The organism is Streptomyces sp. NEAU-174 (genome assembly GCF_052665095.1).
Genome location: NZ_JBQTCE010000009.1, coordinates 1 through 88,431, shown reverse-complemented (window position 1 = coordinate 88,431; position 88,431 = coordinate 1). Strand labels below are relative to the sequence as shown.

77 protein-coding genes and 2 pseudogenes are annotated in these 88,431 nt (G+C 71.2%); 35 read left to right on the top strand and 44 right to left on the bottom strand.

Annotated elements, in window-relative coordinates:
- Nucleotides 1-101 precede the first annotated feature (101 nt).
- The 4 genes from ACT2CW_RS26245 to ACT2CW_RS26230 all read left to right on the top strand — a co-directional run bounded on the left by ACT2CW_RS26245 (nt 102) and on the right by ACT2CW_RS26230 (nt 3,521).
- Complete coding sequence (locus tag ACT2CW_RS26245; RefSeq protein WP_445518479.1) at nt 102-485, top strand: VOC family protein; 384 nt, start codon at nt 102-104, stop codon at nt 483-485.
- Nucleotides 486-684: 199 nt separating this feature from the next.
- The gene (locus ACT2CW_RS26240; protein ID WP_445518478.1) at nt 685-1,233 is read left to right on the top strand and encodes a DUF1062 domain-containing protein; all 549 of its coding nucleotides are present in this window, start codon (nt 685-687) and stop codon (nt 1,231-1,233) included.
- Nucleotides 1,234-1,557: 324 nt separating this feature from the next.
- On the top strand, nt 1,558-2,298 hold the full coding sequence (locus ACT2CW_RS26235; protein ID WP_445518477.1) for a class I SAM-dependent methyltransferase: 741 nt from the start codon (nt 1,558-1,560) through the stop codon (nt 2,296-2,298).
- Nucleotides 2,299-2,471: 173 nt separating this feature from the next.
- Nucleotides 2,472-3,521, top strand: a complete 1,050-nt coding sequence (locus ACT2CW_RS26230; RefSeq protein ID WP_445518476.1) for a methyltransferase — start codon at nt 2,472-2,474, stop codon at nt 3,519-3,521.
- Nucleotides 3,522-3,760: 239 nt separating this feature from the next.
- Here the strand turns inward: ACT2CW_RS26230 and ACT2CW_RS26225 are convergent, their stop codons facing one another.
- A complete protein-coding gene (locus tag ACT2CW_RS26225; protein ID WP_445518475.1) occupies nt 3,761-3,964 on the bottom strand; it encodes a hypothetical protein in 204 nt (67 codons plus the stop codon).
- A 240-nt stretch (nt 3,965-4,204) separates the two neighbouring features.
- Between ACT2CW_RS26225 and ACT2CW_RS26220 the strand changes: the two genes are divergently transcribed.
- From ACT2CW_RS26220 to ACT2CW_RS26210, 3 genes are all read left to right on the top strand, one after another.
- Nucleotides 4,205-5,137: an alpha/beta hydrolase gene (locus ACT2CW_RS26220; RefSeq protein ID WP_445518474.1), complete on the top strand. Its 933-nt coding sequence runs from the start codon at nt 4,205-4,207 to the stop codon at nt 5,135-5,137.
- Nucleotides 5,138-5,216: 79 nt separating this feature from the next.
- Nucleotides 5,217-5,969, top strand: a complete 753-nt coding sequence (locus ACT2CW_RS26215) for a helix-turn-helix transcriptional regulator (RefSeq protein ID WP_445518473.1) — start codon at nt 5,217-5,219, stop codon at nt 5,967-5,969.
- 51 nt (nt 5,970-6,020) lie between these two features.
- Nucleotides 6,021-6,488, top strand: coding sequence for a hypothetical protein (locus tag ACT2CW_RS26210; RefSeq protein WP_445518472.1), 468 nt, complete (start codon nt 6,021-6,023; stop codon nt 6,486-6,488).
- A gap of 80 nt (nt 6,489-6,568) precedes the next feature.
- On the opposite strand, the gene ACT2CW_RS26205 is transcribed toward ACT2CW_RS26210, so the two are convergent.
- Nucleotides 6,569-7,102 (bottom strand): MarR family winged helix-turn-helix transcriptional regulator, encoded by a 534-nt coding sequence (locus tag ACT2CW_RS26205; RefSeq protein ID WP_445518471.1) that lies wholly within the window; start codon nt 7,100-7,102, stop codon nt 6,569-6,571.
- Nucleotides 7,103-7,211: 109 nt separating this feature from the next.
- Between ACT2CW_RS26205 and ACT2CW_RS26200 the strand changes: the two genes are divergently transcribed.
- Nucleotides 7,212-8,510 carry an FAD-dependent oxidoreductase gene (locus ACT2CW_RS26200; protein ID WP_445518470.1) on the top strand — a complete coding sequence of 433 codons (1,299 nt, stop codon included), beginning with the start codon at nt 7,212-7,214 and terminating at the stop codon, nt 8,508-8,510.
- Between the two features lie 10 nt (nt 8,511-8,520).
- Here ACT2CW_RS26200 and ACT2CW_RS26195 read toward each other — a convergent pair whose 3' ends face one another.
- On the bottom strand, nt 8,521-8,844 hold the full coding sequence (locus ACT2CW_RS26195) for a hypothetical protein (protein WP_445518469.1): 324 nt from the start codon (nt 8,842-8,844) through the stop codon (nt 8,521-8,523).
- Nucleotides 8,845-8,858: 14 nt separating this feature from the next.
- The gene (locus ACT2CW_RS26190; RefSeq protein ID WP_445518468.1) at nt 8,859-9,287 is read right to left on the bottom strand and encodes an ATP-binding protein; all 429 of its coding nucleotides are present in this window, start codon (nt 9,285-9,287) and stop codon (nt 8,859-8,861) included.
- Between the two features lie 121 nt (nt 9,288-9,408).
- Here ACT2CW_RS26190 and ACT2CW_RS26185 point away from each other — a divergent pair, with 121 nt between their 5' ends.
- From ACT2CW_RS26185 to ACT2CW_RS26170, 4 genes are read left to right on the top strand one after another with little or no spacing between them, the layout of a single operon-like run.
- Complete coding sequence (locus ACT2CW_RS26185; RefSeq protein WP_445518467.1) at nt 9,409-10,260, top strand: helix-turn-helix domain-containing protein; 852 nt, start codon at nt 9,409-9,411, stop codon at nt 10,258-10,260.
- 10 nt (nt 10,261-10,270) lie between these two features.
- A complete protein-coding gene (locus ACT2CW_RS26180) occupies nt 10,271-10,471 on the top strand; it encodes a DUF397 domain-containing protein (RefSeq protein WP_445518466.1) in 201 nt (66 codons plus the stop codon).
- A 15-nt stretch (nt 10,472-10,486) separates the two neighbouring features.
- A complete protein-coding gene (gene recO, locus ACT2CW_RS26175) occupies nt 10,487-11,236 on the top strand; it encodes a DNA repair protein RecO (RefSeq protein WP_044575559.1) in 750 nt (249 codons plus the stop codon).
- 49 nt (nt 11,237-11,285) lie between these two features.
- Entirely contained in the window at nt 11,286-12,119 is an 834-nt protein-coding gene (locus tag ACT2CW_RS26170) for an isoprenyl transferase (protein WP_138916145.1), read from the top strand.
- A 30-nt stretch (nt 12,120-12,149) separates the two neighbouring features.
- Here the strand turns inward: ACT2CW_RS26170 and ACT2CW_RS26165 are convergent, their stop codons facing one another.
- Nucleotides 12,150-12,728, bottom strand: a complete 579-nt coding sequence (locus tag ACT2CW_RS26165) for a TetR/AcrR family transcriptional regulator (RefSeq protein ID WP_164429456.1) — start codon at nt 12,726-12,728, stop codon at nt 12,150-12,152.
- Nucleotides 12,729-12,799: 71 nt separating this feature from the next.
- Between ACT2CW_RS26165 and ACT2CW_RS26160 the strand changes: the two genes are divergently transcribed.
- On the top strand, nt 12,800-13,393 hold the full coding sequence (locus tag ACT2CW_RS26160) for a dihydrofolate reductase family protein (protein WP_445518465.1): 594 nt from the start codon (nt 12,800-12,802) through the stop codon (nt 13,391-13,393).
- Between the two features lie 72 nt (nt 13,394-13,465).
- Here the strand turns inward: ACT2CW_RS26160 and ACT2CW_RS26155 are convergent, their stop codons facing one another.
- Nucleotides 13,466-14,413, bottom strand: coding sequence for an NAD-dependent epimerase/dehydratase family protein (locus tag ACT2CW_RS26155; RefSeq protein ID WP_445518464.1), 948 nt, complete (start codon nt 14,411-14,413; stop codon nt 13,466-13,468).
- Between the two features lie 301 nt (nt 14,414-14,714).
- The gene (locus ACT2CW_RS26150) at nt 14,715-15,293 is read right to left on the bottom strand and encodes a TetR/AcrR family transcriptional regulator (protein WP_182470403.1); all 579 of its coding nucleotides are present in this window, start codon (nt 15,291-15,293) and stop codon (nt 14,715-14,717) included.
- 62 nt (nt 15,294-15,355) lie between these two features.
- Here ACT2CW_RS26150 and ACT2CW_RS26145 point away from each other — a divergent pair, with 62 nt between their 5' ends.
- The 4 genes from ACT2CW_RS26145 to ACT2CW_RS26130 all read left to right on the top strand — a co-directional run bounded on the left by ACT2CW_RS26145 (nt 15,356) and on the right by ACT2CW_RS26130 (nt 21,266).
- A complete protein-coding gene (locus ACT2CW_RS26145; protein WP_432048418.1) occupies nt 15,356-16,201 on the top strand; it encodes an oxidoreductase in 846 nt (281 codons plus the stop codon).
- Between the two features lie 171 nt (nt 16,202-16,372).
- Nucleotides 16,373-16,738 carry a hypothetical protein gene (locus tag ACT2CW_RS26140; protein ID WP_182470405.1) on the top strand — a complete coding sequence of 122 codons (366 nt, stop codon included), beginning with the start codon at nt 16,373-16,375 and terminating at the stop codon, nt 16,736-16,738.
- Nucleotides 16,735-20,997 (top strand): polymorphic toxin type 17 domain-containing protein, encoded by a 4,263-nt coding sequence (locus ACT2CW_RS26135; RefSeq protein ID WP_445518463.1) that lies wholly within the window; start codon nt 16,735-16,737, stop codon nt 20,995-20,997. The genes ACT2CW_RS26140 and ACT2CW_RS26135 overlap by 4 nt, the downstream gene beginning before the upstream one ends.
- Before the next feature lie 41 nt (nt 20,998-21,038).
- The gene (locus ACT2CW_RS26130) at nt 21,039-21,266 is read left to right on the top strand and encodes a hypothetical protein (protein WP_432048416.1); all 228 of its coding nucleotides are present in this window, start codon (nt 21,039-21,041) and stop codon (nt 21,264-21,266) included.
- Nucleotides 21,267-21,310: 44 nt separating this feature from the next.
- Here the strand turns inward: ACT2CW_RS26130 and ACT2CW_RS26125 are convergent, their stop codons facing one another.
- The 9 genes from ACT2CW_RS26125 to ACT2CW_RS26085 form a co-directional block, all read right to left on the bottom strand.
- Nucleotides 21,311-22,477: a Cmx/CmrA family chloramphenicol efflux MFS transporter gene (locus ACT2CW_RS26125; RefSeq protein WP_445518462.1), complete on the bottom strand. Its 1,167-nt coding sequence runs from the start codon at nt 22,475-22,477 to the stop codon at nt 21,311-21,313.
- A 259-nt stretch (nt 22,478-22,736) separates the two neighbouring features.
- On the bottom strand, nt 22,737-23,855 hold the full coding sequence (locus tag ACT2CW_RS26120) for a hypothetical protein (protein ID WP_445518461.1): 1,119 nt from the start codon (nt 23,853-23,855) through the stop codon (nt 22,737-22,739).
- 6 nt (nt 23,856-23,861) lie between these two features.
- Nucleotides 23,862-24,692 (bottom strand): hypothetical protein, encoded by an 831-nt coding sequence (locus tag ACT2CW_RS26115; protein ID WP_445518460.1) that lies wholly within the window; start codon nt 24,690-24,692, stop codon nt 23,862-23,864.
- 21 nt (nt 24,693-24,713) lie between these two features.
- Nucleotides 24,714-26,156, bottom strand: coding sequence for a hypothetical protein (locus ACT2CW_RS26110; RefSeq protein WP_445518459.1), 1,443 nt, complete (start codon nt 26,154-26,156; stop codon nt 24,714-24,716).
- A complete protein-coding gene (locus ACT2CW_RS26105) occupies nt 26,156-26,494 on the bottom strand; it encodes a hypothetical protein (protein ID WP_445518458.1) in 339 nt (112 codons plus the stop codon). Before ACT2CW_RS26105 ends, ACT2CW_RS26110 begins: the two co-directional genes overlap by 1 nt.
- 198 nt (nt 26,495-26,692) lie before the next feature.
- On the bottom strand, nt 26,693-27,118 hold the full coding sequence (locus ACT2CW_RS26100; protein WP_138915738.1) for a Fur family transcriptional regulator: 426 nt from the start codon (nt 27,116-27,118) through the stop codon (nt 26,693-26,695).
- Nucleotides 27,119-27,308: 190 nt separating this feature from the next.
- A complete protein-coding gene (locus ACT2CW_RS26095; RefSeq protein WP_445518457.1) occupies nt 27,309-28,181 on the bottom strand; it encodes a metal ABC transporter permease in 873 nt (290 codons plus the stop codon).
- 1 nt (nt 28,182) lies between these two features.
- A complete protein-coding gene (locus ACT2CW_RS26090) occupies nt 28,183-29,022 on the bottom strand; it encodes a metal ABC transporter ATP-binding protein (RefSeq protein WP_445518456.1) in 840 nt (279 codons plus the stop codon).
- Between the two features lie 11 nt (nt 29,023-29,033).
- On the bottom strand, nt 29,034-30,020 hold the full coding sequence (locus ACT2CW_RS26085) for a metal ABC transporter substrate-binding protein (protein WP_445518455.1): 987 nt from the start codon (nt 30,018-30,020) through the stop codon (nt 29,034-29,036).
- A 150-nt stretch (nt 30,021-30,170) separates the two neighbouring features.
- On the opposite strand from ACT2CW_RS26085, the gene ACT2CW_RS26080 reads away from it, so the two are divergent.
- Nucleotides 30,171-31,553, top strand: a complete 1,383-nt coding sequence (locus tag ACT2CW_RS26080) for a glycine--tRNA ligase (RefSeq protein ID WP_164429435.1) — start codon at nt 30,171-30,173, stop codon at nt 31,551-31,553.
- A gap of 164 nt (nt 31,554-31,717) precedes the next feature.
- Nucleotides 31,718-32,011 carry a hypothetical protein gene (locus ACT2CW_RS26075; RefSeq protein ID WP_240813108.1) on the top strand — a complete coding sequence of 98 codons (294 nt, stop codon included), beginning with the start codon at nt 31,718-31,720 and terminating at the stop codon, nt 32,009-32,011.
- A gap of 7 nt (nt 32,012-32,018) precedes the next feature.
- On the opposite strand, the gene ACT2CW_RS26070 is transcribed toward ACT2CW_RS26075, so the two are convergent.
- Nucleotides 32,019-32,435, bottom strand: a complete 417-nt coding sequence (locus tag ACT2CW_RS26070) for a hypothetical protein (RefSeq protein WP_445518454.1) — start codon at nt 32,433-32,435, stop codon at nt 32,019-32,021.
- On the opposite strand from ACT2CW_RS26070, the pseudogene ACT2CW_RS26065 reads away from it, so the two are divergent.
- Nucleotides 32,403-32,477, top strand: a pseudogene (locus ACT2CW_RS26065) (DNA-binding response regulator); the annotation flags it as partial. The gene ACT2CW_RS26070 and the pseudogene ACT2CW_RS26065 overlap by 33 nt on opposite strands.
- Nucleotides 32,478-33,225: 748 nt before the next feature.
- On the opposite strand, the gene ACT2CW_RS26060 reads toward ACT2CW_RS26065, so the two are convergent.
- From ACT2CW_RS26060 to ACT2CW_RS26050, 3 genes are all read right to left on the bottom strand, one after another.
- Complete coding sequence (locus ACT2CW_RS26060) at nt 33,226-33,819, bottom strand: TetR family transcriptional regulator (RefSeq protein WP_445518453.1); 594 nt, start codon at nt 33,817-33,819, stop codon at nt 33,226-33,228.
- An 8-nt stretch (nt 33,820-33,827) separates the two neighbouring features.
- Nucleotides 33,828-34,850, bottom strand: coding sequence for an aldo/keto reductase (locus tag ACT2CW_RS26055; protein ID WP_445518452.1), 1,023 nt, complete (start codon nt 34,848-34,850; stop codon nt 33,828-33,830).
- 150 nt (nt 34,851-35,000) lie between these two features.
- The gene (locus ACT2CW_RS26050; protein ID WP_445518451.1) at nt 35,001-36,476 is read right to left on the bottom strand and encodes an MFS transporter; all 1,476 of its coding nucleotides are present in this window, start codon (nt 36,474-36,476) and stop codon (nt 35,001-35,003) included.
- A gap of 101 nt (nt 36,477-36,577) precedes the next feature.
- Between ACT2CW_RS26050 and ACT2CW_RS26045 the strand changes: the two genes are divergently transcribed.
- On the top strand, nt 36,578-37,519 hold the full coding sequence (locus tag ACT2CW_RS26045) for a helix-turn-helix transcriptional regulator (protein ID WP_445518450.1): 942 nt from the start codon (nt 36,578-36,580) through the stop codon (nt 37,517-37,519).
- 109 nt (nt 37,520-37,628) lie between these two features.
- Here the strand turns inward: ACT2CW_RS26045 and ACT2CW_RS26040 are convergent, their stop codons facing one another.
- Nucleotides 37,629-38,714: a hypothetical protein gene (locus tag ACT2CW_RS26040; protein ID WP_445518449.1), complete on the bottom strand. Its 1,086-nt coding sequence runs from the start codon at nt 38,712-38,714 to the stop codon at nt 37,629-37,631.
- A gap of 282 nt (nt 38,715-38,996) precedes the next feature.
- Nucleotides 38,997-40,490, bottom strand: coding sequence for an MFS transporter (locus ACT2CW_RS26035; RefSeq protein WP_164429427.1), 1,494 nt, complete (start codon nt 40,488-40,490; stop codon nt 38,997-38,999).
- Nucleotides 40,491-40,643: 153 nt separating this feature from the next.
- Here ACT2CW_RS26035 and dusB point away from each other — a divergent pair, with 153 nt between their 5' ends.
- The 6 genes from dusB to ppdK all read left to right on the top strand — a co-directional run bounded on the left by dusB (nt 40,644) and on the right by ppdK (nt 53,167).
- Entirely contained in the window at nt 40,644-41,834 is a 1,191-nt protein-coding gene (gene dusB, locus ACT2CW_RS26030; RefSeq protein ID WP_445518448.1) for a tRNA dihydrouridine synthase DusB, read from the top strand.
- Between the two features lie 90 nt (nt 41,835-41,924).
- Entirely contained in the window at nt 41,925-43,163 is a 1,239-nt protein-coding gene (locus tag ACT2CW_RS26025) for a hypothetical protein (protein ID WP_445518447.1), read from the top strand.
- On the top strand, nt 43,160-45,367 hold the full coding sequence (locus tag ACT2CW_RS26020; protein WP_445518446.1) for a VMAP-C domain-containing protein: 2,208 nt from the start codon (nt 43,160-43,162) through the stop codon (nt 45,365-45,367). The genes ACT2CW_RS26025 and ACT2CW_RS26020 overlap by 4 nt, the downstream gene beginning before the upstream one ends.
- Nucleotides 45,368-45,395: 28 nt before the next feature.
- Nucleotides 45,396-46,358 carry an AAA family ATPase gene (locus ACT2CW_RS26015; protein WP_445518445.1) on the top strand — a complete coding sequence of 321 codons (963 nt, stop codon included), beginning with the start codon at nt 45,396-45,398 and terminating at the stop codon, nt 46,356-46,358.
- Nucleotides 46,355-49,873, top strand: coding sequence for an SAV_2336 N-terminal domain-related protein (locus ACT2CW_RS26010; protein ID WP_445518444.1), 3,519 nt, complete (start codon nt 46,355-46,357; stop codon nt 49,871-49,873). The genes ACT2CW_RS26015 and ACT2CW_RS26010 overlap by 4 nt, the downstream gene beginning before the upstream one ends.
- A gap of 567 nt (nt 49,874-50,440) precedes the next feature.
- Nucleotides 50,441-53,167, top strand: a complete 2,727-nt coding sequence (gene ppdK, locus ACT2CW_RS26005; RefSeq protein ID WP_445518443.1) for a pyruvate, phosphate dikinase — start codon at nt 50,441-50,443, stop codon at nt 53,165-53,167.
- Between the two features lie 135 nt (nt 53,168-53,302).
- On the opposite strand, the gene ACT2CW_RS26000 is transcribed toward ppdK, so the two are convergent.
- The 3 genes from ACT2CW_RS26000 to ACT2CW_RS25990 all read right to left on the bottom strand — a co-directional run bounded on the left by ACT2CW_RS26000 (nt 53,303) and on the right by ACT2CW_RS25990 (nt 56,198).
- Complete coding sequence (locus tag ACT2CW_RS26000) at nt 53,303-54,394, bottom strand: methyltransferase domain-containing protein (protein ID WP_445518442.1); 1,092 nt, start codon at nt 54,392-54,394, stop codon at nt 53,303-53,305.
- 115 nt (nt 54,395-54,509) lie between these two features.
- Nucleotides 54,510-54,899: a hypothetical protein gene (locus ACT2CW_RS25995; protein ID WP_445518441.1), complete on the bottom strand. Its 390-nt coding sequence runs from the start codon at nt 54,897-54,899 to the stop codon at nt 54,510-54,512.
- A 102-nt stretch (nt 54,900-55,001) separates the two neighbouring features.
- Nucleotides 55,002-56,198 (bottom strand): helix-turn-helix domain-containing protein, encoded by a 1,197-nt coding sequence (locus ACT2CW_RS25990; protein ID WP_445518440.1) that lies wholly within the window; start codon nt 56,196-56,198, stop codon nt 55,002-55,004.
- A gap of 484 nt (nt 56,199-56,682) precedes the next feature.
- On the opposite strand from ACT2CW_RS25990, the gene ACT2CW_RS25985 reads away from it, so the two are divergent.
- Both ACT2CW_RS25985 and ACT2CW_RS25980 read left to right on the top strand, forming a co-directional pair.
- Entirely contained in the window at nt 56,683-57,786 is a 1,104-nt protein-coding gene (locus tag ACT2CW_RS25985; protein ID WP_445518439.1) for an ArsR/SmtB family transcription factor, read from the top strand.
- A gap of 28 nt (nt 57,787-57,814) precedes the next feature.
- Nucleotides 57,815-58,393 (top strand): annotated as a pseudogene (locus tag ACT2CW_RS25980) (FadR/GntR family transcriptional regulator); the annotation flags it as partial.
- Between the two features lie 144 nt (nt 58,394-58,537).
- Here the strand turns inward: ACT2CW_RS25980 and ACT2CW_RS25975 are convergent.
- From ACT2CW_RS25975 to ACT2CW_RS25930, 10 genes are all read right to left on the bottom strand, one after another.
- Nucleotides 58,538-59,443, bottom strand: a complete 906-nt coding sequence (locus tag ACT2CW_RS25975; protein ID WP_445518438.1) for a carbohydrate ABC transporter permease — start codon at nt 59,441-59,443, stop codon at nt 58,538-58,540.
- Nucleotides 59,443-60,369: a carbohydrate ABC transporter permease gene (locus ACT2CW_RS25970; RefSeq protein WP_138915754.1), complete on the bottom strand. Its 927-nt coding sequence runs from the start codon at nt 60,367-60,369 to the stop codon at nt 59,443-59,445. The genes ACT2CW_RS25975 and ACT2CW_RS25970 overlap by 1 nt, the downstream gene beginning before the upstream one ends.
- Nucleotides 60,369-61,634: an ABC transporter substrate-binding protein gene (locus ACT2CW_RS25965; RefSeq protein WP_445518437.1), complete on the bottom strand. Its 1,266-nt coding sequence runs from the start codon at nt 61,632-61,634 to the stop codon at nt 60,369-60,371. The genes ACT2CW_RS25970 and ACT2CW_RS25965 overlap by 1 nt, the downstream gene beginning before the upstream one ends.
- Nucleotides 61,635-61,745: 111 nt before the next feature.
- Nucleotides 61,746-62,963 carry a bifunctional 3-oxoadipate enol-lactonase/4-carboxymuconolactone decarboxylase PcaDC gene (pcaDC, locus tag ACT2CW_RS25960; RefSeq protein ID WP_445518436.1) on the bottom strand — a complete coding sequence of 406 codons (1,218 nt, stop codon included), beginning with the start codon at nt 62,961-62,963 and terminating at the stop codon, nt 61,746-61,748.
- 411 nt (nt 62,964-63,374) lie between these two features.
- Complete coding sequence (gene pcaB / locus ACT2CW_RS25955) at nt 63,375-64,682, bottom strand: 3-carboxy-cis,cis-muconate cycloisomerase (protein ID WP_445518435.1); 1,308 nt, start codon at nt 64,680-64,682, stop codon at nt 63,375-63,377.
- On the bottom strand, nt 64,669-65,334 hold the full coding sequence (gene pcaG, locus ACT2CW_RS25950) for a protocatechuate 3,4-dioxygenase subunit alpha (protein WP_445518434.1): 666 nt from the start codon (nt 65,332-65,334) through the stop codon (nt 64,669-64,671). The genes pcaB and pcaG overlap by 14 nt, the downstream gene beginning before the upstream one ends.
- The gene (gene pcaH / locus ACT2CW_RS25945; protein WP_182470441.1) at nt 65,334-66,101 is read right to left on the bottom strand and encodes a protocatechuate 3,4-dioxygenase subunit beta; all 768 of its coding nucleotides are present in this window, start codon (nt 66,099-66,101) and stop codon (nt 65,334-65,336) included. The genes pcaG and pcaH overlap by 1 nt, the downstream gene beginning before the upstream one ends.
- A gap of 89 nt (nt 66,102-66,190) precedes the next feature.
- Complete coding sequence (locus tag ACT2CW_RS25940) at nt 66,191-67,396, bottom strand: thiolase family protein (protein ID WP_445518433.1); 1,206 nt, start codon at nt 67,394-67,396, stop codon at nt 66,191-66,193.
- Nucleotides 67,393-68,184 carry a CoA-transferase subunit beta gene (locus tag ACT2CW_RS25935; RefSeq protein WP_445518432.1) on the bottom strand — a complete coding sequence of 264 codons (792 nt, stop codon included), beginning with the start codon at nt 68,182-68,184 and terminating at the stop codon, nt 67,393-67,395. Before ACT2CW_RS25935 ends, ACT2CW_RS25940 begins: the two co-directional genes overlap by 4 nt.
- The gene (locus tag ACT2CW_RS25930; protein ID WP_445518431.1) at nt 68,181-69,020 is read right to left on the bottom strand and encodes a CoA transferase subunit A; all 840 of its coding nucleotides are present in this window, start codon (nt 69,018-69,020) and stop codon (nt 68,181-68,183) included. The genes ACT2CW_RS25935 and ACT2CW_RS25930 overlap by 4 nt, the downstream gene beginning before the upstream one ends.
- A 245-nt stretch (nt 69,021-69,265) precedes the next feature.
- Here ACT2CW_RS25930 and ACT2CW_RS25925 point away from each other — a divergent pair, with 245 nt between their 5' ends.
- On the top strand, nt 69,266-69,706 hold the full coding sequence (locus ACT2CW_RS25925) for a MarR family winged helix-turn-helix transcriptional regulator (protein ID WP_164435662.1): 441 nt from the start codon (nt 69,266-69,268) through the stop codon (nt 69,704-69,706).
- On the opposite strand, the gene ACT2CW_RS25920 is transcribed toward ACT2CW_RS25925, so the two are convergent.
- Nucleotides 69,675-70,598: a LysR family transcriptional regulator gene (locus ACT2CW_RS25920; protein WP_445518430.1), complete on the bottom strand. Its 924-nt coding sequence runs from the start codon at nt 70,596-70,598 to the stop codon at nt 69,675-69,677. The genes ACT2CW_RS25925 and ACT2CW_RS25920 overlap by 32 nt on opposite strands.
- 90 nt (nt 70,599-70,688) lie before the next feature.
- Between ACT2CW_RS25920 and ACT2CW_RS25915 the strand changes: the two genes are divergently transcribed.
- Entirely contained in the window at nt 70,689-71,423 is a 735-nt protein-coding gene (locus tag ACT2CW_RS25915; protein WP_445518429.1) for an SDR family oxidoreductase, read from the top strand.
- 21 nt (nt 71,424-71,444) lie between these two features.
- Here the strand turns inward: ACT2CW_RS25915 and ACT2CW_RS25910 are convergent, their stop codons facing one another.
- Together ACT2CW_RS25910 and ACT2CW_RS25905 are read right to left on the bottom strand one after the other, a co-directional pair.
- Nucleotides 71,445-72,344, bottom strand: a complete 900-nt coding sequence (locus ACT2CW_RS25910) for a putative protein N(5)-glutamine methyltransferase (protein ID WP_445518428.1) — start codon at nt 72,342-72,344, stop codon at nt 71,445-71,447.
- A 165-nt stretch (nt 72,345-72,509) separates the two neighbouring features.
- Nucleotides 72,510-73,688 (bottom strand): GlxA family transcriptional regulator, encoded by a 1,179-nt coding sequence (locus ACT2CW_RS25905; RefSeq protein WP_445518427.1) that lies wholly within the window; start codon nt 73,686-73,688, stop codon nt 72,510-72,512.
- Between the two features lie 70 nt (nt 73,689-73,758).
- On the opposite strand from ACT2CW_RS25905, the gene ACT2CW_RS25900 reads away from it, so the two are divergent.
- Nucleotides 73,759-74,742 carry an NADP-dependent oxidoreductase gene (locus ACT2CW_RS25900; protein WP_445518426.1) on the top strand — a complete coding sequence of 328 codons (984 nt, stop codon included), beginning with the start codon at nt 73,759-73,761 and terminating at the stop codon, nt 74,740-74,742.
- A 31-nt stretch (nt 74,743-74,773) separates the two neighbouring features.
- Here the strand turns inward: ACT2CW_RS25900 and ACT2CW_RS25895 are convergent, their stop codons facing one another.
- Nucleotides 74,774-75,706, bottom strand: coding sequence for an oxidoreductase (locus ACT2CW_RS25895; RefSeq protein ID WP_445518425.1), 933 nt, complete (start codon nt 75,704-75,706; stop codon nt 74,774-74,776).
- A gap of 227 nt (nt 75,707-75,933) precedes the next feature.
- On the opposite strand from ACT2CW_RS25895, the gene ACT2CW_RS25890 reads away from it, so the two are divergent.
- Nucleotides 75,934-78,105: a GNAT family N-acetyltransferase gene (locus ACT2CW_RS25890; RefSeq protein ID WP_445518424.1), complete on the top strand. Its 2,172-nt coding sequence runs from the start codon at nt 75,934-75,936 to the stop codon at nt 78,103-78,105.
- A 159-nt stretch (nt 78,106-78,264) separates the two neighbouring features.
- On the opposite strand, the gene ACT2CW_RS25885 is transcribed toward ACT2CW_RS25890, so the two are convergent.
- Nucleotides 78,265-79,134, bottom strand: coding sequence for an alpha/beta fold hydrolase (locus tag ACT2CW_RS25885; RefSeq protein WP_445518423.1), 870 nt, complete (start codon nt 79,132-79,134; stop codon nt 78,265-78,267).
- Nucleotides 79,135-79,242: 108 nt separating this feature from the next.
- Here ACT2CW_RS25885 and ACT2CW_RS25880 point away from each other — a divergent pair, with 108 nt between their 5' ends.
- Nucleotides 79,243-79,677, top strand: a complete 435-nt coding sequence (locus tag ACT2CW_RS25880) for a MarR family winged helix-turn-helix transcriptional regulator (protein ID WP_445518422.1) — start codon at nt 79,243-79,245, stop codon at nt 79,675-79,677.
- 562 nt (nt 79,678-80,239) lie between these two features.
- Nucleotides 80,240-82,225, top strand: a complete 1,986-nt coding sequence (locus ACT2CW_RS25875) for a hypothetical protein (protein ID WP_445518421.1) — start codon at nt 80,240-80,242, stop codon at nt 82,223-82,225.
- A 68-nt stretch (nt 82,226-82,293) separates the two neighbouring features.
- Here ACT2CW_RS25875 and ACT2CW_RS25870 read toward each other — a convergent pair whose 3' ends face one another.
- The 4 genes from ACT2CW_RS25870 to ACT2CW_RS25855 all read right to left on the bottom strand — a co-directional run bounded on the left by ACT2CW_RS25870 (nt 82,294) and on the right by ACT2CW_RS25855 (nt 88,004).
- Nucleotides 82,294-84,705 (bottom strand): beta-xylosidase/alpha-l-arabinosidase, encoded by a 2,412-nt coding sequence (locus ACT2CW_RS25870; RefSeq protein ID WP_445518420.1) that lies wholly within the window; start codon nt 84,703-84,705, stop codon nt 82,294-82,296.
- A gap of 76 nt (nt 84,706-84,781) precedes the next feature.
- Complete coding sequence (locus ACT2CW_RS25865) at nt 84,782-85,597, bottom strand: carbohydrate ABC transporter permease (RefSeq protein ID WP_137977861.1); 816 nt, start codon at nt 85,595-85,597, stop codon at nt 84,782-84,784.
- Between the two features lie 110 nt (nt 85,598-85,707).
- Nucleotides 85,708-86,682, bottom strand: a complete 975-nt coding sequence (locus ACT2CW_RS25860; protein WP_445518419.1) for a carbohydrate ABC transporter permease — start codon at nt 86,680-86,682, stop codon at nt 85,708-85,710.
- Nucleotides 86,682-88,004: an extracellular solute-binding protein gene (locus ACT2CW_RS25855; RefSeq protein WP_445518418.1), complete on the bottom strand. Its 1,323-nt coding sequence runs from the start codon at nt 88,002-88,004 to the stop codon at nt 86,682-86,684. The genes ACT2CW_RS25860 and ACT2CW_RS25855 overlap by 1 nt, the downstream gene beginning before the upstream one ends.
- Nucleotides 88,005-88,431: the final 427 nt, after the last annotated feature.

Genomic DNA, 88,431 nt, shown 5'->3' with positions numbered 1-88,431 from the left:
AGCCGGAAATACTCGAGGGGCGGGGGGGGGGAACCCACCAACAAACAACCCCCCCCCCCGCGGCCGGTTGCTTTTCGGGGTTTCTCCGTAGACTGACGGGCATGGCATGCCGCATCAGCGAACTGATCCTCGACTGTGCCGACCCCGAACGGCTCGCCGCGTTCTGGAGCGAGGTCCTCGGCTATGTCGAAATCGGCCGGGAGGACGACGGAGGCATCGAGATCGGGCCGCCCGGCGTCGGCTTCGGCGGCTTGCAGCCCACCCTCATCCTCAGCCCCAGCAGCGATCCCCGGCCCGCGAAGCTCCGGCTGCACATCGACGTCAACGCCACCGACCGCGATCAGGACGCCGAGCTGGAGCGGCTGCTCGCGCTGGGCGCCAAGCCCGCCGATGTCGGTCAGACCGGCGCCGAGGACTGGTACGTCCTGGCCGACCCCGAAGGCAACGAGTTCTGCCTCCTGCGCCGTCGGCTCCAGCCCCTCTGACCGGCCCGACCGGCTTCGAAAAAATCAGTGGAGCGGCACCGCTCCGCGTCATTACCGTTCTGCCGACCCAAGTCGTCTAGGCAGGGACGTGCCGTTGTACACCGTGTGAGACCTCCCAAGCGCTGATTTGTCGCGCGTCGCGCATTCCGCGCCGCGCTCCTTTTTGCTGCGGATTTCTCACTGAAACCGGTGTACTTCTGTGCTCTGTAACTGGGTGGTCATGCCCACCTGCCTGCCGCTCGTTCGTCGCCGTTGTCACGCATGCGCGTCCGAACGTTTCCGGGCAAACGGTAAATTCCGCGTCAACGCGAACCACAAGCTCATCGACGCCTGGCTCCTCGTGCTCTGTACCGGGTGCGGGGAAACGGCGAAGCTCACGGTCTTCGAGCGGATGAATGTGCGCTCCGTACGACCTGAGCTGCTCGATCGGCTGCATGACAACGACCTCGGCCTGACAGCCGAGTTGCTCCAGGATCCGGTCGTACGGCGCCGTAATCGCATCGCCCTCGACTGGGACAACGCCTGGCGCCTCGACACCGGCGGATCGGATCACCTGGACCGGGAGGTGGCCGATGTCTCGGTCAGCTTCGCGGCGCGGATCCCCGTCCGGCCGGTGCGGCTGATCGCCGAAGGCTTCGGTCTTTCGCGGGCCGAGGTCGAGAGGCTGATCACGGAGGGGAAGCTCGTTTCGGCGGTCCGGCTGAGTGGCAAGCTCACCGGCGACTTCACCTTCATGCTCAAGCGCTGAGCCCTCCCCTCATCGGGACCAGGGGCCTGTCCGGTACGACCCGCCGGACAGGCCCACGGGCGTCCGCCGCGTGCGTACCGTGAGGTAGGCGTAACCCTCGGCCGAGCCACCGTCCCGAGGGGCGGATGTGATCAGCGTCACCACTCCGGGGTGCCCGTACGCGCCACCCCGCCGTCCCGCGCCGCCAACTCACCCGAAACGCGCCCGGGTCGGCCGCCGGGGCGTAACCCGTCGGCCCTCCGCGCCGCCTCCCGCGCCGCCCGCGTGGGGACCGTCACACGCCGAGGCATCGGCCCACGCGGAGCCGGTATGTAGCGTGCGCCCATGCACGCCACGGATGACTCGACCACCCCGCATGACCACGTCCTCGGCCACCGCGCCGCCGGAGGCTGGATGTTCCTCCTCGAGGCAGCCCGCGACATGCGCACCACCGGGGCCCTGGCCCCCAGCGGCAGGGCGCTGGCCCACGCGCTGACCGAGCCGGTGCGCTCTCAGGCGGGGCGGCCGCTGAGCGTCCTGGAGGCCGGTGCCGGTACCGGGTCGGTCACCCGTTCCCTGCTCCACCAGTTGCCGGCGGGCAGCCGCCTGGACATCGTCGAGGCGAACCCCCGCTTCACCGGTCGGCTGCGCGACCTCGTCCGCACCCACCCGCACCTGGCCGGACGGTCCGGGCGGATACGCGTGCACGAGGCGTACGTCGAGGAACTCGACGTACGCCGCCGTTACGACGCGATCATCTCGGCGCTGCCCTTCGCCAACTTCGATCCCCACCAGATCGAGGCGATCATGGGCCGGTATCTGGAGCTGCTGCGCCCCGGCGGCCTCCTGGCCTACTTCGCCTACCGCGGCACCCGGCAGGCCCGCAACCTGCTGCCCTCCCGGAGCCAGGCGCGGCGGCACCGGGCCGCCGAGGAGGTGCTGGCCGACTACCGCCGCCGCTACGCCACCGGCCGCAGCACGGTCTGGGCCAACCTGCCCCCGGCCGACGTCTGGCACCTGCGCCGTCCCACGGGCAGCCTCCCGGCCGCGGGCCGGACATCCGCCGGAGCCGCGGCCGGCTGGTGACCGTCAGCCATAACCTCTCGGGAGCACGACGGCGGGCGATTTTCTCCGGCCGCATGCGAATTTGTCCGCGTCAGCGGGCCGAACGCCACCCGGGATCCATTCGTCTCGATCAACAAGAGGCCGCACCGTCCGGTGGACGAGCGGCCGAGTGTGTGCGAGTCGAAGGGGATCACATGACACTGTTCGAGCATCCGTTCGTCGCGGCTGGTTCCGCCACTCCGCCCGTGGACGACACAGGACGGATGTTGCAGATGTTCACGGGGTACTGGGTCACTCAGATGGTGCGGACCGCGGCCGAGTTGCGCATCGCCGACCATCTCCACCCGGGCGGGGGCACCGCGGACGAGGTGGCCGAGGCGGAGTCGCTGGACCCCGCCTCGACGTTCCGGTTCCTGCGGGCGTGCGCATCGCTCGGGCTGGCCACGTCGACGGACGGGAAGCGGTTCGAGAGCACGTCCCTGCTCGACACCTTGCGTACCGACAACCCCGACTCGCTGCGTGATCTGGCGCTGTGGGGCGGTGCCGAGTCGCACTGGCTGCCGTGGGGACGGCTCGCCGACGCGATACGCACCGGCACCCCCCAGGCGCAGGCCGCCTTCGGCGCGCCGGTCTTCGACTGGCTCGCCACCCAGCCGCGCGAGGCGGAGATCTTCACCAACGCCATGACCGCCATGACACATAACCTGGCCCACCAACTGGCCGATGTGATCGACATCAAGGACGCCGAGGTCGCCGTGGATGTCGGCGGCGCCGGCGGAAACCTCGTCCAGACCCTCATGCGGCGGCATCCCGGATTGACCGGCAAGGTGCTCGACCTTCCCCACGTGGGCGCCGATGCGGACGCCTCGGCGGAGAAGCTCGGCGTCGCGGACCGGTTCACCTTCGTCGGTGGTGACTTCTTCGACAAGGTGCCGTCCGGCGATCTGCACCTGCTGAAGTTCGTCCTCCACGACTGGGACGACGACTCCTGCGTACGCATCCTGCGCAACTGCCGGGAAGCGCTCGAACCCGGTGGCCGGGTGCTGGTGATGGAACTCCTCGTGGACGAGGTGGGCAAGCCGGGCCTGGAGCCGCTGATGGATCTGAACATGATGGCGCTGTCGACCGGACGGGAGCGCAGCGCCGACGAGTTCGAGGCCGTGTTCAACCGGGCCGGTCTGCGGCTCGTCTCGATGACGCCTTCCGCGTCCCTGCTCTCCGTGCTGGAGGCCGTGCCCGCCTGACGCCCCGTTCGTCGGCACCCCGCACGGCGCGACGCCCGTCACCCACGTTCCGGGACAGCACACCTAAGCGCTCCGCTGGAAGTGCCCTGACCTGTCGTCGATCGTCCGCGGCGCCATCGTGGCTGGTCGCCCACGCGGCGGAGCCGCATATCGACACAGCCGCGGCGGAGCCGCACATCGACACAGCCCCGCGCCCCTTCGGGGCGCACCCGAACCGCACCGGACTTCAATGAGGCGGCTTAGTCCCGGAACGAACCGTCCGCCCTGCGCGCGTGCCGGGACAGCAGGTGCCCGCACTGCGGGCAGTGCCGCCTGAAACCCTTCTTGATCAGAAAGCTGATGCCGATCGTCACCACATGCATCAGCCCCACCGCCGCGTTCTGGAACAGCCGCCCCAGCCACGACCTCGTACACGTCTCACAGTCCCGGCAACCGGCCGCCATGGCGTATCCCCCCAACTCGTCGCTGACCTGCCCCGCATCACCAGTGTGCGCAATGGAGAACGCCGCCGGGCCGCCAACTGCCCGGCCTGTGCCGGGTTGTGACCGGTCCAGATCGGGTCCAGCACACGGCTGTGACATCGCGACGGCGACGTCGTCCCAGGCCATGACCACAGGCCGTGACGTAGATCACCGAGAAAGGGTGACAGGGTGTTGTCGCGGGCGGCTGCGAACGTCGGCGGCATGACGATCACAGATGAGGACTGCCTCGCCGAAACCCTTGCCTTCAACGAGAAGTTCGAAGCCGACGCGGCGAGCCGGCCGGCCCGTGGGCCGGTGCCGAGCGCGGCCACGCTGGCGCTCCTGCGGCGCAATCGGCTCGGTGCCGACACCCCACCGGTGAGACTGGAGCATGGCCGGGACCGCGTCGTCGCGGGCGGGGTGAAGGTGCGGACGTTCGTGCCGGACCGCGTCGACGGCGTGCACCTGCACATCCACGGAGGCAGCTGGGCGTTCGGCTCCGCGGACGGGCAGGACGAGCGGCTCTGGCGGCTTGCCGTGGAGGCCCGGCTGGCGGTGGTGAGCGTGGAGTACCGCCTGGCGCCGGAGCATCCGTTCCCCGCCGGGCCCGACGACTGCGAGGCGGTCGCCCGGTGGCTGGTGGAGCATGCCGCGGCCGAGTTCGGCACCGAGCGGCTGCTGATCGGCGGTGAATCGGCCGGTGCCCACCTCAGCGTCGTGACGCTGCTGCGCCTTCGCGACCGGCACGGCGTCACCGGCGCGTTCCGGGCGGCCCACCTGCTCTTCGGCCCCTACGACCTGTCGATGACACCGAGCCAGCGGCTGTTCGGCCCCCGACCGCGGCTGAGCAACACCGATTCGCTCCGGGGCGCCTATGAGCTGTTCACGCCGGGGATGGGGGCGGAGCGGCGCCGCGACCCCGAGGTCTCCCCGCTCTTCGCGGACCTGGCAGGTCTGCCACCCGCTCGCATCGTCGTCGGCACCGAGGATCCGTTGCTGGACGACTCCCTTTTCCTGGCCCAGCGTTGGCGGTCGGCGGGCGCGCCCGTACGGCTCGACGTCATCGCCGGGGCGATGCACGGATTCACCCTGTTCCCCCTCACCATCACCGAGCGGGAACAGCGGCGCGAGCGGGACTTCCTGGCCACCGCGTGACGGTAGCGCCGAACCGCGTGACGGTAGCGTCCCACCGCGTGACGGTAGCGTCCCACCGCGTGACGGTAGCGTCGGCCCCATGAACCGCACCGCCCGGCTGTACGCGCTGGTGGAGGAGTTGCGCGCGGCCGCGCCGCGGCCACTGACGGTCGCGGCGCTCGCCGCGCGATTCGAGATCAGCACCCGCACGGTGCAGCGTGACCTCCAGGCGTTGATGGAGGCGGGCGTTCCGGTGCGCACCACCCCCGGGCGAGGCGGGGGCTGGTCCATCTCCCCGGAGATGACCCTGCCCCCGATCCACTTCACCGCCGACGAAGCCTCCGCGCTGACCGCCGCGCTCGCCGCTGTCGGCGCCGCCACCCCCTACGCGGGCGCGGCCCGCACCGCGGCCCAGAAGATCGCGGCCTCGATGACCGGCCCCGCCTCGACGGCGGCCCGCGAACTCGCCGCACGGATCGTCACGCGGCCGACCCGGACCGGCTCCGAGATCCGCACCGCCGTGGAACGGGCCCTCACCCACAATGTGGCGCTGCGGCTCTCCTACACCGACGCGGCCGGACGCGAAACCGACCGCGTCGTGGAACCGGCCGGACTGCTCACCGCCGACGGCCGCTGGTACCTCATCGCCTGGTGCCGCACCCGCCGCGCCGGCCGAGGCTTCCGCCTGGACCGCATCACCGCGGCGACCCCCACCGACGAGCGGTCCCAGCCCCACAACCTGCCCGAATTGCTCCTCGGCTCAACCGCCACCGACGCGGTCCGGCCCACCGCACTGGCTTCACTGGCCGCGCAAACCGAACCGGAGCCCCCTTCGCGGAGACTGAATGCGTGATTCCCCGGTTACCTTTGCCTCGATTATGGCGATGGTGGGGGTGTGGTGGGGATGGAACCGGATCCGACGGGGATGCTCGAGCGGCCGGGGAAACGGCCTCGGAAGCTGATCTTCCGGCTGCTGGTCGCCTTGAGTCTGGCTGCCCTCGTCGGGTGGGGCGTGTGGCAGTACCGGGAGGCCGAGCGGTTGGTCACGGGGGATCGGGCCGATGTGCTGGATGTGCGGCGGTGCTCCACCCACAGCTACAAGGGCGCCCCGCAGTACACCTGCCGCGCGACGTGGCGATTCTCCGGCGGGCGTACCGGCGAGGGGGATGTCGACGCGGGCGCCGAGCCGACGAGGAAGGGCTCCACCGTGTTCGCCGGCGACGACTGGGGATACGGCTCGCGAGGCCGACTGCTGGACTCGGTACTACCGAAGGCCGGGGTCTTCCTGCTGATACTTGGCGAACTGACCGTCCTGCTGGTCATCTCCCGGTTCGGGCTCAGACGCGGCTACACGCTGCCGCGGATCCGCTGACACCCCCTGCTGCGCGGCAACTCGGACGCGAGCACGTAGCCGCCCGCGTCCAGCGTCCGGCCGCCGGCCGCTGAGCGCCCTCAAGTGCCGGGTCCGGTGGCGCGCTTGCCACCGGGCCCGGCGCGGCCTCGGCGTTCCGCCGCCGGAGCGGGAAGGGCCCGCAGGCGTTCGGTGTGTCGGCTCTGGAGCGCGGTGGTGGACCGCAGGAAGTCCATGACCAGTTCCAACTGCTCCGCGCTGTACTTCGCGCCGAGTTCCCGCGCCCCGTCCTCGATGAGCGGGGCGATGAGCTCGTAGCAGCGTCGGCTCCCCTCCGAGGTCACCTTGACCACGCTCTTGCGGCGATCGACGGGGTGGGGGGCGCGGGTGAGCAGGCCGAGCCTCTCCAGCCGGTCGAGCATGGCGGTCACGCTGCCGGTGGTCAGCCCGAGCTGTCTGCTGAGCTCACGCGGAGAGAGCTCCTCGGCGTCGATCAGCAGCTCCAGACACCGCAGATCGGTTTCGTTCACGCCGAGGAGCCGGGCGGTCTCGCGATCGGAGTCATCGACCGCGGCCTGGTAGCCCTGAATGACTTTGCCCAGCTCAGCGAGGACCTGTTCCTTCTCGTTCGCCAATCGGGACACCTCCTTGCCGACCAGATTGCTTGACAGTCGAGTCTCTTGATGCTCAAGCTACATATGTCTTGGCATTCAAGATACCTGACTCTCAAGGGAAGCGATCCTCATGCATGTCTTGATCATCGGCGGCGGCACCGGCGGGATGTGCCTGGCCCACGGCCTGAAGAAGGCCGGTGTCTCGGTGGCCGTGTACGAGCGCTACGGCTCCCGTCGCGACGGTCTCTACGGCTACCGGGTCGGCATCGACCCCACCGGCAGCCGCGCGTTGCACGAGTGTCTGCGGCCCGAGCTCTTCGACACCTTCGTCGCCACCGCTGCCCGGGAGCCGCGCCACTTCAACGTGTTCACCCAGTCCCTGCGCACCACCGCCACGTTCCAACTGCCCCCGGCGCGCGACGCGGTCAACAGCGAGCGCTCGGTGTCCCGCGCCACTCTGCGTCAGGTGCTCTTCACCGGCATGGACGACGTCGTGCACTACGGCAAGGAGTTCACCCGCTACGAGCGGCACCCCGACGGCACGATCTCCGCCCACTTCGGCGACGGCACCACCGCGACCGGCGACCTCCTGATCGCCGCCGACGGCACCCGCTCCGCCGTGCGCCGGCAGTTCCTGCCCCATGCCGAGATCAAGGACGCCGGTGTCACCGCCATCGCCACCAAGACCGCGCTCACGCCCGAGACCCGCGCGCTGCTGCCGGACGAGGCGCTCAACGGCCTCTCCTTGATCTTCGGTACGAAGGGCATGATCGGCATGTTGCACGTCATGACGTTCAAGCGGGACGCCCAGGGCGGTTCGCCGGGGCTGGAGTTCGACACCGACCGCGACTACATCAACCTGTCCATCTGGAGCTCGCACGCTCACTTCCCCGAGGACACGACCCGGCGGCGCGGGCGGCGGCTCATCGCGACCGCCCTGGAAGCGGCCGCCAACTGGCACCCCAATCTGCGCCGGATCTTCGAGCTGTCGGATCCGGAGGCCGCGTTCCCGCTGAAGATAGCGACCTCGGTTCCCGTCGACCCGTGGCCGACGACCAACATCACCCTGCTCGGCGACGCCATCCACACCATGACCCCCGGCCAGGGCGTCGGCGCCAACACCGCACTGCGCGACGCCAGACTGCTGTGCCGCGAGCTGACCGCCGTCGCGGGCGGGCGCAAGCGGCTGCCGGCCGCGATCGGCGACTACGAGGCCGAGATGATCCCCTACGGCTTCGCGCGCGTCGCCGAATCCCTCACCAGCAATGGCACCAGCGGCGACGACCCGCTCTTCCGGCCCGTCACGGGTCGCCTCGCGCTCTTCGCCGCCCGCAGCTACTTCGCCGCGACCAGCAGGGTCCCCGTCCTCCGCCGTAAGTTCCTGGCCGACCTCTCCACCTACCGTGGCGAGGACTTGGCCAGATCGTGAGGCCCACCCTTCACTTCGGAGCGCTCGCGCGCACCATGAGGGTGCCGACGTCCGTCGGCCTGGGCGCGGGGAGCACACGGGCGTCGATGTCGACGAACCCGGTCCGCTTGAGCAGATCGGCCCACCACTGTGGCGGGTACGACCAGCGCAGGAGAGTGAGCTTGCGGCCCGCGAGGCCGTTCCCGTACATCGGCTGCGGGCCGTAGTAGCCCTCGAGCGGCTCGGCCTGCGAGAAGGCAAGGGTGCCGCCTGGGCTGAGGCGCCCAGCTCCAGCCCGGTACGCGGGCTGCCCAGGAACTCCTCGCCGGGGCCGGGCCCGTCGTACTGGGTCCACGCGAAGGTCTTTGATCACTCGGTGATGGCTTCGCGGAGCTCGAACCAGATGTGCTTGCCGGTGGGGCGCAGGCCGTTCTCCCAGGTGACGCCCCACGCGTAGGCCAGCTCCTGCATCAGGAACAACCCGCGTCCACCCTCCTCGTCGGGTTTGGCGTCGCGGGGGTACGGGTGGCGGTCCGGGGAGCCGTCGCGTACGGCGATCGTCGCGATGCGGTCGCGGACGAGGGTGTCGATGTGGATCAGCTGGGTGTTGGTGTGCTGATTGACGTTCGTCACGGCCTCGGAGACCAGGAGTTTCGCCGTGTCCGCGAGGTCGTGCAGGTCGTTGGCCTGGAGGAGGGCGGCGATCGCGTCCCGGCAGACCCTGGGGCTCTTGGGGGAGTTGGGGGCGCTGAGGCGGTAGGCGTATGGGGGTTCGGCGGCTTTGGCGACTTCGGGCATGGCGGTGCTCCCAACGCGGTGCGTGATTGGTTCGATGCGCTGCGCTACCAGGACCATAGAGCATCTGAGTGCACGCGTGCACTATGCTTCCGGTAACCGTTAACTGAAGGGGAGCGCGCTGGTGTCACCCAGGTCAGGCCCGACCGCGAGGCAGCGGCGCCTCGGTACGGAACTGCGCAAGATGCGCGAGCACGCCGGAATGACCGTGGCCCGCGCCGGCGAGGAACTGGGCGCGGATCGCACGCGGATCAGCAACATGGAGGCGGGCCGCCTCGGCATGAGCGAGGAGCGCGTCAGAACGCTCGCGGCGATCTACTCGTGCGCGGACCAGGCGTACGTTGACGCGCTGGCGGCCATGGCCGTGGAACGGGTGCACGGCTGGTGGGAGGAGTACCGGGGGAAGCTGCCCGCAGGCGCGCTCGATCTGGCCGAACTGGAACACCACGCGGCGAGCCTGAGGAACATGCAGCCGATGCATATCCCGGGGCTGTTGCAGACGGAGGACTATGCCAGAGCCGTGTTCGCCACAGCGGTACCCGATCTCACGGCGGTCGAGCACCGGCGCAGGCTGTCCCACCGGCTGAAGCGTCGGGACGTACTGGACAGGGACAATCCGCCGCAGTGCACCTTCCTCGTCCATGAGGCCGCGTTGCGGATGCGGTTCGGTGGCGCCAAGGTGGCCCGTGGCCAGTTGGAGTACCTGCTGGAGGCGTCCGAGCGCGACAACGTGACCCTGCGCGTGATTCCATTCGCGGCCGGAGGTTTTCCTGGCGCGGGGGCTTCCGTACTCTATGCGGCCGGACCGGTGCCGCAGCTGGACACCGTTCAGCTCGACGTGGCGACCGGAGTCGCCTTGGTGGACGCGGAAACTCTCGTTGCCAACTACCGGGAAGTCCTGGACCGGACGCAGGGGCTGTCACTCAGCCCTGAGGACACGCGCGACTTCGTTCGCGACATCGCGCAACAGCTCTGAAGGCATGGAGATGTCGGACATACAACCCTGGCGGAAGTCCTCGTACTCAGGTGACGCGGCCAACAACTGCGTCGAGCTGGCCCGAACACCGGACACCGTCCTCCTGCGCGAGAGCGACGAACCGCACACCGTGATCGCCACCACCCCCGCCGCCCTCCGGGCGCTCACGCGGGCCGCCCGGGCCGGGCGGTTCGATCAGCTGTCCCGCTAGGGGACAATGGGCGCCATGAGTCTGTTCCGCGACGACGGCATCGTGCTGCGCACCCAGAAGCTGGGGGAGGCGGACCGGATCATCACCCTGCTCACCCGCAACAACGGCCGGGTCCGCGCCGTCGCGCGGGGCGTGCGGCGGACGAAGTCGAAGTTCGGCGCGCGGCTCGAACCGTTCAGCCACGTCGACGTGCAGTTCTTCTCACGCGGGGGCGGCGAGCTGATCGGGCGCGGGCTGCCGCTCTGCACGCAGAGCGAGACCATCGCTCCGTACGGTGGCTCGATCGTCACCGACTACGCCCGCTACACCGCCGGTACGGCCATGCTGGAGACGGCCGAGCGGTTCACCGACCACGAGGGCGAGCCCGCCGTACAGCAGTATCTGCTGCTCGTCGGCGCGCTGCGCACCCTCGCCGCCGGGGATCATGAGCCGCATCTCGTCCTGGACGCGTTTCTGCTCCGTTCCCTCGCCGTGAACGGCTACGCACCGAGTTTCGACGACTGCGCCAAGTGCGGGATGCCCGGTCCGAACCGGTTCTTCTCGGTCGGCGCGGGCGGGGTCATCTGCGGAGAGTGCCGGGTGCCCGGAAGCGTCGTACCCTCGGCGGAGTCGCTGACGCTGCTGGGCGCGCTGCTGACGGGCGACTGGGAGACGGCGGACGCGTGTGAGCTGCGACACGCCCGGGAGGGCAGTGGGCTCGTGGCGGCGTATTTGCACTGGCACCTGGAGCGGGGACTTCGGTCGCTGCGGTACGTAGAGAAGTAGCAGCAGAAGCAGTAGCACGAGAGCAAGGGCTGAGGGAGACATGGCAGGCATCGCAGGACGCGGGTTTCTGGGCCGACAGCGGCGCGAGTACCGGACCCCGGAACCGCACCCGTCCGGGGCCAGGCCGCCGAAGATCCCCGGCGAGCTGGTGCCGCAGCACGTGGCCTGCGTGATGGACGGCAACGGCCGCTGGGCCAAGGAGCGCGGGCTGCCGCGCACCGAGGGGCACAAGGTCGGCGAGGGCGTCGTGATGGACGTGCTCAAGGGCTGCCTCGAGATGGGGGTCAAGAACCTCTCCCTCTACGCCTTCTCGACCGAGAACTGGAAGCGCTCGCCCGACGAGGTGCGCTTCCTGATGAACTTCAACCGCGATGTCATCCGCCGCCGCCGCGACGAGATGGACGCGATGGGCGTCCGGATCCGCTGGGCGGGCCGGATGCCGAAGCTGTGGAAGTCGGTGGCGCAGGAGCTCCAGGTCGCCCAGGAGCAGACCAAGGACAACGACGCCATGACGATGTACTTCTGCATGAACTACGGCGGCCGCGCGGAGATCGCGGACGCTGCGAAGGCGCTGGCGGAGGACGTCCGGGCGGGTCGGCTCGATCCGTCGAAGGTGAACGAGAAGACGTTCGCGAAGTACCTCTACTACCCGGACATGCCGGATGTGGATCTCTTCCTGCGCCCGTCCGGTGAGCAGCGCACGTCCAACTACCTGATCTGGCAGAGCGCGTACGCCGAGATGGTCTACCAGGACGTGCTGTGGCCGGACTTCGACCGCCGCGACCTGTGGCGGGCGTGCCTGGAGTACGCCTCGCGGGACCGCCGCTTCGGCGGGGCGATCCCCAACGAGGAGCAGCCGGACAACGGCTCCCGGCCCGCGTAGACGGCAGGGGTCGCGGCTCGGGCCGACCCCTTACTCCGCCGCCACGATGCGCTCCACCGCCGCCGCCACCAGCTGATCCCGCTCCGCCTCCGTGAACACGTCCGGCAGGGTGAGCTGCTCGACGATCAGCCAGTTCAGCGCCAGCATGAGCAGCTTGACGGCCATGGCATCGCCGGGAAGGCCCGACTCCTCGTGGTACGCGACGTTCGCGTCGAGGTCGGCCCGGACCCGCTCGGTGAGGACCTTGCGCAGTTCGGGCCGGCGGGTGGCCTCGAGGCGGAGTTCCAGCAGCGCGAGATAGCCGGTGCGGAAGGCGGCGACGCGGCTGACGAGCTCACGCATCAGCTCCGCGTAGGTCTCCCGGTCGCGGCCCGCCGCCCGCTGGCGGGCGATCGTGGCCTCGTCGGGCTGGAGCCGCTCATAGACCCGGGCGCCGGCCTGGGTGAGCAGATCGTCGCGGCTGCCGAAGTAGTTGGACGCGGTCCCGGCGGGCACGGCGGCCTCGGCGTCCACCGCGCGGAAGGTCAGGCCGCGTGCGCCCTCCCTGGCCAGCACCTCGATCGCGGCGTCCACGAGGGCGGCGCGCCGCTGGTCGTTCCGTCTCACCATTGACACCACTCCAGCTGTAGTACTACGTTCCAACCACTACAAGTAGAGTACTACGTCTGGAGCGGCTAGAGATGCGAAAGCTCGTGTACTACGTCGGCGTCACGCTCGATGGCCGCATCGCGGGCCCCGGCGGCGAGTACGACTTCTTCCCCAGCGGCGACGAACGGCAGTCCGCCGCCTACTCGGCCTGGACCCACGCGCTGTTCCCCGAGACGGTCCCGACCGCCTACCGCGCGGCGATCGGCCTGGCCGACGCGCCGAACCGCCACTTCGACACCGTCGTCATGGGTCTCGGCACCTACCGCCCCGCCCTCGACGCGGGGATCACCAGCCCGTACGCCCATCTGCGCCAGTACGTGGTGTCCAGCACCCTCGAGCCGGACACCGACCCGGCCGTCACCGTCGTCCCGGGCGACCCGCTCGCCCTCGTACGCGAGCTCAAGCGGGAGGACGGCGCGGGGCTGGACGTATGGCTGTGTGGCGGTGGCAAGCTCGCGGGTGCCCTGCTGCCGGAGATCGACGAACTGGTGATCAAGAACTACCCGGTGGTCGCGGGTGCCGGGGTCCCGGCCTTCGACGGTGCCTTCGACCCCACCGTCTTCGACGTCGCCGAGCGCACGGCCTTCCCCAGTGGCGTCACCCTCACCCACCTCACCCGTCGCTGACTCGGGGCTGCGACGGGCTCCGGGCCGGTCCTCGGGCTTCCGGACCCGGTCCTCGGGCTCGGGGCCCGGCCCTCACCGCTCATTGCCCGCCCGCAGCCACGCGATGTACTCGGCGACCGCGCGCTCGGTGTCGTAGGCGGGCGCGTAGCCGGTGTCCTGCCGGATGCGGGTGATGTCGAGGTATGTCTGCGAGGTGGCTCCACCGGTGGGGAGGTCGACCCGGGCGTCGGGGACGACCTTCTTGATGGCGGCGATGATCTCGGCGTTGCTCGTGGCACGGCCGGAAGCCACGTTGTAGGTGCGGTGGTTGAGGTGGTCCGCGAGCTGGAGGAGTGCGATGGCCCGGCCCGCGTCCTTCGCGTAGCACAGGTCGAGCGAGTCCTCCGCGTACGCGGGCGCCGGGAGGGGCGAGAGATCCGGCTCGGTGCCGCGCGCGGCGGCGTGGACGAGCTCGGGGGCGGCGAAGAACAGCGGGCCGTGCGGCTCGAGCGGCCCCCAGATGCCGGAGATGCGGTAGTTGATGATCTCGATGCCGGTGGCGTCGGCCAGGTGGTCGTTGAGGAGCTCGCCGATCTTCTTGAAGGTCGGGATGAGATGTCCCGAGCTCAACGACACGGGCATGTCCTCGGTGAGTGCGCCGCCCTCCGTACCGCCGCCGTAGACGCCGATCGTGCTCGCGACGCCCACCCGCCGCACACCCCAGTCCCGCGCGGCCTGGAGGACGTTGAGCAGACCGCCGATCGCCTTGCGCGTCGCCTCGATGGGCTGCTCGGGGTCCGGCGGCCAGGGCATGGAGCCCGCGAGGTGCACAATGCCGGTGATCTTGTGGCGGGTGCCGATGTCGAGCAACGCGCGCGGATCGGTGATGTCGGCCCGCTCCACCGCGACCGGCGCGTCGAAGCGCCCGGCCGGCGGCTCGGTGGAGCTGCGCTGGACCAGCACACACTCCTCACCCGCGTCCAGAAGGGCCTGCACGGTGTGGGAGCCGATGAAGCCGAGCCCCCCGGTGACCAGAATCATTCCTGAACTCTCCTTGCGGCGTGGTTGTGTGGTCCCGCCAGAAGCGGATCGTCGTTCCGATTAATATACGGATCCACGTTCCGTTTCGTCAACAGCCCTCGGGAGGGGCGCGGACGTCCATGCGGGCCACCGCGAACGCGGGCAGGAGGCAAGCGCGCCGGTGCGCGACGCACCTCGCAGACGCTGCGGCATGGCGGGCCGAAGCGGGCGGGGGCGCCTGGGGCAAGAAAGGGGTGGTTGGCTTCTCTCGGTGCGCTATTGGGATGCCTCGACAGCCGCGCACCGCGACTCGATACGCACCCTAGTCGCGGACCAGGAGGGAGACCGCGTCCTCGATGAGGGAGTCGCCCTCCTCGGCGGTGATGCGGCGGGTGCTGACGAGTGCCGCGATTCCCTGCATGACGGCGGCGAAGAGCAGTTGCAGTCGTTGCGGGTCCTGGGGCTTGAGTTCTCCAGCCTCCGCGCCGCGGTCGATCAGGTCGCCGAAGGCCGAGAAGAGTCGTTCCGAGGCGGTGCGCAGCCCCTCGGGGGCGTTGCCGTTCTTGCCGGTGAACATGAGGTCCAGGAGCGCGGCGTCCGTGACGGCGAAGTGCACGTATGTGGTCGCGATCGCGCGGAAGCGTTGCTTGTAGTCCGCGGCATCGGAATCGATCACCGCTTCCACTTCGTCGGCCAGGCGGTTGAAGCCCCGCTCCGCGAGCGCGTCCAGGAGCGACTGCCGGTCGACGAAGTGGCTCCGGGGCGCGCCGTGGCTGACGCCGGCCTTCCGTGCCAGGTCGCGCAGGGACAGCGCGTCGATGCCGCCCTCGCGCAGGGTGCGCTCGGCGTGGTCCAGCAGGACGGCTCGTAGGTTCCCGTGGTGGAAGGGCCTGTGACTCACTCTGCGATCCTACCTCGAAATAGGCATTGCCTAGTTTCTAGGCAGTGTCTAGTCTCGGTGTCGTGAATCCCGATCTGACAGGCAAGACAGCCATCGTGACCGGCGCGAACAGCGGAATCGGTCTCGCCACCGCCAAGGCTCTCGCCGGGTACGGCGCGCGCGTCGTGTTCGCGGTGCGTGACACGGTGAAGGGCAGGAGCGCCGCCGTGGCGGCGCCCGGTGACGTCGAGGTACGTCACCTGGATCTGGCCGATCTCGCGTCGATCCGCCGGTTCGCCGCCGACTGGCGCGAGCCGATCCATCTTCTGATCAACAATGCGGGCGTCTCGGTCCCCGAGCTCGAACGGACCGTCGACGGATTCGAGCTGCAATTCGGGACCAACCATCTCGGTCCGTTCGCCTTGACGAACCTGCTCCTGCCCCACGTCACCGGACGCGTGGTGACGCTGGCGTCACAGTCGGAGCGAATGGGGCGGATCAACCTCGACGACCTCAACTGGGAGCGCACCGCCTACAAGCAGTCCAGCGCCTATGCGACGTCGAAACTGGCGAACGTGCTGTTCTCCTCCGAGCTGCAACGTCGACTGAACGCCGCCGGGTCGAGCGTGCTGGCAGTCGCGGCGCACCCCGGCTTGGTCGCAACGAACATGTACGACCGGTCGACGGGGCTCGGCACGAGACTGATGCTTCGCCTGCTCGCACAGGACCCGGAGGAAGGCGCCCTGCCGGTGCTGTACGCCGCCACCGGCGACGTTCCCGGTGACGGCTTCACCGGGCCGGAGCACTGGATGCACATGCGTGGCGGTGCCGAACTGATCAGCCGGTCCAAGACCGCGCGGGACGCCGATATCGCCCGCCAACTCTGGGACGCCTCGGAGAAGCTCACGGGTGTGTCGTTCGGTCTCTGACCATCGGTGTAAGCGGCGCGAGCGCCGAGTGCCGACCCGCGTGACCCTGAGCCGTTCCGGGTCGGCACTCTTTACTCGCTGTAGAGGCCACATTGAACGGTCCGTGAGGGTCGCCGCCCTAGCCTGGGAGCTTTGTGCGGCGGACGTTCGGTTCAGTGGGGGAGGCGTCGTATGGGCAGCGGCGGCGGGCACGGCGGCGGCAAGGTTCTGGACATCAAGGTGGCGGACATCAAGTCGGTCGCGCCGACGTTCCATCACCAGGCGGTGAAGTTGAGTGAGGCGCTGACGACGCTGATCTCGACGCTGGACGGGTATGGCGAGCCGTGGGGGGATGACAAGCCGGGGAAGGATTTCGCCAAGCAGTACAAGCCGAACCAGAAGCACATCGAGTCGGCGGCCGGCATTCTCGTCCTCGGCCTGACCAGCATCTATGAGGCGATGAACGACATGGCGGATGGTCATGTCGACAATGACAAGCTGATCGAGGGCATGTTCACCAAGGCCAAGCACGGACCGGGCCACGGTGGCGGCCGGTGAGCATCGAGGACAAGGCCAAGGCCCTGCTGATGAAGCTGGGCATGTGGTGGCCGGATGCCAATTCCGGCACGCTGCGCCATGCCGCGGACGCCTGGCGGACGTTCGCCGACAGTGTGGACGATGTGCGGGTCGCGACCAACAAGGCGGCCACGACGCTCATTCACCACAACAAAGGTGAGGCGATCGACGCCTTCGAGACCTTCTGGGGCCGGTACGCCAAGGGCAAGGACGAGGGCTGGCTGAGCAATCTCGCCAAGTCCGCGCGGAACATGGCCAAGGCGCTGGACAAGTTCGCCGACACGGTCGATGACGCCATCGAGAAGCTGTGGACGCAGATCAGCATCGATGCCGTCGCACTCGTTGGCGGTGGGCTGCTGACCATCGTCACCGGGGGCGCCTCCGATGGAGTAGCGGCGGAGATTATCGCCATGGCCGCCGGCCTGGGCGTCGCCGTGGAGGAGTCGGTCGCCATCATCGCGGCGGAGATGCTGACGGGCGCGGTCTTCACCAGTGTGCTGTCGGTGACGATCGACGCGGCGGTGGCGCAGCCGGTGAAGATCGCCCTGGGGCAGCAGAAGGGTTTCAGCCTGGACGAGGTCAACCAGGCTGCCAAGGACGGCATGATCGACGGCGGGATCTTCGGGGCCGGGCTGGGGGTGCTCAAGCCCGGTGTGACGCCGAAGCTCACCGGTGTCCCGGACCTGCTCAAGCCGCCGAAGGTGCCCTCGCTGCGCCCGAACCTCGTAGAGGAGGGCCCGGCCGCCCGCCCGGCCAAGAAGTGCCCCTGTACGGGTGAGCCGATCGACATCGCGACCGGCGCGATGTTGATGGAGCACACCGATCTGACGCTGCCCGGTTCGCTGCCGCTGGTCTTCGAGCGCACCCATGTGTCCTCGTACCGGGGTGGGGTGTGGTTCGGCCCGACGTGGGCCAGTCTGCTGGACGAACGGGTCCAACTGGACGCGGAGGGTGTGGTGTTCGCCGCCGCGGACGGGATGCGGCTGGTGTACCCGGTGCCGGAGCCGGGCGTGCCGACGCTGCCCGCGAAGGGCGCGCGGTGGCCGCTGGAGTGGGACGGCAAGCCGGACGGCGTCATGACGGTCACCGATCCGGAGGCGGGTGTGGTGCGGACGTTCGTCCGTCCCGCGGCGACGGAGGAGGCGGGCGCGGTCTATCTGGCCCTGGAGAGCCTTCAGGACCGCAATGGCGCGCGCATCGAGATCGAACGCGCCCTGAGTGGCGCCCCGCTGGCCATCCGCCACTCCGGGGGCTACTACCTGGCCATCGACACCGAGGGCCAGCGGGTCACGGCGCTGCGGCTCCTCGACGAGCCGCCGTCGGCCTACGCCCCCGAGCGGGGCCGCGAGGGCGGCACGGTGGTGATGCGCTACGGCTACGACGAGGCGGGCAACCTCACCGAGGTCATCAACTCCAGCGGTACGCCCCTGCGGTTCACCTACGACGGCGAGGGGCGGGTGACGTCCTGGACGGACCGCAACGGCACGTCGTTCCGGTACGTCTACGGGCCGGACGGGAGGGTGGTGCGCACCGAGGGCAGCGACGGCGTCTTCAACGGCAGCCTGGAGTACGACGACGAGGCGCGGACGACGGTCTACACGGACTCGCTCGGCCACGCGACGAGGTACTGCTACAACCCGGACGGTCAGCTGGTCGAGGAGACCGATCCGCTGGGCCACACCACGCTGACGGAGTGGGACGCGCGTGGCGACCGTAAGGTCGCGGTGACGGATCCCCTGGGCCGTACCACCCGCTACGCGTACGACGAGGACAGCAACCTGGCCACTGTCACCCTGCCGGACGGCAGCGAGGCCCGGGCCACGTACAACGCGTTGTGCCTGCCGGTGGAGGTCACCGAGCCGGGCGGCGGGACGTGGCGCCACACGTATGACGACACGGGAAACCTCCTCTCGACAACTGACCCCGTGGGGGCCACCACGGCCTACGGCTACACCGAGCGGGGCCACCTGGCCGAGGTGACGGACGCGCTGGGCAACACCACGCGTCTGACCCCGGACCCGGCCGGGCTCCCCATCGCCGTAACGGACCCGCTGGGGCACACCACGAGCGTCCGCCGGGACCCCTTCGGCCGGGTGGTGGAGGCGACGGATCCGCTGGGCCACACCACCCGTATGGGCTGGACGACCGAGGGCAAACCGGCGTGGCGGGAGGAGCCGGACGGCGCCCGGGAGAGCTGGACCTGGGACGGCGAGGGCAACCTCCTCAGCCACACGGACCCGGCGGGCCACACCACCCACCAGACGTCCACCCACTTCGACGTCCCCGCCAGCCGTACGGAGCCGGACGGCGCGAGGTACGCCTTCGCCTACGACACCGAGCTGCGCCTGACCGAGGTCACCAACCCCCAGGGCCTGACCTGGACCTACACCTACGACCCGGCGGGCCGGCTCACCTCCGAGACCGACTTCAACGGCCGTACCGTGGCCTACACCCACGACCCGGCGGGCGACCTGCTGACCCGCACCAACGGCGCGGGCGAAACGCTGCACTTCACCCGTGACGCGCTGGGCCGCACGACGGAACAACGCGACGAGGCGGGCGCACGGACGACGTATGCCTATGACGCGCGGGGCGCCCTGACGCGAGCGGCGAATCCGGACGTGGAGCTGACCCTCGAACGGGACGCGCTCGGCCGAGTCCGGTCGGAGACGGTCAACGGCCGGACGACGACGTACGCATATGACGCCGTGGGCCGCCGCACCGAACGCACGATGCCCTCGGGCCTGAGGAGCGTCTGGACCTACGACGAGTTGGGCCGCCCGGCCGCACTGCGTACGGGCACGGCGGGCACCCTGACCTTCACGTACGACGCGGCGGGCCGCGAGACGGAACGCCGGGTGGGCGAGGCGGTGAGACTGACGCAGACCTGGGACAGGTCAGACCGCGTGACCACCCAGACCATCGCCGAGGGCCGTGGCGACGAGGCGAACCGGATCCTCCAACACCGCTCCTACGCCTACCGCCCGGACGGCTACCTGACCGAGATCCGCGAGCTGACGTCCGGCACCCGCCGCTTCGACCTGGACCCGGTCGGCCGCGTGACGGCGGTGCACGCCCACGGCTGGACCGAGACGTACGCCTATGACACAGCGGGCAACCTCACGAACGCCACGGCCCCGAACCACGCGTCACCCGGCGACCGCGAGTTCACCGGCACAGTGATCCACCGAGCGGGCCGCACGACGTACGAACACGACGCCCAGGGCCGCCTCACCCGCCGCACCCGCAAACTCCTCAACGGCCAGACCCGCACCTGGACCTACACCTGGAACGCCGAAGACCGCCTGACGGACGCGACCACCCCGGACGGCGACCACTGGCACTACACCTACGACCCCCTCGGCCGCCGCATATCGAAACAGCGCCTGGCGGGTGACGGCACGATCGCCGAATCGATCGACTTCACGTGGGAAGACACCCGCCTCGCGGAGCAATCCACACCAGAGGGCAACCACACCACCTGGGACTACGCCCCGGACACCCACCGCCCCCTGACCCAAACCGACCACACGTCACTGGTGCGCGAGCCCGGCGAATCCCTCATAGAGAAATTCACCGGCGCCGATGACGACACCGCGCCGCGCTTCCACGCCATCATCACGGACCTGGTCGGCACCCCAACGGAGTTGGTCACCACGGCCGGTGACCTGGCCTGGCAACACCGCACCACCCTCTGGGGCACAGATTTCCCCACCGGGGCGAGCACCTCAACGGTCGACTGCCCCCTCCGCTTCCCCGGCCAATACGCCGACCCCGAAACGGGCCTGTACTACAACTACTTCCGCCACTACGACCCCGAAACGGCCCGCTACACTGCCGCCGATCCCCTCGGTCTGGATCCCGCACCTAACCATCACCGGTACGTCGAGTCGCCGTTGACATCGCTCGATCCTCTGGGTTTGAAGTGCGGAGACCCGGTGCCTGTCCCGCGCACCGGTGTGAAGGGACTACTCAAGGATGCGCAGCTCCCCATCTCGGGGCGCATCCGATTCGTTCCTCCAGAAAACACCTCAGTCAACTCCGGATTGCTGCGTGGTACCCGGAAGGGCTACATTGACCGATTCGGAAATGAATGGATCAAGGGGCCATCCCGTACTGCCGGGCAGCCGTTTGAATGGGATGTCCAGCTGAGCAAGACAGGAAGGGCTAAGCTCGGCTGGTTGAGCCGGGACGGAAGCCATTTGAACGTCTCGCTGGATGGGGAAATCACTCACAAGTAGGCCATGGAGTGCTTCCGGGCACGCTTACTCAAGGATGAATCATGGAAGATCCTCTTCACTTCTACGCAGAGGTTCGGGTCGTCGCTTGTCCCGACCGGCCGGAACTGGAGGGGGTTGTCGGTGCAATCGTCGGCATCTCCGAGCCGCCGAACCCCGACATCGCTCCGAGTTTTGGGGTGATGCTTGACGGGTTCGACGTTGTTCGCATCTTTTCCAGGGAACAGATCGCTCCGACGGGACGGGACCGCCAGGAGTCGGATTACTACTGACACCCCGCTTTTGCTGACGTCGCACTCGACCACCGGCCGGTGGGTTAGCCGGATTCCTCGACTCGGATGCGGGCGACCCCCGCCCGGGAAGCCGCGACGGTGGCGGCCGCCATCGTGGCCAGGGTGGCGCTGACCCACGCCGCGTCCCGGTAGTCGCCGGTCGTGCCGGTCGCGACGCCCGCGATCAACGGGCCAAGGAAGGCGCCCGCGTTGAGGGCGACCGTGGCGAATGAGCCGCCCAGCGAAGGGGCCTGGGGCGCGACATGCATGACGCGGGCGACGAGCGTTGAGCCGATGCCGAACGACAGGGCGCCCTGGACGATCGTCACGACGAAGAGCGGGGCCGTATGCGCGCTGGTCGCGGCCAGCACCGCCCAGCCCACTGGCAGGACGCACAGCGCCAGGAGCAGGCCCCTCCCCAGCCCACCGTCGGCCTTACGCCCCGCCGTAGTCACCCCCACGAACGCGCCCACCCCGAACGCGGCGAGGAGGGCCGGGACCGCGGTGGCCGGGAGGTGGGCGATGTCCGTGGCGATGACGGCCAGGTAGGCGAAGGTCGCGAAGGTCGCGCCGTTCACCACGGCCGCGAGGACCATGGCCCACCGCACCGGACGCGACCGCAACGCACCCGCCTCCCGCCGGATCGAGACCTCCGCCCGGCCGGCCGCGTCGGCGGGTGCCTGACGGAAGACCAGCGCCAGCGCGGGCAGGCACAGGGCGGCCACGGCCCAGAACGCGGAACGCCAGCCGGACCAGTCCCCGAGCAGCGCCCCCGCGGGGACGCCCGCGACGCACGACAGCGTGACCCCGGACAGCAGCACGGCGGTGGCCCTGCCGCGCTTCTCGGCGGGGACCAGCGCCGTCGCGGTGGACATCGCGACCGCCAGGAAACCGGCGTTGACGATCGCGGCGACGACACGCGTTCCGAAGAGGACGGCGAAGTCCGTCGTGACCGCCCCGATCACATGCACCACCACGAACGCCGCCAGAAACCCCGCCAGCGCCCTGCGCCGCGGCCAGCGCGCGCTCAACGCGGCCATCACCGGGGCGCCGACGATCATCCCGATCGCATAAGCGGACGTCAGACTCGCCGCGGCTCCCACCGATACGGAGAGGTCGCGGGCGATTCCCGGTACGAGACCGGACAGCATGAACTCGGACGTCCCTTGCGCGAAGACGGCTAGCGCAAGGACATAAAGGAAGACAGGCAAGAGGTCGACTCCAGCGATCAGCGATGAGCGTATGCGGGCAAGAGCGGCCGCGTGCTGGATGCCGGATCGGACTACGTCACGAGCCCGGGAAAGGAACCAGACACACGGAGTCGTGTCCGGTCGCCGGAAGCGAGATCGACCCGGGAATCAGGTCGGGTCAGTGGTCAGAGAACGACTCGCCGCCGAACGACCGGCGGCTCCGTTCTGTCTGATTCAGGGCTCATCACGTCGGGCACCGTACCCACAACCCCCACCGAGATCAATCCGATTTCGGCGCGCCCCAGCCCCTCCGGTACGCGGCCCAGTCACCCGGCGTCGCCGCGAAGTCCACATACAGCGCCACGCCGAACCGCTCGCGGCGCGCGTCCTGGCGGCTCAGCCCGAGGCGGGCGCCCCGGGTGGCGGCGGCCACCGTCTCGGCCGATTCATGGTGGCCGATGTCGTCGGTGTGGAAGGCCGGGAGGCCCATCAGCAGGTCGGTGCCGCGCGGGGTCGCCTCCAGGGCCAGCCGCGTCTGCTGCGCCACATAGCCTCCGTACAGGCTCTCCATGGGCATCGCCGTGTCGTAGGACATCACCGCGATCTGATCGACCCGGCGGGCGACCGCGCCGAAGTACGACTGCGACCACCACTTGGGGTGACCGGCGACGAAGCCCGCGACGGAGTGGAGGGAGGGCAGCGGGTCGATCTGGTGCGCGGCCACCGACAGCGGTGCGTGGTGGGCGCGGGTGACCGCGTGCACATCGTCCAGCAGCGACAGGTAGTCCCGGTCGCCGGAGTGCAGGGGCTCCAGATCGAAGTGGACGCCGGCGAACCCCGCGTCCAGCACCTGGCCCGCCGAGCGCACGACGCGTTCACGCGTCGCCGGTGCGCCGAGGTCCATCCCCGTCTCGCCCTCGGTCGACAGCACATCGCCGAGCCACGCCTGAACGCGCACCCCGGGCAGCTCCCGCCGCACCGCGTCCACCAGCCACCGGGCCTTCGGATAGCGCGCCGCGCGCAGGCTGCCGTCATGCTCCAACGGGCCCGCGTGCACATACAGATCCCGGACGCCGGTGCCACGCATCCGCTGGACCAGCTCGGCCAGCTGAGCCTCACCATTGCGTCCGTCCACCCAGGCATGCCCCAGCCACACCGCGTCCCGCTCACGGGTCCACGTCCCGGGCGCGGGATCCCCCGCGTACTGGAGCCGCAGCGACACCCCGGCGGTCAGCACGGGCACCACCAGCAGCACGACGGCCCCCGCCGCCACCCGCTTGGGCCACTTCAGCCGCGGATGCGCCCAGCCCCGCACCAACGCCACCCGCCCACGCCCGAGCAGGGAGCCCGCTCGGCGCAGCACACGGACGGGGGCGCGGTCGGGGTGTTCCGAGGGCATCGGCGGTCAGCCTCCGTCGTAGGACACGACCGTGCCGTGCAGGGCGTCGGCGACGCGTGACCCGAGGTCGTAGTCGCAGAGGTTGACGGTCCAGTTGCCGGCCGTGACCAGGGTCGCGGGCACGCCCTTGTAGGCGATGGCCTCGCGCAGCACCGCGTTACGGTCGGCGCCCGAGGCGTGCAGGGCGAGGGTGGCGCAGTTGGGCGAGCCGGTGTCCTTGCCGGTGGTACAGGTCAGGACGGTGTCCGAGCGCTGCTTCCGCTCGTCGCAGCCCACCACCGCCGCGAGGTCGTCGGCGAGGGCGCCGACGGTCCGGTAGCGGGGGGTGCGGGGGATGTCCGGGAGCGGATAGTCGGGGATCTTGGCCTTCTTGGGCGGCAGTACGACGCCGCCGAGAGCGGCCGCGATCCGGTTCGCGAAGCGGGGCTCGGTGACCCATACGAACCAGTGACCCGCGGCGACCAACGTATGGCTGGTCGGCGGCTCCCGGTGGGAAGCGATGGACTCGCCGATCTCGTCGCGGCTGAACTTCTTCGGATTCAGTACCTGGATGTCGTTCTCGAACTTGATGCCGTCGATGACGGAGGCGCATCCGAGGCCGCTTCCTCCGGCACTGCCGCCCTGCGAACGGCGGGTGATCTCGCAGGGAACGCCCCCTGCCTCGAGGGCTTCCACGACCGCGTCGGCGTCCGGGTACTCGGGCTTCGTGGGCACATTGCCCGGCATCGTGGCGCTCGGGCTGGGCGACGAGTCGGCGCCGTCCCGTGTGGTGTTGCCGCACGCGGCGAGGACGGCCATGGCCACCCCCGCCGCGAACACGCTGATCACTCGCTTCATGAACTCACTTCTTCAGGGCTCCTAGCCCGTGGCCGAGGGACGGGGTGTGAGGCCGGGGCTCGGCTCGGTCGGCTTCTTGCCGCCGCCCCCGCCGCCTCCATCGTCGTTCTTGCCACCCGAGGACGGCGGGGTGGGGGACTGCCCGGGCTCCGGAGACGGAGTACCGGGCTCCGGCTCGCCTGTCCCGGTGCCGGACAACTCACCGCCGTAGACCGGGTCGATGGTGAACGAGTGCCCCTTGGGAGTGGCGCCCTCCAACTGCTCCAGGGCCTTCTGACGCTCCTCGTCGCTCAGCGCCTCCCACGCCTTGGCGTCCTCGAGACGCGGCTGGAGCTTGTCCCAGTTCTCGCCGCGGGTCTTGATGTCGCCCCCTCGGTGGTCCGAGTCGTCCCCGTACTGCTCGTTCTTCTCGCGGACGTCGGGAGTGTCGGCGGCGTAGAGCACGAACAGCTGCTTGTCCGTGTCCGAGCCGTACGGATTCTTCTGCAACTCCTGGAGGTAGTACGCGCTCAGGCGGATGTCCTCGTTGGGGTTCTCCTCGATGTACTTGGTGAGTTGGGCATCGCTGAGGTCTCCCAGATAGGTGCCGTCCGGCGTGGTGAACGCCTGTCGGTGTTGACCGATCACATTACGGGCCGTCCCCAGCTTCATATGCGTGATACCGAGCGACTTGTCCGGCTTGATCGTCTGCTGGAGCGTCCAGTTGAACATCCTGCCGACGCTCGGCAGGAGACCGCGGCCGTCCTTGTCGTAGTTCTGGTACCACTGCTGCTCCTGCCAGAGGATCGACAGCAGCAGCGTCTTGCTCATGCCGGTCTCCTTCGCGGCCCGTTCCACGGCGGCGAGCTGCGCGGGGGAGACGTTGATCGGATGCGGGCCGTCGGGCGCTCCCGTCAGGCGCAGTGCGATGGCCAGCGGGCTGTTCTTCTTCAGCGCCTCCTTGACCAGCTTCGGGTCGGAGATCTCCGTGAGGCCCCGGATGGTCCGCAGCGCGGCCGACGCCGTGGTGTCGGCCTTGGTCGCGCGGGAGAGGGCGCCCTCGATGATGCCCTGGGCGTGCCGGACCGGCTCCGACTCGCTGTCGTCGCCTTGACCGGAGGCCACCGGCTTGGAGTGGGAGACGCGACCGCTGTCGTCGACGGACAGCTCATGGTCCTTGGCGTAGCCGAGCGCGCTGCTCAGATCGCGCTGGGCGGCCTCGATCTCGTCGGCCAGGTCGTCGTAGACGCGGCACAGTTCGCGCAGTGCCAGATGCGCCGCCTCGTAGTCCTCGGCGTGCTTGACGAAGGTGCGGCGGGCGGCGAGCCCCGCGTCGGACACCCACTGCTTCTCGATCGTACGAGCCACGTCGTCGCGGGCGACGGTGCCGATCTCCTCGCAGTGCTTGGCGGCGCTGAGGGCGTCGGTGGCGGCGTCGCGCCAGGCTTGCGGGCTCGCGGAGTGGAGGTCGGGGACGGAGACCATCAGGCACCCTCCAGCCAGCGGGCGTCCTTGCGGAGTTCCGTCTCGATGGAGTGGTCGGTGTCCATGTAGTCGTCCATGGCATCCGTGATGGCGGCGGCCGCTTCCCTCGCCGACTTGCCGAGCTCGTGCAGGCGGTTGCGCCATGCCGTGACGCACTCCTGGTTGGGCGTCGCGACCGCCCAGCCCGAATGGGCCTTCCCGGCGGCCTCGGGGTCGTCCAGCTTGGTCTTGTTCTGCCCCGCCGCGCTGGTGGCGTGGAAGGCGCCCGCGGTCTTCTTCGGAGACGGCGGATCGATGAAGAGGTCCGGCAGCCCCGGTAGATCACCAAACAAGGACATCAGGCTTTCCCCCAAGTAGCCGTAATGTTCATGTACTTAGCACCGTACTCGGCGCCCCGCCGATGGGCAGGGTGCCGCGCGGACGAGTGTGGTTTCAATACAAGGCTGTGACGGCCCCGGGGGAAGCGGACCGCGAGGGTGACCTTGCGGAGCGAGGGCTGACCCTGCGGAGCGAGGGCTGACCCTGTGGAGTCGGGGTCAGCCCTGGGATGTCTTTGCCGCGGCGCAGTCGCAGCAGGTGCCGAAGATCTCGATCGTATGGGCCACGTCCACGAAGCCGTGCTCGGCGGCGATCGCGTCGGCCCACTTCTCGACGGCGGGGCCCTCCACCTCGACCGCCTTGCCGCAGGCGCGGCAGACCAGGTGGTGGTGGTGCTCCTCGCTGTTGCACCGGCGGTAGACCGCCTCGCCCTCCGTGGTGCGGAGGACGTCGACCTCGCCGGCGTCTGCGAGGGACTGGAGGGTGCGGTAGACGGTGGTCAGGCCGACCGAGTCGCCGCGGTGCTTGAGCATGTCGTGGAGCTCCTGCGCACTGCGGAACTCGTCCACCTCGTCCAGTGCCGCCGCCACCGCGGCGCGCTGCCTGGTGGACCGGCCGCGTACTGGGGGACCGGCGGTCGCCACAGCTGCCTCCTCAACCTCGCATGCTCCGTCGCTCTCGGGGCTCGTTCCGCGCCCACTGCGCTTTCTGCCCGGCCATTGTGCCAGTTATCGCTCGGGCAACGGACGAGAGTGATGGGATGGGTGATGGAGCCGGGCATCGGCCGGGCCTCGGCCGGACAGTGGACCACGAGCGGTGACCCCGAGCGGTGGACTATACGAGTACATCGTCCCTCAAAGTGCATCGTTCATCCGCCTCGGCCACCCGCCCCGCGCGTCGTTTCGCCAGGGGCGCGGCCAGGGCCGTGATCACGGCGAAGACGCCGATGGCGAGGACGACGATGCTGGCCCCCGGCGGGACGTTCTTGTAGAAGGAGAAGACCGTGCCGGACAGGGTCACCACGACGCCGATGGTGACCGCCAGCGCGAGCGTCATCGCGAAGCCCCGGGTGGCCTGCTGGGCGGCGGCGACCGGGACCACCATCAGGGCGCTGACCAGGAGCAGGCCCACGACGCGCATGGCGACGGTGACCGTGACGGCCGCGGTGACGGCCAGCAGCAGGTTGAGCGTGCGGACCGGGAGGCCGGTCACCCGGGCGAACTCCTCGTCCTGGCAGACCGCGAACAGCTGGCGGCGCAGCCCCAGGGTGATCAGTACGACGAAGGCGGCGAGCAGGGAGATCGCGACGACGTCCTCGGGGGAGACCGTGGTGATCGAGCCGAAGAGATAGGTGGTGAGGTTGGCGTTGGAGCCGGTCGGCGAGAGGTTGATCAGCAGCACACCGCCCGCCATCCCGCCGTAGAAGAGCATCGCGAGCGCGAGATCGCCGCGGGTCTTGCCGTACCAGCGGATCAGCTCCATGAGGATCGCGCCGAGGGCGGAGACGACGACGGCGGTCCACACCGGGTTGGTGCCGGTCAGGAAGCCGAGGGCGACGCCGGTGAGGGCGACATGGCCGATACCGTCGCCCATGATCGCCTGGCGGCGCTGGACGAGGTAGATGCCAACGGCGGGCGCGGTGATGCCCACCAGGACCGCGGCGAGCAGGGCCCGCTGCATGAAGGCGTAGTCGAGGATCTCGAGCATCTCAGGTCAGCAACCCTGTCCGGATCGGTTCGGCGTCGGGCGCCGCGTGGGGATGGACGTGATCGTGGCCGGGCAGCGCGTGCTGGCCCACGGCCTTGGGCGGCGGTCCGTCGTGGACGACACAGCCGTCGCGGAGCACCACCGCGCGGTCGATCAGCGGCTCCAGCGGGCCGAGCTCATGCAGGACGAGCAGGACCGTGGAGCCGCCCGCGACCTGCTCGCGGAGGGTGCCCGCGAGGATCTCCTGGCTGGCGAGGTCGACCCCGGCCATCGGCTCGTCCATGATCAGCAGCTCCGGTTCGCCCGCGAGGGCGCGGGCGATCAGTACGCGCTGGTGCTGACCGCCGGACAGGGCGCTCACCGGGTCCCGGGCGCGGTCGGCCATGCCGACGAGCTCCAGGGCCCGCTGGACGGCCGCCCGGTCGGCCTTGCGCGGCGGCCCGAACCGGCGGCGGGCCAGCCGCCCCGCCGAGACGACCTCGCGCACGGTCGCGGGGACGCCACTGGCGGCGGTGGTGCGCTGCGGTACGTAACCGATCCGGGCCCAGTCGCGGAAGCGGCGGCGGGGGATGCCGAAGAGGGCCAGCTCACCGCCGCTGAGCGGCACCTGGCCGACGATGGACCGTACGGCGGTGGACTTGCCCGAGCCGTTGGCGCCGAGCAGCGCCACGACCTCACCGCGGCGGACGGTCAGATCGATACCGCGCAGCACGGGGCGGCCACCGAGGGTGGCCGTCGCGCCGCGCAGGGATATGGGGTCCGCGGCCGGGTCCGCGGCCCGGTCCTCGGCCGGCCCGGGCTCCCCGGCAACCCCGGATTCCCGGGTCTCCTCGGCTTCCATGGCTTCCTCCGTCACTTGGCGCCCAGCGCCCTCTTCAGCGCCTTCAGATTGGCTCGCATGACCTGGATGTAGTCATCGCCCTTGGACTTGGAGCCGATGCCCTCGATCGGGTCCAGCACATCGGTCCGCAGATGGAGGTCGCCCGCCAGCGTCCTGGCCGTGCGATCGCTCACCAGGGTTTCGAAGAAGACGGTGTTGACCTTGTCCTTCTTGGCGATGGTGTGCAGCCCCTTGACCCGGGCCGGGCTGGGCTCGGACTCGGGGTCGAGCCCGGAGATCGCCTCCTGCCGCAGGCCGTAGCGCTCGGCGAGATAGCCGAAGGCGGCATGGGTCGTGATGAAGGTGTCCGAAGAACGGCCCTTCAAACCGGTCCGGAAGTCCTGATCGAGCGTGTTCAGCTCCTTGACCAGGGCGGTGGTGTTCTTCTTGTACGCCGCGGCGTGATCGGGGTCGGCCTTCTCCAGCGCCTTGCCGACGCCCTTGGCCACCTGGGCGTAACGCACCGGATCCAGCCAGATGTGCGGATCGGCGGCCGCGTCGCCTGAGTGGTCGTGCCCCTCGTGGCCATCGTGCCCTTCCTCGCCCTCGTCGCCGTGCCCGTGCTCGCCCTCGACCTCCGTGCCGTGGTCCTCCAGCGAGGTGTACGAGGCGGCGTCGGCGACCTGCTTCGGCTGGGCCTGGGCGATGGCCCGGTCGACGGAGGGCTGGAGCCCCTTGAGGTAGACCACCAGACCGGCCTCGCTGAGATCGGCGGTCTGGCGGGGGCTGATCTCCAGATCGTGCGGCTCGACGCCCGGCTTGGTCAGGGAGGAGAGATGGACGGCGCTCCCGCCGATCCGCTGGGCGAGGAATTGCATGGGATAGAACGACGCCACCACGTCCAGCTTGCCGTCCGTCCTTCCGTCTCCGGCGTTGGTGGAGCAGGCTGTGAGGGTGGTCAGACCCAGTGCGGCGGCTCCTACGAGGGCGGTCGTGGGCCTGAGGCGGCGTATGTTCATGACTCTCATTTTCAACAAAGATGGAAACGATTGTCAACAACTGTCCTCTTGTTGATCGCTTCGACTATCGATTTGATCCGGGGGGTGCCGCCGCCGGTAACCTGAAGCATTCGCTTCGTCGTCAATGTCGTCATCAATGAAGAGAGCACCGTGGCCGCCGACAAGATCGACACCATCGTCAGCCTCAGCAAGCGCCGTGGCTTCGTCTACCCGTGCAGCGAGATCTACGGCGGCCAGCGCGCCGCCTGGGACTACGGGCCGCTCGGCGTGGAGCTGAAGGAGAACATCAAGCGGCAGTGGTGGCGTTCCACGGTCACCTCGCGTGACGACGTCGTCGGACTCGACTCGTCCGTGATCCTGGCCCGTGAGGTGTGGGAGGCGTCCGGCCACGTCGCCACCTTCACGGACCCGCTGACCGAGTGCACCTCCTGTCACAAGCGGTTCCGCGCGGACCACCTGGAGGAGGCGTACGAGGCAAAGCACGGCCGGCTCCCCGAGAACGGCCTGGCCGACGTCAACTGCCCGCACTGCGGCAACAAGGGCAGCTTCACCGAGCCCAAGCAGTTCTCCGGGCTGCTCGCCACCCACCTCGGCCCGACCCAGGACTCCGGCTCGGTCGCGTATCTGCGCCCCGAGACCGCCCAGGGCATCTTCACCAACTTCCTCGCGGTCCAGCAGACCTCGCGCAAGAAGCCGCCGTTCGGTATCGCGCAGCTCGGCAAGTCGTTCCGCAACGAGATCACGCCGGGCAACTTCATCTTCCGTACGCGTGAATTCGAGCAGATGGAGATGGAGTTCTTCGTCAAGCCGGGCGAGGACGAGAAGTGGCACGAGTACTGGATGGAGCAGCGCTGGAACTGGTACCGGGACCTCGGCATCCAGGAGGCGAACATCCGGTGGTACGAGCACCCCAAGGAGAAGCTCTCCCACTACTCCAAGCGCACCGCTGACATCGAGTACCGCTTCAGCTTCGGCGGCTCGGAGTGGGGCGAGCTGGAGGGCGTGGCCAACCGCACCGACTACGACCTGAAGGCGCACTCCGCGGCGTCCGGCCAGGACCTGTCGTACTTCGACCAGGAGGCCGGCGAGCGCTGGACCCCCTACGTCATCGAGCCGGCGGCGGGCGTGGGCCGCGCGATGCTGGCCTTCATGCTCGACGCGTACGTGGAGGATGAGGCGCCCAACGCCAAGGGCAAGATGGAGAAGCGCACCGTGATGCGGCTCGACCCGCGGCTGGCGCCGGTCAAGGTCGCGGTGCTGCCGCTGTCCCGCAACCCGCAGCTCTCGCCCAAGGCCAAGGGGCTCGCCGCGGACCTGCGCAAGCACTGGAACATCGAGTTCGACGACGCGGGCGCGATCGGCCGCCGCTACCGCCGCCAGGACGAGATCGGCACGCCCTTCTGCGTCACCGTGGACTTCGACACCCTCGACGACAACGCCGTCACCGTGCGCGAGCGCGACACGATGAAGCAGGAGCGGGTCTCGCTCGACCAGATCCAGTCCTACCTCGGTGGCCGTCTGATCGGCTGCTGACCCGGTCCGGGCGCGGTCGCCCGGATCACGGTCCGGGACGACGCGCCCGGACCACGGGTACCGGACACACACCCGACGACGGGCTCCGGTGCCGCGGATGCGAGATCCGTGGCACCGGGGCCCGTCGACTCGGCAGAACGGGGGGTTCACCAGTCGTGCGAGGCGTGACGCATCACATCACCGCCATCCACGAGGACGGCACGGTCTACGAGGTGAGCTACGGCTACGGTCCGGGGCAGCGGCGGCTCCTCGGCTGCCGGCACTGCGACTGGCAGGAGCGGATCACCTACGGCGGCGCCCGGCACAAGGGGCTCGATCACCTCGCCCAGGCGCACGGGGCCCTCGGCTCGCCGCGGATGACCGCCGACGCGGCGGCGCGGCGGCAGGTCGTCCTGATCATGCTGGCCTGTTTCGCGGTGGCCGCGGTCATCGTCTGGTGGGCCGCCTCCCAGGGGTGAGCCGCGGTCATCGTTTGGTGGGCCGCCCCCCAGGGGTGAGCCGGCGGTTGTCGCGGAAGCGGGCGGTCCGCCCCTCCCGGCCGAGGGCCAGCGCCGTGCACACCGCCGCCAGCGGCAGCTCCGCGCAGAGGGCCATCGCGACCGCCGCCGCCAGCTCCCCGCCCGGCGCGGCCGTCACCGTGTCGAACCACGCGTCCACCACCAGCAGCGCCCCCGTCGCCGCCGCGGTCAGCCGGTGGCGGTCGTCGCCGCGCCGCCGCAGCGCGGCGGTGGTGAGCAGCCCGAGCGCCTCGAGGGCGTCCAGGCCCACCCACGCGACGTTCCAGTGGCCGACCCGCGTCGTGGACGGCAGTGTCCGGGCCAGTACGTACAGCCAGGGGACCAGCGCCGCAAGCTGGACCTGCCGGTCGCCGAGGCGGACCACCGCAGGGTGCTGGCTGTGCTGCGCTTCCTGGGCGTGGGGTGAGGGGCGCCCCGAAGGGGCGCGGGGCTGTGCCGGTGTGCGGCGCTGCCGCGCGGGCGCGAGCCGCCTGCGGCGGGCTACTCCCCTCCCCGCCCCTTCCCGAAACTGGGGCTCCGCCCCAGCCCCCGGGACCGGGGTTCCGCCGCAGACCGCGGGGCGGGGGTTCCGCCCCAGTCCCCGGGCCGGGGCTCTGCCGCAGACCGCGCGGGGCGGGGGTTCCGCCGCAGACTGCGGGGCCGGGGCTCTGCCCCAGTCCCCGGGCCGGGGTTCCGCCGCAGACCGCGCGGGGCGGGGGTTCCGCCGCAGACTGCGGGGCCGGGGCTCGGCCCCAGTCCCCGGGCCGGGGCTGCGCCGCAGACCGCGGGGCGGGGGTTCGGCCCCAGTCCCCGGGCCGGGGCTGCGCCGCAGACCGCGGGGCGGGGGTTCGGCCCCAGTCCCCGGGCCGGGGCTGCGCCCCAGTCCCCGGGCCGGGGCTGCGCCGCAGACCGCGGGGCGGGGGTTCGGCCCCAGTCCCCGGGCCGGGGCTGCGCCCCAGTCCCCGGGCCGGGGCTCCGCCCCAAACCCCGAACCCAGGGCTGCGCCCCAAACCCCCGGACCGGGGCTCGGCACCAAACCCCGAACCCGAGACTCCGCCCCAAACCCCGGGGTCCAGGGGCGGAGCCCCTGCCGCGCGGCGGAGCCGCATATCGACTCTGCGGGAAGGGGCGAGGAGGGGAACAGCCCGCCGCAGGCGTCAAGATCCGCCGGACTCCTAGCGGGCCCGCAGACCGTCCAGCAGGAGCTCGCAGACGGCCGCGAAGGCCGGATCCATGTCCGGGTCCGTCCACCGCGGCGCGTAGACGGGGTCGTGGAACTGCGCCGTCGCGTCCCACAGCGCCCGGCCCGTGACACGGGCATCCCGCATCGTGAACTCCCCGCTCGCGATGCCGCTTTCGACGATCGTGGTGAGCTGGCCGATCATCGTCTCGACATGGCGCGCGACGATCTCGCTGTTCTCGGAGGCCAGCGCCAGATACGTGGCGAAGAGCTCCGGATCGACGCCCGCCTTACGGCGCTTGGCCGCGAACAGCGTGAGCAGCCAGTCCTCCAGCCGGTCGGCCGCCGGGCCCTTGGCGCGGGCGATCCGGGACAGGCTGTCGTGCTCCTGGTCCAGCCACCGCTCGGTGACCGCCTCGCGCAGCGCCGTCTTGGAGCGGAAGTGGCGGTAGACGCTGCCGTGGCTGACCCCCAGCGCCCGGGCCACGTCCACCACCGTGGCCTTCGCGGGGCCGTAGCGGCGCAGCACGTCCTCGGTGGCTTCGAGGATGCGGGCGGGCGTCAGGGGGGTCTCGGGCGGCGGCGGCATCGGGTCCCTTACTTCTTCTCGCTGTCGAGGGTGGCCATCTGGGCCTCCGGGTAGCGGGCGCCCGCGGCGGCGTCCGCCGGGACGGCCTCCTCGATGGCGTCCAGGTCGTCGGCGTCGAGCGTAACGTCAAGCGCGCCCAGGGCCTCGGCCAACTGGTCGCGGCGGCGGGAACCGACGAGCGGGACGATGGCGGTGGAGCGCCGGACGCCCTGCGCGAGCACCCACGCGATGGCGATCTGGGCGACGCTGACGCCCTTGGCGTCGGCGATCTTGCGGAGCGCCTCCACGAGTTCGAGGTTGCGGTCGAGGTTCTCGCCCTGGAACCGCGGGGCCCTGTTGCGGAAGTCCTGGGCGTCCGTCGTGCGCTCCCGGTTCCAGTGGCCGCTGATCAGCCCGCGCGAGAGCACTCCGTACGGGGTGATGCCGATGCCCAGCTCACGGCAGACGGGCAGGATCTCGTCCTCGATACCGCGCGCGACCAGCGAGTACTCGATCTGGAGATCCGAGATCGGGGCGACGGCGGCGGCCCGCCGGATGGTCTCGGCGCCCACCTCCGAGAGGCCGATGTGCCGTACGTAACCCGCCTGTACGGCCTCGGCGATGGCCCCCACCGTCTCCTCGATCGGGACGGCCGGGTCGAGGCGGGCGATGCGGTAGATGTCGATGTGGTCGGTGCCCAGCCGCTGGAGCGAGTAGGCGAGGAAGTTCTTGATGGCGGCGGGGCGCCCGTCATGGCCGGTCCAGGCGCCGTCCGGGCCGCGCAGGGCGCCGAACTTCACGCTGGTCAGGGCGCGTTCGCGGTGGGCGGCGGGGGCGGTGCGCAGGGCCTCGTTGATGAGCAGTTCGTTGTGGCCCATGCCGTAGAAGTCGCCGGTGTCGAGCAGGGTGATCCCGGCGTCGAGTGCGGCGTGGATGGTGGCGATGGACTCGGCGCGGTCGACGTCGCCGCCGTACATGGCGGACATGCCCATACAGCCGAGGCCGAGCGCGGAGACGTGGGGGCCGGTGGTGCCGAGCTGGCGGTTCTGCACGGGGGTGCTCCTTGGGATTCCGGGGTGGGGTGTCCAAGGAGAGCGTGGCATGTGCGATGACAGATTTCAATATCTGTCATCGCCCACCCGTTGCCTCGTTCGGTTGTTCCGCTTGTTTCGCCACTTGCTCCGCTTGTTTTCCGCGACCTCCTACGACACCTTGCGCGGCAGCCGCAGGCTCATCAGCAGGGTCAGCGCGACCGCCCCCAGCTGCGCCGCGAGCGTGATGACCAGCGCGTCACCCATGCCCGCCGACGGCCCCAGGGACAGGAAGAGCGTGCCGAGCGTCGCCACGCCCAGCGCCAGCGCCGACTGCTGGGTGGTGACCATCACGCCGCTCCCCACCCCCGCCCGCTCGCTCGGCACATCGGCCAGCACGATCCGGATCAGCACCGGAAGCTGGAGCCCCTGCCCGAACCCGGCCAGCGCGACGCCCGGCAGCAGCCCGGCCAGCGACAGATCCGGCCAGTTCCGCCATACGGCCACCGTCAGCAGCGCGATGCCCACCGCCTGGATCAGCCCGCCGGCGGTCACCACACGGCTGCCGTAGCGGCCCACCAGGCGCGGGCCCATCAGCGAGGCCACGAAGAACGTCGTGGCCATCGGCGCCAGCGCCAGCCCGGCCTCCACCGGCCCGTACCGCAGCCCCTGCTGGAGCGCGACCGCGATGACGAACATGAAGCCGCCGAAGCCGATCGAGAACGGCACCACCATGGCCAGCCCGCGCCGCAGCCCGGGCAGGGCGAACAGGCTCGGCGGCAGCAGCGGCGTGTGCCCCGCCCGGTCCCGGCGCCGCTCCACGACGTAGAACGCGGCGGCCACGAACGGGAACGCGCCCAGCCCCAGCCAGGTCCACAGCGGCCAGCCCGCCGCCCGACCCTCGGTCAGCGGCACCATCAGGGTGATCAGCGACAGCGCGAGCAGTACGGTGCCCGGCACGTCCACCGGCGCGGGCCGCTCCGAGCGGGTCTCGGGGACGGTGCGGACCGCGAGAACCAGGCCGAGCAGCGCGACCGGCACATTGACCAGGAAGACCGCGCGCCACCCGGTGCCCGCGATGTCCGCGGCCACCAGCACACCGCCCAGGATCTGCCCCGCGACCATGGACAGACCGGCCGTCGCGCCGTACATGCTGAGCGCGCGGGCGCGGCGCGAACCGCTGGTCGAGGAGTGGATCGTGGCCAGCACCTGCGGAAGCATCAGCGCGGCCGAGGCGCCCTGCGCCACCCGGGCGCCCACCAGGCTCCAGGCGTCCGGCGCGAGCCCGCAGGCCAGCGAGGTCAGCCCGAAGGCCGCCATCCCGGCGAGGAAGAGCCGGCGCCGCCCGAAGGTGTCGCCCAGCCGCCCGCCGAGGACCAGCAGCACCGCGTACGCCACGCCGTATCCGGCGACCACCAGCTCCAGTACGGCCGGACCGGCGTGGAGGTCGTGGTCCATGGTGGGCAGCGCCACATTGACGATGAAGAAGTCGATCAGCGGCAGCGCCGCGCCCAGCAGCACGGTGAACAGACCGAGGGGGCTCAGCGCGGGTCCGGAGGAGGTGTGGGTCTGGGTCCGCCCGGGGGTCTTCGTCGCACCCGGGGTGGCGGTTCTCGTTCGTATCGTGGAAATCTGCGTTTCGGTCACGCTTACGAAGATCCCGCGTCGCTCAAGCTGGTACCAGAGTGTCTTTATCCTGGTACAAGAAGTACCTGGCAACCGGCTGAGCTCTCGGGCACCCTGGAGGCATGACCACGATGGTGCACGATGCCACGGCCGGGGCCACGGCCGAGAGCAGGAGCGCGGGGGCCGAGATACGGCGGGGCGAGCTGGCCGCGTTCCTGCGCAGCCGACGGGAGCGGATCACACCCGAGCAGGTGGGGCTGCCGCGGGGCCGCCGCCGGCGCACCCCCGGGCTGCGCCGCGAGGAGGTCGCGCAGCTCTCGACCGTGGGTGTGACCTGGTACACCTGGCTGGAGCAGGGCCGCGACATCCATGTCTCGGCGCAGGTCCTCGACGCCATCGCCCGCGCGCTGCTCCTGGACCGCAGCGAGCGCGCCCACCTCTTCGCGCTCGCCGGTGCCATCGATCCGACCCCGGCGAGCGAGTGCACCGGCATTCCGCAGTCGCTCCAGCTCATGCTGGAGCGGCTCGAGCCGTTCCCCGCCTGCGTCCAGAACAGCCGCTTCGACCTGCTCGCCTACAACCGCAGCTACCGGCTGCTGATGTGCGACCTGGACCAGGTGGCGCCGGAGGACCGCAACTGCCTGTGGCTGGCCTTCACCAATGACGAATGGCGCTCCAGCCTGGTGGACCGGGACGAGACGATCCGGCTGATGGCGGCCAAGTTCCGGGCCGTCATGGCCGAGCATGTGGCCGAGCCCGCCTGGAAGGCGATGGTGAAGCGGCTGGAGGAGGCCTCGCCGGAGTTCCGGGAGATCTGGGCGCGGCATGAGGTGATCCGGCCCGGCGACAAGATCAAGGTCTACCGCCAGTCGCAGGTGGGCATCCTCCGGCTGGCCTCCACCAGCCTGTGGACCGGCCCCCAGCAGGGCTCCAAGCTGCTCACGTACACCCCGGCGGACGTGGAGACGCAGGAGCGGCTGGAGCGGCTGCACGCGCTGGCGCTCGCGGAAGAGGCCACGACGGAAGAGGCCACAACGGAGCAGGTGGCCCCGGCCACGGTCTGACCCGCCGGGCCCGGGGCTCTGCCCTGGTGAGCGCGCGGGCTCCGTTACGGCCCCACCGCTCGTGTGCGAGCGGTGGGGCGGCGGGAGGGCGAGCGTGGTGGTCGGGTGGTCAGTAGAGGTGGCGGACGAAGACGTCCGACTTGCCGTTGGTGTCGCCGGGGACGATGTCGTCGGCCGTGGAGTGGAAGACCACATCGCGCCCACCCGCGCTGACCGCGTCGGTTCCGGCCGAGGCGGGCTGGTTCGAGACGATCTCGTCGGTGCCCGTCTCCAGGTCGCGCAGCATGAGCGACGGCCCGTTCGTGTCGTGTGGGGCGTACAGCAGATAGCGGCCGGTGGGGTCGATGGCCACGCCCCGCGCGTTCGGCACCAGTTGGTCGGCGCCCGAGCTCTCGTCCTGGACGTAGGTGTCGGCGCCCGAGAGGTAGACGATCTTGCTGCCGTCCTTGCTGATCTGGACGAGGGTCGCCGCCTTGGACGGGCCCTCGATCGGACCGGCGGAGGTGTCGTCGGTCTGGTCCCATACGAAGACGTCCTCCGCCTGGCCGTCCTGGTAGGCGACAAAGCGGCCGTCGCCGCTGATGGACGGCCGGGACGAGACGTTGTGGCCGAACTCGGTGACGGTCTGCGTGTGGTTGGCCTGCCAGTCATTTACCTCGATGCGCTGCCGGGACGGCGGTCGGCTGAAGGTGGCGACCTGGGCGATGTAGCGGCCGTCCGTGCTCAGCGACGGCTGACTACAGCTGAGGCCCGAGCAGTTGATGCCGATCGTGCTTGCCGAGCTCACCCGGGACAGGAAGGTCGTCGTGTCCCTTTGCAACAACCCCCATAGGGCGACGTATTGCCCGTCACCGCTGATCACCGGCGGCTGGATCGGTGCGGTGAGGGTGCTCATCAGTGTGGTCTGGCTCGTCCGCTGGTCGCGGACGAATACCCGCTGCCCTGTCACCGGGGTGGCGGGTGCGAGGTTCTTCGCCGACGACGCGAAGGCGATACGCCGGCCGTTGGCCGTGATCGTGGCGTCGGCGGAGTCGCCGTCACCCTGGGTGCCGTCGGTCGCGACACTGATCCGCTCGACCCCGGCTCCGCTGACGCTCGTGGCGCCCGGCACGGTCCTCGGCTCAGCCGAAGCGGCTCCGGGCAGCGCCGCCGTGACCGCGCAGACCACGACCGTGGCGCCTAAGGCGGCCCGCACACGTCTGGTGGCACTCCGATTCGCGTTTCCCCTCATTTTCCCCCCTGAGACAGGACATGGTCCTTCTCCCCGGTTCCCCAACCGAGGGCCACAAGCATGCAACCGTGACCGCGCTGTGGGGTCAATGCGTCGCATGACTATCGAGAGGTGCGGTTCCGGTCACGTGAGAGCGGCCGGTTTCGCAGCGCGCAGGGCAGGGCGATGCTGCGGGAGGGGGCGAGAAGGGGGCGGCCCGCCGCCGCAGGCGGCACGGTTCGCCGGACGGCCGCCCCCCCCGGGCGCCTATGGCGCCTTCGCGTTCGCCGACGTCTGCCCCGTCGGCTTGCCCTCCTCGAACAGCGCGGCCGCGTGCCGGGTCGTCCTCTCGGCCCACTGGCCCGTGGTCACCAGCCCCAGCAGCAGGATGACGGCACCGCACGCGGCGATGATCCACCACGCGGGGCGGGCCGCGTCCACGAACGACGCGGCGGCCGCCGGCGAGGCGGCGTGCCCCATTCCGCCCGCCGCCGCCGACGCGGCGCCCGCCGCCAGCACCGCGCCGATGACCGCGACACCGAGCGACTGGCCCACCTGGCGGCTGGTGGAGGCGACGGCCGCGGCGACCCCGGCCTGGGAGCGGGGCATCCCGGAGACCGCCGTATTGGTGATGGGCGCGTTGACCATGCCGAAGCCCAGGCCGAACAGCACATAGCCGATCAGCAGCCCCGCATCGCTCGCCTGGACGTCGAAGACGGCGAACAGGATCCCGCTGGCCGTTATGGCCACCCCGGCCACCAGCATCGACGGCCGCGGCCCGCGGGCGCCCACCAGCCGTCCGGACAGCGGCGCGCAGACGAAGCACATGAACGCCATGGGCAGCATCCACAGCCCGGCGTGCAGCGCGTTGAGCCCGCGCACGTCCTGGAGGTAGAGCGTATTCATGAAGAGATAGCCGCCGAGCGCCGCGAAGGCGCACACCGCGACGACCGTCGCCCCGCTGAACGGCGCGCTGTGGAAGAACCGCACATCGATCAGCGGTTCCGCACGCCGCCGCTCGTAGCGGATCAGCGTGAGCAGCCCCAGGGCGGCGATCCCCGCACAGGTCGCGATCAGCGGCGAGTCCCAGCCGCGGTCCGGCGCCTCGATGATCGCGTAGGTGAGGGTGCCCAGCACCGCGATGACCAGCAGCTGGCCGACCGGATCGGCCCGGCGCGGCCTGGGGGCACGCGACTCGGGGACGTAACGGGCGGTGAGGAGCAGCGCCGCGAGCCCGACCGGAATGTTTATCCAGAAGATCGAGCGCCAGCCGACGGACTCCACCAGCAGCCCGCCCACGATCGGCCCGGCCGCCATGCTGATGCCGACGACCCCGCCCCAGGCCCCGATGGCGCGGGCCCGCTCCCTGGGCTCGGTGAAGACGTTGGTGATGATCGACATGGCGACGGGGTTGAGCATCGAACCGCCGATCGCCTGCACCATCCGGAAGAGGACCAGCGTCTCCAGATTGGGCGCGAGGCTGCACAGCCCCGAGCCGAGGGTGAAGATCACCAGCCCGGTCTGGAAGGTGCGCTTGCGTCCCACCCGGTCGGCCGTCGACCCCGAGAGCATCAGCAGGGCGGCGAGGACCAGGGTGTAGGCGTCGATCGTCCACTGCATCCCCGAGACGGAGGCGTGCAGATCACTCCGTATCGAGGGCAGCGCGACATTGAGAACCGTGTTGTCGAGGCTGACGAGCAGCAGGCTCATGCAGCAGATCGCCAGCACAAGCATGCGCCGCCGATGGCTGAGCTCACGCATGGTTGAACGCTACATCGATACCGTCGGTGCGGCGGTCAGCACCGCCCTGTCGATCCCTCTCGCGGGTGCGGGACGAGTTCCCTCCCGCGGGTGCGGGACAATAAGAGATCGGCCCCGCCCTCCCACCGTAGTACGCACGAGGAAGCTGATCCCATGACGCAATCGCCGCAGACGCCGCACCCGGAGCGGACGCAGCTGCGGATCGGACCCCATACGGTCCAGCCGCCGGTCGTCCTGGCACCGATGGCCGGGATCACCAACGCTCCGTTCCGCACCCTGTGCAGGGAGTTCTCGGGCGGCAAGGGCTTGTTCGTCAGCGAGATGATCACCACCCGGGCGCTGGTGGAGCGGGACGCCAAGACGATGCGGCTGATCCACTTCGACGGCACCGAGAAGCCGCGCTCCATCCAGCTGTACGGGGTGGACCCGGTGACCGTCGGCAAGGCCGTCCAGATGATCGTGGACGAGGACCTCGCCGACCACATCGACCTCAACTTCGGCTGCCCGGTGCCCAAGGTGACCCGTAAGGGCGGCGGCTCGGCGCTCCCGTACAAGCGGCATCTGCTGCGCTCGATCCTGCGCGAGGCCGTGACCGCCGCGGGCCCGCTGCCGGTGACCATGAAGATGCGCAAGGGCATCGACGACGACCACATCACCTTCCTCGACGCGGGCCGGATCGCCGTCGAGGAGGGCGTGACCGCGATCGCCCTGCACGGCCGCACCGCGGCCCAGCACTACGGCGGCACCGCCGACTGGGAGGCGATCGCCCGGCTGAAGGAGGCCGTCCCCGAGATCCCGGTGCTGGGCAACGGCGACATCTGGTCCGCAGACGACGCCGTCCGGATGATGCGCGAGACGGGCTGTGACGGCGTGGTCGTCGGGCGCGGCTGCCTGGGGCGGCCCTGGCTCTTCGGCGACCTGGTGGCCGCGTTCGAACCGGGCGGCGGGGCGTCGGTGTCCGGCTCCGGGGCGCCGGGGTACGCGCGGCCGACGCTCAAGGAGGTCGCGGCCGTGATGCGCCGCCACGCCGAGCTGCTCGCCGAGTGGCTGGAGGACGAGGAGCGCGGCGTGATCGACTTCCGTAAGCATGTCGCCTGGTACACCAAGGGCTTCTCGGTGGGCTCGGAGATGCGCAAGCGGCTGGCGATCACCTCCTCACTCGCCGAGCTGGACGCCCTGCTGGCCGAGCTGGACCTGGACCAGGAGTGGCCCCCCGGCGCCGACGGCCCGCGCGGCCGCACCTCGGGCCGCAACCGCGTGGTGCTGCCCGACGGCTGGCTGGACGACCCGTACGACTGCGCGGGCGTCGGCGCGGACGCGGAGCTCGACACCTCGGGCGGCTGAACCCGGTAGTCCGGGGGTCACACGGGGTCATCACCGGATAAAGTGATGGGCTCGTGGTCGCGGTGGGATCTGGACGATCTGGGGGGATCGGTGACAAGCGTCGTCTTCGTCCACGGCACGGGGGTCCGGGCCAAGTCGTACGAGAAGAGCTTCGCACGGGTCATGAGCGGCCTGGGGCGGGTGAGAGCCGATGTCCAGGTCGCCCGCTGTTTCTGGGGCGAGGAGCACGGAGCCGCGCTGGGGCTCGGCGGGGCGTCGCTCCCGGTGCGCACCAAGAACCGCGGCGTCGGCGGTGACGGCGCGCTGGACGAGGACGATCCGCTGGCCGTATGGGCGCTGCTGGAGGTGGATCCGCTCGCGGAGCTGCGGGAGTTCGTACAGGCGGCGCAGGACGGCGGCGAGGAGACGGGCTTCGCGCCCGGCCGCGTCGACCCCTGGGAGACCGTGGCCGACACGGTGCGCGGGCTGACGCTCGCCGGCACCGGGCAGACCGGTGGCGGTCTGCCCCGGCTCGTCGCGGATCTCGCACCGCATCTCGACGAGGCCGCCGGCCGCGTGGCCGACGAGATCTCCGGCAGCCTGGGCGGCAGCTCGCCCGCCGACGGCATCGAGCCCATCGCGGCCCGCGCCGTGTACGCCCTGGCCGTCCAGCTGGCAGAGGGTCCGTACGGCGACGACGAGCCACTCGCGGTGGACGGCGCCGACCGCGACGCGCTCGTCGGCGCGCTCACCGATCAGCTGGGCGGCACCGACCGGGGCGGATTCGTCGCCGGTGCCGCGAAGGGCGTCGCCGTACGGGCGCTCAACGCCTACCTCTCGCCGCTGTCTTCACTGGCCCATACCTTCCGCGGCGGAATCACCAAGGGTTCCGTCCCGGCCAGTGGCGACATCCTCCGCTACCAGGTGCGCGGCGCGGGGGTGCGCGCCGCGATCCGGGCGGCGGTGCGCGACGCGGTCGAGGCGGGGGACGGCCCGGTGGTGCTGCTCGCCCACAGCCTCGGCGGTATCGCCTGTGTCGATCTGCTCGCCGAGCCCGATCCGCCCGCCGGGGTGGAGCTGCTGGTGACGGTCGGCTCCCAGGCACCGTTCCTCTACGAACTGGACGCGCTCACCGCGCTGCGCCGCGACGAACCGCTGCCGGCCGCGTTCCCCCGCTGGATCAACGTCTACGACGAGCGGGATCTGCTCGGCTTCGTCGGCGAGAAGGTCTTCCCCGGCCGGGTCACCGATCTGCGCGTCAACACCCGCCAGCCCTTCCCGCGCGCCCACACCTCGTACTTCGCCCACCAGCGGCTGTACGACCTGCTGGCCCCGGAGCTGCCGAAGTGACAGCGGTGGCGCACGACTGGCGCCGCACCCACGCCGTGATCGTGGCGGTCGAGCAGTACAGCGGCGGCGACGGCTGGACCCTCGACGGCCCGGTGAACGACGCGCTCGCGATGCGGACGTGGCTGACCGGGCTGGGCGTGCCGCCGGAGAACATCCGCCTGCTGGCCTCGCCCACGGAGGGAAACAAGGCGGCCGTGGAAGCGGCGGACCGCGACTACCGCCCGGCGGACGGCCCCACCATCCGTCAGGTCTTCATGGAGGAGCTGCGGTCCCTCGACGCGGACTGGCTGTGGATCTACTGGGCGGGGCACGGCGTACAGGCCCCGGGAGGCCGCTGGAGCCTGCTGTACCCGGAGGCGCGGGACCGGGACATACGGGGCCTCGACGCGCTGAACCTGATGACGCTGCTGCGCACCGAGCATCTGCCGAAGCGGGGCGTGGACCGGGTCACCGTGATTATCGACGCCTGCTGGCAGGCCCTTCCCCTCCGCGCCCACATGATGGTCCCCAAGCCGGACGAGCCCGCCACGAAGCCGGAGATCAACAACGCCCGCGAGATCTACTGGATGCGCGCCTGTCAGCCCGGGGCGGTGTCCAAGAACCAGCAGGGCGCGGGCCTGTTCACCTCCGTGCTGTTACGGCAGCTCGAAGCGGCCTCCGCCGGCGGCGTGGCGCCGGACCTCGACCGGGTGTGGCAGGGGGTCCGGGGCGAGTTCGAGCGGCTGGGCCGGGAGGAGGGACTGCGGCAGTTCCCGACCGTGCACATCAGCAGGGGGGACCGGAACGGTGAGGACATCCCGCTCGGCCCGCCCCGTTCGCCGCTGGACGAGCAGCAGCGGCGGGAGCGCACCAAGCTGATCCACGCGATCGGCGTGCTGCTGGGGGAGCGTCCCGGCCTCGCGGGGGAGGCCGTCGTCGGGCTCTGCGAGCAGTTCACCACCGACCCGCCCGCCACGACGCCTCCCTCGGCCGAGGACCTGGTCGACTGGGCGCTGGAGAACCCGCACGGCACCGTCACCCTCTTCGCGGAGCTGAGCGCGCGGGCCCCGGTCCGCACAGGGATCCGCGAGGCGTGCCATCTGCTCCAGAACCAGTGGCTGACCCATGCCGAGTACGTGGGGCTGGTCGGGCTGCTGGAGCGGCTGGGGCAACGGGGGTGGCACGACTTCGCCGAGGTCGCCCGCGAGAAGTACCCCACCATGGCCCTGTCGTCCCTCGATCCGGCCGCGCTGGTCGACGACCTCGAAGCCGTGCTGCTCCCTCCGCCGAAACAACTCCCGCAGCTGCTGCGCGTCGTGGAGCACTTCGCCGCGCTCTGCGGGGGAGCGGTCGCGGGAGAACTGCAAGCGTGGTCGCTGAAGTGCGCCAAGCGGATCGACCTCGAGGGCCAGCTGCACGAACGGCGCGGTGAAGCGCAGGAGCACGCCGAGCGCGTACAAGCAGACCCGGACACCGTCACGGACCAGCGGATCCAGATACGGCTCCACTCGCCGAGCGGGGACGGGCAGCGGCGCGCCTATGAGGTCTGGTCGCGGCGCGGTGACAACGTCAACTCCCTGGCGAAGGCCGATACCCCCGCCTCGCTGGAGGAGATACAGCGCGGCCTCGATCGCCTCCTGAGCGGACATGCCCGCACCCATGACACGCTGGTGGAGTTCTTCGTGACCCCCACCGACCTGGAACTGGCCGTGCACCGCTGGCAGCTCGACGCCGAGGGGCCGCTGGAGCGCTCGCTCGGCACGGACTATCCGGTCGTCGTGCGCTGCACCGAACTCCGGGAGCACCAGCGGCATCTGTGGGAGCGGCGCTGGGAGCGGGTCGGTACGGCGGGCGCCGAGGATCTGCACTGGCTGTCCGCCCACTATGAGACGTTCAAGCAGGTCAACGGCGACCTCCAGGGCCAGGAGGACGCTCCGGGCGTGGTGCTGACGTCCCCGGTGCGGGCTCGTTCGGAGGTCTTCAACGCCTGTCTGTTCGGCGGCGTGCCCGTCCTCATATGGCACGGCGAGGCGGAGGGCGCCGCCGCGCAGGCCGAGTTGGAGACCCTGCTCCGCACCGAACGGCTGTGGTCCCTGCCTCAGCATCTGCGCAAGCTCCGGTCGGCGAGCGAGGCCGACGAGAGCCACCACGGCCGCCATATGGCCCTTCTGTGGGACGATCCGCACCGCCCGCTCCCCGACCAGCTCGACCTGTCCGCACCCTAAGTCCGCACCCTGAGGAGAGACGAAGAAGATGGCACAGGACTGGAGGCTCTTCCAGGGCGGCGACACCCGGCCCCACGAGGTGGAGACCTGGCCCGCCGCCCCGCCGTGGCGGCGCTTCGGCGAGGACGCGCGGCGCCGGGACAAGGAGCGGCCGCTGCCGTATCTGATCTCCGACGAGGACCGCGACGTCGTCAACATGGCGCTACACCTGCACCGCCCGCTGCTGGTCACCGGCCGGCCAGGCACCGGCAAGTCGACCCTGGCCCACGCCATCGCCCGCGAGCTGATGCTGGGCGAGGTGCTGCACTGGCCGGTCAACAGCCGCTCCACGCTCACCGAGGGCCTCTACTCGTACGACGCGGTGGGCAGGCTGCGCGAAGCCTCCCTCAAGCGGCGCGCCGACGAGACCGCCGGGACCGAGCCGGACATCGGCGACTATCTGCGGCTCGGCCCGCTGGGCACCGCGCTCCTTCCGGCCCGCACACCGCGGGTGCTGCTCGTGGACGAGCTCGACAAGGGCGATGTCGACCTGCCCAATGACCTCCTCACGGTCTTCGAGGAGGGTGAGTTCGAGATTCCGGAGCTGGCCCGGCTGGGGGAGGGGAGGACGGTCCATGTGCAGTACGCCGGCTCCCGGGAGAAGGTCGGGATCACCAGCGGCTGGGTCAGCTGCTCCGTCTTCCCCGTCGTCGTCATCACCAGCAACGGTGAGCGTGAGTTTCCCCCGGCGTTTCTGCGCCGCTGCGTCCGGCTCGACCTCAAGCAGCCCGACGAGGCGCAGCTCCAGCAAATCGTCACCATGCATCTGGGCGAGGAGGTCGGCGCGCGGGCCCAGGAGCTGATCGCCGACTTCGTGTCCCGGCGCAACGAGCGGGAGCTGGCCACCGACCAGCTGCTCAACGCGGTCCGGCTGCGCTCCTCCGGGGTACGGGTCGACCAGGACGTCCTCGACAAGCTGTTCCGCTCGCTGAACGAAGTCGACGCGCAATGATCGAGCGGCTGTGCGCCCTGCTGGAGGACGCGGGGGTCGAGCTCTCCGAGGTGGAGCTGCGCGACGTCCTGTGGTTCGCCGCCACCACCGCCCCGGCGCGGGACGAAGGGGACGGCGAGGAACCGGCGCCGTCCCGGCGTTCCGCCGCTCCCGCCTCCGGCGCGGCCGACGGCGAGGACGAGGCGAAGGGCGCCCAGCGGCAGCTCCCCGGGGCGCTCACCCCCGGCGAACCCGAGCCGGGACCCCTCGTCCCCGCCGGGCTCTACGCCCCCGGCGCCGCCCGCCCCGCCGCGGCCCGCCCGGCGCGTGCCGTCGGCGTCCGGGGCGTCCGGGCGCTCCCCGGGACGCGCCGGCTGTCCCGCGCGCTGCGGCCGCTGCGGCGCAGCGTGCCGTCGCGCACGTCCTTCCGCGTCGACGAGACCGCCACCGCCGAGTGGATCGCCGAGACCGGTCTGCCGGACGTGGTGTTGCGCCCCCGCCCGGAGCGCTGGCTGAGCGTCGCGCTCATCGTGGACGACGGCCCGTCGATGGTGCTGTGGCAGCAGCTCGCCGCCGAGGTGCGCGGACTGCTGGAGCGTCAGGGCGCCTTCCGCTCGGTGCGGACCTACGGCCTGGACAGCGCCCAAGAGGACCGGCCGGTGCTCAGGGCGCGGCCGTACGCCCCCGGCGCCCCGCGCCGCACCGCCCGCCAGCTCACCGACACCTCCGGCCGCACCGTGATGCTGGTCCTCTCGGACGGGGTGGGCCCGGGGTGGCGCGGCGGCGCGATTCCGCGGCTGCTGCGCCGCTGGGCCCGCCACTCACCGGTGGCGGTGCTCCAGCCGCTGCCCGCGCGGATGTGGCCGGAGCGCGGTATGCCCACCCAGCGGCTGCTGGTCGACGCGGGCGGCCGCGAGGGCGCGCCGGGCCGCGCCCTGTCGGTGCGCCATCCGGTGCTGCCGCGCGGCCTGGTGTCGTACGAGGGCATGACACCGGTGCCCGTGCTGGAGCTGGCCGAGGGCGAGCTGGGCGCGTGGGCGGCGCTCACCGGTACCGGCGGCGGCGGTGAGCCGCTGCCGGTGATGCTGCTGGACGGCGCGGAGAAGCCGGTGGCCGCGCGGGCCACGGCCCACGCCCCCGAGCCGACCGCCGAGGAGCGGCTGCGCCGCTTCCGGGGCGCCGCCTCGCCCGAGGCCCAGCGCCTGGCCGGGGCGCTGGCCACGGTCCATCCGCTGACCCTGCCGGTGATGCGGCTGATCCACCAGGCGGGCGCGGGCCGTGGGAAGCGCTTCCACCCGGCGCAGCTGGCCGAGGTGTTCCTGGGCGGGCTGCTGCGCGGACGGGAGGGGAGCGCGGAGGAGTACGAGTTCCACCCCGGCGTCGTGGATCTGCTGCTGGACGCGGTCCGGACCTCGGACGCGCTGGAGACGGCGGCGCAGGTCACCGAGTTCCTGCTGCACCGCCAGGGCAGCGGCCCCGAGTTCCGCGCCCGGCTCTCGGGCGACCACGGGGACTCCCGCGTCGCCGAGGAGGCCCTTCCGTTCGCGGCGGCCTCGCCGGAGCTGCTGTCGCGGCTCGGGCTGCTGGAGGACGCGGCGGAGGAGGCGCCGCCGGAGCGGGAGGAGCCGGTGCGGCAGCCGCCCGAACCGGCCACCCCGCCCCCGACCCGCGAGGTCCCGCCCCGGTCCTACACCTCGGAGCGGGTCCAGCCGATGATGATCGCGCTGGTGCGGCGGCTCGCGGCGGACAACGGATTGCCGAGGGGGGTGCGCTACCAGGTCGACCAGGTGCTGGACAACGCCGACGCGCGGAACGAGGAATCCGGCTGGTGGGGCGTGCGGTTCCTGCCCAACCTGGCCTACGAGCTCGTCAGGGCCGGATGGAAGGGGTACGCCGAGGAGCTGAAGGAGGCGGCGCGGGAGCAGATCGCGGGGCTGAGGTCCGCCGAGGACCTCGAATCCCGCAACCTCCGTGGGCATTTGGCGATCACCCTGAACAAGCTCGGGGAGCGCGACGAGGCGGAGCGCGAGCTGCGGGCGGTGGTCGCGGTCTCGGCGCGGGTGCACGGCGAGGAGCACGACTACACCCTCTTCGCCCGCGGCTACCTCGTGGACCTGCTCCACGACGCCGGGCGGCTGGAGGCGGCGGAGGAGGAGTCCCGCACGCTGCTCGACGCGTGGGACCGGCGGGTGGGCGGCGACCATCGGGCGGAGGTCCTGTCCCGGCGCCAGGTCTACGGGCGGGTGCTGGTGGACCTCGCGCGCGTGGAGGAGGCCGCGCGGGAGTTCCGGACCGTGGCCGCCGGGCGGCGGGAGCTGGACGGCCCCAGGCACGCCAGGACCGTGGCCCCGCGGGTCTGGCTGGCCGTCGCGCTGCGCAGGCTCGGGCTGTACGACGAGGCCGAGGCCGAGCTGCGGTCGGTGGTCGAGGACTGCCGCTCGGCGGAGTCGGACGTGGACGACGCGCTGCTGACGGCGGAGTTTGCCCTCGGCGAGCTCTTGGACACCAGACAGCGCAACGAAGAGGCCGAGGCGCTGTGGCGGGAGTTGGTCGAGCGGACCTCCGCGAGCCTGAAGCCGTGGAACTGGCGGATCCGCCGCGCGCGCCGCAACCGCATCCACCGGCTGCGCGCCCTGAGCCGGTACGCCGAGGCGGAGGCCGAGCTCGACACGCTGGTGGAGGAGACGGTCGGCACGCTCGGGAAATGGCACGACGACTCGCTCATCGCCCAGCGGCTGCGCGCGTTCGTCCTGGAGGACCAGGGGCGGTACGACGAAGCGCGGCCGATCTACCGCGAACTCCTGGAGCAGCAGATCCCGGTGTTCGGGGAGGACCATGCCAATGTCCTGAGCACGCGCTACTGCCTGGCGACCAGCATGAGGCTGGCGGGGCTGAACGAGGAGGCGCTGGCGGAGTACACCGAGGTGCTCGACGACTGGCTCCGCGTCCTCGGACCGGACAAGCAGTCGACCCTCATGACCCGGGGCGGCCGGGCCAGGACCCTGGCCAACCTGGGACGCCGCGAGGAGGCCGAGGCCGAGTACCGGGTGGTCGTGGAGGCGGAGGCCCGGGTCCTTGGCCGGGACGCCCCGCTCGCGCTGACGACACGTCTGAACCTGGCGGCGCTGGTGCGCGATCAGGAGCGCTATGAGGAGGCCGAGGCGGAATTCCGCCAGGTGGTCGAGGGGCGCGTCCGGGCGCTGGGCGCCGAGGCCGAGGCCACGCTGGCCGCGCGGCACAGCTGGGGGTACGTGCTCAACAAGCTCGGCCGGTTCGCGGAGGCCGAGCGGGAGATCCGGGAGACGATCAAGGGACGGCTCCGCGTGCTGGGCCCGGAGAACACCGGAACCCTCTGGACCCGCCACAATCTCGGCATCACCCTCAAGGGCCTCGGCCGCCTCGACGAGGCGGAGGCCGAGTGGCGGGCCGTGCTCGAGATCTGCGAGCGCGTCCTGGGCGATGAGCACAACTGCACCGTGAAGACCCGCGAGGCCCTCGCCGGGTTGCGGGAGCCCGGGGACGACCGGGCGTCCTGAAATATGGCGTGATTCCTTCGCCGGGGACGGCGGGCCCCGGCCCCCTGATGCGAAGAGGGCCCGTATCAGCCGTATCAGGGGACCGTGGAGGAGCTGCCCCTCGGCATTCGCGGAGGTGGTCGGCCCCCCTTCCCGGCGTGTCGCTCATCTGAGCGTGCCCCCTCTCGTTGTATCCAAAAGGCGAGACAATGGACCCTGACAAGGCGTGATTCTCGCCACTCTGATCGGGCCTTCGCTCAGATGAGCGGCAACTGAGAGGTGAATCGGTGGCATCCCGCTGTGCTCACCTCTCCAATGCGTGGCACTCAGTGCCACCCACTTGATGTTCGACACCTCGAACCATCGGTTACGTATAGTGAAATTCCAAGCGTCCATCGCGGGCGGAGGGTGGGTGTGTGTTCGAGGCTTGAAGGCACCTCGTAAGGGCCTCGTTCGGGCGCCGCACTTTCGAACACGTGGCAGGCGGGTGGTTACAGCCGTATGACGGTGGAGTGGACCTGCTCAGGGGCCTTTGATCTGGGTACGCTCCCCGCCGTCAGGGCAGCCGAGCCGAGGAGATCGAGTCCCGTGCCGGAAACACAAGATCAGCAGAAGTTCGTTTACGACTTCACCGAGGGCAACAAGGATCTCAAGGACCTGCTCGGCGGGAAGGGAGCCAACCTCGCCGAGATGACCAATCTCGGTCTCCCCGTGCCACCGGGCTTCACCATCACCACCGAGGCCTGCAAGGTCTACCTGGACAGCGGTGCGGAGCCCCCGGCCCTGCGCGACGAGGTGAGTGCGCACCTCGAAGCCCTCGAAGCGAAGATGGGCAAGAAGCTCGGCCAGGCGGACGACCCCCTCCTCGTATCCGTACGGTCCGGCGCCAAGTTCTCGATGCCCGGGATGATGGACACCGTCCTCAACATCGGCCTCTCGGACCAGTCCGTGGCCGGGCTTGCCGCGCAGGCGGGTGACGACCGGTTCGCCTGGGACTCCTACCGGCGCCTCATCCAGATGTTCGGCAAGACCGTGCTCGGCGTGGACGGCGACCTCTTCGAGGAGGCCATCGAGCAGGCCAAGCACGCCAAGGGCGTCACCGTCGACGTGGACCTCGACGCCGCCGACCTCAAGAAGCTGGTCGGCGAGTTCAAGGACATCGTCGCCAAGGAGACCGGCCGGGGCTTCCCCCAGGAGCCGCGCGACCAGATGGACCTCGCCGTACGAGCCGTGTTCGACTCCTGGAACGGCGACCGCGCCAAGCTCTACCGCCGCCAGGAGCGCATCCCCCACGACCTCGGCACCGCGGTCAACATCTGCTCCATGGTCTTCGGCAACCTCGGCCCCGACTCGGGCACCGGCGTCGCCTTCACCCGCGACCCGGCCAGCGGCCACCAGGGCGTCTACGGCGACTACCTCCAGAACGCCCAGGGCGAGGACGTGGTCGCGGGCATCCGCAACACGGTGCCGCTCGCCGACCTCGAGCAGATCGACCAGCGGTCCTACAACCAGCTGATGCAGATCATGGAAACCCTCGAGACGCACTACAAGGACCTGTGCGACATCGAGTTCACCATCGAGCGCGGCAAGCTGTGGATGCTCCAGACCCGCGTCGGCAAGCGCACCGCCGGGGCCGCCTTCCGGATCGCCACCCAACTGGTCGACCAGGGGCTGATCGACGAGCCCGAGGCGCTGCGCCGGGTCAACGGGGCGCAGCTCGCACAGCTGATGTTCCCGCGCTTCGACCACGAGGTGGCCTCCGGTGACACCGTCCAGAAGATCGGCCGGGGCATCGCCGCGTCCCCGGGCGCCGCCGTCGGCAAGGCCGTCTTCGACTCGTACACCGCCGTCAAATGGTCGCGCTCGGGCGAGAAGGTCATCCTCATCCGCCGCGAGACCAACCCCGACGACCTCGACGGCATGATCGCCGCGGAGGGCATTCTGACCTCGCGCGGCGGCAAGACCTCCCACGCCGCCGTCGTCGCCCGCGGCATGGGCAAGACCTGCGTATGCGGCGCCGAGGAGCTCGAGGTCGACACCAAGCGGCGCCGGATGACCGTCCCCGGCCGGGACGGCAAGGACGGGATCGTGATCGAGGAGGGCGACGTCGTCTCGATCGACGGCTCCTCCGGCAAGGTCTACCTCGGCGAGGTGCCCGTCGTGCCCTCGCCGGTCGTGGAGTACTTCGAGGGCCGGATGCACGCGGGCGCCGACGACGCGGATGAGCTGGTGGGCGCGGTGCACCGGATCATGGCGTACGCGGACCGAGTACGCCGACTGCGGGTACGGGCCAACGCGGACAACGCCGAGGACGCCGCCCGCGCCCGCCGGTTCGGCGCCCAGGGCATCGGGCTCTGCCGCACCGAGCACATGTTCCTCGGCGAGCGCCGGGAGAAGGTCGAGCGGCTGATCCTCGCCCACACCGAGGAGGAGCGGGACACGGCGCTCGGCGAGCTGCTGCCGCTCCAGAAGAACGACTTCGTCGAGCTCTTCGAGGCGATGGACGGGCTGCCGGTCACCGTCCGGCTGCTCGACCCGCCGCTGCACGAGTTCCTGCCCGACATCACCGAGCTGTCGGTGCGCGTCGCCCTCGCCGAGTCCCGCAAGGACCACAACGAGAACGATCTGCGGCTGCTCCAGGCCGTGCACCGGCTCCATGAGCAGAACCCGATGCTGGGCCTGCGCGGGGTGCGGCTGGGCCTGGTCATTCCCGGACTGTTCGCCATGCAGGTGCGGGCGATCGCCGAGGCCGCCGCCGAGCGCCGCAATGCCAAGGGCGACCCGCGGGCCGAGATCATGATTCCGCTGGTCGGCACGGTCCAGGAGCTGGAGATCGTCCGCGAGGAGGCCGAGCGGGTCATCGCGGAGGTCGAGCAGGCCCGGGGCGTGGACCTCAAGCTCACCCTCGGCACCATGATCGAGCTCCCGCGCGCCGCGCTGACCGCCGCTCAGATCGCCGAGTCCGCCGACTTCTTCTCCTTCGGCACCAACGACCTCACCCAGACCGTCTGGGGCTTCTCCCGCGACGACGTCGAGGCCAGCTTCTTCACCGCCTACCTGGAGAAGGGCATCTTCGGCGTCAGCCCGTTCGAGACCATCGACAAGGACGGCGTCGGCTCCCTCGTCCGCGCCGCCGCCCAGGCGGGCCGCGCCACCCGCCCGGACCTCAAGCTGGGGGTCTGCGGTGAGCACGGCGGCGACCCGGAGTCCGTCCACTTCTTCCACGAGGTGGGCCTGGACTACGTCTCCTGCTCCCCGTTCCGCATCCCCGTGGCCCGCCTGGAGGCCGGCCGCGCGGCGGCGAACGGCCGGTAGCGGCCGGTGAACCGGTAGGAGCCGGTAGGACCACCGGAGTCGGCGCCGGGAACACCCACCCTCACCCCCGGCGGCGGCTCCGGATCTCAAAGGGGGCGGCACCTTGTGCGGAGGTGCCGCCCCCTCATTCGTCGGTCAGTCGAGGGGCGTATCGGGTGAGCGGAGCCAGAGTCGCTGTCCGCCGGGGGACACGGTCAGCCCGAAGTCGCCGGAGTCCGGGCTGCCGTCGTTCACGTACGCCTTGTGCACGGCCGTGGCCTCGTCCCACAACTGGCGTGGGCCGTAACTCCACACCTCCTCCTGGGTGACCGTGGCCGCCGACCCGTTTCGGTCGTGCAGCCAGAGCTGATAGCTGCCGTCCGCTGTGCCGTCGGCTATGACCACGCCCGGCAGTTTCGCGCCCGCGTAGAGGGCGAAGCCGAGGCTCGCCATGGTCTCGGCGGGAAGCGCGTTTTCGGTGCTGCCGCGCCGCCCGGTTCCGCTGTCCACCGGGACGTCCGGGCCAGGGCGCTCCGAGCGCATCGGCATGAACCGGGCACCGCCCACGAACCGGCCGGACGCCACCCCGTCGCCGCCCACGTCGAGCCGTACCAGCGCCCCGGACCAGAAGTCCCCCGCCACCGGGGCGAGGATGCGCCCACCCGGCTTGGTCTGCCGTACCCATGCGGAGGGGATGCGGCGCACCGAACAGGTCGCGATGACCCGGTCGTACGGCGCCCCGGACTCCCACCCCCGTGCGCCGTCGCCCCACACGACGTCGGGGCTGTATCCGGCCTCCTTGATGACCTTCGCGGCCTTCTCCGCCAGCACCGGATCGACCTCGACGGTGGTGACGTTCCCGCTCCCCAGGCGCGCGGCGAGCAGCGCCGCGTTCCAGCCGCTGCCGGTGCCGATCTCCAACACCCGCTGCCCGTCGGCGACGTCCAGCGCGGTGAGCATGCGCGCCACCATCGTGGGCATGGAGTTGGACGAGGTCGCGATGGCCGGGCCGTCGCTCTGCCCGTCGTCCACCTGCGTCACGATCGGCACATCCCGGTAGACAAGGTCCCACCAGGCCGCGTCCGTCGTGACGGGGACGCAGGTGGCCCGCTGCTCCCAGATGTCGGCGGGGATGAAGTGATGGCGTGGGACGGCGTCGAAGGCCGGGCGCCATGCGTCCGGGAGTTCGCCGGACGCGGTGAGGGCTTCCACCAGTGCCTTGTGACGTGGTCGCCAGTCCTCGGTCATGGGCCCTCACTTCTCCCTCGGGGGCGGCGTGCCGTCCGGCGGGGGCGGCGGCGGGGGCGTCCACGGCTTGATCGGAGCGGGGTCGCCCTTGTGCTTGTTCTCGACGGTCATGGTTCTACCTCCTGGGTGCGGGTGCTTGGGCGTCCGTGCTGAAGGCCTGTCCCGACCGGGCCCGCCGCGTGGCCTCCTCGTAGGCGCGCAGCAGCCCCTCCCCGGTCTCGCACTTGGCGCCGGGCGTCCGGCAGGACGGGCAGCCCGCGGCGTGCTCGATGGCCGTACGCCATGCCTCGTCGGCGAACGGGTCTCGGGTCTCTTCGGTGGTGTGCTCGGAGAGCTTGCCGTAGGAGTCGTCCTGGACAACGGCGCCGGATCGGTCGCCAAGCAGTTCCAGGGCGCGGTTCGCGACGGGGGTGGGCGCGGAGGTGGCGTCCCACCGTTTGCCCACCGGTAAGGGCTCGATGTCCTCGGTGTTCGACGGTGTCCACGGCAGGTTACTGGTCGTCATGGGCGGCTCCGTGCACGGTCTGTGTTCTGACCGTCACATCGTGCCGACCTGGCGCGGCGTCACATTGCACTCCCCTGTGCAACTTGACGGTTACGTTCCGTGCTACAGGCCGATCCAGTGCGAGAATTCGGCGAGCTCGCCGCTCCGCGACCGTTCACGCGACCGCAGGGCGATGACCGTCTCGCGGGTCGTGGGGTGGTACCGCGTCTGCTGAGGTGCCGTCCGGCGCGCCTTTTGCAGGCAGGTGAGGGCCTGTGCCGCATTCCCGGTCCATAGGTTTGCCCTGCTCAGGTCCAGCCAGTGATGGCCTGCCCGGGACCGGTCCCAGCGCTGGGGGAACCGTACGCCGTCCGCCAGTTGGACTGCCTGGTCGTACTCCTCCAGATCGCAGGCGATCGCGACGGCGTGGACGCCGACGTTCGTCGGTCCCCAGCCCACGCCGTAGGCCGCGGTCTCGCCGGTTCGCCGGGCCAGTTCGCGGGCCTCGGTCACACGGGCCTCGACCTGATCGGGGTTCTTCATCCGGCCCGCGATGACGGCCGCCCGCAGCTGAAGGACGCCGGCCATCGCGGCGAGGCCGTGCGGGCTCCGTGCGTCCTGGCCTGCCAGGTCCCGGAGAGTACTGTCCACGACGCGCATGCCCAGGTCGTATCGGCTGGAGGAGAGCGTGGTCTGGGCGCGCAGATAGCCGTACATGGCCGCGAGGCCCGGCTCGTCGGCGCGAGGTGCCGCCCAGTCCAGGCGTTGCAGGGCAACGGTGGCCAGGTCCACGTATCCGAAGGACCAGGCCAGCGTGAAGACGCACCGGAATGCCCAGGCCAGGCATTCGTGGGCCTGCCGCCGCTCCTCGCCGCCGGTGGTGTGGATGGCCTGCACGCATTCGTCGATGAGTGCCGGGAGATCGACGGCCATCGGTAGGTACTCGGCCTGCCGCCGCTGCACCAGGACCCTCTCCATGTCGGCACGGATGAGCGCGACCGGACGGGGCGGCACCTGCCAGTCGAGGGGGATGTCCCAGTTCTCCATGCTGACCCGGATGGGCTGTATGACCTCGTCGAGCCGCTCGCGCCGAAGCTCCTGGGTGTAGGGCTGGCCGAGCAGATCCGAGGTGGTCACGCTGAGGGCGCGTGCGCAGGCCGCGATGAGTGAGGGCGAGGCGGGTCGCTGGCCGCACTCGACCTTGGACAGCAGGGACTTCGAGACGTTGGCGCGCATGGCCAGACCTTGCTGGGTCAGGGAGCGTTCGCGGCGGGTGCGAGCGATGCGTGCGCCGGTGTGTTCCTCATGGCTCTGCGGCATGGTGAACTCCGTTCTGGCCTCGACACTCAGAACGGTACCCGCGGCCGACGCCACGCGTGCGACTGCTCGGCCCCATTCCGGTGGCGGCCGTCGCGCCTCCTTGACGCGCCCGTCGTGGGCATCCGGATCTCAAAGGGGGCGGCACCTTGTGCGGAGGTGCCGCCCCCTCTCACTCCCCCCACGGGAGCTGTTGCCGCGCGCATCGGCTACGTGCGGCAACACAAGTGCCCAGTCGCCGTAACGTACTCGTCACCCCCCACGGGAACGAGCAAACTGGCTCTGAGCACCGCCTGTTGAATTCCGGACGGCCCTCGGAAGTTCTTTCCCGGTGGCCCCCGGTTTTCCTGGGGAACAGCTTTCCTCTTCCGGGCTCCGCGCCGCTCCCCGTTTCACATCTGGCTAAAAGGGCGTGGTGACTGACCGTGCCAGCGTGCATACTCAACGGTGATCGGGGGGCGGTCGCAATGGCACGTGTGGGGGTCTGGTGCTCCGTGTTCATTTCAGCGAACTCGATCTGGCCCGGCTGCGGATGGCAGTCCGCCCGGACGCACTCTGGGAAACCGTTTTAAGTTTCCATAGGTTGCGGGAGAACCGGGCCGAGACCGTATACGGGAAATGGCGTTCGGAGGCGCGAAACCGACTCAACGGCGAGGCGCGGCTGCTAGCGCCGCTCATTCCGTCGCGCGGGTATTTCCCGGACTTCCTGACACCCGCCGAAGGGGTAATCGGTTGCGATGCCGCGATGTCCGCGCTGCGCGCCATCTCGGGTGAGCGCTTGCACTCGGAGCTGGCCGGGCTTCCGGCGGCCCGGACGCTTCCGGGGTGGATACGGGACCTGGCGCAGGGCGAGCGAAGATCGCTGGACCGGCTGATCAGCACGCTGCGCGCCTACCACAAGGCCGCCGTCGCCCCGTACTGGGCGCATATCCAGGCCCGGATCGAGGCCGATCGGGTGGCCCGGGGCCGCGCCCTGCTGGACGGGGGCGCCGACGGGCTGCTGGCCTCGCTGCCGCCGACGATGCGGTGGCGGGCGCCGGTGCTGGAGGTGGACTATCCGGTGGATCGCGATCTGTGGCTGCGGGGACGGGGGTTGCTGCTGCTGCCGTCGTTCTTCTGCCGGGGTACGCCGGTGGCCTACCGGAACCCGGAGCTGACGCCCGTTCTGGTCTACCCCGTCGAACACGCCCGGTGCGGTCTGATTCCCCGCCCCGAGCAGCGGTCCGCCGTGACGTCCGGGGCCGGGTCTGGGTCCGGGGCCGGAACCCGGTCCGGGTCCGCCCAGACGCTCGGCAAGCTGGTCGGGCAGACCCGCTCGGCCGTGCTGCTGGAGGTCGGCGGCGGCTGTACGACCAGTGAACTCGCCCGCAGGGTGGGCGTATCGCTGGCCTCGGCCAGTCAGCACGCCAGTGTGCTGCGCGAGGCGGGCCTGGTGCACACCCTCCGCCAGGGCAGTGCCGTCCTGCACACGCTGACCCCGCTGGGGGCGGCGCTGCTGCGGGGCGGGGCGCCGGGGGAGCGCGTCTTCGGCGTACCGGCGGCGCTGCCGCCGGTCGCCACGAGCGGACGGGGGCGGTCAGGGCGCGGATGACGCTTTCCGGGCAGGAAGGGGTGGCGGGATGACGGCGACCGACGAGGCGGCGGACGGCCTCCGCGCCATGATCGCCAAGGGTGAGCTGACCCCCGGGCAGCAGCTCCCCGCCGAGCCCGAACTCTGTGCGCGGCTCGGCGTCTCGCGCGGATCGCTGCGCGAGGCGGTGCGCTCCCTGGCCGCCCTCGGGCTGCTGGAGTCCCGCCACGGCTCCGGCACCTTCGTCTCGGCGCTGCGCCCCGGGCAGATGCTGGCCGGGTTCGCCGCCACCGTGGACGTCCTGCCGCTCGACGGGCTGCTGGAGCTGTTCGACGTCCGCCGCCCCCTGGAGGCCCAGGCCGCCGTGCTGGCCGCCGCCCGCGCCGACGAGCGGGTCGTCGCCCGGCTGCGCGAGGTGCAGAAGCGGTTGGCGGTCGCCGAGGACGAGGCGGAACGGCACGCGCTGGACCGGGAGTTCCACTCCACGCTCTGTGAGGCGAGCGGCCACGAGGCGCTGGCCGCCCTCGCCGATGCGCTGCGCGCCCGGGGCAGCCACTACAGCATCTACGGCGCCGCCGAGGCCGACACCATCCGGCTGGCCAGCGATCTCGGCCACGAGGCGCTGATCAACGCCATGGCCGCCCGCGATCCGGCGGCCGCCGCGGCGGCCGCCACCGCGCATGTGTCCCGACCGAGGTCTGGCTGCGGCGGTACGCCCCGCTGCCGGACGACGGCCCGGCCGCCGGACGAGCCACACCGGCCGCCGGCGGCCTCAGTCGTCGATGCCCGTGCGCTCGACGCCCGCGACGATATGGCGCTGGAGCACCAGGAAGACCACCAGCAGCGGCACGATCGACACCGCCGCCGCCACGAACAGCTCATGGAGGTTGACGGTCTGGGCGGTGGTGAACGTCGACAGCGCCACCTGCACCGTCCACGCGTCCCGGTCCTGCCCGATGACCAGCGGCCACAGGAAGGAGTTCCAGGCGCCGATGAAGACGATCGTGCCGACCGCCGCGAACACCGGCCGGGAGTTCGGCACCACGACGCGCCAGTACGTACGCCAGTAGCCAAGCCCGTCCACCCGCGCCGCGTCCTCCAACTCCCGGGGGAAGCCCAGGAAGTACTGACGGAAGATGAACGCCGCGACCGCGCTGAACAGCGTGGGCACCACCAGACCGCGCAGCGTGGACACCCAGCCGAGCGAGCTGACCAGCACGAAGCTGGGCACGAAGGTGACCGCGGCCGGGACCATCAAGGTGCCCAGGATCCAGTAGAAGACCACATTGGCGTAGGCGTACGGGATGCGGGCCAGACCGTACCCGGCGAGCGAGGCCAGCAGCAGGGTGCCCACGGTGGTGAGGACCGCGATCAGCGAGGAGTTGAGCAGCGCGTGCGCCATCGGCACATTGGGGTCGTCGAACAGCTCGCTGACGTTGGACCAGTGCAGCTCGCGCGGGAAGAACGTCCACTCGGGCGAGGTGAGGTCCGCCTCGCTCGACAGACCGTTGCGCACCAGCAGATAGAACGGGATCAGGAAGACCAGCGCGAGCGCGAGCAGCAGCACCAGCCGCACGGCGCGCCCCACGCCGACGAGGGCGTCCCGGACGTCGCGCGCGTTCCGGACGTCGCGCGCGTTCCGGCGCCGGGCGTCGCGGGTGTTCGAACGGGGGTGCATCAGTCCTCCTTCCGGCCCAGGCCGAACCAGCGGGCCTGCACCACCGTCACCACGGCGATGATCAGCGCCAGGATCACCGCGCCCGCGCTGCCCAGGCCCAGGTTCTGCCCCTGGCCCAGCGCCGTGTAGTAGAGGTAGACCAGCGGCGGGCGGGCGTAGGGCGGATAGCCGCGCGAGTCCGACAGCAGGTTGTAGAACTCGTCGAACGCCTGGAAGGCGTTGATCACCAGCAGCAGCACCACCGCGACCGAGGTCGCCCGCAGCTGTGGGAAGGTGATGTGCCGGAACACCTGCCAGCCGGGCCGCGCCCCGTCCACGGCCGCCGCCTCGTACAGCCGTGGGGAGATGCGCTGGAGTCCGGCCAGGAACAGCACCATGTAGAACCCCGCCTGGAGCCACAGCCGTACGGTCACGATCACCAGCCAGTACCAGGGCGGGTCCGTGGTCGACAGCCAGGCGATCTGATCGGCGCCGAACCAGTCCAGCACGGTGTTGGCCAGCCCGAAGCGCACCCCGTTGAAGATCGACATCTTCCAGATCAGCGCCGCCACCACATACGAGCACGCCACCGGCAGGAAGAACACCGACCGGAAGAACGCCTGCGCCCAGCGCAGCCGGTTGACCATCAGCGCCAGCGCGAGCGAGAGCGCGTAGGTGGCCGGGACGATGAAGGCGGTGAAGACCAGGAAGGTCACCAGGCTGCCGGTGAACGCGTCGTCGCCCAGCATCGCCGTGTAGTTGTCCAAGCCGACGAACTCCGTGGGCGAGACGGTGTTGTGCGCGTCGAAGAAGCTGAGGTAGACGCTCCAGGCCAGCGGGACGTAGGTGAAGAGGGTGAGCCCCAGGACGAACGGGCCGACGAATATCCAGAACCACAGATGGCGGTTCTGCGGGCCCAGGAGCCTGCGGACGAACGCCCCCCGCATCAGCTCTTCTTCTTCACGCGCCGCAGCTCGGCCTCGGTCTTGCGGACCACCGACCGCAGCTCGCTCTCCGGGTTGGCCCCGCTCTTGATGATCCGGCTCAGCGCGTCCTGGTAGGCCGTCTTGCTCGCGGAGGTCCACAGCAGCGGTTCGGCGTGGCCGTGGTCGGTGGCGTAGCGCACCGCCTCACCGGCCGCGCCCTGCCGCAGCTTGGCCGCCTTCGTGGCGAGCGAGATCCGGGCGGGGATGTGGAAGCCGTAGCGGAGCGCGAAGTCCTCCTGGTAGTCGGTCCGTTCGACCCACAGCCACTTCACATACGCCTTCGCCAGCGCCTTGTCCCGGGCCCGGGCGCTGACCGCCGACCCGTACGCGCCGACCGGCACCGCGGGCGCGCCGTGCGCCCCGTCCTGGGGGAACGGCAGCACCCCGAAGTCGTCCCCCAGCGCCTTCTTCACCTGCGGCAGCGCCCACAGCCCGGACCACTGCATGGCGGTGAGCCCCTGCGTGAACGCGGCCGGGTCCGACCAGTCGGAGGGCGCCCCGAGCAGCAGCGACTTCTCCGCGTAGAGCTGCCGCAGCTTGCCGAGCGTCCGGGCGGCGGCCGGGTCGTCGAAGCCGACCTCGCCGTCCTCGGTGACCAGGGTGAGCCCGGCGGCGTTGAGCGGGGTGCCGCCGAGGACGCCGGGGCCGCCGTCATTGCCCAGGAAGAGCCCCTTGACGTCCTTGGTGGTCAGCTCCTTCGCCGCGTCGATCAGCGCGTCGAGGCTGCGCGGCGGTTCTACTTTCGCGTCCTCGAGCATGCTCTTGCGGTAGTAGAGCAGCTGGGTGTCGATGACCTGCGGTACGGCCCAGATCTTGCCCTGATACGTCTTCGGGGCGAGCACGGCCGGGTTGAAGTCGTCCTTGGCCTCGCTGAGGAGATCGGTGAGATCGACCACCTGGCCGCCCTGGATCTGGTCCAGCGTCGGGCCGTTGACCTCGAAGACATCCGGGCCGGACTTGGTGAGCAGCGCGGCGGCGGTCTGCTGGTCGTAGTTGCCCGGCCGCCACTGCACCTGGACGTTCGCCTTCTCAAACGCGTCGGCGTAGCGCTTGACCGCCTGTTCGGTGCCGGGCTCGCCGTACTGGTGGTACCACTGTTCGAGCACCGGCTGGCCGGCGTGGTCATCGCCGTCCCGCCCGGTGTTGGACCCACAGGCGGAGGCGAGCGCTCCGGTGAGGGCCAGCCCTCCGCCCGCACCCAGCAGCCTTCGGCGGCTCATGGACATTGGCGTGCGCCCCCTCGTCTCCCGGTCTCGGTCTCCCGGACTCCCGGTCTCCGTTACGACTCAACGATCAACGATGGAGGCGGATTACGACAGAGGTATTGCGGGCGGATGTCACTTTTCGGTATCGGAATGTGACGCAGAGTCGACGTCGCTGTGCAACCCGGCGTCGATTTCGTCGAAGACGCGCTGGGCGGTGGCGAAGGCCGAGTTGGCGGCCGGGACACCGCAGTAGATCGCGGACTGGAGCAGCACCTCGCCGATCTCGTCACGGGTGAGCCCGTTGGTGAGCGCGGCCCGGATGTGCATGGCCAGTTCGGCGTCATGGCCGTGGGCGATCAGCGCGGTGAGGGTGATGCAGCTGCGGGTCCTCCGGTCCAGCCCGTCGCCGGTCCAGATCTCGCCCCAGGCGTAGCGGGTGATGAAGTCCTGGAAGCGGGCGGTGAACGGGGTCGTCCGGGCCACCGCGCGGGCCACGTGCGCGTCCCCGAGGACGGCCCGGCGCACGGCCATTCCGGCGTCGTGGCGCGAGGCGTCGTCCCGTGGTTGCGACGGTGTGGGGTTGCTGAGGTGGGTGAGCAGCGCCCCGGTGACCGCCTCCGGCCGCTCCACGCCCGCCAGGTGGGCGGCCCCGGCGACCTCCAGCAGGCTTGCGCCGGGCACGGCGTCGGCGATTTGGCGGGCGTGGGAAGGCGGCGTCGCGGGGTCGTCCCGACCGGCGACGACGAGGGTGGGCGCGGTGATCTTCGCCAGGTCGGCCGTCATGTCGTACGTGGCGAGAACGTCGCAGCAGGCGGCGTAGCCCGCACGGTCGGTGGCCCGCAGATCCTCGATCAGCGCGGCGCCGACGGGTGTGCGGGCGAAGTCGTGCGAGAACCAGGTGCCGGGGCGGCTCGCCACCATCGCCTCCGTCCCCTCGGCCCGTACGAGCGCGGCCCGCTCACGCCAGACGGCGGGGTCGCCGAACCGGGCCGAGGAGCAGACGACGGAGAGGCGGCTGATCCGGTCGGGGTGGTGTGCGGCGAGATGCAGCCCGACAGCGCCGCCGATCGAAATCCCCGCGTACGCGAACCGCTCCCACCCCTGCTCGTCGGCGAGCCGCAGCACGAGGGCGGCGAGATCGTCGATGGTCGCCGAGCCGTCCGAGGGCAGCAGCGTGGCGGGGGAGCCGCCGTGCCCGGGCAGATCCCAGCGCAGGACGCGGTGGCCTCGGGCGAGCGCGGGGAGCTGGGGCTCCCAGACGGCGAGGGAGGTGCCGAGGGAGGGGCCGAGGATGAGGGGTGGGGCGGTGGGGGGTCCGGTGAGGTTGTGGTGGGGTGGGGTGGTGGTCATGGGGTGGGTGCTCCGGGGGTGGTCCGGGGGTGCTTCGGGGGTGGTCCGGGGGTGCTTCGGTGGGTGGGCGGGTTGGTTGTGTTGTGCGGCGGGGGGTTTTCGCCCGCCCCTTCCCGAACGATGGGCTCCGCATCTGGGGTCTGGGGCCTGGGGTTTCGCTGCCTGGGTGCGGGCCGGTGGGTTTTTCCCCGCCCCGCCCCTTCCCGAACCAAGGGCTGCGCCCCTGGACCCCGGGGTTTCGTTGCCTGGTGCGGGCCGGTGGGTGGGTTGTGCCCACCCGTTCCGCCCCGCAGAACGATTGCCCACAACCAGGTGCACCTCCAGCCCCTCCGGCGATTGAGGAGCGGGGGTCCGGGGGCGGAGCCTCCGGTTTTGGGGAGGGGCGGGGTGGGGAACAGGCCCCCGCAGGGGTCACCCATCGCGCGCCAGGGCCCGCATTGTCAGGGCGGGGGCCGCCCCCACATACGTGGTCGGGTCCATCAGTTCGCGTAGGCGATCAGGTGGCAGGACCCCCGACAGCGCTTCGGACACCCCCACCCCCTCCCGAGCCGCCTCCGCCAAGACCTCCTTCGCACGGACCCGCCCAAGCCCCGGCGCAAGCACCGCGATCAGACGTTCGCTCACGATCAGCCCATCCGTCAGCCCCAGGTTCGCGGCCATCCGGTCAGGAAAGACCCGCAGCCCGGAGGCGAGTTCAACGGCATCGCGGGCCGCCCCGCCCGCGAGCCGCAACAGCTCCCGCAGCGGCTGCCACTCCGCATGCCACGCCCCACCCGGCCGTTCGTCCTCCGCGGCGAGCGAGCCGAGCAGGGTCGCGGCGAGCCCCGGGGCCTGACGGGCCGCGGCGGCCATCAGCGTGGCACGCACCGGGTTCGACTTATGCGGCATCGCGGACGAGCCACCCCCCGCCCCCTCCGCCACCTCACCGATCTCCGTCCGGGAGAGCACCAGCACATCCGCCGCCAGCTTCCCCAGCGCCCCCACGGCGAAGGCGAGCGCGGTGCCCAGGTCGGCGACGGGGGTGCGCAGGGTGTGCCACGGCAGTCCGGGCTCGGCGAGACCGGTCTCCTCGGCGAACCGGCCCAGCAGCGGAACCCCGCCGTCGAAGGCGGCCAACGTCCCCGCCGCACCGCCCAGTTGGGCGGGCGGCCGCAGCGCCGCGAGCCGGTCGCGGGCGTCCAGGGCGAGCGCCCGCCAGCCCGCCGCCTTCAGCCCGAAGGTGGTGGGCACGGCGTGCTGGGTGAGGGTGCGGCCGGGCATCGGGGTGTCGCGGTGCGCGGCGGCGAGCCGCGCCAGCTCCGCCGCCGTACGCTCCAGATCGGCCACGATCAGCGGCAGGGCCCGCGCGGCCACCAGCATCGTGGCCGTGTCCACGATGTCCTGGCTGGTCGCGCCCCGGTGGACATACGACGCGGCCTCGGCGTCCGTACCGGCCACCGCCGCCGTGAGATCGGCGACCAGCGGGATGACCGGGTTGCCCCCGGAGCGGGCGCGCAGCGCCAGATCGCGTACGTCGTACAGCTCGGCGCGGGCCGCGCCCGCCACCGCCTCCGCCGCCCCGGCCGGTGCCACCACCCGCGCCAGCGCGGCCTCGGCGTCCAGCATGGCCTGAATGAACGCCGTGTCGCCCGTGGCGGCCTCCACCGCCGACCCGGCCCGCACCGGGGACAGCAGCCCCACGTCGTCGCTGTCGGAAGTACCAGGGCTACCGGAACTCAAGGAAAACCGTCTCCCCTTCGCCCTGAAGGCGGATGTCGAAGCGATAGGTCCCCGGCGGGGACGCCGCCGTCGCCACCAGCGTCTCGCGGCGCGCCGGATCCAGCGAGGCGAGCAGCGGGTCGGCGGCGTTGGCCTCGGCGTTCTCGGGGAAGTACACGCGGGTGAAGAGGTGGTGCAGCAGCCCCCGGGCGTGGACGCACACGCTGATGTACGGCGCGGCGGGCGCGGCCGGGCCGCCGGGCGGCAGCGTACGGGCCGTCCAGTGGCCGTCCGCGTCGGTGGCGATACGGCCGAAACCGGTGAAGTCCACGCCGTTGCGCCCGAGGAAGCCGCCGGTCACCGGGTCGCGCCGCATCGACCCGCCCGCCCCGGCGAGCGAGCCGTCCGGGCCCGCCTGCCACAGCTCCACCAGCGCGTCCGGGACGGGGGCGCCCGCGCCGTCGCGGACATGGCCGTGGAGCGTGATGGCACCGGGGTGCCCCGCCGGGGCCATCTCGCCGCCGCCGGGGAAGGGCAGGGCGTAGCCGTAGAACGGGCCCACGGTGTGGGAGGGCGTGGGCGCGAGCGTCTCGGCGGATGCGCTTTCGACAGGCGCGAGCCCTTCGGCGGGTGCGAGCCCCTGTGCGGGTGCGGGTACAGGCTTCTCGCTCATCAGCGCCCCTCCTCGATCCAGGTGGCCGACGGCCCGTCCAGCACGATGTCCCAGCGGTAGCCCAGCGACCACTCCGGCCGCGACAGCGCGTGGTCGTAACGGGCGACCAGCCGCTGCCGCGCCGAGTCGTCCGTCACCGACTGGAGGATCGGGTCGTAGGCGAAGAGCGGATCGCCGGGGAAGTACATCTGGGTGACCAGCCGCTGGGTGAACGCCGCGCCGAAGACGGAGAAGTGCAGATGCGCGGGGCGCCAGGCGTTCTCGTGGTTGCGCCACGGATACGCGCCCGGCTTGATGGTGGTGAAGTGGTACGAACCGTCGTCGCCGGTCAACGTCCGCCCCACACCGGTGAAGTTGGGGTCGAGCGGCGCGGGGTGCTGATCGCGCAGATGGGCGTAGCGGCCGGACGCGTTGGCCTGCCACAGCTCGATGAGCTGCCCCCGGACGGGGCGGCCCCGGCTGTCCAGGAGCCGCCCGGAGACGGTGATCCGCTCGCCGAGCGGCTCGCCCCGGTGCTGCACGGTGAGGTCGTTGTCGATCGCGGTGATGTCGGTGTGGCCGAAGACCGGGGTGTGCAGCTCCACGGTCTCCGGGTCGCCGTGCACCGCGACCAGCGGCTGCTTGGGGTGGCGCAGCACACTGCTGCGGTACGGGGGGAAGTCGCGCGGCGGGTGGTCGGCGGCGGGAGCCCCCTCGGCACGCGCCTTGTCGTACGACTCCCGTATGTGCGCGAGTTCGCTGTCGATGTCGGACTGGGTGAGAGTCATGTCTGCCGTCAGCCTTACCTTTCCAGCCATTGCGGTGCCATTGAGGTGGCGTTGCCGGTGCCGGTGCCGGTGCCGGTGCCGTTCAGGGATTACCTCTCCAGGACGAGGGCGAGGCCCTGTCCGACGCCGATGCACAGGGTGGCCAGGCCCGTTCCCGAGCCGCGGGCGGCGAGCTGATGGGCGACGGCCCCGGTGAGCCGGGCTCCGGACGCGCCGAGCGGGTGGCCGATGGCGATGGCGCCGCCGCGCGGGTTGACGATGTCGGGGTCGAAGCCGGGGTCCTGGGCCGACCACTCGGCGAGGCAGCCCAGCACCTGCGCGGCGAACGCCTCGTTGAGTTCGAGGGTGGCCAGATCGGCGAACGAGCGGCCCGCCTTGGCGAGGGCGCGGCGTACGGCCTCGACCGGGCCGAGCCCGAAGTACTGCGGCTCGATACCGGTCACGGCCGAGGCACCGATCCGGGCCAGGGGCTCGCGTCCGGTGGCCTTCAACCCCTCCTCGTCAACGAGCAGCAGTGCGGCCGCGCCGTCGTTGAGGGGCGAGGAGTTGCCCGCGGTGACGGTGCCGCCGGGCTTGCGGAAGGCGGGCTTGAGCTTGGCCAGGGCCTCGGCGGAGGTGTTCTCGCGGATGGTCTCGTCCCGGATGAGCTCGGTGTCCGGATACGGCAGCACCTCGGCGTCGTACGCCCCGTCCTTCCACGCCCGCGCCGCCCGCTCATGGCTGGTGAGCGCGAACGCGTCCTGTGCCTCGCGGGTGATGCCGTGCTTGTCGGCGATCAGCTCGGCGCCCTCGCCGAGGGCGACGGTCCACTCGGGCGGCATGTCCGGGTTGGTCATCCGCCAGCCGAGCGTCGTGGAGTACATCTGCTGATGCCCGGCGGGGAAGGCGCGCTCGGGCTTGGGCAGCACCCAGGGGGCGCGGCTCATCGACTCCACACCGCCCGCGAGCGCGATGTGCGCGTCGCCGACCGCGATGGCGCGGGCGGCCTGGAGCACGGCCTCCAGGCCGGAGGCGCAGAGCCGGTTGACGGTCGCGCCGGGCACGGTGACGGGCAGCCCGGCCAGCAGCACGGCCATGCGGGCGACATCGCGGTTCTCCTCGCCCGCGCCGTTGGCGTTGCCGAAGTAGACGTCGTCGATGCGCGCCGGGTCCAGGGCGGGGGTGCGGGCGAGCAGGCCGCGCACCACATGGGCGGCCAGGTCGTCGGGGCGCACCCCGGACAGTGCGCCGCCGTAACGGCCGATGGGGGTGCGGACGGCGTCGACGATATAGACGTCACGCAGGGCGGCGGTCATCGTGCGTCCTTTCCGGCGGCTTTGAGGGCGCGCAGCGCCGCCAGCTCTTGGGGGGTGGGCGGCTCGGTGGTGCCCACGGTGTCGGCGACGGTCAGCTCCCAGCCGGTGGCGGCCCGTACCCGCTCCACGGTGACGTCCGGGTGCACTTCGGTCAGCACCAGCTCGGCGGTGGCCGGGTCGGGGCGCAGGATGCCCAGGTCGGTGATGACGGCGGTGGGGCCGGCGCCCGGCATGCCGAGCTTCTTACGGTCGCCGGGGCCGCCGCCGTGGCCCAGGGTCGTCACGAAATCCAGCCGCTCCACGAAGTTGCGGGTGGAGTGGCGCAGCACCATGAGCACCTTGCCGCAGTTGGAGGCGATCTCGGGGGCGCCGCCCGCGCCGGGGAGGCGGCCCTCGGGCTTGTCCGGGCCGCGGTCCACGACGGTGGTGTTGATGTTGGCGTAGCGGTCGACCTGGGCGGCGCCGAGGAAGCCGACGTCGATCCGGCCGCCCTGGAGCCAGTAGTTGAACATCTCCGGCACCGGGACCACCGCGTCGGCCGTCTCGGCGAGCTCGCCGTCGCCGATGGACAGCGGGAGCCGGGTGGGCTTGGAGCCGATGGTGCCCGACTCGTAGATGAGTACGAGGCCGGGGTTGACGGTGGCGCGTGCCAGGTTGGCGGCGGTGCTGGGGAGGCCGATGCCGACGAAGCAGGTGGTGGCGTCGGTGAGCGCGCGGGCGGCGTTGACCTCCATCAGCTCGTCGGATGTGTAGTTGTAGTCCGTCGTCCCTGCGGGGGTGGCGGTCATCGGGTGAGGGCTCCCTCGCTGTCGCGCACGTCGCTGTTGCGCACGTTGTCCTCGATCCACCTCAAGAACGCCTCGCGGTCGCGGGCGATCGGGTCCCATGCCTGGTAGAAGTCGTTGTCGCGGGTCGAGTACCCGGTGGCGTAGGAGGGGTGGGCGCCGCCGGGGACGACGGACACCGCGTCGATCACCCACGTCGGCAGGACGATCCCGCCGGGGCGTGGCGTGAGCTCCTCGACGATCTCCTCCACGGTCACCAGCACCCGGTCCGCCGCGAGCGCCGCCTCCTTCTGCACCCCGGTCAGCCCCCACATCTGCACATTGCCGGCGCGGTCGGCCTGCTGGGCGTGGATGACGGTGACGTCGGGGTTGAGCGCCGCGACTGCGGCCAACTCCTCCCCGGTGAAGGGGCAGACGACGGTGGAGACGGTGTCCGTACGGGTCGGGATGTCGCTGCCGCGATAGCCGCGCAATACGGCGAACGGCAGCTTGGAGGCGCCCGCCACATAGCGGTTCGCCATGCCCGCGTGGCTGTGCTCGTCCAGCTCCAGCGGCCGCGGCCAGCCGTTCTCGACGGCGTCACGGAAGCGGTGCAGCGAGCCCACGCCGGGGTTGCCGCCCCAGGAGAACACCAGCTTGCGGACGAGTCCGGCGCCGATCAGCTGGTCGTAGACGACGTCCGGGGTCATCCGGGCGAGGGTGAGATCGGTGATGCCCTGACGGATGACCTCGTGCGCGGCGGCGTACGGGATCAGGTGGGTGAATCCCTCCATCGCGACGGTGTCCCCGTCGTGGACGAGGTCCGCCACGGCGTCCCTCAGGCTTCGGATGTCGGCCATCGTCACTCCGCGGGTTCGGGATGCTCAGTGTGCTGACTAATGTGGTGCCGGTCAGCCGGTTTCGCACGGTGCCATTGGGTGGTGCGCTCGTCAAGGGAGTCTAGGTCGGATGTCGGCCTCTCGACATGGGGTCTTCCACAGGGCAGAATTACTCAGTGCACGGAGTAAGTCAGTGCGCGGAGTAAGTGGAAGTAAGTGAGCAGCGGGGAAGCGGAAGCCGTGAGGCACGGCATGGGAGGCACGGCATGGGTGGCGCGGTCGATCTGAACACGCACCCCGGGCATCTGGCCCGCCGCTTCCAGCAGGCGCACTCCCTGCTGTGGGGCGCGATGGTCTCCGAGGAGACCACCTCGCCGCAGTTCGCGGTGGTCAACGCGCTGATCGAGAAGCCGGAGATCGACCAGCGGACGCTGAGCGAACACGTCCACCTCGACCGCTCCACCATCGCCGACCTGGTCGCCCGGCTGGCCCGGCGCGGCCTGCTGGAGCGGGTGCGCGACCCGAACGACGGCCGCCGTAACGTCCTGCGGCTGACGGATGAGGGCGTCCGGCTCCACCGGAAGCTGGTCACCCGGACGTCCCGGATGAACCGGGTCTTCCTGGCCCCGCTGGACGAGACGGAGCGGGAGACGCTGCTGCGGCTGATCGCGAGGGTCACGGACGCGGCGGAGGAGCTGCGCGCGTAGCCGCGGGCGTGTCGGATGACCAGGCGTGCAGGAAATCGTCGATCAGAGGGTTGGCCTCGGCCGAGCGGGTCGCCAGGACGACGCGGACCGGGTCGATGCCCTCGATGGGCACGGTGGTCAGGCCGGGGCGCAGTTGGGGCCGCCGGTCGCCGGCGGCCAGAATCAACACCGTCCGCTCCTCGGCCACAAGGTCGAGCTTGTCCTCGAACGATTCGTAGTCGATCGGCGCGCTGCGAGCCGGAACGCCATCCGGGCGCGGCTCCAGACGGGCGAAATCGCTCCATTGCGGGACCGCGCTCGGGCATTGCGGCAGAACTTCTTCGCTGAGGTCGTCGACGGTCACCGACTCCTTTCCGGCCAGGCGGTGGTCCGTGGAGACGACCAGAACCCGTGGCTCGGTCCACAGCTCGGTGAGGCGTAGGCGGTCGGCGGGGAAGGGCAGCGGGGCGCGGGCCACCAGGGCGTCCACGCGGCGGTCGGTGAGCGCGTGGGCGTCGTTCCACTCCAGGTGGCGGGTGCGGATGCGGGCCGTGGGGTGTCGATGCCGCAGCCGGCGTACGGCATGAGTGATGACCAGGTCCTCGACGTACCCGATGGTGAACTCGCGCGGGGTGGCGCCGTCGCGGGCGGTGAGCTCGGCTTGATGGGCTGCCTGGAGCAGCGCCTGAGCCTGCGGCAGAAACGCGCGACCGGCTTCGGTGAGCCGACTGCCCTGTGGGGTGCGGTCGAAGAGGCGCACGCCCAGATGTTCCTCGAGGCGCTGGATCTGGCGGCTCAGGGACGGCTGCGCGACGTGCAGCACCGCGGCGGCGCGGCTGAAGTTGGCGTGCGCTGCGACGACCGTGAAGTAGCCGACAAGCCGCAGGTCGAGGTCCGATCCGGGAACGCGCACGCTTCTGATCGTACCAATATGCAATGCGCGCATGACGGGTTGCATATCAGGTCTTGGACGCCGTCGCCGGTCCGGGATTTGAATCGGGGCATGGAAAAGCACAACGGAAAGCGCGCCCTCATCACCGGTGGCAGCAGCGGAATCGGCCTGTCGATCGCACGCCTGCTGGCGGCCGAGGGTGCTCGGGTAATGGTCACGGGGCGCAAAGAAGCCGCGCTCGAAGCGGCGCGCGAAGAGGGGCTGGTCGCGGTGCGCAGCGACGTCACCTCAAAAGCCGACATCGACGCCCTGGCGGGGAAGGTCGAGGAGGAGTTCGGTCAACTGGACGCGGTGTTCCTGAACGCGGGCATCACCGACTCGGTGTCGTTCGAGGCGACGACCGAGCAGATGTACGACGCCATCTTCGCGGCCAACACCAAGGGGCCCTACTTCACCTTGCAGCGGCTGCTTCCGCTGCTTGCCGAGGGCAGCGGCGTGGTGCTGACCACCTCGGTCTCAAACGTCCTGGGGCAGCTGGACCATGGTGTCTACGCGGCGAGCAAGGCGGCCCTCCGGTCGATGGCGCGCACCTGGGCTCGCGAATTGCTGCCGCGCGGCGTACGAGTCAACGCGGTGAGCCCGGGGCCGATCGACACGGGAATTCTGCACAAGCACCTGCCCGCCGAAGTGGCGGATGAAATGGTGGCGGGTTTCGCCGCCCAGATTCCGATGCTGCGCATAGGGAATCCGGAGGAGGTCGCGCGTGCCGCCATTTTCTTGGCTTTCGACGCGACCTACACCACCGGCGCCGAACTCGCGGTGGACGGTGGTGGCACCCAATTGTGATGCCACCCGCGGGAACACCGCTCAGGATCGGGTGGTGTTCCCGCTCGCCCTCGGTGTCGGATGTGGATTCCGGTCACGCGACCGCCGCCCCTGCTGGACGCGGTCCCGATGGCCTGGTGCCGATGGCTTGGTGCCGATGATGACCGTCGCGTCCAGCTCGTCGCATTCGGCCAGCCGTGGCTCCAGCCCGTCCTCCGCCACGATGGCCATCGCCGTGGCCGCCTGCCGTCCGCTCGTCTCGAAGAGCAGCGAGCCGCCCGGGGTCAGCCAGCCGCCCGCCCCGGCGGTCACCCGGCGCAGGACGTCCAGCCCGTCCGCGCCGCCGTCCAGCGCCACCCGCGCCTCGTGGACCCGGGCCTCCGGCGGCAGCAGCCCGACCTCCTCGGTGGGCACGTACGGGACGTTGGCCAGCAGGAGGTCCACGCGGCCGCGCAGCGCGGCGGGCAGCGGCTCGTAGAGGTCGCCCGCGTACACCGTGCCGCCCGCCGCCCCGACATTGCGCCGCGCGCAGCGCACCGCGACCGGGTCGATATCGGTCGCGTACAGCTCCACCCCGCCCAGGGCGGAGGCCAGCGCGGCGCCCAGCGCGCCCGAGCCGCAGCACAGATCGACCACGACGGCCCCGGACCGGGCCAGCGGTACGGCCTGCTCGACCAGGAACTCGGTGCGCCGACGCGGTACGAAGACCCCGGGGTCGATGGATATGCGAAGCCCCCGGAAGTCCGCCCAGCCGAGGACGTGCTCCAGCGGCAGCCCGGCGGCGCGCCGGTCCACCATGGCGTCGATCTCGGCCGGAACGTGGCCCGCGGAAAGGATCAGCCGCGCCTCGTCCTCGGCGAACACGCACCCGGCGGCGCGGAGCCTGGTGACGACGGCGGAAAAGGTGGCAAGCGAAGGTGAAGGTGAAGGTGAAGCCGACATGGAAGCCTGGAAGCCTTTCGGGATCCCTGAGGGCGCCCCCCGGCAGTCGGCTATCCCGTGAATCCCTGCGGCGAGAGCACCCAGCCTGAACTGGCGTTGATGGGTCTCACCTCCTCGGTGCGTACGGGTGTGGCCACATTACCCGATGCCCCGGCGCCGTGGCGGTCACGGTGCGGCCGGGGCAGCCGGTGCGGTCGGGGTAGCCGGGGTGGCCGGGGCACCTGGGGTAGCCGGGGCGCGGAAGGTGCGCCGGTACGCCGACGGGGCGACCCCCGCCTCCGCCGCCAGATGCCGCCGCAGCGAGGTGGCGGTGGCGAAGCCGACCTCGTGGGCGACCCGTTCCACCGGCAGATCGCTGGACTCCAGCAGGTGCCGCGCCCGCCGCAGCCGCTGCTGGGTCAGCCAGCGGCCGGGGCTCAGACCGGTCTCCTCCCGGAAGCGCCGGGCGAAGGTACGGGTGCTCATCGCCGCGTGCGCGGCCAGCTCGTCCAGCGACAGCGGGAGTTCCAGCCGTTGCAGCGCCCAGTCGCGGGTCGGCCCGGTGCCGGTGTCGCCCGCGGGCGGCAGCGGACGCTCGATGTACTGCGCCTGCCCGCCGTCCCGGTACGGCGGCACGACGCAGCAGCGGGCGACCTGGTTGGCCACCTCGCTGCCGTGGTCCTGGCGCACCAGGTGCAGGCAGACGTCGACACCGCTCGCCGCCCCGGCGGAGGTCAGCACGTCACCGTGGTCGACGAAGAGCACACCGGCGTCGAGCTCGACCCGGGGGAACAGCTCCCGGAAGTGGTCGCCGAGCGCCCAGTGGGTGGTGGCCCGCCGCCCGTCCAGGAGACCGGCGGCGGCCAGCAGGAAGGCACCGGTGCAGATGGACACCAGACGGGTGCCGGGGCGGACGCGGGACAGGGCCGCGAGGGCCTGCGGGTCCGGGGTGGCGGCGGAGGCCCGGGAGATCGCGTACGGAGGGATGACCACGGTGTCCGCCTCGGCCAGCACCTCGGGGCCGTGCCCGGGGGTGACGGTCAGATCCGAGTCGGTACGCACGGGCCGCCCGTCCGCGCTGGCGGACAGCACCTCGTAGCGGCCGTCGGCGGAACCCAGGACCCGGTGCGGAATGCCGAGTTCGAAGGGGTAGACGCCGTCGAGGGCGAGGACGACGACCTTGTGGGCGCCGGGTCGTGGGTCCGGGTGCATCAGGCGGTCCAGCCCGGCGGCGCGCTCGGCGAGGTCACGGGCCCGGGAGGGCGCGGTGGGCGCGGTGGGCGCGGCGGCCTCGGGGCGGGGGCCGAGGGTGCCGGGGGTGTCGAGGGCACTGGGAACGCGGCGGGCGGCAGGGGCGGTGGACATGGCAGGAATGTATCGGAGACTGACCTTCTGGCCATCGTCCCGGGCCGGACCGTACGGCCAGGATCGAGGCATGACTTCGACGGACACCCCTGACAACCCCGCCGCCCCGGCCGCCGCCCCCGTGATGCTCGCCCTGCACCAGACGGCCCTCGGCGGCCCCGAGGTCCTGCGGCTGACCGAGCTTCCGCGGCCCGCGCCCGGCCTCGGGGAGATCCTCGTCGCCGTGCACGCGGCCGGGCTCAACCCCACGGACTTCAAGCACCGCGCCATGAGCAGATTCCTGCCGCCCCCGCCGCTGACCCTCGGCTGGGACGTCTCCGGCACCGTGGTGGAGACCGGTTTCGGCGTCACCCTCTTCCGCCCCGGTGACGAGGTGTTCGGCATGCTGCCCTACCCGTACGGGGTCGGCTCCCACGCCGAGTACGTCACCGGCCCCACCCGCGCCTTCGCCGCCAAGCCCGCCGGGATCGACCACGTCCAGGCGGCCGCTCTGCCGCTGGCCGCGCTCACCGCCTGGCAGGCCCTCGTCGATACCGCGGACCTCCGGGCCGGGCAGCGGGTGCTGATCCACGCCGCGGCCGGCGGTGTCGGCCATCTCGCCGTACAGATCGCCAAGGAGCGCGGCGCGCACGTCACCGGGACGGCGAGCGCTCCCAAGCACGACTTCCTGCGCGAGCTCGGCGCGGACGCCTGTGTCGACTACCGCTCCGAGGACTTCACCGACACCGACGAGCGCTACGACGTCGTCCTCGACGCCCTCGGCGGGGAGACCGCCACCCGTTCCGTGAGCGTGCTCCGCCCCGGCGGCACCCTCGTCTCCCTGCTGCCGGGCGCCGAGGACACCCGGGCGGCGGCGGAGAAGGCACAGGTCCGCGCCGTCACCCTGCTCGTCGAGCACGACCAGGCCGGGATGCGCGCCATCGCCGAACTCGTCGAGCGGGGCAGGCTCCGCGCCCACGTCTCCGGCACCTTCCCCCTCGCCGAAGGCGCCCGGGCCCATGTCCAGGGGGAGACGGGCCGCACCACGGGCAAGCTGGTCATCACCGTGCGCTGAGGCGGGACGACTCGAGAGCGGCAGACGTGGCTCAGCTCGTGAGCGCCTCGTACCGCACCCCCGTCAGCCGCTCGGACGCGGCCCACAGCCCCCGCCCCGCCGTGTCGCTGAGCGTCCACTTGGCGCGGGCCGAGCGGACGGGGGAGCCGCGCCACAGGCCCTGGAGCGGCGGGCCGAAGAAGTCGTCCTGGCGTACGTCCGGCCCGGTCGCCGCGTACAGGACGGGGAGCGTGCCCTGCTCCGGGCTCTGGGCGAAGTAGCGGTTGCCGATCGCCATGAACCGCTCCTTCGCCCGGCGGCCCTCCATCTTCGGCGCGGCGGACATGAGGTTGGTCGCGGCGTAGCCGGGGTGCGCGGCGGCCGCCACCAGGCGGACGCCCGCGGTGCGCAGCCGGTGGGCGAGCTCGTGGGTGAAGAGGAGATTGGCGGACTTGGAGCGGGCGTAGGCGACCCAGCGCCGGTACCCCCGCTCCATGTTCAGGTCGCGCGGATCGACCGTCCCCAGCATGTGCATAAAGCTGGAGACGGTGACCACCCGCGCCCCCGGGCCCGCCTCCAGCAGCTTCGGCAGCAGCAGCCCGGTCAGCGCGAAGTGCCCCAGGTGGTTGACGCCGAACTGCATCTCGAAGCCATCGGCGGTCCTGCGGTGCGGGAGGGCCATCACGCCCGCGTTGTTGATCAGCAGATCGAGCCGGTCGCCCTTGTGCTCGGCCGCGAAGGCCCGTACGGACGCCAGGTCCGCGAGGTCCAGCGGCGCGACCTCCACCCGCGCACCCGGCGCCTGCGCCCGGATCCGCTCCGCGGCCTCGGCTCCACGCCGCTCGCTGCGGCACCCGAGCACCACCCGCGCACCGCGGCGCGCCAACTCCCGGGCGGTGACGAAGCCGAGCCCGCTGTTGGCGCCGGTCACGACGGCGGTGCGGCCGGTCTGATCGGGGATGTCGCTCGCGGTCCAGCCCTTCATCACGCGCTCCTTCGCGGTCTGCCGCGGTCTGTCGCGGTGTGCGTTACGCGCCGGTAGCCATCGATTGCGGCGACAGCCTAGGCGCGCCCCCGCGAGGATGCGAGATGAACGGCCTTACAGGCCCGCGGGGGCGATACCGGAGCGCAATGTGCACAACGTTGCAGGTGCTATGCCATTGAGGGCATTCTGGACGGTGGCGTTCGCGAAGGCTTCATCGGGGGGTTGGAGTGAGTTCGCACGACTTGGCGGGTCCCCCCGAGGGGGCACGGGGGCCTGCGGCGACGGTGCGGCTGGAGGGCCGGCAGGCGACGGTCGAGTTCGACGGGCGGCATTGCGTCATCCGATATCCGTTTTCCGGCCGCTGGTCGGTGCTGCGTGCTCTGAACGGCCGTCCGATACCCCTCTCCGCGCTGGCCCGCGTCATCCTCACGCCACCTGCCGAACGGTCCGGATGGGGCTTCCTCCGACTGGTTCCGCGTCCAGGGGCCGATGCCGTCTCCGAGGTGCTCGGCGCTCAGCCGCCCGATTCCGTCGACCCCTACCTGATCCGCTTCCACCGCAGGGAGCTGGCTCAGGCCAGGAGAGTCCACGGCCTGTTGACGGAGGCGATCGGGAGGCTCTCGCCGCCCTCCGTCGGGGGTCGGCTCCCGCTGTCCGTACCGTCGCCACCCCGGCGGTTGCGGGCCGTCCACAGCACGGTGGAGTTCGACGGCCGGGTCATCCGGCTCACCGGTGGTGCCCATCATGGAGCCGACGGCTCGGCGCGCGTCGTCCCGCTGTGCGCGCTCGACGGGGTCAGCTACATCCATCGGCACCCCGAGCTCGGTCCTCTCCTGCGCCTCCACCTCCCCGGGGCCGGACCGTCGTTCGCCGATCCCCTCCACGATCCGGACACGCTCGTTCTCAACGCACTGAGAGAGGCCGAGAACGTGCTCTTCGCCGCCTCGCTGCTGGAAGCCCTGAGCGTCTCGGCGTCGTCCCCGGTCGCGCTGCGCATGGACCACGCGGGCCAAGGGCAGGACGAGTTCACCGCCCATGCCGAGCTGGACGGACAGCGCGTGGGCACGGTCCTGGCGCGTACGCCCGCCGGGGCCCCGCATATCCGTGAGATCGCCCAGCTCCACGTGGCCCCGTCGACCGGCATCAGCCGGGTGAGGGGCGTGGAAGACGCGCTGCTCAAGGCAGTGCTCCGGTGGGCGTACGGATCAGGGGCCGAGTATCTGACGGTGGCCCGGGACGATGGCCGGCCGGGGCGTGGCGATCTCTACCGGCGCCATGGGTTCGGGCGTACCGTGAGCCGGGCGCCGGGGGAGAGCGTCCCCTGTCTCGCTCTGAGGCCGTACGCCGCCCACCGCGCCGATGTGCTTTCCGTGCTGGGCGATGTGTCGCCCCGCCGCGGCCGCAGGAAGACGGCGGGGTGCGGCGCCTGGGCGCTCGGCTTCTTCGTCTTCTTCGCGCTCGTCCTCATCGGCGGGGCCTACCAACTCACCGAGGGACCACGGGTGGCGGGGCTGCCCGTGGGCTTCCTCGCGATGGCGCTCCTGATCACGGTGCTCGTCTGGCCGCTGGTCCGTGCCGCCCTCCGTGCGCGGGAGCTGACGCAGGCGACGGACGCACCCGGCGTGATCCGCGAGGATCCCCGTCCTCCGGTCCTCTACCTGCGCTCCTTCCGCGATGATGAAACGGCGCGGAAGCCGACCAGGATCGGCTCCTTCGCCACCGAGGAGGAGTCGGTGGCCACGGCCATGACCGGGATCGGTCCATTCATCGGTCTCGATCAGGAGATCCAGGTGCTGGGAGCGGCGAAGGCCAAGGTCGCGGACGAGGACTGGCGCGATGCGGTGACCACGTTGCTGTCCCGGTGTCAGCTGGCGGTGATGCGCTGTGGGGCCGGGGACTCCCTGTACTGGGAACTGGAGCAATCGGTGCGGTTGCTGAGGCCGGAACAACTGGTGATCCTGATCCCCAGAGACCGGAAGCTGTACGAAGGCTTTCGGCGGCGCGCTGCGGGGATCCTGCCACATGCGCTTCCTCCGCTGCCCGCCGCGACCTCTGGGCGTCGGCCACTCGTGGCCGCGATCAGGTTCTCCGACGGCTGGCTGCCGCGGCTGATTCCGCTGCGATTGCCGTTCCTGCTGCGCTTCCTCTCTCTGGAGTCGTGTCTGGCCTTCCGTCTCCTCCCGGAGCTGAGGGAGTTCCACTACAGAAGGTCGGTCTTCTGGAAACGGCGCGTGCTCTTCTTCCTGTTCGTCACCGCCGGGGTCTACCTGCTTCTTGGCCGCGGACTGCCGCTCATGGAGGCGCTGACCAACATGATGGACGCGGGCGACGATGTGCGGCGCGAATGGGACAAGATCACTCCCGTGCCCACGCTTCCCGCTGCCGGCGAAGGCCCATGACATTGAGGACCGTGCGCCACGGGAGCCCCCGCGGCCGCCCGGTTGGGTCCTTCACCGCGCGGATCGGCGGTGTGGACGCCGTCCTGGGGTGTTCCACAGCCGGAGGCGGCACTCGGGGGAGCCGGTGTGCTTGGTAGGATATGCCCACGATGCGCACCCTCACCCCTGCCGTTGCTGAGCCGCGTGGACGTGAGTCGCGAGCAGGTCGCGCAGACTCGCCGTGTAGGCGGACGGGTGGCTGGTGTTGCCGTTGTGGCCGCCGGGCAGTTCCACGACGTCGGTGCCGAGTGCGTCCGCGAGGGCGTAGGCGCAGCGGCGGTCGAAGACGCCTTCGGGGGTGGTGTGGCCGACTGCGGGGACGACGCGGGTGGGCGTGGCCGCGAGGGCGGCCGCGTCGAGGGTGTCTTCGAGCACCGCGGTGAAGTCGTGACGGATGAAGTAGTCGAAGTTGGTGCGGCGCAGGTCGTTGATCGGCTGCGGGGTCAGACCGGGTTCGGCGTCGCGTCCGCTGGTGTCGACGCCGAGTACCCGGGCGATCTCCGGGAGGGCCGCGGCGAGGCCGGAACGTATGTAGAGCCGCCGCAGGTCCGCGAGTTCGTGTTCATGGCGAGCCCGTTCGGCGGCGGGCAGCAGCCGGGGTGCGACGGGCTCGTGGGCGATCAGCGTGTGGATCCGGCCCGGGTGCCGCACCGCGAGGTGCAGGCCGATGACGGCGCCGAGGCTGCATCCGAGCATGGCGGCCGGTTCGGATGTCACCGTCGCGAGCAGGAGTGCCGCGTCGTCCGCGTGCTCGGCGAGCGTCGCCCCGCGTGACGGGTCGTCGAGTCGGCTCCGGGACAGGCCCCGCCGGTCGTAGGTGATCACCGTGTGGGTGTCCGCGAGGTGTGCGACGAGGTCGACGGTGCGGTCGGCGTCTCCCTCTCCGCTCTGCCCGATGAGCAATGTGGGTCCGTGCCCGCGCAGTTGGTAGTGGAGTGTGGCTCCGGGCGCGCGGACGGTGCCGGTGTGCGTGGCTTCGTCGTTCGTCATGGGCTCCCCCTCGTCTCGGTCGTGACGGCCATGCGTCAACGCTAATCCATCGGATTCGATGCATCAAGATAGATGCATCGAATCCGATGGATCGAGTATCATCGGGGTGTGAACGGAGTTGAGCTCTTCCTTCTGGGGCGCACGCTGATGAAGATCGGTGAGGACGCCATGCCCGAGCCTCCCGGCGGAGCCGACCGCCATAAGGGCAGCACGCGCTTGGTGTTGATCGCTGCCAGCGACGTGGCCGCGCACCCCGGCACCACCGTGGGCGACATCGCGGCCCGCACCGGGCTGCCGCAGAGTCAGATCTCCACCGCCGTCGCCCGCCTGAAGGAGGCGGGGGCGATCACCGTTGCCCCCGACCCCACTGATCGCCGCCGCGTTCTCATCAGTCCCGCCGTGGAGCCATCTGCCCGCGTCGAGCAGGTCCGCGCCACGACCATCGACGCCGCCCTGGCCGCTGCCCTCGGTACCGACGATCCTCACCGTCTGCGTGAGGTGACCGACGCCCTCGCGGTCCTCGCCCGCCACCTCATCCCGTAAGTCCCACAGTTGGAAGGGGGCCGCGCCTTCCGGGGGCCGCGCGGCGTGGTCCGGTGCGGCGCCGTCTCGCGCCTTCGGCGCAATTGAGCAGCGGGGCAGGGGGTGCCCGGCGCGGGCTGCGTCGCCGACCGCCGGGCCGGTGGGGGCGGGCGCCGGTGGCGGCTCCGGCGCTCGGGGGCTGGGGTCGGTGCCGCGCTGCGGGCGTCGGGGTACCCCCTCTCGAAAACGTTTGACGAATTAGTTGCTTCAGATCAAGCGTTTTTTAGAAGGGGTACCCGGAGGGGCTGCCCCGGGGCCCACCGGCTCGCGGTCCGGAGGGGCCTCGGGTGCCGAAGTGGGAAGCCGCCACCGGCGCTCACACCCGCCGACCCGGCACCCGGCGACGGTGCCGCGCCCCCCATCCCCTGCCCCGCTGCTCAATTGCGCCGAAGGCGCGAGACGAAAGCGGCACCCGACCGAGCACAGTAGCCCCGCTCACCTCGTAGGCGGCGGGGTCGCTGTCGGAGCCATGAGCGATGATCTGCCCATGGCTGTATGCGACGGGGGAGACGGGGGAGGTCCGATGACGACCGGTGCGTGGACGGCTGTGGATGACCGGCGCGTGGTGCCCGCGCTGGGTGGGCTCATCGAGGGCACGGGGATGTGGCGGGCCGGGACGCTGGCCTGCATGGACCGTACCGGCCGGTTCCTGACCGGGGCGTGGGATCCGCCCGGCCCCGAGGGGGAGGACGGGCCCGGGATCGCCGGGGAGGGGTCGTGGACGCGGTTCATCGGGCGGATCGGGGCCGTGGCGCTCCGGGCCGCCGTCGCGTCCACGCGGCCCGAGCGGCGTGAGCGGCAGCTGGCGTTGCTGGAGATGTGGGCGGAGAGCCCGTTCGCCGACCCGGAGGCCCGGCTGCGCACCGGGATCGTGGTCACCGAGCGGTCGGCGGTGCGGGACGGGCGCGGGGCGGCCGTCAGCGTCGGGTGGGGCCGGGAGGGGCGGCGCCGGTTCGTCGAGCTGCGGACGGGGGACGCGGAGCCGCCGAGCCTGGGGGAGATCGAGGAGGCGCGGGAGGTGCCGCGCGGCTGGGGGAGCCCGGAGCAGCTGCGGCGGCTGGTGGCGCTGGTCCGTGAGCGGGGCCCGGCCCCGTGGGACCGGGAGGCGGTGGCCCTGTTGCGGGAGCGTACGGGCATGGGGCGCCCCGCCGCGTCCCTCGCGCTCGCCGGGCTGCTGGAGCGGATGTACGTCCCGTTCCTGGACGCCGACGAGCGGGCGACGCTGCGGCTGAAGGTGGCCGAGGCCGAGGACGGCGCGTCCGAACTGGCCCGGCTGACCCCGGCGGAGCGGCTGGACCTGCTCGCGGACGTGCTCCCCGAGGACCCGGCCGAGCTGTGGGAGCCGGACGGGATGCGCGGAGTGGCCGAGCGGCTCGCCGAGGCGTGGCAGGCGCGGCGCGGCAAGCGGATCGTGGTGCCCGAGCGCACCCTCAAGGCGGTCGTGGAGCTCCAGCTGCTCCGCGTGTCGGCGGCCGAGTTCTGCGCGGCGTTCACCCGCCCCGCCGCCGAACCCGGGCTCGGCGCGCCCCTCGACACCTGGCTCAAGAACAGCGAGCACGGCCCGCTGCTCACCGACGCCCGGTGGGACGTCATGAGGTTCCAGGACCGCCTGCACTCCGTCGTGCCGCACCTGTCCTGGGTCTACGCCGAACTCCCCGCCGGTGACCCGGTCCGCGAGGGGCTGCCAGGACTGGTGCGGCTGCTCCTCGAGCGCCTGGACCACCCGGGGCTGCTGCTGCGCGCCGGACTTCCCGCCGGGGCCGGGCGTACGGTCGCCGAGCTCCAGGAGCGGTTCGGGTTCCGGCCGTACGCGGGCCCGGAGCGGCTGGACGTCGCGAGCATCGACGACGGGCTCACCGTCATCACGGACGGCTCGGTCAGCCGCCGGGGGGATCGGTCCCCGCCCAGGGTGTACTTCCGCCCCGCGTTCTACGGCGACGACGAGCGGTCGAGGGCCCTGGCGGAGGCCACATCCGGCTACGGCCGTGAGGATTTCCCCCTCGTCGAGTGGCTGCGCGGCCCGGCCTGCGCGCGCATCGTCGAGCGGGTCGAGAGCGGGTCGCTGCCGGTCGGGGCGTACGAGTCCAACCCGGCGGCCTCCGCGCCCGACCTGGTCGCGCGGGTCGCCGACGCGCTCGGTCTCGACGAGGACGCGGCGGCGCTCCACCTCCAGCTGCTGGCCCTGCCCGCCCCGACCGACCGGAACGTCCGCACCTGGAACGGCTGGAAGACCGCCCGGCACGAGAAGGCCGCCGCCGCGCTGGTCGAGCGCGGTATCGTCATCGAGGACAAGCGCCCCCGGGCGGGCCGCCAGGTCTTCCTGCCGGGCGAGTGGATCCACGCCAAGAAGCCGTACCAGCCCATGGAGGCATGGAAGGCGGAGCTGATCGGGGTGCGGCGCTCCTACAACCGGCGGCTGGAGAATCCGCTGCCGCTGCCCACCCGTACCCTGCCCGAACTGTTCGCCCACGCCTGGGCGCTGGTGGAGAAGGGCGAGGGACCGACCTGAACCGGCCCCTCCGCCTCGTGGTCTGAACCGGTCCCTTCGCAACCGGCCCCGGGCGCCCCGCCCCGCCGCTACTTCACCCGTACCTCGCACACCATCCGCCGCCGATGGTCCACCGTGCGCTCGGGCCCGGTCAGCGTCAGCGGCACGGTGTGCCGTACGTCGGACTCGGCGCTGGAGGAGGCCAGCCGCAGCTCCAGGGCGCCCGGCTCCACCACCCGCGTGCCATCGGCGCCCAGCGGATACGAGGCGAGGTCGGCGTGGAAGGCGAAGTGGACCTCGGCGGACTCACCCGGCCGCAGCGGCACCCGTGCGTAGCCGATCAGCCGGGACACCGGCCGGGCGATACGGGCCACCGGATCGTGCAGATAGAGCTGTACGACCTCGGTCCCGGCCCGGTCACCGGTGTTGCGCACGGTCAGCCGGACCGTGGTCTCCCCGTCGGTCGGCACATCGGCCGCGTCGGCCACCGGGCGCTCCCAGGCGAACGAGGTGTAGGACAGCCCGTGGCCGAAGGGGAACAGCGGGGTCGGGTCGATCGAGCTGGCGTTGTTCTCCCCCAGCCCGAGCGGCGGCTGGGCATACGTCCAGGGCTGGCCGCCGGGCGCGTACGGAACGCTCACCGGCAGCCGGCCCGAGGGGTTGACGCGCCCGCTCAGCACCCCGGCGACCGCCGGGCCGCCCTCCTCACCGGGGAAGAACGCCTGCACGGTGGCGGCCAGCAGGCGCGACCAGCGGCCGAGGGCGTAGGGCCGGCCGGTGAACAGCACCAGCACGACGGGCGTGCCGGTGGCCACCAGCGTGTCCAGCAACGCCCCCTGCTCACCGGGGAGTTCGAGGTCGGCGGCGTCACAGCCCTCGCCCGAGGTGCCCCGGCCGAACAGCCCCGAGCGGTCGCCCAGCACCGCGACGCACACATCCGCGTCCGCCGCCGTCCGGGCCGCCTGGGCCAGCCGGCTCTCGGCGGTGAGCGCCGCCGCACCGGCCGAGGCCGCGCCCCCAGCGCCCCCCGCGCCCCCCGCGTCCCCGGCGGACGCGTCCGGGCCGGGCGCGGCGCACCCCTCGGCATGGGTGATCCGCGCACCGGGCAGCTCGGCGCGCAGCGCGGCGAAGAGCGTCGGCACCTCGATGCCCAGGGGCAGTCCGGGGTGTTCCACCCCGACATGACGGGGGAAGGTGTAGCAGCCGAGCATGGCGGCGGGGTCGTCGGCGAGCGGGCCGACCACCGCGATCCGGGCGTCCGGCGCGAGCGGCAGCACATCGCCGTCGTCGGCGAGCAGCACCACCGACTCCTCGGCGAGCTCCCGCGCGACGGCCCGCATCTCCGGGGGGTCGAGATCGACGGTCCCCGCGGAGTCCACGGCCCCCGCGAGCACCGACGGCGTCGGCGACCAGTCCGCGTCCAGCAGCCCCAGCTCGCACTTCTGCCGCAGCACCCGCAGCGCCGCCCGGTCCACCAGCGCCTCGTCCACCTCCCCGGCCAGCACCGCCTCCCGCAACGGGGTGCCGAAGCAGCGCACCGCGGGCAGCTCCACGTCCACACCGGCCGCCAGGGCGAGCCCGGCCGCGCCGCCCCGGGTGTCGGCCACCCGGTGGGCCAGCTCCAGGAAGGACACCCCGAAGTAGTCGGAGACGACGGTGCCGGTGAAGCCCCAGGTGTCGCGGAGCAGTTCGGTCAGCAGCCAGGGGTTGGCGGCCGAGGGCACCCCGTCGAGGTCGTTGTAGGCGTGCATGACCGACCGCGCGCCCCCGTCCCGTACCGCCAGTTCGAAGGGCGGCAGGATGACATCGGCGAGTTCCCGGGGGCCGATGGAGACGGGTGCGTGGTTGCGGCCGCCCCGGGAGGCGGCGTAGCCCGCGAAGTGCTTGAGGGTGGCGACGATCCCGGCGGACTCCAGGCCGTGGACGTACGCGGTGCCGATGGTCGCGACCAGATACGGGTCCTCGCCGATGGACTCCTCCGTACGGCCCCAGCGCGGGTCCCGCACCACGTCCAGCACCGGGGCCAGACCCTGGTGGATACCGGCCGACCGCAGCGAACCGCCGATCAGCCCGGCCGCCCGCCCCACCAGCGCAGGGTCGAAGGACGCGCCCCAGGCGAGCGGGGTGGGGAAGACGGTGGCGCGCCAGGCGAAGAAGCCGGTCAGACACTCCTCATGGGCCAGCGCCGGGATCCCGAAGCGGTTCCCGGCGGCGATCCGGGCCTGGAGGCGGGCGAGCGCGGCGGCGCCCTCGGCCGGTTCGACGGGGGAGGTGCCGAACGGGCGGGTCAGTTGGCCGATGCCGTGCGGGAGGAGGCCGTCGAGGTCCACGGCCTCGGACACCTCGTGCTGGAGCGGGGCGACGTCCTCGCCCTCCTCGGCCTCGGATCCCGGCCAGACGCCGACGAGTTGGGCGAGTTTCTCCTCCAGCGTCATCGAGGAGAGCAGGGCCGCCGCGCGGTCCTCGGCGGAGAGGGAGGTGTCCTGCCAGGGCTGAGGCATGAAGCTCCTTGTCGGGGAGGGACGGCGGGAGAGACGGCGGGGTGGGAGAACGGCTCGCGTACCGCGCGCGGGGGGCCTATTTGCCGCCCACGCCCATCAGCCCGCTGATCAGCTGACGGCGGGCGAAGAGATAGACCAGGAAGATCGGGACGATGGAGAGGACCACGGCGGTGAGCAGCGCCGGGGTGTCCACCCGGAACTCGCCCACGTAGTCGTACAGCCCCAGGGTCAGCAGCCGGTTGCTCTTGGACTGGGTGAGCAGCAGCGGGAAGAGGAAGCCGTTCCAGGCGTGCAGGGCCGACATCACCCCGACCGTGGAGATCCCGGACCGCGACAGCGGCACCACGAGCTGGAGCAGCACCCGGGTCGGGCTCGCCCCGTCCAGCGCCATCGACTCGTACAGCTCCTCGTCGATGTCGCGCATCGTGCCGACCAGGATCAGCACGCTGACCGGGAGGGAGAACGCGGCCGTCGGCAGGATCACCGCGAGCAGGGTGTCGTACAGATGGAGCTTGGTGATGACCAGATAGACCGGGATCACCACCGCCTGGGAGGGGATCGCGAGACCCAGTAGGAAGATCTGGAAGATCCGGCGGGAGGCCCGGCCGCGGGCACGGACGACGGTGTAGCCGACGGTCACCGACAGCGTGATCACGATCGCCGCGCACACGGCCGTGACCAGCGCGGTGTTGAGGAGATAGGAGAGGAAGTCGGAGCGCAGCACCCGACGGTAGTTGGCGAGCGTCGGATGGTCGGGCAGGGCCAGCGGGCCGTCGTCGATATAGCCGTCGCGGGTCTGGAAGGTGGCGGCCACCAGGACGTACAGCGGCAGTCCGACGATGCCGAGCCAGATCAGGGAGCCGAGCCCGGCAGGGTAGTTCCAGCGGGGCAGACCCCGGCGGCGGAGGCGGGGGCGAGGGGCCGCCGGGGTCTTGTTCGGCGTACGGACGCCGTTCAGGGGGCGGTTCGGGTGAGGATTCGGGTGGTCGTGCAGGACGTCGGTCACATCCCCTCCCGGGTGCTGCGCATCGCGGCGAAGCCGGTGAGCCGCACCAGCAGCAGCGAGACGGTGGTGGCGACGACGACGAGGATGGTGGCGACCGCGCTGGCGTAGCCGAGGTCGAACGCCTGGAAGCCGTTCTTGTACATCAGGTACGGCACGATCGTGGTGTCCGTGCCCGGCCCGCCCTTGGTGAGGATCAGGACGGTGTCGAAGAAGGTCAGCGCGCCCACCACCATGATCACCGAGGAGGTGACGATGGTGTTGCGCAGCTGGGGCAGGGTGATCGAGAAGAACTGCCGTACGGTCCCGGCGCCGTCGATCGCCGCCGCGTCGTAGAGCGAGCGCGGGATGGCGCGGGCGCCGCCCTGGTAGATCAGCGTGTGCAGCGGGATGAACTGCCAGGCGGTAACGAAGAGGATCGCCCCGAAGGCGCCCTTGGAGCTGCCGAGCAGATCGCCGTCCGCGAAGCCCAGGGCGGGCCCGATGTCGGCGATCAGACCGAAGTTGGGGTCCAGCAGCGACTTCCAGACCAGCGCGAGCGCCACGGAGGAGCCGAGCAGCGGCAGGAAGAAGATGGCCGACAGCACGGCCCGGTTGCGCTGCCGCCCGGCCGCCCAGACGCCCAGCAGCAGGGCGAGCGGGGTCTGGAACACCCAGGTCAGTACGGTGAGGATCAGGCTGAGCCAGATGGCCTGATGGGTCTCCGGGTCGTCCCACAGCCGGGACCAGTTGCTCATCCCGGTCCAGCTCGGGGTGCCGATGCCGTCCCAGTCGGTGAAGGCGAGGGCGCCGACCAGGACCATCGGCGCCACGGCGAAGAAGACGAAGAACAGCGCGCCGGGGAGCGCCCAGACGACGCCGGGCCGGCCGACCCCGGCCCGGCCGACTTTCGGTCGGCCGACGCTTTGGCGCGCTTCGCGCGCCGGGCGCCGTTCGCGGGTCGGGCGCCGCCCGCTCGTCGCGGCGTCCGCCATCACATGCCCTTCAGGGCGTCGATGAACCCGGCCGGGCTGAGCTGCCCGTTGAACAGCTTCTGCACGGCGGTGTGCAGCGGTGGGGTGTACTTGGCGGGCAGCGCCTGGTCCCAGGAGAGCGTGAAGTCCGGGGCCTGCTTGACCAGGTCGTACTGGAACCGCGCGTAGTCGGGGTTCTCGTGCCCGGCGAGCAGGGAGGTGGCGTCGGAGGTGGTGGGGACGTCCCCGTTGGCGATCAGGTCCTTGGAGTAGTCCTTCTTCGCCGCGAACTTCACGAACTCGATCGCCGCCTTCTGCTTGTCGCCCTTCACCTTGGCGTTGACCGACCAGTAGTTGGTCGGGTTGCCGACGACGCTCTTGGGGTCACCGGTGCCGCCGGGGACGGCCGGGAAGGTGGTCCAGCCCAGCCCCGACTTGGCGAACGCGGGCTGGTTGGCCTTCTGGTTGGCGTACTCCCAGCTGCCCATCAGATGCATGGCCGCCTTGCCCTTGGCGAAGAGGGTGGAGGCCCCGTCGGCGGTGTAGTTGACCGACTTGTAGTTCTTGCCGAACGCGCCCCGGCCGACCAGGTCCCTGACGGTCTGCGCGGCTTTGAGCACCGCCGGGTCGTCCCACGCCGCCATGCCCTGGCTCTGGATCTTCTGGAACACCCCGGCCCCGCCGTAGCGGTCCACGAGGTACTCCACCCACATCAGCTCGGTCCAGGCGTCGGTGCCCGCCAGCGCGAAGGGGGTGACGCCCTTGTCCTTGAACGTGTCGATGAGCTTCAGCAGATCATCCCAGGACTTCGGGGGCTGGGCCCCGGCCTCCTCGAAGACGTCCTTGTTGTAGAAGAGGATCACCGGCTGCATCCCGCGCATGGGGATCCCGTAGTGCTTTCCGTCGATCGCGCCCGCGTCGAGGATCGTGGGGATGAACGCCTTCTTCAGCTCCGGGTCCTTGGCCATCGCCGGGTCCAGGTCGAGCAGCATGTCCTTCTTGACGAAGTCGCTGATGCTGCCGCCGCCCCAGTTGAAGAAGACGTCCGGGGCGTTGGGCGTGCCCATGGAGGTGCGCATCTTGTCCGAGTAGCCCTCGCCGGGCACCTGGGTGAGCTTCACCTTGATGTCGGAGGTCTTGTTGAACCGCTCAACGACCTCGCGCTGCACCTTGGTCGAGGCGTCCTGGTAGACCCAGACGTCGAGGGAGCCGTCATCCGAACCCCCGGGCCCGCCGCTGCCGCAGCCGGCGAGTGCCGTTCCGACCAGCAGCGTGGCGGCTGCGAGGGTGGACCTTGTCCTTGCCCTTGCCCTTGCCCTGGACCTTGACCGAGGTATGCGCATCGTGTGCCTTCCGGAAGTAGCCCGATAATTCTCGGAAGCGGTTGCGTGGAAGGTATGGGGGTGCTGATGCGGTGTCAAGGGGTCCGGCACCGCCCGGCGTTGCTCCCCACCCCGCCCCTCCCCGAACCGGGGAACACCCCCGGCCCCCCACCCCGGGGGCTGCGCCCCCACACCCCCGCCGGGGCTCTGCCCCCGCACCCCGCGGGTCTGCGCCCCGGTCCCCGGCGGGGCTCTGCCCCCGCACCCCGCGGGTCTGCGCCCCGGTCCCCGGCGGGGCTGCACCCCGGCACCCCGCCGGGGCTCTGCCCCCGCACCCCGCGGGTCTGCGCCCCGGTCCCCGGCGGGGCTGCACCCCGGCACCCCGCCGGGGCTCTGCCCCCGCACCCCGCGGGTCTGCGCCCCGGTTCCCCGCGGGGCTCCGCCCCGG

What these genes read in the sequence shown, in the direction of transcription:
- ACT2CW_RS26245 (WP_445518479.1), top strand. Translation starts at nt 102, where the DNA reads ATGGCATGCCGCATCAGCGAACTGATCCTCGACTGTGCCGACCCCGAA.
- ACT2CW_RS26235 (WP_445518477.1), top strand. Translation starts at nt 1,558, where the DNA reads ATGCACGCCACGGATGACTCGACCACCCCGCATGACCACGTCCTCGGC.
- ACT2CW_RS26230 (WP_445518476.1), top strand. Translation starts at nt 2,472, where the DNA reads ATGACACTGTTCGAGCATCCGTTCGTCGCGGCTGGTTCCGCCACTCCG.
- ACT2CW_RS26225 (WP_445518475.1), bottom strand. Translation starts at nt 3,964, where the DNA reads ATGGCGGCCGGTTGCCGGGACTGTGAGACGTGTACGAGGTCGTGGCTG.
- ACT2CW_RS26220 (WP_445518474.1), top strand. Translation starts at nt 4,205, where the DNA reads ATGACGATCACAGATGAGGACTGCCTCGCCGAAACCCTTGCCTTCAAC.
- ACT2CW_RS26215 (WP_445518473.1), top strand. Translation starts at nt 5,217, where the DNA reads ATGAACCGCACCGCCCGGCTGTACGCGCTGGTGGAGGAGTTGCGCGCG.
- ACT2CW_RS26210 (WP_445518472.1), top strand. Translation starts at nt 6,021, where the DNA reads ATGGAACCGGATCCGACGGGGATGCTCGAGCGGCCGGGGAAACGGCCT.
- ACT2CW_RS26200 (WP_445518470.1), top strand. Translation starts at nt 7,212, where the DNA reads ATGCATGTCTTGATCATCGGCGGCGGCACCGGCGGGATGTGCCTGGCC.
- ACT2CW_RS26190 (WP_445518468.1), bottom strand. Translation starts at nt 9,287, where the DNA reads ATGCCCGAAGTCGCCAAAGCCGCCGAACCCCCATACGCCTACCGCCTC.
- ACT2CW_RS26180 (WP_445518466.1), top strand. Translation starts at nt 10,271, where the DNA reads ATGTCGGACATACAACCCTGGCGGAAGTCCTCGTACTCAGGTGACGCG.
- recO (WP_044575559.1), top strand. Translation starts at nt 10,487, where the DNA reads ATGAGTCTGTTCCGCGACGACGGCATCGTGCTGCGCACCCAGAAGCTG.
- ACT2CW_RS26165 (WP_164429456.1), bottom strand. Translation starts at nt 12,728, where the DNA reads ATGGTGAGACGGAACGACCAGCGGCGCGCCGCCCTCGTGGACGCCGCG.
- ACT2CW_RS26160 (WP_445518465.1), top strand. Translation starts at nt 12,800, where the DNA reads ATGCGAAAGCTCGTGTACTACGTCGGCGTCACGCTCGATGGCCGCATC.
- ACT2CW_RS26155 (WP_445518464.1), bottom strand. Translation starts at nt 14,413, where the DNA reads ATGATTCTGGTCACCGGGGGGCTCGGCTTCATCGGCTCCCACACCGTG.
- ACT2CW_RS26140 (WP_182470405.1), top strand. Translation starts at nt 16,373, where the DNA reads ATGGGCAGCGGCGGCGGGCACGGCGGCGGCAAGGTTCTGGACATCAAG.
- ACT2CW_RS26130 (WP_432048416.1), top strand. Translation starts at nt 21,039, where the DNA reads ATGGAAGATCCTCTTCACTTCTACGCAGAGGTTCGGGTCGTCGCTTGT.
- ACT2CW_RS26120 (WP_445518461.1), bottom strand. Translation starts at nt 23,855, where the DNA reads ATGCCCTCGGAACACCCCGACCGCGCCCCCGTCCGTGTGCTGCGCCGA.
- ACT2CW_RS26115 (WP_445518460.1), bottom strand. Translation starts at nt 24,692, where the DNA reads ATGAAGCGAGTGATCAGCGTGTTCGCGGCGGGGGTGGCCATGGCCGTC.
- ACT2CW_RS26110 (WP_445518459.1), bottom strand. Translation starts at nt 26,156, where the DNA reads ATGGTCTCCGTCCCCGACCTCCACTCCGCGAGCCCGCAAGCCTGGCGC.
- ACT2CW_RS26105 (WP_445518458.1), bottom strand. Translation starts at nt 26,494, where the DNA reads ATGTCCTTGTTTGGTGATCTACCGGGGCTGCCGGACCTCTTCATCGAT.
- ACT2CW_RS26095 (WP_445518457.1), bottom strand. Translation starts at nt 28,181, where the DNA reads ATGCTCGAGATCCTCGACTACGCCTTCATGCAGCGGGCCCTGCTCGCC.
- ACT2CW_RS26090 (WP_445518456.1), bottom strand. Translation starts at nt 29,022, where the DNA reads ATGGAAGCCGAGGAGACCCGGGAATCCGGGGTTGCCGGGGAGCCCGGG.
- ACT2CW_RS26085 (WP_445518455.1), bottom strand. Translation starts at nt 30,020, where the DNA reads ATGAACATACGCCGCCTCAGGCCCACGACCGCCCTCGTAGGAGCCGCC.
- ACT2CW_RS26060 (WP_445518453.1), bottom strand. Translation starts at nt 33,819, where the DNA reads ATGCCGCCGCCGCCCGAGACCCCCCTGACGCCCGCCCGCATCCTCGAA.
- ACT2CW_RS26045 (WP_445518450.1), top strand. Translation starts at nt 36,578, where the DNA reads ATGACCACGATGGTGCACGATGCCACGGCCGGGGCCACGGCCGAGAGC.
- ACT2CW_RS26035 (WP_164429427.1), bottom strand. Translation starts at nt 40,490, where the DNA reads ATGCGTGAGCTCAGCCATCGGCGGCGCATGCTTGTGCTGGCGATCTGC.
- dusB (WP_445518448.1), top strand. Translation starts at nt 40,644, where the DNA reads ATGACGCAATCGCCGCAGACGCCGCACCCGGAGCGGACGCAGCTGCGG.
- ACT2CW_RS26015 (WP_445518445.1), top strand. Translation starts at nt 45,396, where the DNA reads ATGGCACAGGACTGGAGGCTCTTCCAGGGCGGCGACACCCGGCCCCAC.
- ACT2CW_RS26010 (WP_445518444.1), top strand. Translation starts at nt 46,355, where the DNA reads ATGATCGAGCGGCTGTGCGCCCTGCTGGAGGACGCGGGGGTCGAGCTC.
- ACT2CW_RS26000 (WP_445518442.1), bottom strand. Translation starts at nt 54,394, where the DNA reads ATGACCGAGGACTGGCGACCACGTCACAAGGCACTGGTGGAAGCCCTC.
- ACT2CW_RS25995 (WP_445518441.1), bottom strand. Translation starts at nt 54,899, where the DNA reads ATGACGACCAGTAACCTGCCGTGGACACCGTCGAACACCGAGGACATC.
- ACT2CW_RS25990 (WP_445518440.1), bottom strand. Translation starts at nt 56,198, where the DNA reads ATGCCGCAGAGCCATGAGGAACACACCGGCGCACGCATCGCTCGCACC.
- ACT2CW_RS25975 (WP_445518438.1), bottom strand. Translation starts at nt 59,443, where the DNA reads ATGCACCCCCGTTCGAACACCCGCGACGCCCGGCGCCGGAACGCGCGC.
- ACT2CW_RS25970 (WP_138915754.1), bottom strand. Translation starts at nt 60,369, where the DNA reads ATGCGGGGGGCGTTCGTCCGCAGGCTCCTGGGCCCGCAGAACCGCCAT.
- ACT2CW_RS25965 (WP_445518437.1), bottom strand. Translation starts at nt 61,634, where the DNA reads ATGTCCATGAGCCGCCGAAGGCTGCTGGGTGCGGGCGGAGGGCTGGCC.
- pcaDC (WP_445518436.1), bottom strand. Translation starts at nt 62,963, where the DNA reads ATGACCACCACCCCACCCCACCACAACCTCACCGGACCCCCCACCGCC.
- pcaG (WP_445518434.1), bottom strand. Translation starts at nt 65,334, where the DNA reads ATGAGCGAGAAGCCTGTACCCGCACCCGCACAGGGGCTCGCACCCGCC.
- pcaH (WP_182470441.1), bottom strand. Translation starts at nt 66,101, where the DNA reads ATGACTCTCACCCAGTCCGACATCGACAGCGAACTCGCGCACATACGG.
- ACT2CW_RS25940 (WP_445518433.1), bottom strand. Translation starts at nt 67,396, where the DNA reads ATGACCGCCGCCCTGCGTGACGTCTATATCGTCGACGCCGTCCGCACC.
- ACT2CW_RS25935 (WP_445518432.1), bottom strand. Translation starts at nt 68,184, where the DNA reads ATGACCGCCACCCCCGCAGGGACGACGGACTACAACTACACATCCGAC.
- ACT2CW_RS25930 (WP_445518431.1), bottom strand. Translation starts at nt 69,020, where the DNA reads ATGGCCGACATCCGAAGCCTGAGGGACGCCGTGGCGGACCTCGTCCAC.
- ACT2CW_RS25925 (WP_164435662.1), top strand. Translation starts at nt 69,266, where the DNA reads ATGGGTGGCGCGGTCGATCTGAACACGCACCCCGGGCATCTGGCCCGC.
- ACT2CW_RS25915 (WP_445518429.1), top strand. Translation starts at nt 70,689, where the DNA reads ATGGAAAAGCACAACGGAAAGCGCGCCCTCATCACCGGTGGCAGCAGC.
- ACT2CW_RS25910 (WP_445518428.1), bottom strand. Translation starts at nt 72,344, where the DNA reads ATGTCGGCTTCACCTTCACCTTCACCTTCGCTTGCCACCTTTTCCGCC.
- ACT2CW_RS25905 (WP_445518427.1), bottom strand. Translation starts at nt 73,688, where the DNA reads ATGTCCACCGCCCCTGCCGCCCGCCGCGTTCCCAGTGCCCTCGACACC.
- ACT2CW_RS25900 (WP_445518426.1), top strand. Translation starts at nt 73,759, where the DNA reads ATGACTTCGACGGACACCCCTGACAACCCCGCCGCCCCGGCCGCCGCC.
- ACT2CW_RS25895 (WP_445518425.1), bottom strand. Translation starts at nt 75,706, where the DNA reads ATGAAGGGCTGGACCGCGAGCGACATCCCCGATCAGACCGGCCGCACC.
- ACT2CW_RS25885 (WP_445518423.1), bottom strand. Translation starts at nt 79,134, where the DNA reads ATGACGAACGACGAAGCCACGCACACCGGCACCGTCCGCGCGCCCGGA.
- ACT2CW_RS25875 (WP_445518421.1), top strand. Translation starts at nt 80,240, where the DNA reads ATGACGACCGGTGCGTGGACGGCTGTGGATGACCGGCGCGTGGTGCCC.
- ACT2CW_RS25870 (WP_445518420.1), bottom strand. Translation starts at nt 84,705, where the DNA reads ATGCCTCAGCCCTGGCAGGACACCTCCCTCTCCGCCGAGGACCGCGCG.
- ACT2CW_RS25860 (WP_445518419.1), bottom strand. Translation starts at nt 86,682, where the DNA reads ATGGCGGACGCCGCGACGAGCGGGCGGCGCCCGACCCGCGAACGGCGC.
- ACT2CW_RS25855 (WP_445518418.1), bottom strand. Translation starts at nt 88,004, where the DNA reads ATGCGCATACCTCGGTCAAGGTCCAGGGCAAGGGCAAGGGCAAGGACA.